This window comes from Xenorhabdus sp. PB62.4, assembly GCF_014467285.1.
Classification (GTDB): Bacteria; Pseudomonadota; Gammaproteobacteria; order Enterobacterales; family Enterobacteriaceae; genus Xenorhabdus.
Genome location: NZ_NKHR01000004.1, coordinates 136,379 through 251,721, shown reverse-complemented (window position 1 = coordinate 251,721; position 115,343 = coordinate 136,379). Strand labels below are relative to the sequence as shown.

Annotated in this window: 102 protein-coding genes, 10 tRNA genes and 7 pseudogenes (2 of these 119 running past the window's edge); 82 read left to right on the top strand and 37 right to left on the bottom strand. The window is 42.6% G+C overall.

From position 1 onward, the window contains the following. Positions 1 to 535, top strand: the final stretch of a protein-coding gene (locus Xenpb_RS05915) for an NAD+ synthase (RefSeq protein WP_187653486.1). The gene continues 1,088 nt to the left of window position 1, outside the view; the window shows 535 of its 1,623 coding nt (coding positions 1,089-1,623); its start codon lies off the left edge, out of view; the stop codon is at positions 533 to 535. 15 nt (positions 536 to 550) lie between these two features. Continuing rightward, the gene (glnB, locus tag Xenpb_RS05910; RefSeq protein ID WP_045958055.1) at positions 551 to 889 is read left to right on the top strand and encodes a nitrogen regulatory protein P-II; all 339 of its coding nucleotides are present in this window, start codon (positions 551 to 553) and stop codon (positions 887 to 889) included. A gap of 277 nt (positions 890 to 1,166) precedes the next feature. On the opposite strand, the pseudogene Xenpb_RS05905 reads toward glnB, so the two are convergent. Then, a pseudogene (locus Xenpb_RS05905) lies at positions 1,167 to 1,829 on the bottom strand (IS630 family transposase); the annotation flags it as partial. Next, a pseudogene (locus tag Xenpb_RS05900) lies at positions 1,830 to 2,456 on the bottom strand (helix-turn-helix domain-containing protein); the annotation flags it as partial. Between the two features lie 155 nt (positions 2,457 to 2,611). On the opposite strand from Xenpb_RS05900, the gene Xenpb_RS05895 reads away from it, so the two are divergent. Both Xenpb_RS05895 and Xenpb_RS05890 read left to right on the top strand, forming a co-directional pair. Beyond that, a complete protein-coding gene (locus tag Xenpb_RS05895) occupies positions 2,612 to 2,947 on the top strand; it encodes an HNH endonuclease signature motif containing protein (RefSeq protein ID WP_187653485.1) in 336 nt (111 codons plus the stop codon). 13 nt (positions 2,948 to 2,960) lie between these two features. Beyond that, entirely contained in the window at positions 2,961 to 3,215 is a 255-nt protein-coding gene (locus tag Xenpb_RS05890; protein WP_187653484.1) for a bacteriocin immunity protein, read from the top strand. A 527-nt stretch (positions 3,216 to 3,742) separates the two neighbouring features. On the opposite strand, the gene Xenpb_RS05885 is transcribed toward Xenpb_RS05890, so the two are convergent. The 4 genes and pseudogenes from Xenpb_RS05885 to hmpA form a co-directional block, all read right to left on the bottom strand. Next, a complete protein-coding gene (locus Xenpb_RS05885) occupies positions 3,743 to 4,744 on the bottom strand; it encodes an IS110 family transposase (RefSeq protein ID WP_187653483.1) in 1,002 nt (333 codons plus the stop codon). Positions 4,745 to 5,152: 408 nt separating this feature from the next. Continuing rightward, entirely contained in the window at positions 5,153 to 6,082 is a 930-nt protein-coding gene (locus Xenpb_RS05880) for a hypothetical protein (RefSeq protein WP_187653482.1), read from the bottom strand. A 301-nt stretch (positions 6,083 to 6,383) separates the two neighbouring features. Beyond that, a pseudogene (locus Xenpb_RS05875) lies at positions 6,384 to 6,979 on the bottom strand (IS982 family transposase); the annotation flags it as partial. 147 nt (positions 6,980 to 7,126) lie between these two features. Beyond that, on the bottom strand, positions 7,127 to 8,332 hold the full coding sequence (gene hmpA, locus Xenpb_RS05870) for an NO-inducible flavohemoprotein (protein ID WP_368666801.1): 1,206 nt from the start codon (positions 8,330 to 8,332) through the stop codon (positions 7,127 to 7,129). Positions 8,333 to 8,676: 344 nt separating this feature from the next. Between hmpA and glyA the strand changes: the two genes are divergently transcribed. Together glyA and Xenpb_RS05860 are read left to right on the top strand one after the other, a co-directional pair. Further along, positions 8,677 to 9,930 (top strand): serine hydroxymethyltransferase, encoded by a 1,254-nt coding sequence (glyA, locus tag Xenpb_RS05865; RefSeq protein ID WP_187653480.1) that lies wholly within the window; start codon positions 8,677 to 8,679, stop codon positions 9,928 to 9,930. 90 nt (positions 9,931 to 10,020) lie between these two features. After that, entirely contained in the window at positions 10,021 to 11,256 is a 1,236-nt protein-coding gene (locus Xenpb_RS05860; RefSeq protein ID WP_187653479.1) for a 3-phenylpropionate MFS transporter, read from the top strand. 86 nt (positions 11,257 to 11,342) lie between these two features. On the opposite strand, the gene suhB is transcribed toward Xenpb_RS05860, so the two are convergent. Further along, the gene (suhB, locus tag Xenpb_RS05855) at positions 11,343 to 12,146 is read right to left on the bottom strand and encodes an inositol-1-monophosphatase (protein WP_187653478.1); all 804 of its coding nucleotides are present in this window, start codon (positions 12,144 to 12,146) and stop codon (positions 11,343 to 11,345) included. A 125-nt stretch (positions 12,147 to 12,271) separates the two neighbouring features. Here suhB and trmJ point away from each other — a divergent pair, with 125 nt between their 5' ends. The 25 genes from trmJ to der all read left to right on the top strand — a co-directional run bounded on the left by trmJ (position 12,272) and on the right by der (position 39,835). Beyond that, on the top strand, positions 12,272 to 13,006 hold the full coding sequence (gene trmJ, locus Xenpb_RS05850; protein ID WP_187653477.1) for a tRNA (cytosine(32)/uridine(32)-2'-O)-methyltransferase TrmJ: 735 nt from the start codon (positions 12,272 to 12,274) through the stop codon (positions 13,004 to 13,006). Between the two features lie 180 nt (positions 13,007 to 13,186). Next, positions 13,187 to 13,681 (top strand): Fe-S cluster assembly transcriptional regulator IscR, encoded by a 495-nt coding sequence (gene iscR / locus Xenpb_RS05845; RefSeq protein ID WP_099113765.1) that lies wholly within the window; start codon positions 13,187 to 13,189, stop codon positions 13,679 to 13,681. Positions 13,682 to 13,730: 49 nt separating this feature from the next. Then, the gene (locus Xenpb_RS05840) at positions 13,731 to 14,945 is read left to right on the top strand and encodes an IscS subfamily cysteine desulfurase (RefSeq protein WP_187653476.1); all 1,215 of its coding nucleotides are present in this window, start codon (positions 13,731 to 13,733) and stop codon (positions 14,943 to 14,945) included. 24 nt (positions 14,946 to 14,969) lie between these two features. Then, entirely contained in the window at positions 14,970 to 15,356 is a 387-nt protein-coding gene (gene iscU, locus Xenpb_RS05835) for a Fe-S cluster assembly scaffold IscU (protein WP_099113763.1), read from the top strand. 81 nt (positions 15,357 to 15,437) lie between these two features. Beyond that, a complete protein-coding gene (gene iscA / locus Xenpb_RS05830) occupies positions 15,438 to 15,761 on the top strand; it encodes an iron-sulfur cluster assembly protein IscA (protein WP_099113762.1) in 324 nt (107 codons plus the stop codon). A 43-nt stretch (positions 15,762 to 15,804) separates the two neighbouring features. After that, positions 15,805 to 16,326, top strand: coding sequence for a co-chaperone HscB (hscB, locus tag Xenpb_RS05825; RefSeq protein WP_099113761.1), 522 nt, complete (start codon positions 15,805 to 15,807; stop codon positions 16,324 to 16,326). A 37-nt stretch (positions 16,327 to 16,363) separates the two neighbouring features. Beyond that, positions 16,364 to 18,211, top strand: coding sequence for a Fe-S protein assembly chaperone HscA (gene hscA / locus Xenpb_RS05820; RefSeq protein ID WP_187653475.1), 1,848 nt, complete (start codon positions 16,364 to 16,366; stop codon positions 18,209 to 18,211). A 2-nt stretch (positions 18,212 to 18,213) separates the two neighbouring features. Beyond that, positions 18,214 to 18,549 carry an ISC system 2Fe-2S type ferredoxin gene (gene fdx, locus Xenpb_RS05815; protein ID WP_086956079.1) on the top strand — a complete coding sequence of 112 codons (336 nt, stop codon included), beginning with the start codon at positions 18,214 to 18,216 and terminating at the stop codon, positions 18,547 to 18,549. A 14-nt stretch (positions 18,550 to 18,563) separates the two neighbouring features. Continuing rightward, on the top strand, positions 18,564 to 18,758 hold the full coding sequence (iscX, locus tag Xenpb_RS05810; protein WP_187653474.1) for a Fe-S cluster assembly protein IscX: 195 nt from the start codon (positions 18,564 to 18,566) through the stop codon (positions 18,756 to 18,758). Between the two features lie 161 nt (positions 18,759 to 18,919). After that, positions 18,920 to 20,215 (top strand): aminopeptidase PepB, encoded by a 1,296-nt coding sequence (gene pepB, locus Xenpb_RS05805; protein ID WP_187653473.1) that lies wholly within the window; start codon positions 18,920 to 18,922, stop codon positions 20,213 to 20,215. 127 nt (positions 20,216 to 20,342) lie between these two features. Then, positions 20,343 to 20,771: an enhanced serine sensitivity protein SseB C-terminal domain-containing protein gene (locus Xenpb_RS05800; RefSeq protein ID WP_099113757.1), complete on the top strand. Its 429-nt coding sequence runs from the start codon at positions 20,343 to 20,345 to the stop codon at positions 20,769 to 20,771. Between the two features lie 216 nt (positions 20,772 to 20,987). Next, on the top strand, positions 20,988 to 26,081 hold the full coding sequence (locus tag Xenpb_RS05795) for an alpha-2-macroglobulin (protein WP_187653472.1): 5,094 nt from the start codon (positions 20,988 to 20,990) through the stop codon (positions 26,079 to 26,081). A gap of 70 nt (positions 26,082 to 26,151) precedes the next feature. Next, complete coding sequence (gene pbpC, locus Xenpb_RS05790; RefSeq protein WP_187653471.1) at positions 26,152 to 28,500, top strand: peptidoglycan glycosyltransferase PbpC; 2,349 nt, start codon at positions 26,152 to 26,154, stop codon at positions 28,498 to 28,500. 188 nt (positions 28,501 to 28,688) lie between these two features. After that, positions 28,689 to 29,252 carry a DUF2975 domain-containing protein gene (locus Xenpb_RS05785; protein ID WP_187653470.1) on the top strand — a complete coding sequence of 188 codons (564 nt, stop codon included), beginning with the start codon at positions 28,689 to 28,691 and terminating at the stop codon, positions 29,250 to 29,252. Positions 29,253 to 29,260: 8 nt separating this feature from the next. Continuing rightward, the gene (locus Xenpb_RS05780; RefSeq protein ID WP_099115771.1) at positions 29,261 to 29,467 is read left to right on the top strand and encodes a helix-turn-helix transcriptional regulator; all 207 of its coding nucleotides are present in this window, start codon (positions 29,261 to 29,263) and stop codon (positions 29,465 to 29,467) included. 54 nt (positions 29,468 to 29,521) lie between these two features. Next, on the top strand, positions 29,522 to 29,863 hold the full coding sequence (locus Xenpb_RS19880) for a hypothetical protein (protein ID WP_255523030.1): 342 nt from the start codon (positions 29,522 to 29,524) through the stop codon (positions 29,861 to 29,863). Positions 29,864 to 30,156: 293 nt separating this feature from the next. Further along, a complete protein-coding gene (gene ndk, locus Xenpb_RS05770; RefSeq protein ID WP_047962960.1) occupies positions 30,157 to 30,585 on the top strand; it encodes a nucleoside-diphosphate kinase in 429 nt (142 codons plus the stop codon). Between the two features lie 244 nt (positions 30,586 to 30,829). Then, the gene (locus Xenpb_RS05765; protein ID WP_099115772.1) at positions 30,830 to 32,008 is read left to right on the top strand and encodes a bifunctional tRNA (adenosine(37)-C2)-methyltransferase TrmG/ribosomal RNA large subunit methyltransferase RlmN; all 1,179 of its coding nucleotides are present in this window, start codon (positions 30,830 to 30,832) and stop codon (positions 32,006 to 32,008) included. 71 nt (positions 32,009 to 32,079) lie between these two features. Then, positions 32,080 to 32,499, top strand: a complete 420-nt coding sequence (locus Xenpb_RS05760; protein ID WP_187653469.1) for a fimbrial assembly protein — start codon at positions 32,080 to 32,082, stop codon at positions 32,497 to 32,499. A 103-nt stretch (positions 32,500 to 32,602) separates the two neighbouring features. Then, complete coding sequence (rodZ, locus tag Xenpb_RS05755) at positions 32,603 to 33,628, top strand: cytoskeleton protein RodZ (RefSeq protein WP_187653468.1); 1,026 nt, start codon at positions 32,603 to 32,605, stop codon at positions 33,626 to 33,628. 150 nt (positions 33,629 to 33,778) lie between these two features. Beyond that, positions 33,779 to 34,900, top strand: a complete 1,122-nt coding sequence (gene ispG, locus Xenpb_RS05750) for a flavodoxin-dependent (E)-4-hydroxy-3-methylbut-2-enyl-diphosphate synthase (protein ID WP_187653467.1) — start codon at positions 33,779 to 33,781, stop codon at positions 34,898 to 34,900. A gap of 164 nt (positions 34,901 to 35,064) precedes the next feature. Continuing rightward, on the top strand, positions 35,065 to 36,342 hold the full coding sequence (hisS, locus tag Xenpb_RS05745) for a histidine--tRNA ligase (protein ID WP_187653466.1): 1,278 nt from the start codon (positions 35,065 to 35,067) through the stop codon (positions 36,340 to 36,342). Positions 36,343 to 36,353: 11 nt separating this feature from the next. Beyond that, on the top strand, positions 36,354 to 36,974 hold the full coding sequence (locus tag Xenpb_RS05740) for a tetratricopeptide repeat protein (protein ID WP_187653465.1): 621 nt from the start codon (positions 36,354 to 36,356) through the stop codon (positions 36,972 to 36,974). A gap of 15 nt (positions 36,975 to 36,989) precedes the next feature. Beyond that, on the top strand, positions 36,990 to 38,162 hold the full coding sequence (bamB, locus tag Xenpb_RS05735) for an outer membrane protein assembly factor BamB (protein ID WP_187653464.1): 1,173 nt from the start codon (positions 36,990 to 36,992) through the stop codon (positions 38,160 to 38,162). A 182-nt stretch (positions 38,163 to 38,344) separates the two neighbouring features. Beyond that, positions 38,345 to 39,835, top strand: a complete 1,491-nt coding sequence (gene der, locus Xenpb_RS05730; RefSeq protein WP_187653463.1) for a ribosome biogenesis GTPase Der — start codon at positions 38,345 to 38,347, stop codon at positions 39,833 to 39,835. Between the two features lie 428 nt (positions 39,836 to 40,263). On the opposite strand, the gene Xenpb_RS05725 is transcribed toward der, so the two are convergent. The 6 genes and pseudogenes from Xenpb_RS05725 to Xenpb_RS05700 all read right to left on the bottom strand — a co-directional run bounded on the left by Xenpb_RS05725 (position 40,264) and on the right by Xenpb_RS05700 (position 45,868). After that, positions 40,264 to 40,473 (bottom strand): protealysin propeptide domain-containing protein, encoded by a 210-nt coding sequence (locus Xenpb_RS05725; RefSeq protein WP_187653462.1) that lies wholly within the window; start codon positions 40,471 to 40,473, stop codon positions 40,264 to 40,266. 281 nt (positions 40,474 to 40,754) lie between these two features. Next, complete coding sequence (locus tag Xenpb_RS05720) at positions 40,755 to 41,813, bottom strand: M4 family metallopeptidase (protein ID WP_187653461.1); 1,059 nt, start codon at positions 41,811 to 41,813, stop codon at positions 40,755 to 40,757. A 227-nt stretch (positions 41,814 to 42,040) separates the two neighbouring features. Then, positions 42,041 to 43,105 carry a M4 family metallopeptidase gene (locus Xenpb_RS05715; RefSeq protein WP_187653460.1) on the bottom strand — a complete coding sequence of 355 codons (1,065 nt, stop codon included), beginning with the start codon at positions 43,103 to 43,105 and terminating at the stop codon, positions 42,041 to 42,043. A 246-nt stretch (positions 43,106 to 43,351) separates the two neighbouring features. Then, positions 43,352 to 44,260: an oxygen-dependent coproporphyrinogen oxidase gene (gene hemF / locus Xenpb_RS05710; RefSeq protein WP_187653459.1), complete on the bottom strand. Its 909-nt coding sequence runs from the start codon at positions 44,258 to 44,260 to the stop codon at positions 43,352 to 43,354. A 302-nt stretch (positions 44,261 to 44,562) separates the two neighbouring features. After that, a pseudogene (locus Xenpb_RS05705) lies at positions 44,563 to 44,748 on the bottom strand (phage major capsid protein); the annotation flags it as partial. Between the two features lie 271 nt (positions 44,749 to 45,019). Beyond that, complete coding sequence (locus Xenpb_RS05700; protein WP_187653458.1) at positions 45,020 to 45,868, bottom strand: ferritin-like domain-containing protein; 849 nt, start codon at positions 45,866 to 45,868, stop codon at positions 45,020 to 45,022. Positions 45,869 to 45,918: 50 nt separating this feature from the next. On the opposite strand from Xenpb_RS05700, the pseudogene Xenpb_RS19875 reads away from it, so the two are divergent. The 3 genes and pseudogenes from Xenpb_RS19875 to Xenpb_RS05690 all read left to right on the top strand — a co-directional run. Further along, positions 45,919 to 46,083: pseudogene (locus Xenpb_RS19875) on the top strand (ISAs1 family transposase); the annotation flags it as partial. A gap of 325 nt (positions 46,084 to 46,408) precedes the next feature. Then, complete coding sequence (locus tag Xenpb_RS05695; protein ID WP_187653457.1) at positions 46,409 to 47,095, top strand: hypothetical protein; 687 nt, start codon at positions 46,409 to 46,411, stop codon at positions 47,093 to 47,095. Continuing rightward, positions 47,088 to 47,495: a hypothetical protein gene (locus Xenpb_RS05690; RefSeq protein ID WP_255523029.1), complete on the top strand. Its 408-nt coding sequence runs from the start codon at positions 47,088 to 47,090 to the stop codon at positions 47,493 to 47,495. Before Xenpb_RS05695 ends, Xenpb_RS05690 begins: the two co-directional genes overlap by 8 nt. On the opposite strand, the pseudogene tssD reads toward Xenpb_RS05690, so the two are convergent. Together tssD and Xenpb_RS20425 are read right to left on the bottom strand one after the other, a co-directional pair. Then, positions 47,492 to 47,830: pseudogene (tssD, locus tag Xenpb_RS05685) on the bottom strand (type VI secretion system tube protein TssD); the annotation flags it as partial. The gene Xenpb_RS05690 and the pseudogene tssD sit on opposite strands and share 4 nt — an antisense overlap. Before the next feature lie 57 nt (positions 47,831 to 47,887). Then, positions 47,888 to 48,245 (bottom strand): annotated as a pseudogene (locus Xenpb_RS20425) (integrase); the annotation flags it as partial. A 321-nt stretch (positions 48,246 to 48,566) separates the two neighbouring features. Here Xenpb_RS20425 and Xenpb_RS05680 point away from each other — a divergent pair. Beyond that, a complete protein-coding gene (locus tag Xenpb_RS05680) occupies positions 48,567 to 48,989 on the top strand; it encodes a GNAT family acetyltransferase (RefSeq protein WP_187653455.1) in 423 nt (140 codons plus the stop codon). 37 nt (positions 48,990 to 49,026) lie between these two features. On the opposite strand, the gene Xenpb_RS05675 is transcribed toward Xenpb_RS05680, so the two are convergent. Next, positions 49,027 to 49,287 carry a hypothetical protein gene (locus Xenpb_RS05675; RefSeq protein ID WP_187653454.1) on the bottom strand — a complete coding sequence of 87 codons (261 nt, stop codon included), beginning with the start codon at positions 49,285 to 49,287 and terminating at the stop codon, positions 49,027 to 49,029. Positions 49,288 to 49,515: 228 nt separating this feature from the next. On the opposite strand from Xenpb_RS05675, the gene Xenpb_RS05670 reads away from it, so the two are divergent. The 6 genes from Xenpb_RS05670 (at position 49,516) to cysM (ending at position 55,403) form a co-directional block, all read left to right on the top strand. Next, on the top strand, positions 49,516 to 50,136 hold the full coding sequence (locus tag Xenpb_RS05670) for an RpoE-regulated lipoprotein (protein WP_187653521.1): 621 nt from the start codon (positions 49,516 to 49,518) through the stop codon (positions 50,134 to 50,136). Between the two features lie 433 nt (positions 50,137 to 50,569). After that, positions 50,570 to 51,607 (top strand): sulfate ABC transporter substrate-binding protein, encoded by a 1,038-nt coding sequence (locus tag Xenpb_RS05665; protein ID WP_187653453.1) that lies wholly within the window; start codon positions 50,570 to 50,572, stop codon positions 51,605 to 51,607. Continuing rightward, positions 51,604 to 52,437, top strand: a complete 834-nt coding sequence (cysT, locus tag Xenpb_RS05660) for a sulfate/thiosulfate ABC transporter permease CysT (RefSeq protein WP_187653452.1) — start codon at positions 51,604 to 51,606, stop codon at positions 52,435 to 52,437. The genes Xenpb_RS05665 and cysT overlap by 4 nt, the downstream gene beginning before the upstream one ends. After that, positions 52,437 to 53,282 (top strand): sulfate/thiosulfate ABC transporter permease CysW, encoded by an 846-nt coding sequence (gene cysW / locus Xenpb_RS05655; RefSeq protein WP_187653451.1) that lies wholly within the window; start codon positions 52,437 to 52,439, stop codon positions 53,280 to 53,282. Before cysT ends, cysW begins: the two co-directional genes overlap by 1 nt. A gap of 16 nt (positions 53,283 to 53,298) precedes the next feature. Then, the gene (cysA, locus tag Xenpb_RS05650) at positions 53,299 to 54,387 is read left to right on the top strand and encodes a sulfate/thiosulfate ABC transporter ATP-binding protein CysA (protein ID WP_187653450.1); all 1,089 of its coding nucleotides are present in this window, start codon (positions 53,299 to 53,301) and stop codon (positions 54,385 to 54,387) included. A gap of 134 nt (positions 54,388 to 54,521) precedes the next feature. Continuing rightward, the gene (gene cysM / locus Xenpb_RS05645) at positions 54,522 to 55,403 is read left to right on the top strand and encodes a cysteine synthase CysM (protein WP_187653449.1); all 882 of its coding nucleotides are present in this window, start codon (positions 54,522 to 54,524) and stop codon (positions 55,401 to 55,403) included. Between the two features lie 252 nt (positions 55,404 to 55,655). Here cysM and crr read toward each other — a convergent pair whose 3' ends face one another. The 5 genes from crr to cysZ all read right to left on the bottom strand — a co-directional run bounded on the left by crr (position 55,656) and on the right by cysZ (position 60,797). Then, a complete protein-coding gene (gene crr, locus Xenpb_RS05640) occupies positions 55,656 to 56,165 on the bottom strand; it encodes a PTS glucose transporter subunit IIA (RefSeq protein WP_187653448.1) in 510 nt (169 codons plus the stop codon). Positions 56,166 to 56,213: 48 nt separating this feature from the next. Further along, positions 56,214 to 57,941, bottom strand: a complete 1,728-nt coding sequence (gene ptsI, locus Xenpb_RS05635) for a phosphoenolpyruvate-protein phosphotransferase PtsI (RefSeq protein ID WP_187653447.1) — start codon at positions 57,939 to 57,941, stop codon at positions 56,214 to 56,216. Positions 57,942 to 58,067: 126 nt separating this feature from the next. Then, positions 58,068 to 58,325, bottom strand: a complete 258-nt coding sequence (gene ptsH, locus Xenpb_RS05630) for a phosphocarrier protein Hpr (protein ID WP_099115731.1) — start codon at positions 58,323 to 58,325, stop codon at positions 58,068 to 58,070. 442 nt (positions 58,326 to 58,767) lie between these two features. Further along, the gene (gene cysK / locus Xenpb_RS05625) at positions 58,768 to 59,721 is read right to left on the bottom strand and encodes a cysteine synthase A (protein WP_187653446.1); all 954 of its coding nucleotides are present in this window, start codon (positions 59,719 to 59,721) and stop codon (positions 58,768 to 58,770) included. 305 nt (positions 59,722 to 60,026) lie between these two features. Next, on the bottom strand, positions 60,027 to 60,797 hold the full coding sequence (gene cysZ, locus Xenpb_RS05620) for a sulfate transporter CysZ (protein ID WP_187653445.1): 771 nt from the start codon (positions 60,795 to 60,797) through the stop codon (positions 60,027 to 60,029). A gap of 234 nt (positions 60,798 to 61,031) precedes the next feature. On the opposite strand from cysZ, the gene zipA reads away from it, so the two are divergent. From zipA to Xenpb_RS05595, 5 genes are all read left to right on the top strand, one after another. Further along, positions 61,032 to 61,958, top strand: a complete 927-nt coding sequence (zipA, locus tag Xenpb_RS05615; protein WP_187653444.1) for a cell division protein ZipA — start codon at positions 61,032 to 61,034, stop codon at positions 61,956 to 61,958. Between the two features lie 62 nt (positions 61,959 to 62,020). After that, positions 62,021 to 64,039: an NAD-dependent DNA ligase LigA gene (gene ligA, locus Xenpb_RS05610; RefSeq protein ID WP_187653443.1), complete on the top strand. Its 2,019-nt coding sequence runs from the start codon at positions 62,021 to 62,023 to the stop codon at positions 64,037 to 64,039. A gap of 169 nt (positions 64,040 to 64,208) precedes the next feature. After that, positions 64,209 to 65,399 (top strand): NupC/NupG family nucleoside CNT transporter, encoded by a 1,191-nt coding sequence (locus Xenpb_RS05605; protein ID WP_187653442.1) that lies wholly within the window; start codon positions 64,209 to 64,211, stop codon positions 65,397 to 65,399. 108 nt (positions 65,400 to 65,507) lie between these two features. After that, on the top strand, positions 65,508 to 65,723 hold the full coding sequence (locus tag Xenpb_RS05600) for a DUF3820 family protein (RefSeq protein ID WP_187653441.1): 216 nt from the start codon (positions 65,508 to 65,510) through the stop codon (positions 65,721 to 65,723). A gap of 178 nt (positions 65,724 to 65,901) precedes the next feature. Then, a complete protein-coding gene (locus tag Xenpb_RS05595) occupies positions 65,902 to 66,654 on the top strand; it encodes an SDR family NAD(P)-dependent oxidoreductase (RefSeq protein WP_187653440.1) in 753 nt (250 codons plus the stop codon). Positions 66,655 to 66,866: 212 nt separating this feature from the next. Here Xenpb_RS05595 and Xenpb_RS05590 read toward each other — a convergent pair. The 3 genes from Xenpb_RS05590 to gltX form a co-directional block, all read right to left on the bottom strand. After that, positions 66,867 to 66,942 (bottom strand) — tRNA-Ala (locus Xenpb_RS05590). A 66-nt stretch (positions 66,943 to 67,008) separates the two neighbouring features. Next, positions 67,009 to 67,084: transfer RNA gene (locus tag Xenpb_RS05585), tRNA-Ala, on the bottom strand. Between the two features lie 197 nt (positions 67,085 to 67,281). After that, positions 67,282 to 68,697: a glutamate--tRNA ligase gene (gene gltX / locus Xenpb_RS05580; protein ID WP_187653439.1), complete on the bottom strand. Its 1,416-nt coding sequence runs from the start codon at positions 68,695 to 68,697 to the stop codon at positions 67,282 to 67,284. A gap of 270 nt (positions 68,698 to 68,967) precedes the next feature. Here gltX and Xenpb_RS05575 point away from each other — a divergent pair. The 7 genes from Xenpb_RS05575 (at position 68,968) to Xenpb_RS05545 (ending at position 69,700) form a co-directional block, all read left to right on the top strand. Further along, positions 68,968 to 69,043, top strand: a tRNA-Val gene (locus tag Xenpb_RS05575). Positions 69,044 to 69,075: 32 nt separating this feature from the next. Beyond that, positions 69,076 to 69,151, top strand: a tRNA-Val gene (locus Xenpb_RS05570). Positions 69,152 to 69,196: 45 nt separating this feature from the next. Continuing rightward, positions 69,197 to 69,272 (top strand) — tRNA-Val (locus Xenpb_RS05565). A 42-nt stretch (positions 69,273 to 69,314) separates the two neighbouring features. Further along, positions 69,315 to 69,390, top strand: a tRNA-Lys gene (locus Xenpb_RS05560). A 30-nt stretch (positions 69,391 to 69,420) separates the two neighbouring features. After that, a tRNA-Lys gene (locus Xenpb_RS05555) sits at positions 69,421 to 69,496 on the top strand. Between the two features lie 30 nt (positions 69,497 to 69,526). Beyond that, positions 69,527 to 69,602 (top strand) — tRNA-Lys (locus Xenpb_RS05550). A gap of 22 nt (positions 69,603 to 69,624) precedes the next feature. After that, a tRNA-Val gene (locus Xenpb_RS05545) sits at positions 69,625 to 69,700 on the top strand. 175 nt (positions 69,701 to 69,875) lie between these two features. Here Xenpb_RS05545 and Xenpb_RS05540 read toward each other — a convergent pair. The 6 genes from Xenpb_RS05540 to Xenpb_RS05515 form a co-directional block, all read right to left on the bottom strand. After that, the gene (locus Xenpb_RS05540) at positions 69,876 to 70,520 is read right to left on the bottom strand and encodes an L-fuculose-phosphate aldolase (protein WP_187653520.1); all 645 of its coding nucleotides are present in this window, start codon (positions 70,518 to 70,520) and stop codon (positions 69,876 to 69,878) included. Positions 70,521 to 70,542: 22 nt separating this feature from the next. Next, positions 70,543 to 71,646, bottom strand: a complete 1,104-nt coding sequence (gene mtnA, locus Xenpb_RS05535; RefSeq protein ID WP_187653438.1) for an S-methyl-5-thioribose-1-phosphate isomerase — start codon at positions 71,644 to 71,646, stop codon at positions 70,543 to 70,545. Between the two features lie 9 nt (positions 71,647 to 71,655). Next, positions 71,656 to 72,921 (bottom strand): S-methyl-5-thioribose kinase, encoded by a 1,266-nt coding sequence (gene mtnK / locus Xenpb_RS05530; protein ID WP_187653437.1) that lies wholly within the window; start codon positions 72,919 to 72,921, stop codon positions 71,656 to 71,658. Between the two features lie 249 nt (positions 72,922 to 73,170). Then, positions 73,171 to 73,536: a YkgJ family cysteine cluster protein gene (locus Xenpb_RS05525; RefSeq protein ID WP_187653436.1), complete on the bottom strand. Its 366-nt coding sequence runs from the start codon at positions 73,534 to 73,536 to the stop codon at positions 73,171 to 73,173. A 325-nt stretch (positions 73,537 to 73,861) separates the two neighbouring features. Beyond that, complete coding sequence (locus Xenpb_RS05520; protein ID WP_187653435.1) at positions 73,862 to 74,815, bottom strand: glycosyltransferase family 9 protein; 954 nt, start codon at positions 74,813 to 74,815, stop codon at positions 73,862 to 73,864. 348 nt (positions 74,816 to 75,163) lie between these two features. Further along, a tRNA-Arg gene (locus Xenpb_RS05515) sits at positions 75,164 to 75,238 on the bottom strand. Between the two features lie 184 nt (positions 75,239 to 75,422). On the opposite strand from Xenpb_RS05515, the gene mlaA reads away from it, so the two are divergent. After that, positions 75,423 to 76,175, top strand: coding sequence for a phospholipid-binding lipoprotein MlaA (mlaA, locus tag Xenpb_RS05510; RefSeq protein WP_187653434.1), 753 nt, complete (start codon positions 75,423 to 75,425; stop codon positions 76,173 to 76,175). Between the two features lie 74 nt (positions 76,176 to 76,249). Here the strand turns inward: mlaA and fadL are convergent, their stop codons facing one another. Further along, positions 76,250 to 77,569 (bottom strand): long-chain fatty acid transporter FadL, encoded by a 1,320-nt coding sequence (fadL, locus tag Xenpb_RS05505; protein WP_187653433.1) that lies wholly within the window; start codon positions 77,567 to 77,569, stop codon positions 76,250 to 76,252. Positions 77,570 to 77,923: 354 nt separating this feature from the next. On the opposite strand from fadL, the gene Xenpb_RS05500 reads away from it, so the two are divergent. The 4 genes from Xenpb_RS05500 to sixA all read left to right on the top strand — a co-directional run bounded on the left by Xenpb_RS05500 (position 77,924) and on the right by sixA (position 82,824). Continuing rightward, entirely contained in the window at positions 77,924 to 78,220 is a 297-nt protein-coding gene (locus Xenpb_RS05500) for a YfcZ/YiiS family protein (RefSeq protein WP_187653432.1), read from the top strand. A gap of 294 nt (positions 78,221 to 78,514) precedes the next feature. Next, complete coding sequence (gene fadI / locus Xenpb_RS05495) at positions 78,515 to 79,825, top strand: acetyl-CoA C-acyltransferase FadI (protein WP_187653431.1); 1,311 nt, start codon at positions 78,515 to 78,517, stop codon at positions 79,823 to 79,825. Next, positions 79,825 to 82,002 carry a fatty acid oxidation complex subunit alpha FadJ gene (gene fadJ, locus Xenpb_RS05490; protein WP_187653430.1) on the top strand — a complete coding sequence of 726 codons (2,178 nt, stop codon included), beginning with the start codon at positions 79,825 to 79,827 and terminating at the stop codon, positions 82,000 to 82,002. The genes fadI and fadJ overlap by 1 nt, the downstream gene beginning before the upstream one ends. Before the next feature lie 339 nt (positions 82,003 to 82,341). Next, positions 82,342 to 82,824 (top strand): phosphohistidine phosphatase SixA, encoded by a 483-nt coding sequence (gene sixA / locus Xenpb_RS05485; RefSeq protein ID WP_187653429.1) that lies wholly within the window; start codon positions 82,342 to 82,344, stop codon positions 82,822 to 82,824. Between the two features lie 22 nt (positions 82,825 to 82,846). On the opposite strand, the gene smrB is transcribed toward sixA, so the two are convergent. Further along, positions 82,847 to 83,389 (bottom strand): endonuclease SmrB, encoded by a 543-nt coding sequence (gene smrB, locus Xenpb_RS05480; RefSeq protein WP_187653428.1) that lies wholly within the window; start codon positions 83,387 to 83,389, stop codon positions 82,847 to 82,849. A 185-nt stretch (positions 83,390 to 83,574) separates the two neighbouring features. Between smrB and hutI the strand changes: the two genes are divergently transcribed. From hutI to Xenpb_RS05420, 12 genes are all read left to right on the top strand, one after another. Continuing rightward, the gene (gene hutI, locus Xenpb_RS05475) at positions 83,575 to 84,879 is read left to right on the top strand and encodes an imidazolonepropionase (RefSeq protein WP_187653427.1); all 1,305 of its coding nucleotides are present in this window, start codon (positions 83,575 to 83,577) and stop codon (positions 84,877 to 84,879) included. Positions 84,880 to 84,898: 19 nt separating this feature from the next. Next, complete coding sequence (gene hutG / locus Xenpb_RS05470) at positions 84,899 to 85,858, top strand: formimidoylglutamase (protein ID WP_187653426.1); 960 nt, start codon at positions 84,899 to 84,901, stop codon at positions 85,856 to 85,858. 49 nt (positions 85,859 to 85,907) lie between these two features. Then, positions 85,908 to 86,642 carry a histidine utilization repressor gene (gene hutC / locus Xenpb_RS05465; protein WP_187653519.1) on the top strand — a complete coding sequence of 245 codons (735 nt, stop codon included), beginning with the start codon at positions 85,908 to 85,910 and terminating at the stop codon, positions 86,640 to 86,642. Between the two features lie 287 nt (positions 86,643 to 86,929). After that, positions 86,930 to 88,609, top strand: coding sequence for a urocanate hydratase (gene hutU / locus Xenpb_RS05460; RefSeq protein ID WP_187653425.1), 1,680 nt, complete (start codon positions 86,930 to 86,932; stop codon positions 88,607 to 88,609). Between the two features lie 14 nt (positions 88,610 to 88,623). Then, positions 88,624 to 90,156 carry a histidine ammonia-lyase gene (gene hutH / locus Xenpb_RS05455; RefSeq protein WP_187653424.1) on the top strand — a complete coding sequence of 511 codons (1,533 nt, stop codon included), beginning with the start codon at positions 88,624 to 88,626 and terminating at the stop codon, positions 90,154 to 90,156. Positions 90,157 to 90,248: 92 nt separating this feature from the next. Beyond that, a complete protein-coding gene (locus Xenpb_RS05450; RefSeq protein WP_187653423.1) occupies positions 90,249 to 91,613 on the top strand; it encodes an amino acid permease in 1,365 nt (454 codons plus the stop codon). Positions 91,614 to 91,838: 225 nt separating this feature from the next. Further along, the gene (prmB, locus tag Xenpb_RS05445; protein ID WP_187653422.1) at positions 91,839 to 92,774 is read left to right on the top strand and encodes a 50S ribosomal protein L3 N(5)-glutamine methyltransferase; all 936 of its coding nucleotides are present in this window, start codon (positions 91,839 to 91,841) and stop codon (positions 92,772 to 92,774) included. A gap of 261 nt (positions 92,775 to 93,035) precedes the next feature. After that, entirely contained in the window at positions 93,036 to 94,121 is a 1,086-nt protein-coding gene (aroC, locus tag Xenpb_RS05440; RefSeq protein WP_187653421.1) for a chorismate synthase, read from the top strand. Positions 94,122 to 94,200: 79 nt separating this feature from the next. Beyond that, the gene (locus Xenpb_RS05435; RefSeq protein ID WP_187653420.1) at positions 94,201 to 95,001 is read left to right on the top strand and encodes a sulfite exporter TauE/SafE family protein; all 801 of its coding nucleotides are present in this window, start codon (positions 94,201 to 94,203) and stop codon (positions 94,999 to 95,001) included. 22 nt (positions 95,002 to 95,023) lie between these two features. Further along, positions 95,024 to 95,575, top strand: a complete 552-nt coding sequence (locus Xenpb_RS05430; protein WP_187653419.1) for an elongation factor P hydroxylase — start codon at positions 95,024 to 95,026, stop codon at positions 95,573 to 95,575. A gap of 22 nt (positions 95,576 to 95,597) precedes the next feature. Then, positions 95,598 to 95,873, top strand: coding sequence for a YfcL family protein (locus tag Xenpb_RS05425; RefSeq protein WP_187653418.1), 276 nt, complete (start codon positions 95,598 to 95,600; stop codon positions 95,871 to 95,873). A gap of 694 nt (positions 95,874 to 96,567) precedes the next feature. Continuing rightward, a complete protein-coding gene (locus Xenpb_RS05420; RefSeq protein ID WP_255523027.1) occupies positions 96,568 to 97,101 on the top strand; it encodes a hypothetical protein in 534 nt (177 codons plus the stop codon). Positions 97,102 to 97,329: 228 nt separating this feature from the next. On the opposite strand, the gene mnmC is transcribed toward Xenpb_RS05420, so the two are convergent. Next, the gene (gene mnmC / locus Xenpb_RS05415; RefSeq protein ID WP_187653417.1) at positions 97,330 to 99,381 is read right to left on the bottom strand and encodes a bifunctional tRNA (5-methylaminomethyl-2-thiouridine)(34)-methyltransferase MnmD/FAD-dependent 5-carboxymethylaminomethyl-2-thiouridine(34) oxidoreductase MnmC; all 2,052 of its coding nucleotides are present in this window, start codon (positions 99,379 to 99,381) and stop codon (positions 97,330 to 97,332) included. A 202-nt stretch (positions 99,382 to 99,583) separates the two neighbouring features. Between mnmC and fabB the strand changes: the two genes are divergently transcribed. Further along, a complete protein-coding gene (gene fabB / locus Xenpb_RS05410; RefSeq protein ID WP_187653416.1) occupies positions 99,584 to 100,798 on the top strand; it encodes a beta-ketoacyl-ACP synthase I in 1,215 nt (404 codons plus the stop codon). Positions 100,799 to 100,896: 98 nt separating this feature from the next. Here the strand turns inward: fabB and Xenpb_RS05405 are convergent, their stop codons facing one another. Genes Xenpb_RS05405 through Xenpb_RS05395 form a run of 3 tightly spaced genes read right to left on the bottom strand, consistent with a single transcriptional unit; the run spans position 100,897 to position 103,859 of the window. Next, positions 100,897 to 102,405, bottom strand: coding sequence for a tripartite tricarboxylate transporter permease (locus Xenpb_RS05405; protein ID WP_187653415.1), 1,509 nt, complete (start codon positions 102,403 to 102,405; stop codon positions 100,897 to 100,899). A 10-nt stretch (positions 102,406 to 102,415) separates the two neighbouring features. Further along, complete coding sequence (locus tag Xenpb_RS05400; protein WP_187653414.1) at positions 102,416 to 102,847, bottom strand: tripartite tricarboxylate transporter TctB family protein; 432 nt, start codon at positions 102,845 to 102,847, stop codon at positions 102,416 to 102,418. 13 nt (positions 102,848 to 102,860) lie between these two features. Continuing rightward, positions 102,861 to 103,859, bottom strand: a complete 999-nt coding sequence (locus tag Xenpb_RS05395; protein WP_187653517.1) for a tripartite tricarboxylate transporter substrate binding protein — start codon at positions 103,857 to 103,859, stop codon at positions 102,861 to 102,863. 287 nt (positions 103,860 to 104,146) lie between these two features. Here Xenpb_RS05395 and tctD point away from each other — a divergent pair, with 287 nt between their 5' ends. Further along, a complete protein-coding gene (gene tctD, locus Xenpb_RS05390) occupies positions 104,147 to 104,815 on the top strand; it encodes a transcriptional regulator TctD (protein WP_187653413.1) in 669 nt (222 codons plus the stop codon). Further along, the gene (locus Xenpb_RS05385) at positions 104,812 to 106,245 is read left to right on the top strand and encodes a sensor histidine kinase (protein ID WP_187653412.1); all 1,434 of its coding nucleotides are present in this window, start codon (positions 104,812 to 104,814) and stop codon (positions 106,243 to 106,245) included. Before tctD ends, Xenpb_RS05385 begins: the two co-directional genes overlap by 4 nt. Here the strand turns inward: Xenpb_RS05385 and Xenpb_RS05380 are convergent. Beyond that, positions 106,195 to 107,097, bottom strand: a complete 903-nt coding sequence (locus Xenpb_RS05380) for a DMT family transporter (protein ID WP_187653411.1) — start codon at positions 107,095 to 107,097, stop codon at positions 106,195 to 106,197. The genes Xenpb_RS05385 and Xenpb_RS05380 overlap by 51 nt on opposite strands. 268 nt (positions 107,098 to 107,365) lie before the next feature. Between Xenpb_RS05380 and pdxB the strand changes: the two genes are divergently transcribed. The 9 genes from pdxB to purF all read left to right on the top strand — a co-directional run. Next, on the top strand, positions 107,366 to 108,505 hold the full coding sequence (gene pdxB, locus Xenpb_RS05375) for a 4-phosphoerythronate dehydrogenase PdxB (RefSeq protein ID WP_187653410.1): 1,140 nt from the start codon (positions 107,366 to 107,368) through the stop codon (positions 108,503 to 108,505). Between the two features lie 76 nt (positions 108,506 to 108,581). After that, positions 108,582 to 109,592 (top strand): aspartate-semialdehyde dehydrogenase, encoded by a 1,011-nt coding sequence (locus Xenpb_RS05370; protein ID WP_187653409.1) that lies wholly within the window; start codon positions 108,582 to 108,584, stop codon positions 109,590 to 109,592. Then, positions 109,592 to 110,425: a tRNA pseudouridine(38-40) synthase TruA gene (truA, locus tag Xenpb_RS05365; protein ID WP_187653408.1), complete on the top strand. Its 834-nt coding sequence runs from the start codon at positions 109,592 to 109,594 to the stop codon at positions 110,423 to 110,425. The genes Xenpb_RS05370 and truA overlap by 1 nt, the downstream gene beginning before the upstream one ends. A gap of 71 nt (positions 110,426 to 110,496) precedes the next feature. Beyond that, positions 110,497 to 111,186 (top strand): DedA family protein, encoded by a 690-nt coding sequence (locus Xenpb_RS05360; protein ID WP_187653407.1) that lies wholly within the window; start codon positions 110,497 to 110,499, stop codon positions 111,184 to 111,186. 171 nt (positions 111,187 to 111,357) lie between these two features. Next, complete coding sequence (gene accD, locus Xenpb_RS05355) at positions 111,358 to 112,308, top strand: acetyl-CoA carboxylase, carboxyltransferase subunit beta (protein ID WP_099113111.1); 951 nt, start codon at positions 111,358 to 111,360, stop codon at positions 112,306 to 112,308. Further along, entirely contained in the window at positions 112,301 to 113,599 is a 1,299-nt protein-coding gene (folC, locus tag Xenpb_RS05350) for a bifunctional tetrahydrofolate synthase/dihydrofolate synthase (protein ID WP_187653406.1), read from the top strand. The genes accD and folC overlap by 8 nt, the downstream gene beginning before the upstream one ends. Next, positions 113,589 to 114,302, top strand: a complete 714-nt coding sequence (gene dedD / locus Xenpb_RS05345; protein WP_187653405.1) for a cell division protein DedD — start codon at positions 113,589 to 113,591, stop codon at positions 114,300 to 114,302. Before folC ends, dedD begins: the two co-directional genes overlap by 11 nt. 149 nt (positions 114,303 to 114,451) lie before the next feature. Continuing rightward, positions 114,452 to 114,940, top strand: coding sequence for a colicin V production protein (gene cvpA / locus Xenpb_RS05340; protein WP_187653404.1), 489 nt, complete (start codon positions 114,452 to 114,454; stop codon positions 114,938 to 114,940). Positions 114,941 to 114,972: 32 nt separating this feature from the next. Continuing rightward, positions 114,973 to 115,343, top strand: the beginning of a protein-coding gene (gene purF / locus Xenpb_RS05335; protein WP_187653403.1) for an amidophosphoribosyltransferase. Its footprint extends 1,147 nt past the window's final position; the window shows 371 of its 1,518 coding nt (coding positions 1-371); the start codon lies at positions 114,973 to 114,975; its stop codon lies beyond the right edge, outside the window.

Here is a 115,343-nt window from a genome sequence, read left to right as displayed (position 1 = left end):
AGATACGACAGAAGAAAATTTGCAGGCCCGTTGCCGTGCCGTTATTTTGATGGCGATATCGAACAAACGTCATCGCTTGGTGCTGACGACCAGCAACAAGAGTGAATCCGCAGTCGGTTATTCAACCCTGTATGGCGATATGGCAGGGGGCTTTAATGCTTTGAAAGATGTTCCTAAAACTATGGTATTTGCATTGGCTAAATACCGTAATACAGTATCTCCGGCTATTCCTCAGCGTGTGATTGATCGCCCACCTTCTGCGGAATTAGCACCGGATCAACTGGATCAGGACAGCTTGCCTCCCTATGACATGCTGGATGCTATTCTTGAAGGGTATGTCGAAAAAGACAAATCAGTCGCTGACTTGGTTGCTGAAGGTTTTGACGAAGCCATTGTTCGCAAGGTGATCCGGCTGGTGGATATCAATGAATATAAACGCCGTCAGGCACCTATCGGCCCACGCATTACACAACGTGATTTTGGCAAAGACCGGCGCTACCCGATTACTTCTGGTTTCGGGCGTAAGAACTGGTAATAACAGGAAAACTTCATGAAAAAGATTGATGCAATTATCAAACCTTTCAAGCTGGATGATGTGCGTGAAGCTCTGGCTGAAGTGGGTATCACGGGTATGACTGTGACAGAAGTAAAAGGATTTGGTCGTCAGAAAGGGCACACTGAACTGTATCGCGGTGCAGAATATATGGTGGATTTTCTGCCAAAAGTCAAAATAGAAATTGTCGTACCGGATGATATTGTTGATACCTGTGTCGAGACAATCATGCAAATTGCACAGACCGGCAAAATCGGCGATGGTAAAATTTTTGTTTTCGATGTTGCCCGTGTGGTACGTATCCGAACTGGTGAACAGGACGAAGAAGCAATTTAGCTCGAATTCTGGATAAGGAATTGACGAAGTGCCTGTTCCAAGAGCAAAGTTTTGGTGAACGCCAAAAATCGCTCTGGGGAGGAAAATGAGATGGCCTCTCCCACCCTATAGCAGTAAATTGACAGTGTGTTTTTCTTTTAGAAGAGGCCATCTCATTACACGCCCTAACGAAATACAAATTGGGTAGTATGTTTCGTAAAGGACAATACCCACAAGAACTGGGATACCTAATTTCATCCGTGGCCTTTCTTTATCAACTATAGCAGAATCAATATAATCAGGCATATTGAACATGCACCATAAAAAGTTCATCAATTGAACATCTTTCTCGTCTTCTTATCGCTTTGACTTCAGTCCATTTCGGTTCGATGGGATTCAAATCCGGACTGTAAGGTGGTAACCATTCCAGTTGGCATCCATGGTCTGCTATCACTTTTATCGTGTCTTGGCGTTTATGGAAGGGAGCATTATCCATCACAATTACTGCCCCACCTGGGAGCTTTGGCAGCAAATCTTGTGTCATCCAGGCATGAAAGACATCCGCATTAATGTTTCCAGAAAATAAGCTTAAGGTCACGAAGGTCTTTTTGAGGATGGCGCCTATGACATTAATGCGGCCTTTAGCCTGCCAATCGTGTGTACCGAAGCAGCGCAGCCCTTTTGCCGAATAACCGTGTGTACGGGGCATCGACTGCGCAAAACCGCTTTCATCCAGATAAATAATCGGTTTGCCTGTGTGTTCATGGTCGCAAATGCGCTCAATAAACGCCTGACGAACCTGAACGTCAGCGTTGGGATGTTTGAGTGTTTTTTTTTTGAACGTAATATTGAGTCGTTTCAACGCGTAATGAATAGCCGACTGTGAGACACCCAAGCGTTTTGCTCTTTCCCATTGATAGTCATCAGGGAAATGTTGAACATCAGCGATAAGGGCCTCATCACTTGTAATCGGTGTCTTGGTGGTGTAGAGCTTGGCAAACGCCACCTTACTGTAGGTATCGACAAACGTCTGTTGGTAAATCCGGCCTACGCCTTTCAACGTCCCCCCATAGAACGTATCTTGTGACTCCAGATAACCGGGGTGGGCAGTGTCGATTTCACCGCAGGCCTCATCATCCTGTTTCTTTCTCTCCAGTGCCACCACTTGGGCTTCCGTCAGGCTGATCCCGGTCTCAGCAACGTGTTTTTCAAGGGCCCGTAAGCGCTTTTTAAAGTTTTCCAGATCGTGCCTGAGCCAAATGGAGCGCACCCCACTGGGTGAGACAAATATCCCTATTTTACGCAGCTCATTACTCGTTCTCACTTGTCCATGTGCCGGGTAATCAATCGCGTATTTAACAACAGCTTGTTACGTTTCCGGATCGCCCCTGTTTTTGAGATTGGGTGTTCTTCTATTCTGGTTGATGAGTGCCACAATACCTCCGGTTTCAACCAATTCTTGATAACGGTAAAACGTGTCTCGTGATACCCCCATCACTTTGCACGCTTGGGAGACGTTGCCCAGTTCCTTGGCAAGATTGAGAAGACCCGCTTTGTGTTTAATAATGGGATTGCTAGTATGTAGCATGAGAGTTACCTCGTAGTTTCTTTGATTTCAGATTCAGCACCTTTAATCAAAGCGGGTAACTCTCTTCTTTTCAAACCGAAGTGTCAGATCTCATCTGAACTAATACAGCTGAGTAAAAATCAATCACCTCATCTTCACTTGTACTTTCTTTGTTAATGCGACAGAACCGTTCAAATTCATCTCCTATACCCAAAGAAGTAGCAAATAAGCTAAGAGGAAAAAAATTCAGTTCATTTAATAAATTTAGGCAGGCTATATGGACCGAAGTTGGAAAAGTTCCTAAATTAATGAGCCAAATCAAATCAAAAAACAATAAAAAGGTGATTTCAAACGGTAGATCACCATTTGCCCGAAAAAAAGATCAGGTTGGTGGACGGAAAAGGCTTGAATTACATCATGTTGAAGAAATTCAACATGGCGGTGAAGTCTATAATGTTGACAACCTACGAGTGGTCACCCCGAAAAACCATATTAAAATTCATTCGAAATAACAGAGATTGACTTATGAGCAAAAATAAACTTGAAGATTATACTGAAACTGAATTTTTGGCCTTTGTAACAAAAATTTGTAACGCCGATTATGATACGGAACAACAAGAAGATGAGGATGTCTCCGAGTTCGAACGCCTGACTCAACATCCTGACGGGAGTGATTTGATTTATTATCCAGAAGAGGGAGATGATGACTCCCCAGAAGGTATTCTGGCTCGTGTTAAAAAATGGCGTACAGAGAACCAATTGCCAGTATTTAAGAAGTAAAAACCTCTATATACACAGCCCCCGTATAGGGGGCTAACATTTCTGAGTAATCAGGATGCCAATATTGGTCAGCACACAGCCCCCGTATAGGGGGCTAACATACTCATCTTCTTTCCTTTTCTGGGAGGAGTCTTGTAAAAAAAAAGCTACTTTTTACCTAGGGCGTGTAATGAGATGGCCTCTCCCACCCTATAGCAGTAAATTGACAGTGTGTTTTTCTTTTAGAAGAGGCCATCATCATGAATCTATGGTCACTCCCATTTTTGCAATACTGAAATTGAAAATATGTTGGCTTGCTTAAATCTATCCGGCGGCTCAATGAGCAAGTGTACTCGCGCCTTAATGAGTTCTGCGCCTGACGAATCTAACAACACGCTCGGCTTCACTGAGCCATTGACGTTTACAGGTTTTTCATCAGGCCGATAGGCCGTTTATGTCATCAATAATTAGGCTTCGCAAAACCAGATAGGTCACTATTATTTTCCCTATTTATTCAAAAACACGATTGCTTGCCAGAATCACCTTATTTATTCAAACACCGCTTTTTTTGTTAATATCGCCCAGGCGATCCGAGCCAGTTTATTGGCCAACGCGCAGGCCACAACGCAAGAGTGCTTTCGTGTTAGCTGTTTTTTGACCCACTCAGCCAGTTTTCCTGACTGATAAGCCAGTTTCTGTATATAAACCCGGGCACACTGAACCAGCAACTTTCTCAGTTGTTTATTGCCTCGTTTGCTGATACCTAAGAGCGTATTACGCCCTCCCGTACTGTATTGTCTCGGCACTAGTCCCGTCGAGGCTGCAAATTCCCGGCCGCGAGCATATTGTTTCCCGTCACCTAACAATGAGGCCAGCATGCTGGCCGTGATGGGGCCGATCGACGGAATAGTTAGCAATCGCTGAGCACCCTCATCTTGTTTAATTGCAATATTAATTTCTTGTTCAATCTCGCTAATTTGTTCAACCAGATACAGGTAATGGGCGTGTAGGCGTTGGAGCAATTGCACCAGATAGGGCGGTAATTCATTTTCAGCGATGACCTCAGATAACCGTTTTATCACCGCGATCCCTTTGGGCATGCTGATCCCAAATTCCAGCAAGAAAGCGTGCATCTGGTTAGTGGTTTTCACTTTATCACCCACCAGAGATTCCCGGACACGATGTAATGCCCGCATAATTTGCTGGTTTTCCGTACGAGGCTGGACAAAGCGCATGGAAGGCCGAGAGGCGGCTTCACAAATAGCCTCGGCATCAATGAAATCGTTTTTGTTGCTTTTGACAAACGGCCGGACAAACTGCGGTGAAATCAATTTAGTCTCATGGCCTAAGGCTGCGATTTTTCGCGCCATGAAATGTGCACCGGCACAAGCCTCCATAACGACGGTGGCGCAGGGAGTCACATTCAGAAACTCAAGAAGCTTGGTTCGGGTCATTTTCTTACGATAAAGCGCTTTTCCATTTTTATCCTGACAGTGCAGGTGGAAAGTATGTTTACCGAGATCAATACCAATAAGTGCTGTACTGTTCATGATGATGGCCTCTTCTAAAAGAAAAACACACTGTCAATTTACTGCTATAGGGTGGGAGAGGCCATCTCATTACACGCTTGATTTCATATTCCATCGCAAAATGTCAACAGTCCTTAACAAAATGACTATACTTGACATTGTTAAAAATAAAATAACGACATGAAAATCATTCTGAGATTAAAAACACCGCAACTATTATATTTGAGTGTTTACATTACACATAATCTTATGAAAACAGTACTTTCAATCCTATAACTCCCAAAAAAGTCATCAACAAAAAAAAGGATTGTCTGGATGTCAATGGCGAGAAACGTTTATGCTTTGTAAGGGTGCACAAAACAACTGCCAGCAAGATGAGAGCTGCCGTTGAAGATGGTAACTCCTTGAGGTGAGATACAATTAAGCTGCTCATCGATAATCCTCACCATTACCAAAACTAAATGTAATTCTCTGCCTTCGTTCATCCCTTTGACCGCCCATTGCAATCATTTGCTCTACAAGGGAATTAACTGATACATCTGTAAATGAGTGACCGTTCGAACTATATCGTTCACGTTTTCCATTTGGATGCGTAAAATTTTCAATTAACCCTTCATTACTAAATCGGCTGAATGATACTGTTCCATGATAATCAGACTGCGAAAGTGAGCTGAGAATAAATCGAACAAAACCAATACAGTAGGCTACAAACCAAGGTCTTTTGAATAAGCGTTCATACCTGTGCTTTTCTGGATAGAGATAGCTTTCCAGCTCCGTACAGTCATAATCAAGCTTTTTCCCTTCCACATGTAGATAGCCATACATTTGAAAGCCAAACCATGGGAAGTTGATATGAGGGTTTATGGTTCTTCTTGCTCTCTTACTTTTCGCCATTCTTTTTGCCAAAAGCACCAAACATCTGTCTGATTTATCGAGAACATCGAACCAAGATACAGGTGAAGGTTGCCCCCAGTATTCAGCATCAAAAAGCAAATTATATAATTGAACAACATCCAGATCATTCATCTTTGCGATGCGATTATTTTCGATTGCCTCGGTTATTGTTCCTGGTATAGCTTCCAGTTCAGCTAATTGAAGGTATTCCTCAGAAGAAATTTTGTCCCGATATGCCTGAAGTACCTCACGCATTTCATTGAGTCTTAGTTGCTCCTGTTCCGTTGCTCTCCGATTAATTAATTCTCCCCAACTGGAGCAACGAAAGAAATAAGCAACCATTTCTTGAGCATGACCAAGAGAAACTCGACAATGGTTCCTAAGAAATCTTGCTTGCTGACGAAGCTGCTCTACAGAAGACAGATGATGAGATGTAGCATTATCGATTTTCAGACGTGAGAGCATGATCTTTTCCTTTTATAATACTCTGAGGCCTGTAAGCACAGAGCAATTAAAAGAAAATGCCCTAAAAATTGATAAAACAGCACAAAGCGCGAAGGCGAGTTTGTCTACAGGCAGACAGGTTTGCGCGAACCTTGAAAAGGAATGTAGAACATACCTCTCTTCCCGTCAATAGATGACTACTTCACAATTAGGGCAAACGGGTCTAAATTGAACAGTTAGTTCAGCGATGTGCCTTCAGTACATAAAGGTAGGAACATCGATGGTCGTTTGTGATTTACAATCCGTTTTCTGTCAATGATGCCCCATAAAGAGAACCCGTTAATTCTTTTGCTAATTCGTGGACAGGTTCCCGATCATCCACATTACCCGAGGTGACTTTAAGTGCCAGAATTTCGCCCTGATGGTTAAAAATCAAGTGTAATTTGAAACCGTAAAACCATCCCATTGAGGTTCTTCCTCGTTTGGCTACCCCGTCAAACACCTTATGGCGGGGAATACGGATGTTATGACACACGCGCAGCTCGTGGAATCAATAAACGCAATTCCCGTGGGTTTCCCTTTTAATTGAGTCAGATAACTGCACAGTGGTACCAAAACGGAAGGCGCGACACTGACAAAACGAGTATAACTGAGCAGGGTTGGAAAATCGTTATGGTGATATTTCCAACTATGCGCCAGATAAAAATGTTTGAAATCACGGTAATGCGACATATGAAAGAGGATCAGGATGGTCATGATTTCACTGGGATACATATGACCTTGTCTGCGGCGCAGGCGATACCCCTTATTGAGACAAAACTGCTCCCATTGAGGAATGAAAAAACGACAAAAGTCATCGACATCGCAGAAAATTTCAACTAATTTGTTCTTTGCTCTTGGAACAGGTACTTCGTCAATTTCTTATCCAGAATTCAGGTTAATTAACTAAAGCCTTTTATAACGTGATATAGGAATATTGGCAATTAGTTCGCATTTGAATGGGAGATGGTCGTAACATCCCCCATTGTGTCACTGTTATCGCTTAAGGTGTTGCAGTTATCTGTGTTAGATCACTTTATGTGGGCCAAAACATTCATAGTGGATATGTTGTTTATCAACACCTATTGCCAGAAGTTGGTTAGCAATGAATTGCATGAAAGCTACTGGCCCACAGAAATAGAATTGCATTCCTTCTACTGCTATTAATTCTTTTACGAGAGAAAGATCCATCAGCCCGGTATGCTGATAATGTATGCCTTTCTGATCTATATCTCGTGGTTCGCGATACCAAACCTGCGAATGCAAATTAGGCATAGATTGAGAAATTTCATTTACCTTATTTGAGAAGGCATGATAGCCGCCATGCTCTGCGGCATGGAACCAATTCACTGTTCCTGTATGATGTTGATTATGCAGATGTTGTAGCATACTCATCATTGGCGTTAAACCTACACCCGCTGAAATCAGCGTAACGGGTGTATCATGCTGGACATCAAGGAAAAAATCACCGCGTGGCGCTGCCAGCATCACGAGATCGCCTTCCTGTACTTTATCATGCATGAAGTTTGAAACCTTGCCCTGAGATTCACGCTTAATCGCAATCTGGTAATTGCTTCCGTTTGGTGCTGCGGTCAGAGAATATTGGCGAATTTCACGGTTCTCAAAAGCAGGATCTTCTATATAAATCCCTAAATATTGCCCCGGCTTGTAATCCATGACCTTTTCACCATCAACGGGAACAAACTCGAAGCTGGTAATAACGTCACTTTGTGGTTGTTTCCGGCTAACACGGAATTGACGTAATTCACGCCAACCGCCTTCCAGAGATTCACCACTTTGATAAATTTCTTCTTCTCGATTGATAAAGACATTGGCCAGCACATTGTAGGCTTTTCCCCAGGCACTGAGAACTTCATCACCAGGATGGAACATTTCGTCAATTGTCGCCAGTAAGTGCGTACCTACAATCTGATAATGTTCGGGCTTAATGTTCAGGCTCGCGTGTTTATGAGCGATTTTTTCTACCGCAGGCAATAAAGCAGACAGATTATCGATATTAGCCGCATAAGCGCAAAGGGCATTGAAAAGCGCTTCACGCTGATCACCATTGAGCTGGTGGCTCATGTTAAAAATATCTTTTAATTCAGGATGATGCTTGAACATACGTTCATAAAAATGTGCAGTCAGCTTGGGGCCTGTAGAAACGATTAATGGAATGGTGGATTTTATGGTTGCGATAACCTGACTATCTAGCATGGGGATCTCCTGAATTTTTCTCAAATGATGCTGAAGTCTATAACTTGCATTTTAAATACAACTTATAGTGTTTGGGAATAGGTTCAATTGAGAAAAGAAGATCATCTTGATTTAAATCAAAAATTTAGAATTTGTATTACCAGAAACCCTGACTAAGATCACAAATATCATTGATAAATTGAGAATTGTTGATTCTATAGTCAGTTATTCAACTTCCAATGCGCTGTTAATCCATCATGCAAACGTTTGCGTAAATTATCTTGTCAAGACTATCTCATTTAGTAAAAAGAGTTTACACTGTGTGGCATTCTGGCCCTCAGGGGTATTTTTTAGAGAAGTAGCTGAGTCAGGAGAACCAAATGTTAAAGCGTGAAATGAATATTGCGAATTACGATCCCGAACTGTGGCAGGCGATGGAACAGGAAGTTTATCGTCAGGAAGAACACATTGAATTGATTGCTTCTGAAAACTACACCAGCCCAAGAGTTATGCAGGCTCAGGGATCTCAGCTCACTAACAAGTATGCGGAAGGCTATCCGGGTAAACGTTATTACGGTGGCTGTGAATATGTTGATGTGGTTGAACAACTTGCGATTGACCGTGCAAAAGAGCTGTTTGGTGCAGATTATGCAAACGTCCAGCCACACTCAGGTTCTCAGGCTAATGCCGCGGTATACATGACACTGTTGAAACCCGGCGATACGGTTTTAGGAATGAATCTGGCACACGGCGGTCATTTGACTCATGGTTCTCCAGTTAACTTCTCCGGCAAACTTTATAACATCGTACCTTATGGCATTGATGAAAAAGGTAAAATCGATTACGACGATATCCGTGCCCAAGCGCAAAAACACCAACCAAAAATGATCATCGGTGGCTTCTCTGCTTATTCCGGTGTTGTTGATTGGGCGAAGATGCGTGAAATCGCCGATGAAATCGGTGCCTATCTGTTCGTTGATATGGCTCACGTAGCGGGTTTGGTTGCCGCTGGTGTTTATCCAAACCCAGTTCCTCATGCGCATGTTGTTACAACAACAACGCACAAAACTCTGGCTGGCCCGCGTGGTGGCCTGATTCTGGCCAAAGGTGGCGATGAAGAATTTTACAAGAAGCTGAATTCTTCTGTTTTCCCGGGATCTCAGGGTGGCCCACTGATGCACGTCATCGCGGGTAAAGCTGTTGCACTGAAAGAAGCAATGGAACCTGAGTTTAAGGTCTATCAACAGCAAGTCGCTAAAAATGCGAAAACCATGGTCGAAGTATTCCTGCAACGTGGTTATAAAGTTGTTTCTGGTGAAACGGAAAACCATCTGTTCCTGCTGGATCTGGTAGATAAAGATATTACGGGTAAAGATGCTGATGCTGCATTGGGGCGTGCCAATATTACTGTTAACAAAAACAGTGTGCCTAACGATCCGCGCAGCCCGTTTGTGACTTCTGGTATTCGTATCGGGACACCTGCAATTACCCGCCGTGGCTTTAAAGAAGAAGAAACCCGTGAGCTGGCAGGTTGGATGTGTGATGTGCTGGATAACATCAATGATGAAGCAACCATTGAAAGCGTTAAGCAGAAAGTTTTGAACATCTGCGCAAAATATCCGGTTTACGCATAATTAAAAATAAAGTGTAGTTTAGTAATAAGCCCGACTCATGACGTTAGTTTTGAGCGGGTTTTTTTGTATTTGAGAAATGAGGGTATTTGGATGGTTATTCCATCAACATTTTGGCTAGGGTTAGGTTATTTCACTTATTTTTTCTCTTTCGGTATCTTTCTGCCTTTTTGGGCTGCCTGGTTAAAAGGTGAAGGCATTGAGCCTTCAATGATAGGAATATTACTGGGTGTTGGATTGGTTGCCCGATTTATCGGTAGTCTGGTTATTTCTCCCACGGTAAAAGATCCATCGAAATTAATTAAGGCGTTGCGATTCCTTTCATTGCTGGCGTTGCTTTTTGCGGTTGGATTTGTATTTGGTAGCCATTGGGCATGGCTTTTCTTTGTCATGATAGGTTTTAACTTATTTTTCTCGCCACTGGTGCCTTTATCGGATGCTTTGGCCGGAACATGGCAAAAACAATTTACTTTTGATTACGGCAAGGTGAGAGTCTGGGGTTCGATTGCATTTATTATCAGCTCTGCGCTGACTGGTATATTAATGTCTGCCAATGGCATAAATTTCTCAATCAGCAGCCTCGACATTGGCTGGAGTATGCCATTTGACAGTCTGAATGGCTGGATTGGCAAAGAGGTGTTTGGAACACACCATATCATTCTCGCTTTCCTGATTTTCAGTATTGCTGTCATGCTGCTGGGAATGATGCTGAAACCCGCCATTATGCCCGTTGGTCAAGAGAAGATCACGAATACTAATACCGTCTCTTTTAAAGAACTTTTGTCTGAAAAATCTGTGTGGCAATTTTTAGTGTGTGTAACGCTATTGCAGGCTGCACATGCGGGTTACTATAGTTTTGGCACTATTTATTGGGAGAATGCAGGTTACTCACCATCAACCATTGGTTATCTCTGGTCGTTAGGCGTTGTGGCAGAAGTCCTCGTCTTTACTTTCAGCAAACAGTTATTCCGTCGTTGGAGTGCACGTAATCTGTTATTGCTATCCGGCATCTGTGGTGTGCTTCGTTGGGGATTAATGGGAACGTCAACGGAATTACCCGTGCTGATTATTATTCAGATCCTGCATTGCGGTACTTTTACCGTTTGCCATTTAGCAGCAATGCGTTTTATTGGAGCCAGAAAAGAAAATGAAATCATCCGATTGCAGGCGACTTACTCCGCTTTGGCAATGGGAGGAGGGATTGCTGTTATGAGTGTGATTGCTGGTTTTATGTATGAACATATCGATGGTGGTATATTTTGGGTGATGGCGTTGGTTGCATTACCTGCGCTGTTTCTGCGGCCAAAAGTTGAAGCCCATGCACATTAATTAACATGCTTGGCGATAAAAAGGGCACCAAATAGGTGCCCTGAAAATAACATTGCTCAAATTATATTTATATAATTATTAACGAATTAACGTTTCAGTGCTTCCGTTAATTCTTCACGCATTTCAGACAAAATGTCCTTAACGATACGTGGGCTACCTGCAACGATGTTGCCGGAATTAATATAGTTATGACCACCGACGAAATCGGTAACGATGCAGCCGGATTCACGTACCAGCAATTCACCGCCCATAAAATCCCATGGTTTCAGGCCAATTTCGAAGAAACCATCTACGCGCCCGGCAGCGACATAAGCCATATCCAATGCGGCGGAACCTGTGCGGCGGAAATCCGCGCAACGCTCAAATAATTTACCCAGTACATTCATGTAAGGGATAGTGTGCTGTTTGGCTTTGAATGGGAAACCAGTCGCAAGGATAGTGCCATCCAGATCACGGGCTTTGGAACCACGCAGACGATAGCCGTTTAATTGTGCGCCTTGACCACGGGTTGCGGTGAACAGCTCATTGCGCATTGGATCGTAAACCACGGAGACTTCAGTGCGGCCTTTAATACGCACAGCAATGGAAACCGCAAAATGAGGGAGACGTTTAATAAAGTTGGTGGTGCCATCCAGTGGATCGATCACCCATTGGAAATCGTTTTCTTCACCTAAGTGCTCACCGCTTTCTTCGGTAATAATTGTATGCTTAGGATAAGATTTACGGATAATGTCGATAATCAGCTTTTCTGCTTCACGATCAACATTGGTAACGAAATCATTACTGCCTTTTTGGCTTGCTTCAATGGCATCAGGGGTTTCGTAGCTTTTAGCAATGTAGTTGCCGGCCTTACGCGCAGCGCGTATAGCGATGTTTAGCATCGGATGCATGGGGTATCTTCCACCAGAATTTTAAAGAACGGGAAACAAATCGGCGCGCAGTATAGCAGTAGTTCGTCAAAATGACTAATGCTGTGTTAAGATATTCGGCTCTTATACTGAATTTAAAAGCCGTCATGTTAGAGAATATCCGCATTATTCTGGTTGAAACCTCCCACACGGGTAACATGGGATCAACCGCTCGGGCCATGAAAACAATGGGATTGACCAATTTGTATCTGGTGAATCCGTTAGTTCAACCTGACTCCCATGCTATCGCACTTTCAGCCGGTGCAAGTGACGTTATCGGCAATGCGACGATTGTGAGTACGTTGGATGAAGCATTAGCTGGATGTGAGTTGGTCATCGGAACCAGTGCCCGTTCCCGTACCCTTTCCTGGCCAATGGTTGAACCGCGTGAATGTGGTGAACGTTGTGTCAAAACGGCCTGCCACTCTCCGGTTGCGATTGTATTTGGCCGTGAGCGTGTTGGGTTGACTAACGAAGAGCTGCAAAAATGTAATTACCATCTTTATATTCCGACAAATCCTGAGTACGGTTCATTGAATTTGGCGATGGCTGTCCAACTGGTTAGCTATGAAATTCGCATGGCGCATCTTTCAGCTCAGGAACAACCAGAGGAAGCCTCTTCGTCAGATCATGAGGCAGAATATCCGGCTGTTGAGGATATGGAGCGTTTTTATCAACATCTTGAGCAGGTATTGAACGAATCAGGCTTTATCCGCAAAGCGCATCCGGGGCAAATAATGAACAGGTTAAGACGGCTTTATACTCGTGCGCGGCCTGAAACGCAGGAGCTGAATATTCTGCGAGGTATACTAACTTCTATGGAAAAATGGGCCAGGAAATAACCGATATCCAGCGGGAAGAGCCAGCAGGAACAACCAAAAGATCTAAGGCAGACAGGTGAAAAAAGGTGAAAGGGCGGTCAAATAGCAAATAATAGTTGAGTGAATTACTAGGTTAAATAGTTGACTAAAACACTCAGGAATGTCACAATTTCATCTATATTTCACCATGGAGTTTTTGTTATGAGACTGACATCAAAAGGACGTTATGCGGTAACTGCCATGCTAGATGTGGCGTTGCATTCACAAGAAGGGCCGGTGCCATTAGCCGACATTTCTGAACGTCAGGGAATTTCCCTTTCCTATCTTGAGCAGTTGTTCTCCCGCCTGCGTAAAAATGGTCTGGTTTCTAGCGTCCGTGGTCCAGGTGGCGGCTATTTACTGGGCAGAGATGCCGGTAAGATTTTCGTTGCCGAAGTGATTTCAGCTGTTGATGAATCTGTTGATGCAACTCGTTGTCAGGGCAGAGAAGGTTGTCAAGGCGGTGATCGTTGTTTGACGCACACATTGTGGCGTGATCTGAGTGATCGCATCACAGGTTTCCTGAGCAGCATCAGTTTAGAAGAATTAGTAAATAACCAAGAAGTGTTAGACGTTGCTGATCGTCAAGACGGCGATAAGCGCCGTACACCGAACGGCAGGCCTCAAGAGACGATTAACGTTAACCTGCGCGCATAACCTTGCGGCAAACAAAAGTATTAAAAGTGTCTTACGGAGCATGTGAGCAATGAAATTACCCATTTATTTGGACTATTCAGCAACAACACCAGTCGATCCACGTGTTGCTGAAAAGATGATGAACTATCTAACTATGGACGGGATTTTTGGTAACCCGGCTTCCCGTTCACACCGTTTTGGTTGGCAGGCTGAAGAAGCGGTTGATATCGCGCGTAATCAAATTGCTGATTTGGTCGGCGCAGATCCGCGTGAAATCGTGTTCACTTCAGGCGCTACAGAGTCAGATAATCTTGCGATTAAAGGTGCTGCAAAATTTTATCAGAAAAAAGGCAAGCACATTATTACCAGCAAAACGGAACACAAAGCGGTTTTAGATACTTGCCGCCAGTTGGAGCGTGAAGGTTTTGAGATCACTTACCTTGCACCAATGAGCAATGGCATGCTTGATCTGAAAGAGCTGGAAGCCACCATGCGTGAAGATACGATTCTGGTTTCCATCATGCACGTCAATAACGAAATTGGTATTGTCCAAGACATTATGACTATCGGTGAAATGTGTCGTAGCCGTGGTATCATTTTCCATGTTGATGCAACTCAAAGTGTTGGCAAATTACCTATCGACCTCAGCAAACTGAAAGTTGATCTGATGTCTTTCTCTGCCCATAAACTTTATGGCCCTATGGGTATCGGTGCACTGTATGTTCGCCGTAAACCTCGCGTGCGTATTGAGGCACAGCAGCACGGTGGCGGTCATGAGCGTGGTATGCGTTCAGGTACATTGCCTGTTCACCAGATTGTTGGTATGGGTGAAGCTTACCGCATTGCAAAAGAAGAATTGGAATCAGAAGCAGAACGCCTGCGTGGATTACGTCTGCGTTTGTGGAACGGTATTAAAGATATTGAAGAAGTTTACCTGAACGGTGATTTGGAACTGGGGGCGCCGCACATTCTGAATGTCAGCTTCAACTATGTTGAAGGTGAGTCATTGATGATGTCATTGAAAGATCTAGCGGTTTCTTCTGGCTCGGCATGTACTTCTGCGAGTTTGGAACCTTCCTATGTCCTGCGGGCACTGGGTATGAATGATGAACTGGCACACAGTTCTATTCGTTTCTCTTTGGGGCGTTTTACCACAGAAGAAGAAATAGACTACGCAATCAAGTTGATTCTCAACGCGATTGGTCACCTGCGCGATCTTTCTCCATTGTGGGAAATGTTCAAACAGGGTGTGGATCTCAGCACCATCGAATGGTCTCATCATTAATCAGACGGTTTCAGGAGTAACGACATGGCTTACAGCGACAAAGTAATTGATCACTATGAAAACCCACGTAATGTTGGTTCATTCGACAGTGAAGATCCTTCAGTGGGTAGTGGTATGGTAGGGGCACCCGCTTGTGGTGACGTCATGCGGCTGCAAATTAAAGTCAACGATGAAGGCATCATCGAAGATGCACGTTTCAAAACTTATGGCTGCGGCTCTGCGATTGCATCCAGCTCTCTGGTAACAGAGTGGATGAAAGGAAAATCGCTGGAACAGGCTGAGGCTATCAAAAATACTCAGATTGCTGACGAACTGGAACTACCGCCAGTGAAAATCCACTGCTCTATTTTGGCAGAAGATGCAATCAAAGCTGCTATTGCTGATTACAAGAGTAAGCGCCAAGCAAAATAACTATTTTTTATAAATAGAAAATAATTCTGGTGGATATTGGTTCAATATCCACCTTTACTAGTTTTAAAAGTGAGGTGTTGTATGTCAATTTCCCTGACAGAAAGTGCAGCCCAGCGTATTTTGGCCTTTCTTGATAATCGAGGAAAAGGTGTTGGGTTGCGTTTGGGAGTGAGAACTTCCGGCTGCTCTGGTATGGCATATGTACTTGAATTTGCTGATACAGTTAATGAAGAAGATCAGATTTTTGAAGATAAGGGCGTGAAAGTCATCATTGACGGTAAAAGCATCCTTTACCTTGATGGCACTGAGTTGGATTTTGTCAAAGAAGGTCTGAATGAAGGCTTTAAATTCAACAACCCCAATGTTTCCAGCGAATGCGGTTGTGGGGAAAGCTTCCACGTTTAAACCCATTATTTGACTCCGCACTTTGCGAAACTAAGAGTAACTTATGGACTACTTTACTTTATTCGGGCTGCCTTCGCGTTATGCGATTGACCGTGAGTTGTTGGCGACCCGTTATCAGGAATTGCAGCGTCAGTTTCACCCAGATCGTTTTGCCAACCAACCTGAACGTGAAAAAACGCTGGCACTCCAACAAGCTGCTACCATCAATGCAGGTTACCAGACGCTAAAACATCCCCTGAAACGCGCAGAATATATGCTTTCTCAGCAAGGGTTTGATCTATCCAACGAACAGCACACGATGCAGGATACGGCTTTCCTGATGCAGCAGCTTGAGTTACGCGAAGAGCTTGATGACATCGAACATAGCACGGACCCGGAAACAGCACTGACCCATTTTTCATCTCGCCTCAATAAAATGATTAAAACGCGTAGTGAGCAGATGGAGCATCAGTTAGACGCTGGCGAGTGGTCAACGGCAGCCGATACGGTTCGTAAATTACGCTTTTTGGATAAATTGCAACAGCAGGTTGAACAACTGGAAGAGCGGTTGCTGGATGATTTTTAGCTGAGATAATTAGCTGAATAGATTTATAGGGGCACACATGGCTTTATTACAAATCAGCGAACCTGGTCTATCTGCCGCACCTCACCAGCGTCGTCTGGCTGTGGGGATTGATCTTGGTACAACTCACTCACTGGTTGCGACTGTCCGCAGTGGTCAGGCGGAAACGTTGGCAGACAGTGAAAACCGTCACTTACTGCCTTCCGTTGTACAATATCGCAAAGAAGATATTCAAGTTGGTTGGCAGGCTCGTCAGCAAGCAGCATCCGATCCTGTTAATACCGTGAGTTCCGTCAAGCGTATGATGGGACGCTCTTTGGCTGACATTCAGCAACGTTATCCCAACCTGCCATATCAACTTCAGGCAAGTGAAAACGGTCTGCCATTGATCAACACCGTGGCGGGCTTGGTAGATCCTATTCAGGTTTCTTCTGAAATATTGAAATCGTTGGCACAACGGGCAGAAGAAACCTTGGATGGCAAACTCGATGGTGTTGTGATCACGGTTCCTGCCTACTTTGATGATGCACAACGTCAAGGCACTAAAGATGCTGCGCGGTTAGCCGGTTTGCATGTTCTCCGACTTTTGAATGAGCCTACAGCCGCAGCTATTGCTTATGGCCTTGACTCAGGCCAGGAAGGTGTGATCGCTATTTACGATCTTGGTGGCGGAACATTCGATGTTTCTATTCTCCGCCTTAGCCGTGGCGTATTTGAAGTTTTGGCAACGGGAGGAGATACCGCACTGGGTGGTGATGATTTTGACGCATTATTAGCGAATTGGATCCGCGAACAGGCCGGAATTAGCAATGACGATCATGGATTACAGCGTCAGTTATTGGATATTGCCACTCAAACCAAAATTGCCTTGAGTGAAGCGGAGAGTGCGGAAATCCGGATTGCTGACTGGGAAGGCAGAATTAGCCGAACAGAATTCAACGAATTGATTGCTTCTCTGGTCAAACGTACATTACTTGCCTGCCGCAGGGCACTGAAAGATGCGGGTGTTACCGCTGATGAAGTATTGCAAGTCGTCATGGTTGGTGGTTCAACACGAGTGCCATTAGTGCGCAGCATGGTAGGGGAATTTTTTGATCGTGAGCCATTGACCTCTATTGATCCAGATAAAGTCGTGGCTGTCGGCGCTTCAATTCAGGCTGATATTTTGGTGGGTAACAAGCCTGATAGCGAAATGCTGTTGCTGGATGTCATCCCCTTGTCACTTGGTTTAGAAACAATGGGAGGGCTAATTGAAAAAGTCATTCCACGTAATACCACTATTCCTGTTGCAAGAGCGCAAGAATTTACCACTTTCAAAGACGGTCAAACTGCGATGAGCATCCATGTGGTGCAAGGTGAAAGGGAATTGGTCAACGATTGCCGGTCACTGGCACGGTTCACATTGCGTGGCATTCCGCCATTACCGGCTGGTGGTGCACATATTCGCGTGACTTTTCAGGTCGATGCTGATGGTCTATTGAGCGTCAGTGCATTGGAGAAATCTACGGGTGTTGAAGCTTCTATTCAGGTAAAACCTTCCTATGGTTTATCAGATGAAGAAATCGCACGTATGCTCAAAGACTCCATGACTAATGCGCAGGAAGATATTCAGGCCCGTAAATTGGCTGAACAAAAAGTAGAAGCCGCCCGGGTTCTGGAAAGTTTAACCAGCGCACTGGAAAAAGATGCTGACTTACTGAGTCAGGAAGAACATGCTGCCATTGACGCAGCCGCACAAGTATTAATTGAAAGCGCTCAGGGAGCTTCCCCTGATGCGATTGAAAGTGCAATTAAAGAATTGGACAAACAAACGCAGGAATTTGCCGCGCGCCGTATGGACACATCAATCCGCCGGGCTTTGGCGGGTCATTCTGTGGATGAGATTTAATTATGCCTAAAATTGTATTTTTACCTCATAACGAACTTTGCCCTGAAGGTGCAGTATTGGACGCTAAGGAAGGCGAATCAATTCTGGATGTTGCACTGCGTAACGGCATTGAAATTGAACACGCTTGTGAAAAATCTTGTGCATGTACCACCTGTCATTGCATCGTCAGAGAAGGCTTTGACTCACTGGAGGAAAGTGCTGAACTGGAAGATGACATGTTGGATAAAGCATGGGGGCTGGAGCCAGAAAGCCGGTTGAGCTGTCAGGCCAAAGTCGCTGATGAGGATTTGGTTGTAGAAATCCCTAAATACACCATCAACCATGCCCGTGAGCACTGACAGGAGGACGAAAAATGAAATGGTCTGACAGTCGTGATATTGGCGAAGCGCTGTATGATAAATTTCCGGATCTGGATCCCAAAACAGTACGTTTCACCGAGATGCATGAATGGATTTGTGAACTGGATGGTTTTGATGATGATCCACAGAAATCCAATGAAAAAATATTGGAAGCTATCTTGTTAGTGTGGCTGGATGAATATGAGTAACGCGACATTTGTTCAAGACAAAAAATAGCGCAAACTCACTGATTCTTGCTCAATAGCTTGGCATAGTCTGCATTTAATGGAAAACTGGCAATTGCCAGTTTTTTTACATTAGTAAACCCTTACTGTGAAACAGTGAATAATAAGATAAGAAGTGAGAGAAAATGACAAAACAAATCATGCCCATAACACTGTCTTATGAGCCAGCTAATGCTTGCTGGGGTGAAAAAGCATTAATTAGTTCGAGTGAGCAAGGGATCACCATCCACTTGGAAGGTCATGGAAAATTAGGCGCAATTCAACGCGCAGGGCGTAAAGTTGACGGACAAGGAATTCGCAACATTGCTCTAGTGGGTGATGGTTGGGATCTGGAAAGAAGTTGGGCATTCTGGCAGGGCTTTCGTTCACCTAAGGGCCTGCGCACGATTGAATGGCCGCAGTTATCTGTGGCGGAAAAACAAGAACTGGAAAGAAGGATCAAATTCATTGATTGGGTACGCGATACCATCAATCTTCCAGCAGAAGAATTAGGGCCAGAACAGCTTGCTCAGCGGGCCATTGATTTGCTGACCGGCGTAGCAGGTGATGCCGTTAGTTATCGGATTATCAAAGGAAATGACCTGCGTGAGCAGGGTTACATGGGAGTCCATACTGTCGGCCGTGGATCTTCGCGTGATCCTGTTTTTCTGGCATTGGATTTCAATCCGACAAAAGAGGCAAAAGCCCCTGTCTTTGCCTGCTTGGTCGGTAAAGGCATTACCTTTGACTCTGGCGGATATAGCATCAAACCATCCAGCTCCATGGATTCCATGAAATCGGATATGGGCGGTTCGGCAACATTAACGGGAGCCTTGGCTCTTGCCATTAGTCGAGGCTTGAAGCATCGCGTAAAACTGTTCCTGTGCATTGCAGACAATATGGTGAGCAGCAATGCTTTCAAATTGGGCGATATTATTCATTATCGCAATGGCAAAACGGTTGAAGTGATGAACACGGATGCGGAAGGGCGTCTGGTTCTGGCTGATGGTTTGATTGATGCCAGTGCAGAAAAAGCACCACTGATTGTTGATGCTGCAACTTTAACGGGCGCAGCAAAAATGGCAGTAGGAAACGATTATCACTCTGTGTTCAGCTTTGATGATCAATTGGCATCTGATTTGTTATCAGCGGCTGATACTGAAAATGAACTGTTCTGGCGTTTACCGCTGGCCGAATTCCACCGTAGCCAATTACCATCCAATTTTGCCGATCTGAACAACATCGCCTCACCTGCACATTCCGCGGGAGCAAGTACCGCAGCAGCGTTCTTGTCTCACTTTGTCGAAAACTACAAAAAAGGCTGGGTACATATCGACTGCTCAGCAACTTACCGTAAGTCATCTGTTGAACAGTGGGCAGCCGGTGCAACGGGATATGGCGTGCGTACTATTGCCAATTTACTGTTAGCAAAAGCGAAATAAAAGCGAAGAAGTAAAAAGTCACATTTTCAAATTACCTTTCTGGATAGCCTCTCTTAATGGGGGGCTATTTGATTGAACTTTTCAATAGTCTTAACTGTAGTTCAAACAGCATTGTTCGGAGATTTTCATGAGTTTATCAAATGGGCCTGTCGCTACCGAAATAAAAGTTCCTAGCGGAAGCAGTATCACTCTTAGTCAGCCAGAAGAACAACCGGCTCAGCTTATTGAGGCTTTAATTAATTTATTCAAACAACATAAGCCCATTCGGCGTGCTTTTCTGGTTATGGCCCATGATAAAAATGTAGATGAAAAACCTAATCTATTAATTGGCTTAGAGTTTAGCGGGACACTATCAGGCGATGAAATAAGTTTGTTGATTCAAGAAGCGGGTGAACTGGCTTGCGAATATCTTGATGAAGATGAATCGGTCGATTTTTGCTTGCTTGATGAGAAAGAAAGGGGCATTAGTCATTATCTGATTCAGCATACTCAACCCTTCTACCAACGGAAATTAGGTAGTTGGTTGAGGGATACTATTCCTGTTATCAATCAATAATGACTCAATGTAATTTGATTGCAATTATTCAACCAATATTGCGAGAGACATCGAAGATTTGAAAAAACATAGGGTAAAAGCGCAGGGAGAATTTTATTCCAGCCAGAGAATTCGCTATTTTTTCTGCGCATTAGTTATGTGAAATAGGAAGTACCATAATGAATATCCAAAAGAATAATATTCTGGATTATCCGGTAAACAATAAGGGTTATGGTTATGTATCAATGTCAATTTTGGCAAAAGGCTACAAGGAGAAAACGATACCTTGCGGTCATGATTGCTTCGTTATTTGCACTATTTGTACTGTCAGGATGTGATCAGACTGATAATACAGATAAAACTAAAACAGAAAACATCGAAAAACAGAACATTTCATTACCTCAGAATAAACAGGTGGCCGATAATGAAAAATCGGAAACTTCGACTGCTCAATTAACAGTATCAACCACAGAAAAAACAGTTACTGAAAAAGAAAGTCCTGAAAAGCAGGCGACTAAAAAAGAACAACGTTATGCGGGTAAAGATGTCACCATCTTAGATGCCTCTGAGCTGCAATTGGACGGTGCTAGTGCGATGGTAGTGACATTCTCCGTTCCTTTAGATCCGAATCAAGATTTCTCACAAAAATTGCATCTTGTTGATATTAAATCGGGGAAATTGGATGGAGCATGGGAACTTTCCAATAACCAGATGGAGCTTAGGTTGCGTCATTTACCGCCGGCACGTGAGTTACAGTTGACTGTTGATGAAGGTGTCCAAGGTATAAATGAGCGTCGATTGGCAACTGCCTATGAAAAAAAATTTAATACCGCACCTATTACGCCATCGGTAGGTTTTGCCAGCAAAGGGGTGTTGCTACCCAGTAAGGCTGCGGAAGGATTACCGGTTTTAGCGCTCAATGTTGATAGCGTAGATGTCAATTTTTTCAGAATCAAAGATGCGGCATTGCCCTCATTCATTGCTAACTGGCAATACAGCAGTAATATGAATTACTGGGAATCCAAGGAATTACTGCAAGAAACGGAATTAGTCTATACCGGTCGTTTTGATCTCAATCCTGCTGCCAATACCCGCGAAAAATTATTACTGCCAATTAATAACATCAAAGAATTACAAAGAGATGGCGTCTATCTGGCAGTGATGCAACAAGCGGGAAAATACACTTATAGCCATCCAATTACTCTGTTTACATTGAGTGACATTGGCGTTTCCATGCACAGCTACCTGAACAGGATCGATGTATTTACCCAGTCACTGGCACAAGGATCTAGTCTGAAAGGCGTTGAAATTCGCCTGTTGGATGTAAAAGGGCAGCTTTTGTCAAAGGCAATAACGGACGGTGATGGTCACGCCTCACTCGAAAAAATGGATAAAGCAAAATTGCTGCTGGCCACTCAGGATAGGCATACCAGCATTATCGACTTGAATTCTCCGGCGTTGGATCTTTCTGAATTTGATATCGGAGGCCCTCAGGGATACAGCAAACAGTTTTTTGTCTTTGGCCCACGGGATCTTTATCGGCCGGGAGAAACGCTGATCGTTAACGGTTTACTGCGTGACGCTGACGGTCGTCCACTTAAATCACAGCCAGTTAAAGTCGATGTATTGAAAGCGGATAATCAGGTTGTCCGCAGTTTTGTTTGGCAAGCTGAAAACGGGTTGTACCAATATCGTTATCCGATACCTCGCAAAGCTGAAACGGGAATGTGGTCATTGCGATTTGATGTAGGTGATAACATCCCACGTTATTACAAATTTAATGTTGAAGATTTCATGCCTGAACGTATGGCATTGGAAATTAAAGGAAACGTCAATAATCAGCCGATATTGAAAGACCAAAATATTGAGTTCGCTATAATGGGCCGTTACCTATACGGCGCACCTGCTGCTGATAATCGTTTGCAAGGGCAATTGTTCTTGCGTCCAGCCCGTAATGCAGTGGCACAATTACCAGGGTATGAATTCGGTTCTGTACAAGAAACTGATTTGATACGGACATTGGATGAATTTGATTTCACTTTAGATAGTGAAGGAAAAGCAAATCTCTCTGTCAGTGATAGTAACTGGAAATCCGTTACATCACCTGTAAAAGTCATAGTACAGGCCAGTTTGCTGGAATCAGGCGGGCGCCCGGTGACACGCCGCGCAGAGCAGGCTATTTGGCCGGCCGAACAGCTAGTTGGTGTGCGTCCACTGTTTAATAAAAAGTCTATTTATAATTATCGCACTGGTCGTGATGAAAACCGCTATAACGTGGATGAAAATTCACTGGCAGAATTTGAAATCGTTTATGCGGATGCGAACGGCAAAAAGCATGCTATATCAGAATTAAGGGCACGTTTGATATATGAACGGCGTGATTATTATTGGCGTTGGTCAGACAATAACGGTTGGGATTCGGGTTATGACCAGAAAGATTTGGTGATGGCTGATGAGCCTGTCCAGATTGCGAAAAATGGTATCGCTAAAGTTAGTTTTCCTGTTGATTGGGGATCTTATCGCATTGAGGTAGTGAACCCTCAGAATCAGCTTGTCACTAGCCTGAATTTCTGGGCCGGTTATTCATGGCAGGATAATACCGGGGGTACAGGTGCAGTTCGTCCGGATCAGGTCAAATTGTCACTGGATAAACCCGCTTATAAGCCGGGTGAGAAAGTGAAGCTGCATATGATTGCACCGCAGGAAGGTAAAGGTTATTTGTTGGTAGAATCCAGCGATGGCCCATTGTGGTGGCAGGAAGTAGACGTACCGGAGAAAGGTTTAGATATTGATGTCCCGATTAATCAAGCGTGGGCCCGTCATGATTTATATATCACCGCCGTTATTGTACGTCCGGGAGATAAATCTCGTCAGGCAACGCCTAAGCGAGCGATTGGCGTATTACATCTGCCACTGATGGACGAAGGGCGCAAGTTAAATTTGACCTTAAATGCACCTGATAAGATGCGCCCAAATCAGGATCTTACTGTCAGAGTCAAAGCCACACCTCAACAGGGACAAGAACTTCCTAAACAAGTCTATGTTTTGCTTTCAGCAGTGGATACAGGCGTGTTGAGCATTACCGATTTTAAAACCCCTGATCCTTATGATGCTTTCTTCGGTCGTAAGCGCTACAGCGTTGACCAATATGATGTTTATGGTCATTTAATTGAAGCAGAAGGGCGTCAGGCTAACCTGCGCTTTGGGGGAGACGGTAGCGATAGCTCACTTGATCGGGGTGGTAAAAAACCGCTGACAGAAGTTAAAATCATCGCAGAACAAGCCAAGCCAATTACATTAAATGCTAATGGAGAGGGTGAAATTACCCTGCCGATCCCTGATTTCAATGGGGAGCTCAGGCTGATGGCGCAGGCATGGAGTGGTGATGAATTTGGTCACAGTGAACGTAAAATTGTTGTTGCCGCGCCAGTCATTACTCAGATGTCATTGCCTCGCTTTATGGCGGGAGGCGATCAATCCCAACTGTCGCTGGATCTCACCAATTTGACTGAACAGCCACAAGTATTGACGCTGAACTTTGCTGCTGAGGGGCTGATTAAATTACAAGACGTGACAAGTAAAAAACTTATACTGGAAAAAGGAAAGCGAACAACAATTCAAATTCCTGTCAAAGCAGATTACGGTTTTGGGCAAGGTGAAGTGTTCCTGACGGTGAATGGCCTGAACTTACCTGACGAAAATCTGAAACAGTATAAAAATAGCTGGAAAATTGGCGTTCGCCCTGCATATCCGGCTAAAACTATTCAATTTGCTGATGTGATCGAGCAAGGGCAGAATTGGCAGTTACCACTGACGGCTATTGCTGGTTTGGAACCCAATACATTGGAAGGACAACTATTGTTGACCAGCAGATCGCCATTGCAAATCGCACGCTATATTCGTGAATTGTATGCTTACCCTTATGGCTGTCTGGAACAAACAGTAAGTGGGCTTTATCCATCACTCTATTCCAATCAATCTGAATTGAGAAAACTGGGTATTAAGACACAGAGCGATGAAAAACGTCGGGCAGCAATTGAAGCAGGAATTACACATTTGCTGAGCATGCAGCGCCATGATGGCGGCTTTTCATTGTGGAACCGTAATGGCGATGAAGAGTTCTGGTTGACTGCTTATGCGACAGATTTTCTGTTCCGTGCAGGCCAGCAAGGTTACAGCGTGCCGGCCGATGCCTTGAAAGCGGCCAATAACCGTTTACTGCGCTACCTACAGGATAAAACCATTATTAGTGATCGTTACAGCAGCTCGCTGTCTGCGACACAATTTTCTGTACAAGCTTATGCAGGGTTAGTTTTGGCAAATCAGCAAAAAGCACCGCTGAGTGGATTGAGGCAACTTTATGAGCGTCGGACACAGGCTGGAAGTGGCTTGTCTCTCGTTCAGTTGAGTATTGCACTGAAAATGATGGGGGATAATACTCGTGGCAATGAAGCTGTTCAGTTAGGGGTTGATAAATCACGCGAACCTGGCTACGGATTGGGTGATTACGGCAGTACTATCCGTGATAACGCACTGATTGTTGCCTTGCTGACAGAGCACAACATGTTGCAGAAAGAGCGGGATAATAAATTGTTCAATTTATCCAATGAACTGACAACTCGTCACTACTTCTCAACACAGGAAAGTAATTCTCTTTATTTGGCAGGGCGTTACTTTATCGGCGCTACTGAACAACCATGGAAAGCCGCGATTAACCAGCAAATGCCACCACTTAACAGTGACAGTGCATTGACTGAATCGTTAACTGCGGAGCAGATCTCGAAAGGTATAGATATCAGTAACCGTGGTGGTGGCACGTTATATTCACGCCTGAATGTAGTGGGCTATCCACTGAATACTCCGAGCCCTTATTCAAACGTTCTGAAAATTAAGCGTACTTACCTTGATTTGGAAGGAAATCCCGCTTACATCGAACGCATGAAAAGTGGAGAGATGGTCATTGTGAAGCTGGAAGTGAGTGCGAACCAATCAGTGCCAGACGCATTAGTGGTTGATTTACTGCCAGCAGGATTGGAAATTGAAAACCAAAATCTGGCAACCAGCAGTGCCAGCCTGAGTGAAAGCGCGGCAGGTTTGCAAGATCTTGTTGAGGAAATGCAAAAAGCGGATATACGTCACATCGAATACCGTGATGATCGCTTTGTTGCCGCTGTTGCTGTGCCATCCTATAACTCAGTGACATTACTGTATCTGGCTCGTGCAGTCGCACCGGGAGTTTATCAGGTGCCTGCTCCGCAGGTTGAATCCATGTATGTTCCTAATTGGCGTGCAGTGGGTGCAACCAACGCAAAACTGGAAGTTGTCCGCTAATTATTATCAGCCCCTATTATTGAGATAGGGGCTCTTTTCTTTCGAGCACAGTTTTTCGGATACAGTTTTAATGAGAAGATTGTTTTCCCGCATTTATCTGCCTATTTTGGTAGGTATTCTGTCTGTCTTGTTGCTACTTTCTGCCGCAATGTGGTTAGCAGATAAAATCTGGCCGTTGCCAATACATAACGTCAAAATGGCGCGAGTGGTGGTGGGATCTGACGGTTCACCATTATGGCGCTTTGCTGACAACGAAGGGATTTGGCGTTATCCCGTCAAGTTAGATCAAGTTTCTCCTGAATATCTTCAGGCATTGTTGACCTACGAAGATCGTTGGTTTTACAAACATCCGGGTATCAATCCTGTCTCTTTACTAAGGGCGGCATGGCAGGATATTCGTGCAGGAAAAATTGTGTCGGGAGGAAGTACCATTTCAATGCAAGTTGCCCGACTGATTGATCCCCATCCACGTACCTTTGCCGGAAAATTCAGGCAAATTTGGCGTACGCTACAACTGGAATGGCATTATTCAAAAGATGAAATTTTGGAGATGTATCTGAATTGTGCGCCATTTGGTGGCACATTACAGGGCGTTGGAGCGGCAAGCTGGGCTTATTTGGGGAAATCGCCGTCAGAGCTTTCATCCGGTGAAGCGGCATTATTGGCTGTATTGCCACAAGCTCCCAGCCGATTACGGCCAGATCGCTATCCGGAACGGGCACAAGCCGCTCGTGACAAAGTATTACAGCGATTGGCGCAATATAATGTTTGGTCAGCGAAAAAAGTGGCTGATATTAAGGAAGAAAATGTCTGGCTGGCTCCGCGTCAGATTCCTCACCTTGCGCCATTGCTGGCAAGACGAATGATTAATGAAAACCAGCAGGAAGTTATTCAAACGACGATTGACACCAGTTTACAACGCCAACTGGAAGATATAGTACTGCACTGGAAATATCAATTGGCTGCAAAAACATCAATGGGTGTTTTGGTTGTTGATCACACCGACATGTCTGTCAAAGCTTACATTGGCTCTGTTGATTTTCAGGATGACAGCCGTTTTGGGCATGTGGATATGATAAATTCATGGCGCTCACCGGGTTCCACACTCAAGCCCTTCTTGTATGCTATGGCGTTGGATGATGGGCTGATTCATGGTGAATCTTTATTGCAGGATGTTCCCCGCCGTTTTAATGATTATCGCCCGGGTAATTTTGACAGTGGTTTTAATGGGCCAGTGAGTGCCAGTGAAGCGTTGGTAAGATCATTAAATTTGCCTGCGGTGCAGCTCCTTGAAGCTTATGGTGCCAAGCGATTCACTGCCAATTTACGTAACGTGGGGATGAGGCTGCGTTTCCCATTGGGCAGTGAACCGAACTTATCTCTTATTCTGGGAGGAACTTCTGTTCGTATGGATGAGTTAGTTGCAGCCTACAGCGCTTTTGCCCGTCAGGGAAAAGCATCTCCAGTGCGTTTTACACCACAGCAGAAAATACGGGATAGGCAACTGTTTTCTGTCGGGGCGGCTTGGATAGTCAGAAGGATTATGGCAGGAGGGGGACGTCCCCAACCTGATAATGTTTTATCGGCCGAAGTGCCACTGGCATGGAAAACAGGGACAAGCTACGGTTATCGTGATGCTTGGGCAATTGGACTGAACGCCCGTTACACGATAGGGGTTTGGGTTGGCAGGCCGGATGGAACCCCTGTTGTTGGCCAATTTGGTTATGCCACTGCGATCCCTGTCATGAATCAAATCAATGGATTGTTAATGGAAAATCTACGCTATAGCTCAATGCGTACTCCTGTTGATCCGAGACCAGCCAGTGTCAGTCAGGCGACTATTTGTTGGCCGAGTGGCATGGTTTTTTCTCAGGAAAGTGTTTCCCGGGGAGACAGCAATTGTCGCCAGCGCCGTCTGAGCTGGATTTTGGATAATACCATTCCCCCAACATTGCCTGCTGTTGGACAAGAAGGCCTTTCCGGGATCAACGAACGAGTATGGCTGGATAAAAATGGCTTGCGTGTTGCCCCTGATTGTCCTGATGCCAAGCCAGAGACAGTTGTCTTATGGCCAATTACACTGGAAGCATGGCTACCTGTTAAAGAGCAGCGGGCAAATCGGCTGCCTCCCATTAATCACCAATGCCCGCCCATGAAAGTGGATGAATCGCCATTGTTGATTATCGGGGTGCGTGAAGGAGATGTACTGAAACGCATTCCGGGTCAAAAGGATTTGGATTTACGAATAACAACGCAAGGAGGCAGTGGTAAACAATGGTGGTTTTTGGATGGTGAACAAGTTGCTGTGACAGAACATAATCAGTCATGGGTTAAAACATTATCGCAGCCGGGAAAATATCAGCTTAGTGTGCTGGATTTGAGTGGGCAAATCAGCTCTGTTAATTTTGTGTTGAAGTGACTTATTCGTTAGTCATGGGAAGTCAACCATTAGATACGGAATTATATTTTAAAACATGGCATTAGCCATGTTTTTTTGTGTTTAGATATAACACGTCTGTTTTTTTATTCTTCTTTTGTGATAAAAAATTATTGTTTTACATTAACTTTTGTCTATAATTAAAGCGATTCTGGCAATGGATAATAAAAATGATGAACACAGAAAAACTCACACGAATAACGACACTCAGTTTAGTGATGTCTAAATTATCGTTGTTAATTATCATCGCTGTGATGGTGGTTAATATTTTTAGCTGGCTGGAACCACAGTTAATTTTGGAAAAGTATGGATTAGAAATTTCGTTGACCGGAAGAATATTATCTAACTTTGATCATGATGCTTTGAGTACATGGAAATTAACCGGGGGAATATTGATTTCGACAATACCACTATTGTCGCTGAGTGGCAGCTTTTGGGCTTTCCATCGATTGTTTGGTAATTACAGAAAAGGTGATTATTTTTCCAAACGCACTGTTAAATATTTGGAATATGCTGGCTGGGGAGTCATTCTATGGAGTGTTTTGGATATCCTTTGTGAGCCTTTATTAACACTATGGTTAACAATGGGAGCACCAGTCGGTGAACGTTTCTTCTCGTTGAGTTTAACTTCAAGCCATTTTGTCGCTATTTTCATTTCAGTTTGCCTGGCTATCATTTCACGTATTCTTTACCAAGCATGTGATATATACGATGAAAATCAGAGCATTATATAGGAGATACCATGGCAATTCTCATGAATTTGGATGTGATTATGGCGAAACGGAAAGTTAAATCCAAAGAATTAGCACAGGCTATTGGTATTACTGAACAAAATCTTTCTTTACTAAAGACCGGAAAAATTAAAGGAATTCGGTTTTCTACTCTGAATGCTATTTGTCAATATTTGGAGTGCCAACCCGGGGATATATTGGAATTCAAAGAGGATTAATCAGTTATTGAACTATATTGGGTTATTAATTCAACATAAACAGTGAGGAAAAAGATGAAAAGTTTTTCATATGTTTTTCTGTTGGGTGTGTTTTATATTCCAACTTCGTTTGCGGATATATCAGCAACAAATGATACTCAAAAAAATAGTAACCAAGAAATAACAGCTCAAAAGTCTTCTCATCCGGGAGAGTTGAGAAAGTGCACAGATTTATTACCAGCCGGCCATAAATATACCATTAGCATTATTGGTACATCGGATAAAACGACGCAAAGTGCTGAAGGAAAGTTTACCGGGGAGTTTAAAGTGTCTAATGACGTTAAACAAGACGTCAACAAGAAAGCGGCCGAAGAGATCAAACCTTTTGTGCAATGTGTAACAGAGAGGGTTTTATAATTAACATTGGGATTAAAGAGCAAATTCAATGATCTGGGTCAGAATGCCTGTTTGGGATTTAATCGCCTGAACAGGCATTCTGAGTTAAAATGTGATTCATGCTAAAAAATGATAACTTTCGCTAAGAAAGTTTTAACGAAATGTTATGTTTTTTGTAGGCAAGCAGAAAGTCTCCTCCTATAATCAACGCCTATTTTTATTCCTGTGAAATACAGGGTAGATTTGCCCTCAGTTTGACTTGGGGCATAAAAATTAAAATGAATCATCGCTGAAAGTGCCAAAGAGGTTATCCAATGACAATTGAACGTACTTTTTCCATTATCAAGCCCAATGCAGTAAAGAAAGATGTTATCGGCTCTATTTATGCTCGTTTTGAAAGCGCAGGGTTTAAAATCATCGCGGCCAAAATGCTGCATCTGACTCGTGAACAAGCAGAAGGTTTTTATGCTGAACACAAAGGCCGCCCTTTCTTTGATGGTCTGGTAGAGTTCATGACCTCTGGCCCAATTATGGTACAGGTTCTGGAAGGCGAAAATGCAGTACAGCGTCACCGTGATCTGATGGGTGCAACCAACCCTGACAACGCGCTGGCAGGAACGTTACGCGCAGACTATGCGGACAGCTTTACTGAAAATGCGGTTCATGGCTCAGATTCCATTGAGTCTGCAAACCGTGAAATTGCTTATTTCTTTAGTGATGACGAGATCTTCCCTCGTCACTGAGTCTTCAGTTACTCGTAGCATCTAAACAGTAAAGTTTGTACAATGACGCGCCCCACTGATTTGATTTAGTGGGGCGTTTATTTTTATTTCAATGTTCATTCTCTATTTCTGGAATTTTATAATGACGGGAATTTGAGATTGCCAGAATGGAATGTTCATTGAATTGGCAGTCACCGCATGAAAACTTAGTGCTGAGATAAAATCGGCACAGAGCCGAAAGTGTAACAACGAGGCGATGTAAAAAATGTCCCAACTTAACGAAACCGTACCACCTTCAACCTCCGCCGTATCTGTCACGCCTGAAAAGAAAAACGGTAAAGTCAATCTACTTGACCTCAACCGTAAACAAATGCGTCAATTCTTTGTCGATATGGGAGAAAAGCCTTTTCGTGCCGATCAGGTTATGAAATGGATTTACCATTATTGCTATGACGACTTTGAGCAGATGACAGATATCAACAAAGTCCTCAGGGCTAAATTGCAACAAGTTGCTGAAATCAAAGCACCGGAAGTTGCAGAAGAACAACGCTCCTCTGATGGCACCATAAAATGGGCGATTACTGTTGGTGATCAACAGGTTGAAACGGTTTATATCCCGGAAGATGATCGGGCGACACTATGCGTTTCATCTCAGGTGGGATGTGCTCTGGAGTGTAAATTCTGTTCTACGGCTCAGCAGGGTTTTAACCGTAACCTGCGGGTATCTGAAATTATTGGTCAGGTTTGGCGCGCCGCTAAGATCATTGGTTCGCTGAAATCCAGTGGCCGCCGTCCCATCACCAATGTGGTGATGATGGGAATGGGGGAACCATTACTCAATTTGAATAATGTGGTACCCGCAATGGAAATCATGATGGATGATTTCGGTTTTGGCCTGTCAAAACGTCGCGTGACGTTATCAACGTCCGGCGTTGTCCCTGCATTGGATAAATTGGGCGATATGATTGATGTTGCATTGGCAATTTCTTTGCACGCACCTACCGATGACATTCGTGATGAAATCGTGCCAATTAACCGGAAATACAACATTGAAGAGTTTTTGGCCGGGGTACGTCGTTATCTGACAAAATCCAATGCCAATCAGGGGCGTGTCACGGTGGAATATGTGATGCTTGATCACGTTAACGACAGCGTTGAACAGGCTCACCAGTTGGCGGAATGCCTGAAAGATACGCCAAGTAAGATCAACCTGATCCCTTGGAACCCGTTCCCCGGTGCACCTTATGGCCGCAGTTCCAATAGCCGAATCGATCGTTTTTCCAAAGTCCTGATGGAGTATGGTTTCACAACCATCGTGCGTAAAACGAGAGGAGACGACATTGATGCTGCCTGTGGACAGCTTGCGGGTGATGTCATTGACAGAACAAAACGGACACTGAAAAAACGTCTGGCAGGTGAACCTATTCAGGTAAAAACAGTCTAATTTTCTGTTTAATATCGATTAATGGCTAAAAATCTGGCGAAGTTTGACATATTCTTATAAATGAAAATGGTATGATACGGAAATCAATAATTTGGTCTATAGTTTGTTTTGGCTTGTCAGCGGGGTGCGCAGAACACTCAACGCATCGTGCTTCTCAGGTTGTTGCCATAGATACACGATTACAGCTAGGGAAGGCTTATTTGGTGGAACGGAATTTACCGGCTGCCAAATATCATTTTCAGAAGGTCTTGCTGGCGGAGCCTCGTCATCCGGAGGCGCATTTGGGTATGGCATTGCATGAACAATATGCTGGCCGACCTGAAGCCGCCAGCCGCCATTATGGAATAGCCATGCAGCAGACGGCAGGACGTGATACTGTAATACGTCATTATCATGCTTTCCTCTGTGAACAAAAGCGGTTTGAAGAAGCTAAGCAATTGCTCACGGAAAATAGGGAAAGCAATATGAGCCGTTATCGCTGTGATAGATAATTTTTTGCGTTCAACGCAGTGCAAGATGATTTCGCGGCACAAATTAGTTTAAATTAATTTGCGTAAACTCTTTAACCCAGAACAGTACCAGTGTCCTTAGCTAATGAAGACTGAAACTTACCCAGAAGAAGCCAATCTGACAACAGGTCAGATTCTGCGTCAGGCTCGTGAAAAACTTGAGCTTTCTCAGCAAACTGTGGCAGATCGCTTGTGTCTTAAACTGTCCACTGTTCGTGATATTGAAGAAGATAATATTCCATCAAATATTACACCAACATTCTTTCGTGGATACATTCGCGCTTATGCGAAACTGGTTCAAGTGCCTGAATCTGAGATCTTGAGCATTTTAGATAAACAAATGCCAGCCAAGACCATGAAAGTTTCTCCAATGCAGAGTTTTTCCTCGGGAAAAAAACGTAAAAAGAGTGATGGTTGGTTAATGAAAATAACATGGGCTATCATCATCCTGCTACTTGGTATGACTGGCCTATGGTGGTGGCAAAACTACAAGGCGCAACAAAAAGAATTGTCTTCAATGGCAGCACAATCCAGCGTCCAAAGTACCCATGTTCAGGGCGCTGAAAATAGCCCGGCTGCTTCAACCGCAATAGCGGATAACAAGATAGCGGATAACAAGATAGTGAACAATGTATCCGCACCTCTGAAAGAAAATCAATCTGTGGCGATTTCTCAAGAGAAAGCGTCTCCAGAGCAGGCGAAAACCACTTCCAATGCACAAATGTCCATGGCAACAGAGCCGAAAACAGTGCCTAATCCAGTGGCAGCAAATGCGACTTCAGAAAACCCTAGCGTAACGACTAATACAGGCACGGAAAATCCTGTTGTCAGTACATCATCAATTGATGTGAACAATATTAGCGCTATAAGCAGCAATGAATTGGTCATAGACTTCAACGGGGAATGTTGGTTAGAAGTCAAGGATGCTAAAGGTAAGGTACTGTTTAATGGTACGAAAAAGAAAGGTGATAACCTGAAATTTTCCGGCGTATTGCCTTACTCTTTGAACATTGGTGCGCCTTCACAGGTTAAGGTTCAGTTCCAGGGGAAACCGGTGGATCTGAATTCCTTTATTAAGAAAGGTGTGACTGCCAAACTGAAGCTGAAATAAATTCATCGACAGAGTTTTGGCAAATTTATCTTGAAAAGAATTTGGGCGAACATTGAATAAGTATTCATGTTCGCCTGTGTGTATTATTCACCACAGCATAGTTGTAATTTTTATAAACAAAATACAGGGATGTAGGGGAGTAATGTAAAAATGCATAATGAATCACCGATAAAAAGACGTAAATCCACACGTATTTATGTCGGTAATGTGCCCATAGGGGATGATGCACCCATCGCGGTGCAATCAATGACTAACTCACGGACAACTGATATTGAGGCGACAGTCAATCAAATCAAAGCATTAGAGCGAGTTGGTGTTGATATCGTTCGTGTTTCTGTTCCGACCATGGATGCGGCTGAAGCATTCAAATCCATCAAACAGAAGGTCAATGTTCCCCTCGTTGCTGACATCCATTTCGATTACCGCATTGCATTGAAGGTAGCCGAATATGGTGTGGACTGCTTGCGCATTAATCCCGGCAATATTGGTAACGAGGAACGCATCCGTCAGGTTGTGGATTGTGCCCGTTACAATAACATTCCGATTCGTATCGGGGTCAATGGTGGATCGCTGGAAAAAGATCTACAGGAAAAATATGGCGAACCGACACCGGAAGCGCTGGTTGAATCAGCAATGCGCCATGTGGATATCCTTGATCGCCTTAACTTTGACCAATTCAAAGTGAGTGTCAAAGCCTCTGACGTTTTCTTGGCTGTTGGCGCTTATCGCTTGCTGGCACAAAAAATTGATCAACCGCTACATCTGGGTATCACCGAAGCAGGTGGCGCTCGCGCAGGTGCGGTGAAGTCTTCAATTGGTCTGGGCATTTTATTGTCAGAAGGAATTGGCGACACATTGCGTATCTCTTTGGCCGCAGATCCGGTAGAAGAAGTTAAAGTCGGCTTCGATATATTGAAAGCATTGCGCATTCGTTCAAGAGGCATCAACTTCATTGCTTGCCCGACTTGCTCACGTCAGGAATTTGATGTTATCGGTACTGTTAATGCGCTTGAGCAGCGTCTTGAAGATCTCATTACACCGATGGATGTTTCTATCATTGGCTGTGTCGTGAATGGCCCGGGAGAAGCAGAAGTTTCAACGCTTGGAGTAACAGGTGCTAAAACGAAAAGCGGCTTTTATGAAGACGGCATTCGCCAGAGAGAGCGTCTTGATAATAAGGAGCTGATTGATCAGCTTGAAGCGAAAATCCGGGCTAAAGCTGCGATCCTTGATGCTAATAACCGGATCAGCATTAATCAGCTTGATGAGTAATATGCCTGATGCTGGTTCATGTTATCATGCGCCAGCTCTGCTTTTTATCTTGGTATCTATTGGATAAATGAGCATATAGTGAGAATTTTGTTTGCTGATTGAACCTGACAAGTATTCGCTTTTATAATCGATGCCATTGTATAAATATTAATAAGAGATAAAACGTGACAAAAAATATTCCAGCTATTCGTGGCATGAACGACTGCCTTCCTGCTGAAACGGCCATCTGGCAACGAGTTGAATCTACGGTAAAGCGTGTGCTGTCAGGTTATGGTTTCAGCGAAATTCGGACACCGATTGTAGAGCAGACCCCGTTATTTAAACGTGCGATTGGGGAAGTCACCGATGTTGTCGAAAAAGAAATGTACACTTTTGACGACCGCAATGGAGAAAGCTTAACCCTACGCCCGGAAAATACCGCAGGATGTGTCCGTGCCGGTATTCAACATGGTCTGCTGTACAATCAGGAACAGCGCTTATGGTATATCGGGCCAATGTTCCGATATGAGCGCCCACAAAAAGGCCGTTACCGCCAATTCCATCAATTGGGTGCTGAAGTTTTTGGTCTGCAAGGGCCGGATATCGATGCTGAACTCATTTTAATGACAGCCCGCTGGTGGCGTGAGTTGGGCATTGCTGACCACGTTACGCTCGAATTGAACTCCATTGGTTCACTGGAAGCTCGTGCAGATTATCGTGAAGCACTGGTTGAGTTTCTTGAACAGCATAAAGAAAAGCTGGATGAAGACTGCCAGCGTCGTATGTATACCAACCCTCTGCGTGTATTGGATTCCAAAAATCCTGAAATTCAGCAACTTCTTAATGATGCACCGGAACTGTTTGATTATCTTGATGCCGAATCAAAAGAACATTTTGATGGATTGTGTCAGATACTTGATAACGTGGGTATCAAGTATCGCATTAACCAGCGTCTGGTTCGCGGCCTTGATTATTACAACCGTACAGTCTTTGAATGGGTAACCTCTGCATTGGGGGCACAGGGAACAGTCTGTGCGGGGGGGCGTTATGATGGTCTGGTTGAGCAATTAGGTGGAAAAGCAACACCGGCAGTGGGTTTCGCCATGGGCATGGAACGTATGGTTCTGTTAGTGCAGGAAATCAATCCTGACTTCGTTGCCGATTTGGCGGTTGCTGATGTTTATCTCTCTTCCTTTGGTGAAGGCAGTCAACAAGCCGCATTGATTCTGGCAGAAAAAATCCGTGATCAACTGCCGGAATTGCGCCTGATGACCAACCACGGTGGAGGTAATTTTAAGAAACAATTGACTCGTGCGGGTAAGCATGGCGCTAAAGTTGCCCTGATCCTCGGAGAAGATGAAATTCAGGCTGGCAACGTAACAGTAAAAGATTTACGTAACGGTGAACAAGAAACGTTGTCACAACAAACGGTCGCGGCACGTTTGAGCGAATTGTTAGGCTAAGGAGAGACTCTGTGCAAGTCTATACCACTGAAACTGAACAAGTTGACGCGATAAAGCGTTTTTTCGTCACCAACGGTAAATACCTTGCTGTTGGTTTAGTTCTGGGCATTGGCGCGTTGGTTGGCTGGCGTTACTGGCAGACTCATCAAACAAACCAATTACATGAAACGGCAGCAAAGTTTGAGAAATTGAACAAATCTCTGGCGTTGGGGTCGAAAGAGGGTGTTACTGCCGCAGATAAGTTCGCGAATGAAACGAATAATATCTACGGTGTCATGGCTGATCTGGAGCTGGCAAAACATGCTATCGGGCAGAATGACTTGGCTCAGGCTGAGAAAAATTTGCTGGCGGCATCAGGTAAAGCCACAGATGAAGATATGAAAACGTTATCCAACCTTCGTTTGGCCCGGGTTCAATTGGCGGAAGATAAAACGGATGCTGCATTGAAAACGTTAGAATTGGTCAAGGGAAAAGGCTGGTTGGTTGTTGCTGAGGATATCCGTGGAGATATTCTGGCGAAAAAAGGTGATATAGCCGGTGCTCGTGCCGCATATTCCAAAGGGCTTGAATCTGATGGTCCTCAGTCGATGAAAGATTTCATTAAAATTAAACTTAATAATTTATCCAACTAAGGGAGCCAACTTCTAATGCAACTGCGAAAAACACTCTTGGTTGGGCTGGTTGCTTCTGTTTTGCTGGCTGGTTGTTCAAGCGAACAGGATACGGTAACAATGTCACCGTTGCCGAAGGTTGAAAATCAATTCAAACCTCGTGTTGTCTGGGATAAATCCGTTGGCAGCGGCGTTGGGCACTACTATTCTCATTTGTCACCGGTTTGGCAGGGCTCAACGGCTTATGCTGCTGACCGAAATGGTGTTGTCAAAGCGTTTGATATAGATAGTGGCAAGGAGTTGTGGACAACGGACCTGTCAGAGAAAGCCGGTCTTCTGTCATCTCGTTTGCCAGCACTGCTGTCAGGGGGACTGACTGTTTCCGGTGATCGTCTCTATGTCGGCACAGAAAAAGCAAAAGTCATCGCGTTGGATGCAACAAGCGGTAAAGTTGAATGGGATTCAACAGTTGCCGGCGAAGCATTATCGCGCCCGGTGGTAAGTGATGGTTTCGTCTTGATTCACACTGGCAATGGTATGTTGCAGGCACTGAATGAAGGTGATGGTAGTATCGCTTGGTCAGTCAATATGGATACACCTCCGTTGTCAGTACGTGGTGAATCCGCTCCTGCCGTGGCCTATGGCGCCGCAGTTGTGGGGGGTGACAATGGGCGTGTCAGTGCTGTTCTGCTGTCCCAAGGGCAATTAATTTGGCAGCAGCGCATTTCTCAGGTAACGGGAGCCACTGAAATCGATCGCCTGAATGACGTTGATATGACTCCGGTCATTTCTAACAATGTTATTTATGCCATTGCTTATAACGGTAATTTAGTTGCAATGGATATGCGTTCGGGCCAGATCATCTGGAAACGCGATCTGGGTTCAGTGAATGATATGGTCGTGACTGATGATAATATTTTCATTGTTGATCAGGATGACCGCATTTTATCCTTGCGTAAGAGCGATGGGGTTACATTGTGGGCGCAAAATGATCTCTTGCATCGTAACTTGACTGCACCTGAAATGTATAACGGCTATCTGGTTGTTGGAGACAGCGAAGGTTATTTGCATTGGTTGAATATGGCTGATGGCAAATTTGCGGCTCAGAATAAGGTTGATGGTTCAGGTCTATTGAGTCGCCCTGTTGTTGTCAGCGATAAACTGATGGTACAAGCGAAGGACGGGACAGTTTACCTGTATACTCGCTAATTCCAGAACGTGTTTTAACGTTATATGTAATACTATACGAAATAACACGAAACTATACGGCTCCTGTGCTGAAAGTAACAGGGGCCGTTTCGTCTTTTTAGTATCTTGTAGTAGTGAGCAACATTGGTTGGATCATTTCTAGCAGGATATCGATTTAAATTTAGTCATGAGGCATCAAAAAAATGATACCTGTCGTTGCGCTGGTTGGGCGCCCCAATGTTGGAAAATCCACCTTATTTAACCGATTAACCCGAACCAGAGATGCGCTGGTAGCGGATTTCCCTGGCTTAACCCGTGATCGTAAATATGGACGGGCAGAGGTTGAAGGGCAGGAGTTCATCATCATTGATACGGGAGGTATCGATGGTACGGAAGAAGGCGTAGAAACACATATGGCTACGCAATCTTTGATGGCTATCGAAGAGGCTGATATTGTTCTCTTTATGGTTGATGCCAGATCAGGGTTGATGCCGGCCGATCATGCGATTGCCAAGCATTTGCGCAGTCGTGAAAAAGCAACCTTTTTGGTAGCAAACAAGACTGATGGCATTGATATTGACACTTCCATTGCAGAATTCTACTCATTGGGATTAGGTGATATTTACTCTATTGCCGCTTCCCACGGCCGTGGCGTGACGCAGTTGATTGAACGTGCCCTGCTGCCTTTTTCTGAGAAAGAGGAAAAGGAAGAAGTCGAATTAACGGAAGAAGAGGCTAACGCTGCTTATTGGGCAGAGATGGAACAGGCTGAACTTGATGCTTCTGTTGAACAGGAAGAAGAGGAAGCGTTTGATCCTACTGCTTTGCCACTAAAACTTGCGATTGTTGGTCGTCCGAATGTAGGTAAATCCACATTAACCAACCGTATTCTGGGGGAAGAGCGGGTTGTCGTTTATGATATGCCAGGCACAACCCGTGACAGCATTTATATTCCCATGGAGCGTGATGGGCGCGAGTATATCCTGATTGATACTGCGGGAGTTCGTAAACGCGGTAAGATCACAGAAACCGTTGAAAAATTCTCCGTTATTAAAACACTTCAGGCTATTGAAGATGCTAATGTCGTGTTATTGGTGGTAGATGCCCGCGAAGGTATTTCTGATCAGGATCTCTCTCTGCTCGGCTTTATTCTTAATAGCGGTCGCTCGCTGGTTATTGCCGTCAACAAATGGGATGGCATGAGTCAGGAAGATAAAGATCACGTCAAGGATATGCTGGATCTGCGTTTGGGCTTTGTTGATTTTGCTCGTGTTCACTTTATTTCTGCACTGCATGGTAGTGGTGTTGGTAATTTATTTGAGTCAATTCAGGAAGCTTATGAAAGCGCAACCCGCCGTGTTAATACTTCCTTACTGACCCGTATCATGCGCATGGCGGAAGATGATCATCAGCCACCGATGATCCGTGGTCGTAGGGTTAAAATGAAATACGCTCATGCGGGAGGTTATAACCCACCGATTGTTGTGATTCATGGTAATCAGGTAACAGACTTACCCGATTCTTATAAGCGTTATTTGATGAATTACTTCCGTCGCTCTTTAAAAGTGATGGGAACACCTATTCGTATCCAGTTTAAAGAAGGGGCTAACCCTTATGCTGGTAAGAAAAATACATTAACAGCAACCCAGCTTCGTAAGCGTAAACGTTTAATGGAGCATTTGAAAAAACGTTAATTATTTTAAAAAATACAATAAATAAAGGGCTGTTTTCAGCCCTTTATTATTAAGGATTGCGCATTTCCATTCGTAATCATAATCTAAAATAAATTGTTTTTAAGTGTTTTATTCTGAAAAATAAAGATAGTAGTTGTAACTGCTTTCTATATATTTTATGAAAAGATATTTTATAGGTAGCAATAAATTTTATAGATAGTAACAAAAGTTTAATTATTGGTGGGAATAAATTATTAATAGAAATAATAGCTAAGTTTAGCTGAAATTCTATATGATAAAGATAATCTATTTATTCCCGATCCTATAATGGAATCCATGAATATAATGAATGTCAAAACAATCAACTAACTAAGTCATTCGTGGCCACTTGTGATGGCTTTGGTGCTTAGCATTAAAGAAACATTTTCCGATAGTAAATAATTATTTTATTATTCGGGTAGTGTTTTGTTTTTATATGATAACGAATTATCTTCATTGGCGTGGGGCTTGTTTTCTCTGGGTGAATGTTTCATTAATTGATTTACATGCTCTAAAGTTTTCAATATAAATTCTTTATCATCAGTATCACAATTTTTCGCAATACATTCCAATAAATACGGAGGAATTATATTTTTCTTGTTTATCTGATTGCTATTCATAATAATACCCTATTCTATGTGTTTTTCATGTCTGAGTATATTTAGCCTAATCGTAATATTAGCCAAACTAACCATGTTAGTCACTACTAAAAATGTAAATTTTTGATGGTGTGAGATTAATAAGTAAAATGTTTGAAATAATGAAGGGGGAAAATGAATTTTTATTGATAGGGGTTACGCTTGGAAGATTAATTCTTTGATACTGAAAATATCAGGGGGGAATAAAAAAGTATATAATCAAGGCCTTCCTTAGCCATTTATTATCACAGGAATAGTTAATATCAGAGCAAAGCTCCCACTTGCTTCCATGAATGAGTTACAATATCTGAAATTTTTTTACCAAATAATTTTTCTGCATTGTCGATGGTTAATGTCGCGAAATCATTAAAACTTGCTTTATGAGATAAGCGTTTGTCCAACAATGTCTCGTACCAAATCTTTCCTGCCTGTTCCCATGAATAGCCGCCTAACTCGATCGCTAATAAATAGAACGCCTTATTGGGAATGCCAGAATATTTGTGGACTCCTCCTTGGTCATCTCTAACGGACAGATCTTGATATTGATTCATATGGCCAACTTGGTTGTCTTTTGGGTTTGCGCTTCCGGGGTTTTTGAATGAGCGCAAAGCAATGTTGGGATCATTGTTTGGATTAAGTGCATAACCCAATATCCCTTGGCCGATTAACCAATCAGATTCGCTTGCCTGTTGATTTTTTACATACTGCTTCACCATAATACCAAACACATCTGCGATGGATTCGTTTAGTGCACCAGATTGATAGGCATAGTCAAGATTTGCTTCACTTTCAATAACACCGTGAGTTAATTCATGAGCAGTAATATCAATACAAGAGGTAAAGCGATTAAAATAGGGGGCATAACCATCACCAAAAACCATTTGGTTATTATCCCAAAAAGCATTCATATAATTTTTCTGGTAATGCACGCTGGCAACTAGCTTGAGGCCCTGGTTATCAATCGAATTGCGGCCAAAAACGTTTTTATAAAACTCATAAGTCTTACCCAGATACTCATAAGCTTCATTGGCTGATATATCGCCGCTCATAGTTGTTATTTCATCTAAAATTAATATTTTTCCTGGATATTGATCATTATATTGAGCATCATAAACTGTTCTATCTAATTTAGTATAATTTTCAGGCTGGTATTCACGAGTGAGAATATCCAACTCAGCAGAGTTATTCATTAAATTATAAACATGATTTAATGTTTTTAATATATATGCTTTATCACTTTGACCACAAATTTTTACAACGTATTCCAATAGAGAAGGCGGAATTATACCAGTTTTATTTAATTTAATTTGATGGTTGCGCATAATAATACCCCGCTTTTTAGATATTGTGTTTATTTTAATCCCTAGGAACCTTAATTAAGTATTAATCTAAATAGTGGTATTCGCTACTAATGAGAAAGGTTTTTTTGTATTTAATAATGTTAATTTATAAATATAATAAAGGATTATCCTTAATCCTTTATTATTTATTTTAGCGTTATCTTAACGTTACTGATTTTAACCTAAATTGATATTGTGTTAATATTGGATTAATCATTTTCAGGAAGTAAAATACCAACCTGTTTCCAACAATTACTAACAATGTCTGAAATTTCCTTATCAAATAATTTTTCAGCATTTTCAATTGTCAGTTTGGCAAAATCCTCGAAATCCGCATCAGAATACAAGCGCTTATCCAGCAAAGTTTGATACCATATTTTTCCTGCTCGCTCCCAGGTATATCCGCCTAACTCAGTCGCTACTAAATAAAATGCCTTGTTAGGAATTCCTGAATATATATGAACACCGCCATTGTCTATGGTGAAGGGGAGTTCTTTATATTGATCCATATGAGCAACTTGTCTATCTCCGGAAAAAGCTTTTCCTGGATTAATAAAGCTGCGTAAGGCAACATCAGGCTTATTTTCTGGATTAAACCTAGGCCCCAACAAACCTTGCCCTAATAACCAGTCAGATTCATTTGTCTTTTGTTTTTTTACATACTGCTTCACCATAATACCAAACACATCTGCGATGGATTCATTTAGTGCACCGGATTGGTAGGAATAATCAAGATCTGCTTCGCTTTCGATCACACCATGAGTCAGTTCATGTGCTATAACATCAATAGCGGAAGTAAAACGATTAAAGTATTTCCCATCTCCATCGCCGAATATCATTTGTTTTCTGGACCAAAACGCGTTCAAGTAATTTTTACCATAATGCACTGTGGCAACGAGTTTTAGCCCTTTGTTATCGAGCGAGTTGCGGCCAAAAATGTTTTTATAAAACTCATAAGTTTTACCCAGATACTCATAAGCTTCATTGACAGCAACATCTTTGTCTTCAGGCATGCCTTCACTTCGGGACAGCTTTTCTCCGGGGAATTCCTCTTTGTTTTTGGCATCATAAATAGTGCGATTTAATTTATTATCTGATTCTATTTTCTTTTCTTGATGAAAGAGATCCTCTTCAGCGGTTGTGCTCATTAAGTGATAAACATGATCTAATGTCTTTGATACATATTGATTAGTACATTCATCGCAATCATTAGATATCTGTTCCAAAACAAATGGAGGAATTAAGCTGTATTTGTTGATTTGATTATTGCTCATAGTAATCCCCTCTATTTTTATTAGATATTGTTTTTGTTTTTCGGGCCCGGATTGAATACTAACTGTAATTAGAGAGTGAGTCATTAGGGGAAATATTGATTTTTTATGGCAGGGTATTGCTAATGAAAAACCATGAACAATTTTATCAATGCTCTGATAATTATCCGTTCTATTTAATGAATAATTTCGGAAATGAAAATATAAAACAGGAACACAGAGGTGATCGTATGTTCCTGTTTTTAATTGTTAAACCCAATCTTTTTTTATCAGAAATGAATTATATAATTCAGATTCTGGAGAATTAGGTTCCGGAGTATAACCATATTCCCAACGCACCAATGGCGGCATAGACATTAATATTGATTCAGTTCTGCCACCGCTTTGCAGGCCAAAGAGAGTTCCTCTATCCCAAACTAAATTGAATTCAACATAGCGGCTTCGACGATATAACTGAAATTGTCTTTCACGATCACCCCAAGCCATATTTTTTCTTCGTTCTACAATCGGTAAATAAGCAGGCAAGAACCCGTTGCCGACAGATTGTGTAAAATTAAAACAGGTATCAAAATCAGGTGTATTTAAATCGTCGTAAAATAAGCCGCCAATGCCACGCGGTTCATTTCGATGTTTTATAAAAAAGTAATCATCACACCATTCTTTATATTTTGGATAAATATCATCACCAAACGGTTGGCATAACGTCTTAGCAACACTATGCCAGTGGATGGCATCTTCTTTGAAACCATAATAAGGGGTGAGATCAAACCCACCGCCAAACCACCATAAAGGCGTTTCTCCTTCTTTTTCTGCAATAAAGAAACGCACATTCGCATGGCTGGTTGGGATATAGGGGTTTAGCGGATGGATAACAAGGGAAACTCCCATGGCTTGATAGCTGCGACCGGCTAATTCTGGACGATGAGCTGTGGCAGAAGCCGGCATTGATTTTCCCATGACATGCGAAAAATTTACGCCGGCTTGTTCAAAAATACCGCCAGCGGTTAACACACGACTGCGTCCACCGCCACCTTCTTCCCGTTGCCAGCAGTCTTCTATGAATGTTGAGTGACCATCAATTTGCTCCAGTTGCTTACAGATTTGATCCTGTAATGAGAGGAAAAAATCTTTAACTTGAGATAGATTAGGTATATTCATAATTAAATCATAACCAATTGATATTAATTAAATAAACCTCATTTTTTAATGAGGTGGTTTTTGTTTGTTTATATAATTTTTTATACATAGAACACTGAACGAACCTATAAACAAAACATAAGAACAGTGTAAAAGAAAAGAAAAGAAAGGAAAGAATAAGAGTGAATTTGTGATCAATAAAACGAGATCTGTACGCTAAACCTTCTGGACTTGTGAAGAAGATGCGGTGTATTTCGTCGAAAAAGCTATTGAGGTGACAATTACGAATGTTATTGCTAGTGAGAAGATACCCCGTTACGGCTATCTTCCGCGTGTGCAACGGCTGCGCCACCGACTGAAACAAGTTGTTTATACTCGTTGGTATGTGTGGTCTTGATAGTACAGATTCGGCGCATGACTGATTCACAGGTAAGTTGCTGCATGATCTGCTTGTTCAGTTCAGGGATAACGGTATAGCCACTGTCTGACGGAACGCCCGTAGACAAAGTATAATCCGGTCACTACCTAGTCACCATCCCAAACCACAAATTTCTGCGCGAATGCTCCCGTAAGTCCTTATTGTGAGCCGGCCGAAATGAAATGCGAACACGGCTGCTTTTAATTGCAATAGTTACAGCTACCAAATTGGAATATTACCCGACATTCCGCACCGAATTCTTAATTTATTGTTTTAATTAAGAATTAACAACTGTGTAAAATTTTATACGAGCGATTAAAAATCAGCATATTACAGATATAGCTGCGAAATGACAGATTACCTCAGGAAAATAATTTTTCCCTGATTTCTATAAACCAATGAGGAAAACCTACCTTTTTCCGTATTTCTGAATTCCACCCTCCCTTTCCAAACAATGGGATATTTATCTTTTCCGAAGCAACCACCATAATATTCAATAGCTGTTCCTCACTTAATTCATTGATTTCTGCTAAATACGATATCCATTTATTACCTATTTGAACATGAAAGGCTTCATCATTATTGATATTAACGAAGGCATTTGCTTCTTCATGTCTATCTTGTTTAATTAATTCATTAATCAAAAATAGATTAATTTCAACCGCGTTACCCTCTTGAAGAATTTGCTGAATTATAAGTGATTCCAATAGCGTTGATGATTTCATATACCTCTCAACGACGCTATTCGTATAATATTCAGAATATAAATCTCCACCTAATCCTACAAATAGTTCATAAATATACTTTGCATGCCTACTTTCATCCCAAATCTGTTTTGCTAAATCCAATCTAAATTCATAAGGCATATCATCATTTTTTAACATTTGATGAGCACATACTTCCATTGCGGATATTTCCACATCAACAAGAACATAATAAAGAAAAGAAAGGTAGGTTTTATTATTTTTTACCAGCTCTTCGTTACTATTAGCATGGAAAATCTTATTATTGGATTTTTTCAGCTTTAGGTCTCTGCAAGGAGGAAAAACAGGACAGGTATCTAATACACAATCTGTTTTACTGTTACCCAAATTATCGATTATATAACTGGCTGTAATGCGTTCATGTTCTAATAATACACATTTTGAAGAAATAATATCCTCGCAATATCTGATTATATCCTTATTCCATACATTGTTACGTTGTGTCACATGACGCCAGCAACAAGATGAAACCGTAAGTTTCTGCGCAAATACTCCCGTTAGTCCTATTACGGCGAATCGCCTTAAATAGGTTAAAAAGAGAAGAGACAAAGAAAGACGGTAAGAAGCTAAGCATCAGAAAAAAACGCCAACGTGCCTGGATGAAAACCCGTTTTTTGGAGCAGGTATTACAAGCAGGTTTTGCTGATATGGATGAAATTTAAACATTCATGCGGTTGCCCTGTCAGTGAACGCTTTTCATCTTCGGCTTGGGTGAGCAGCGAACGCATTTGATGGGTTAAATTGGCTTTTTTCTGGCGTAGTTAGAGTAATTTTTTCATGGTGTTTTGTAGTTAATTTGTTTTTCCAGTAAGTTAATTTTTCATACTATGAAAAATAATAAGAAAGAATCCTGACTATGTTGAATGAGCACACAAAAGTATAGGGATGGAATAGCTGGTTTCTGTTAAAATTTATCTATAAATGATTTTGTGTAATGTCATGTGTATAAAGTTTTATAGCGCACTTGACTAAATTACAGGAGCTCTAATGACTAAAAGAAGTGACATACAAAATGGGCGATTAGTTTATACAGAAAAATTAGGGTGGTTAGACTTAGGGCATGTTAACGGTGATGATGCAAGGAAGCTGATGATTTCTCTCGCTTTAGGGGATGAATCGACTAATAAATTTCATTTTATTGTTAGGTATGTCCAATATATGGGTAGGGGACGTAGCCTTGGAACATCTATAAAAACAAGGTGGAGAGTTAGAAGAGGATTATCTTTGCATGATAAAAAAAGAGTTGCTCTTACTATTATGATGTATACAACTCATTCATTTGAATCATACCAAGACTCCTTTCCTTTTACTTTAATTTCGGATAGCGGTTATAGTGGTGAGGATTTGATTTCTAACTTATTCGGTTTTTACCAGGCTATTAATGATATTAATTACTTACCTCAAGTAGGGGTAGTGAGTAAAGAAAAGGCATTTAAACGGTGGGATTATTACGGAGCTATAGGGAAATATAAAAATAAATCTTTTAAGCCATTATTATTTCCTGATCCTGAAAAATATCCTAACAATACAATACCTTATCATACTTCCTTGCCTGGTTTTTTAAATACCATAACGCCTATAAGTGATATAAAAACTAGTCAAGATGTAATGCTCATTGAAGATGCAAGCTGGGTTAACATAGGTAAAGAATATGCTGGGATTGCGATTGAGTAAATCTATACGTATATGTATAGCCATATCTATTTTAACTATTGGTGTTATTTTTCTTATTGCATCATTAGCGAATGTTAACTTGTCATATACAAAAAGAAATTTTATTTATTATTACGCATTTACTTTTGATGAGATTAAGAATGTACCTTTTATTTCAAATGATTACATTATATACTATGACTCTCCTGATGGCAGTAATACAATGACTAACGAAATTGTCTTTTCAAATGTAAAATTGAGTCGTCTGACAGAATTAATAGAATATACTGAAAATATGGGTTTTAAGAAATACTTCGATAAGCATTGGGGAGATGAACGCTGGCACAAAGACGATACTATTATCAGTATACAACAAAATGATACTGAGAGTACCATTTTGTTTTTAGTTGAGAAGAATTAAAATACATTTTCTTCTCTTATACTATAACCCGATGTGCCAGCGATATGATGTGTCCATGTTATGCTATCATATGAAATTGTTATGCTTTCATGTGGTTGCATATCATTATGGCTTAGTGAGTTAGGATAGTGGATGGAGATATTTTTTATAGTGGCATTTGTTAATTTGATAGAATAAAATTTTTCCAATCCCCCCGCTGAGCTATTTCTATATATTTCAAGTAGACAATCTAAATGTTCATTATTTGATATTGAAACGCCTAATAATGGAGATGATTTATCAATTGATTTTGTTATTACTATAGGATGATGGTTTACATTTTGTTCTCTATTAAGTACTCAAGAAAAATATTTTATCAGGCAGCCTTTAAAAACGACTATTTAATCTGCTGATATATGTTTTTCTAATTGACGAATAAAGCTATCAATATTGGCTCGGTTGTCTCTGCCATAGTGTTTTATCCAATATTCGATAGTGTCTTTTACAGTGATTGGTTTTAATGATTCTTGCATTGTTAAGTTAAATTGGAGCTTTGGAACTTTACCAGAGGTCAACCAGTTACGGCATTTATCCCGTGTTTCACGAGCTTGTTTGAGGAGTATATCAGGGTAGCGTCCAATGGGGAGACGGTTTAACTTGATGCTTTTGCACTCAATCCAGCACCATCGGCAAAAAATTCAATCTTATTCCTTTCTTTTCCGTGTAGGATTTTAGTTTTTTGTCACTGGGCTTGTTTAGTCCGGCAGCCATGATCTCCCAATATATTTATACAAATGTTTATACGCAGTGTGCTGCAAGAGTTAGGAAAACGTCAATAAGCACTGTAACAACATACAGTTTAGTGAGATATTAATCGTTTGATTTTCATATAAAAGTAATAATCATGGACAAACATCAAAACATTAAACTAATATATATTAAGTATATTCATTTCTGCTTTCATTTTGGTTAGTTTATGAATATTAGCAGTATACCTGTTAGTATCAGTAAACGCATTTTCATATTGATTCAAAAATAAAAGCAGTGATAATTAACATTGATTCAATTGCTTATTAGATAGGCTTACTAACTATGGAAATTCGGGTATTTCGGCAAGACGACTTTGAAGCCGTCATCACACTTTGGGAACGCTGCGATTTGATTAATTCTGGTGATGATCCAGAAATAGACATTGAGCGTAAATTAACCCATGATGCTGATTTGTTTTTGGTTGCTGAAGTTGCCGGGGAAGTAGTTGGTACAGTTATGGGTGGCTACGATGGGCATCGGGGGCATGCGTATTATTTGGGCGTTCATCCTGAATTCAGGGGCAGGGGAATTGCTAATGCGTTGATTGCTCGTTTAGAAAAGAAATTATTGGCAAGAGGTTGTCCAAGTATTTTACTCATGGTGCCAGAAGAAAATGATGCAACAATTTGTATGTGTGAAAAGATGGAATATGATTATTTGGGGCAGGAAAGTGCCATTTTTAGTAAGCGGTTGATTATTGATTAAAATATAAAGAATATAAAATGGCTGAGCATTACATATGTTATTCAGCCATTATTTTTTTTACTATAATTTTTATAGAATGAGTCAAATTTCTCATGTATTTGTTTTTTGTAATAAGGAGATCCTTTGACAAGTTCGGCTTTTTATTATCTGTATCAAATATAATTTTAGCCTGAATGTGTCCATCCTTATCTTTAAAGATATAATACTTTTCAGGAATCGAAGTTTCAGATTTTCCTTCTAATACATACCAGTTAGAGTTCAATGGGTAATCAATATCTTGTCCTTCAGGTAGATCCATATGTTTTCTCCTGACTGTATATTTTTTATGAACATTGACTTACAGTACTGTTTGTTTTTTAAATAGATCGGCAATGTCATATTATTAATGTGTTATTAACATCGATTTTACGTTTCTATTGATGAATGGTTTTGATAAGGGAATGTTTTTTTGAAAACGTGGTCTGATAGATGTCAAGTTATTGTCCATAGAGACTCAAGGTAAAAAATTTCAAGGTAAAAAATAGTGATGGATAAATTTTTCGTATTCAATTTCCTGCCTAAACAACGGATCATTACACTCAGTAGTTTAGTTGGGTGCTCATTTTTGTTAACCGCTTGTGCCGGAGCAGCGGGTTTTTCATGGTCTTCTTTATCACCTTTAAACTGGTTTGGCAGTTCCCTGAGTGTCTCTGAACAAGGGATTGGAGATATCAATAAACAGACAGACATGACTCAATCCGCAATTGAACAAGGCTTGGGAGATAAATATCGCCTGCGTAGTGGTATGGAAACGCAAGGTAATCAATTAATTAGCGTGATTCAGGGAATGGAAGGCGATCAGGTAAAACTCGAATTTTATGGTCTCGTCAATGGAAAGGTTAATCGTATTGATGTATTGGATGAAGGAATTAAAACGGTTTGGGGAGCGAAAATAGGAACCCCTTTCTCCGAGTTGTATGACAAGGCATTTGGTGCATGCCAGCGATCCAATGATTTCACCATGCAACCTACAGTTATCTGTCGTACTCCGCAAAGTCGGCATGTCAGCTATGTTTTTACCGGAATTTGGGATGGCCCTGAAGGATTATTGCCTTCTGATGATGTTCTGAAAGATTGGAAGATTTCGCGTATTATCTGGAAACCCTGATAAAATCTCAAAGAGAGTTTTTATTAAAGTTAAACTCTCTTTTTTCCACCTGTATATAAGGGAAACAGCTAAAATCGTTATTACCTGTATCTTATTATTATCATCCTAAATGAGTAACCTTACGTTCCCTGTACCTTATCGCGTTTCATCATTTCTCATAAGAATTTAGTATATAAAACAGTAGATAGTTAGCTATCCTGTTATAAATATTCTGGATACAGTATACCTTTCATCTTTCAAGTTGCTGCTTTGTTGGCTACGTTCACTCACCTTTGGTTACGTAGTTATAAATATGTACTTATAAACAGGTAGTTATAAACATAGAGCCAGCTATCCTTCTGAGGATTTGCTTTTCTTGCCGTCGCTCTGCAACTTGAAATCTATTGGATGTAGAAGAAATTGTTGTCTAATTGCGTGATGGGTAAGGTGTTAGATGAAGATAATGACAATAAAAATTAAATTATTAAGCAGATTGGCTGCCATATCATTTTTGGTCAGTCTCAGTGCTTATAGCACCAACGCCTTGGCTGCCGAATTGCTGAATAGTTCCTACGACATTGGGCGAGAATTATTTTCAGGCTTGAATCCTGTATTTGAGAAACATTGGAATGAACAGCATCCACAGGAAAAATTGACTATTAAACAATCACATGCAGGTTCCTCTAAACAGGCGCTGGCTATTTTGCATGGATTGCGAGCGGATGTAGTCACTTATAACCAAGTCACGGATATTCAGATACTGCATGATCGTGGCAATTTGATTCCTGCCAACTGGCAGCAGCGCCTGCCGAATAACAGTTCACCATATTATTCCACAATGGCCTTCTTGGTACGCAAAAATAACCCTAAGCATATTCGGAATTGGGATGATTTAGTGCGTAATGATGTGAAATTAATTTTTCCAAACCCAAAAACCTCAGGTAATGGTCGTTATACCTACTTAGCGGCATGGGGCGCTTTTCAAAAGCAAGATCCACATGAAAAAGAGAAAGTACGCCAACAGATGCAACGCTTTTTGCAAAATGTAGAAGTGTTTGATACTGGCGGGCGCGGAGCAACCACTTCGTTTATTGAGCGTGGATTAGGGGATGTTCTGATTAGTTTTGAATCGGAGGTCAATAACATCCGCAAACAATATGGTGAAGATAATTATCAAGTGGTTGTGCCCCCAGTGAATATCCTGGCTGAATTCCCCGTGACCTGGGTAGACAAAAATGTCCAGCGAAACGGTACGGAAGCTGTAGCCAAAGCATACTTAAATTATCTGTATAGTCCGGCAGCACAAAAAATCATCGCCGATTTTAATTATCGTGTAGTTGATAACGATGTTATGGAAGCCCGGCAACCCCGTTTTCCTGCAACCAAATTGTTTCGTCTGGAAGAACAATTCGGTAGCTGGCCTCAAGTGATGAAAACGCATTTCGGCACTGGTGGAACGCTTGATCAATTATTGATGGAAGGGCGTAAATGATGTGGGGATTCAGCAAACGCGTCTTGCCCGGATTTGGGCTGAGTTTGGGCTGTAGTCTGTTTTATACCTGCCTTATCTTGTTATTGCCATTAAGTGCCTTGGTAGTACAGCTTTCCAGTATGACATGGGAGCAATACTGGCAGGTGATTGCCAATCCACAAGTTGTTGCCGCTTATAAGGTGACATTGTTGGCGGCTGCGGTTGCCAGTCTGTTCAATATGGTTTTTGGCATGTTAATGGCGTGGATATTAACGCGTTACCCATTTCCGGGGCGCAGCTTACTTGATGGTTTGATGGATTTGCCGTTTGCTTTACCGACGGCAGTTGCAGGTTTAACGTTGGCAACGTTGTTTTCTGCAACCGGATGGTATGGGGCCTGGCTTGGTCATGTTGATATCAAAGTCACGAATACTTGGCTAGGTATTGCGTTAGCAATGGCATTTACCAGTTTGCCTTTTGTTGTTCGTACTGTGCAGCCAGTACTTGAAGAACTGGGCCCTGAATATGAAGAAGCCGCACAGACATTGGGAGCAAGTCGTTGGCAAACTTTTCAGCGGGTTATTTTGCCGGAGGTTTCACCGGCATTGATTGCCGGGACAGTGCTCTCTTTTACCCGCAGTTTGGGAGAGTTTGGTGCTGTAATTTTCATTGCGGGCAACATTGCCTGGCAAACGGAGGTTGTCTCTTTAATGATTTTTGTTCGCTTGCAAGAATTTGATTATCCGGCAGCCAGTGCAATTGCTTCAGTCATTCTTGCCACGTCATTACTGCTCTTGTTTAGTGTCAATGTATTACAAAGCCGCTTTGGGAAACGGATAGGAGGACATTGATGACTGAGTTTTCCGAATACACAGTGGCACAACATCCCCCGATAAATTGGGGAAAATGGTTGCTGATTGGCACAGGTATACTTTTTTCGGTTCTGTTACTGGTGATCCCGATAGCGTGGATTTTTCTGACTGCCTTTTCCAAAGGGCTGGACATCGTTACCCAGAACCTTTTCGATTCCGATATGCTGCATGCTATTTGGTTAACAGTGATGATTGCGCTTATCACTGTTCCCATTAATTTGGTTTTTGGTGTGATGGTGGCATGGTTAGTAACGCGTTTCCAATTCCCCGGCAGACAACTATTACTGACATTAATTGATATTCCGTTTGCGGTTTCTCCGGTTGTCGCAGGGCTGCTTTATCTCCTGTTTTATGGTGCCAATGGCTGGTTGGGAAGTTGGTTGAGTGACTATGGCATTCAATTAATGTTTTCATGGCCTGGAATGGTACTGGTAACCGTGTTCGTAACATGCCCGTTTGTTGTCCGGGAATTGGTGCCAGTGATGTTGAGTCAGGGCAGTCAGGAAGATGAGGCTGCTATATTGCTGGGAGCTTCCGGTTGGACGATGTTCTGGCATGTGACATTACCAAATATTCGTTGGGCATTGTTGTATGGAGTTGTTTTGACTAACACTCGGGCAATAGGGGAATTTGGCGCTGTGTCCGTCGTATCAGGATCGATTCGGGGAGAAACTTATACGTTGCCTTTGCAGGTTGAACTTCTTTATCAGGATTACAACACGGTTGGCGCATTTACGGCAGCAGCCTTATTGGCAGTAATGGCGATTATTACTCTGATTGTCAAAAGTGCGTTGCAATGGCGTTTGAGCCGTCAGCAAGGGTAGGGTATGGGGGCAGAATATGAGTATTGAAATCACTAAAATCAGTAAATCTTTTGGTCGTTCTCAGATACTGAATGAAATTTCACTGGATATCGAATCCGGTGAGATGATTGCCCTGCTCGGGCCGTCAGGTTCTGGCAAAACGACATTGTTGCGGATTATTGCAGGGCTTGAACAACAAAATTCAGGCCAATTGAAATTTCACGGTCAGGATGTCAGCCGGGTACATGCGAAAGATCGGCGTGTCGGGTTTGTCTTCCAACATTACGCCCTATTTCGTCATATGACGGTGTTTGACAATGTGGCTTTTGGCCTGACTGTACTTCCTCGTCGCCAGCGCCCCGGTAGCGAGGCGTTGCGTAGTAAAGTCATGACATTACTCGATATGGTGCAGTTATCCCATTTGGCTGACCGTTATCCATCACAGCTCTCTGGCGGACAAAAACAACGGGTGGCGCTGGCAAGGGCATTGGCCGTAGAACCTCAAATCCTGTTGTTGGATGAGCCTTTTGGTGCATTGGATGCACAGGTACGAATGGAATTGCGCCGTTGGTTGCGTCAGCTTCATGAAGAACTGAAATTTACCAGCGTGTTTGTCACCCATGATCAGGAAGAGGCCATGGAAGTGGCGGATAGAGTGGTACTGATGAATCACGGGCACATTGAACAGGTTGGAACACCACAGCAAGTGTGGAGTGAACCGGGGAGCCGCTTTGTGCTCGAGTTCATGGGGGAAATCAATAAATTTCGTGGTGAAATTAAAGGCTCACAGCTCTGGGTTGGCGGGAGAGTTTTCCCATTGGATATCACTCCCTTGCATCAGGGGAAAGTTGATGTCTTTTTCCGGCCATGGGATATGACACTCAGTAAACAGCAAACGGTTTCTTGTCCCTTGCCAATTCAAATCGTGGAAGCTAGCCCGCGCGGGCATTTTTCTCTCTTATCTGTCCAACCAATAGGATGGGGAGATGAACTACTCTCAGTTGTCTGGGAGGATAATTCATCTATTCCGGTCAGAGGCGATTATTATTTTATTGGAGGAACAGGTGCTCGCTTATATACGGAAGACTTACCGTTAAAAGTCTTAAGGCTGGCTGAATCGGCCTGATTTGATACATTTTTATTATTCATTCTTGCTTCCCTTTTATAACGGGGAAACAGGGATTTTTTGCTTAATATCTTGCTACCGTATTCTGAATATGATTAGTTGGTTACCCATTCTCATATAAACTAGGTAATACTGTGGCAAGCTTGGAAGACTTTATAGGTAATACACCGCTGGTAAAATTACAGCAGATCACAGAAGGTGTTGATGCGGAAATTTGGGTAAAGCTGGAAGGTAATAATCCAGCAGGTTCTGTAAAAGACCGGGCTGCACTTTCAATGATCCAGCAGGCAGAATTGCGTGGAGAAATTACACCCGGTGATGTTCTGATTGAAGCAACGAGCGGGAATACTGGTATTGCACTGGCTATGATTGCGGCAGTAAAGGGGTATCGTTTAAAACTTCTGATGCCTGAAAATATGAGTCTTGAACGACAAACATCAATGCGGGCTTATGGCGCGGAATTAATTTTGGTGAGTAAAGAGTTGGGAATGGAAGGTGCGCGAGATTTGGCACAAGAAATGGAGAAAAAGGGAGAAGGAAAGGTTCTCGATCAGTTTAATAACACAGATAACTCACTGGCACATTTTAAAACCACTGGCCCGGAAATTTGGCAACAGACACAAGGCCGGGTGACACATTTTGTTTCCAGTATGGGAACAACCGGCACGATTACAGGTGTGAGTCGCTACTTGAAATCTCAATCAGACAAAGTGCAAATCACAGGATTACAACCCGCAGAAAATAGCCATATCCCCGGTATCCGTCGTTGGTCTCCGGCTTATATGCCAGGTATTTACCAGAAAGAATTGGTGGATCAGATTTTGGATATCACTCAGTTGGAAGCTGAAACGACAATGCGTTTACTGGCACAGAAAGAAGGTATTTTCTGTGGTGTCAGCTCTGGTGGCGCAGTTTCTGGGGCACTTCGCATTGCGGCTGAAAACCCTGACGCCGTTATTGTGGCAATTATTTGTGATCGCGGTGATAGATATTTGTCTACAGGGGTATTCAATTAAGCGTTTTTCGTTGGTGGGAATTTCTACATTTGGTAAGTGGGAATTGGTTTCTCCCGATGCGAATAACTGACGGATGTTTATCCGAATAACTGAGTCCTGCTTCAAGGGATTTTTTCCCTTTGTCATCATGCTGTATGCTGGAATCCATTGAGATTAGCATAAAAAATCGCCTCTGTATTATCAGGTTAAATGAGTAAAGTACCTGACAAAACAGTGGCGATTCACGAACCATCCAAAAACTAAGATGTCCGGTTATTTTTTGATGCGCATGATGACTGATTCACCAACGACAACTGATCCACTGACCTTAGATAACTCTTTAATTTCGTCCATGTTGGAAATAACAACAGGAGTTAAGGTTGATTTGGCTCTTTCTTCCAGAAATGCCAAATCAAACTCTAGAACCAAATCGCCTTTCTGTACTCGTTGACCTTCTTCAGCAATACGCTTAAAACCTTCGCCTTTTAGTTCAACAGTATCAATACCAAAATGTACGAATAGCTCAATGCCACTATCAGACTCGATAGAAAAAGCATGATTAGTTTCGAAGATCTTACCAATGGTGCCATCAACAGGAGCAACAATTTTATTGCCGGTTGGTTTAATGGCGATGCCATCACCCACAATTTTTTCGGCAAAAACAACATCCGGAACATCTTCGATATTGACTATCTCACCTGACAATGGGGCGATAATTTCAATACTGCCGCTGTTTTTTTTATCGTCTGAAACCAGAGATTTCAATTTATCAAGCAGACCCATGAATCTTCTCCTAATTGTTTTAATGGGACCATGTTCTGGCTAATGTGTTTAGCAGAGTGTTTTTTCTCTGGTAAAAGTGTCAACCAAATCCATCAATTCCTGTGCTGTTGGCTGAACTAAAGCTTGTTCTGCCAGTGCCTTAGCCTCATCGTAATTGGTATTACGGATGATCTTTTTAATGCGTGGAATTGATATCGCACTCATGCTGAATTCATCCAAACCCATGCCCAAAAGCAACAGTGTGGCGCGCTCGTCACCGGCAAGTTCTCCGCACATCCCAGTCCATTTACCTTCTGCGTGTGAGGCATCAATAACCTGCTTGATTAGGTTCAACACTGCTGGCGACATTGGGTTGTAAAGATGAGAAATCAGCTCATTACCACGGTCTACCGCAAGAGTATACTGAGTTAGATCGTTCGTCCCAATACTAAAAAAGTCAACTTCTTTTGCAAGATGATGAGCAATGGTTGCAGCAGCAGGTGTTTCCACCATGATACCCACTTCAATCGATTCATCATATGCCTTGTTTTCATCGCGTAATTGCTCTTTGAGCAATGTTAACTCAGCTTTCAAGTCCCGAATCTCTTCGACTGAAATGATCATCGGGAACATAATGCGAAGTTTACCAAATGCAGAAGCTCTCAGAATAGCACGTAATTGAGAATGTAAGATCTCTTTACGATCAAGGCAAATACGGATTGCTCGCCAGCCAAGGAATGGATTTTCTTCTTTTGGCAGATTCATGTAAGGCAGATCTTTATCGCCACCGATGTCCATCGTGCGAATAATGATGGCTTGATTGCCAACTGCTTCCGCCACCGCTTTATAAGCTTCAAATTGTTCGTTTTCCGTTGGCAGGGCATCGCGATCCATAAACAGGAATTCGGTACGATATAAACCGACACCTTCAGCGCCATTGCGCTCAGCTCCCATGACATCACGAACCGTACCAATGTTGGCACATACTTCAACTTGATGCCCATCCAAGGTGATGGCAGGTAAATCTTTCAGTTTTGCCAGCTCGGCTTTTTCTGTCAGGTATTCGCTTTTTGCAGTTTTCAGTTGCTCAATTTCGGCATCAGATGGGTTCACATAAATTTGGTTGTTAACCGCATCAAGAATTAGATAACTGCCATTTTTGATTTGTTTGGTTGCGTTGGTTGTCCCAACAATGGCTGGTAATTCCAAAGAGCGAGCCATGATGGAGGTGTGGGAAGTGCGGCCGCCCAGATCAGTAATGAAACCGAGTACTTTATCCAGATTGAGTTGCGCGGTTTCTGATGGTGTTAAGTCACTGGCAACCAGAATCACTTCTTCTTCAATCGAACCTAAGTCGATAATTGGCATATCCAGAATATTTTTCAGCAAACGCTTACCGATATCACGAACATCGGCCGCACGTTCTTTCAAATATTCATCATCCAGTTCTTCCAGCGCCTTAGCCTGATCTTCAATGACGGAATAAACAGCAGCATCTGCGGTTGCCAGGTTTTTCTTAATAAGAGTAACAATTTCCTGCTCTAACTCTTCATCTTCCAGCAACATAATATGGCCTTCGAAGATCTCGGCCTTTTCTGCACCCAAGTTTTTTTCGGCTGTTTCTCTGATTATTTCTAGCTGTGCGGAAGATTTGTCGCGGCCTTGTTTAAAGAGGGAAATTTCTTGTTCGACTTGTTCAGGGATAATTTTTTTATGGTTGATAATGATCGGATCTTCTTTCAGCAATAATGCCTTACCGAAAGCAATGCCTGGTGATACTAAGATGCCTGAAATCATACTATATGACCTTACTGCGGATGATTACCTTTCATTGAGCCTTCAGGGGGGAGGCTCTAAATATCCCCGGATTTTATCAATCCGGGGATAAACTGAATGAAATAAATTGGTTTGATAAGTGGACGATTATTCCAATTCACCCATCAACTTAACTAAATGTGCAACAGCTTGTTGCGCATCATCGCCTTCAGCAGCAATCGTTACAATTGTACCTTGAGTCAATCCCAGTGTTTGTAGTTTAAATAAGCTTTTTGCGCTGGCAGACTTGCCTCCAGAAGTTAGGGTGATGTCAGAAGAAAAGCCTTTTGCTTCTTTGACGAACTGTGCAGCAGGGCGAGTGTGGAGGCCGTTTGGTGCAGTAATAGTAACTTCTTGCTGGAACATAGTATTTCCTCAATAACTTAAATATTCGTTGATAAGCTAAGAGAATTCTAAAGCTAGTGTAGTTGAATTCCCTTAGACTTGTACAACCGTTAAATTGATAATGAAATAAGGTGCATACCTTTCATCTTTCAAATTGTGGTTCGATTGAATACAACTTGAAATTTATCGAATGTATATTAATCATTATCAAAAAATTAACACACTTGATGCATCCAATTGTTGAGTTGGTGTTAATACACGCTATTCGAGTCATAGCGGAATTGAATAATCTTTTAGCTGTCGGCTTGGCGATTAATTTCGTGCATCAAAATAATTACTGGTTAAATACTAAAGCTACTTGAATAAATCATCTAGGAAAGCTTTAAAGTTTGATCTGATGCACAAAAAAGCACCCTTAAGGTGCCTTTTTGTCAATGTAATGGAAAATATTACTGTGTGATTTTCAATCATTAGATAAATCAGCAAACAATACCGTACTCAGATAACGTTCAGCCGAAGAAGGTAAAATCACCACAATATTTTTGTCTTTGTATTCATCTTCTTGTGATAATTTGATTGCTGCTGCAACAGCGGCGCCAGAAGAAATACCAGCAAGAATACCTTCTTTTTCAGTAACTTCGCGTGCTATCTGAATAGCTTCTTCATTGCTGATTTTAAAAACACGGTCAACTAATGTTAAATCTAAGTTATCAGGGATGAAACCAGCGCCGATCCCCTGAATTTTATGTGGGCCCGGTTTAAGTTCTTCACCGGCCAATTTCTGACTGATAACAGGTGAATCTTCTGGTTCTACCGCGACGATGATCACGGGTTTGCCACGAGTGTTTTTCAGGTAACGAGCAACTCCGGTGATAGTACCGCCAGTTCCTACACCCGCAACAAAAACATCTACATTACCGTCGGTATCTTCCCAAATTTCAGGGCCAGTGGTTTTTTCGTGGATTTCTGGATTGGCTGGATTACTGAATTGTTGCAGGAGTATATAACGGTTGGGATCGCTGTCATGGATTTCGTTGGCTTTTTCAATGGCACCTTTCATGCCTTTTGCACCTTCGGTCAGCACCAGTTTGGCTCCCAATGCTTTCAAGAGCTTACGGCGCTCAAGGCTCATCGTTTCGGGCATGGTCAATGTCAGCTTATAACCACGAGCTGCTGCAACATAGGCAAGTGCAATCCCAGTGTTGCCACTGGTCGGTTCAATAAGTTCTTTATCTTTGGTCAAAATACCGCGTTTCTCAGCATCCCAAATCATATTGGCACCAATACGACATTTTACACTGAAACTGGGATTACGAGATTCTACCTTCGCCAAGATGCGGCCATTAGTGAAATTTTTTAGACGTACCAGCGGAGTGTGACCAATAGTTAACGAATTATCTTCATAAATTTTGCTCATTATTCGATTGCCCCTAAAATACCGTTAGATACAGATTAACCATACGCTAACATCTTATTTATGGAAATAAAGTTTCAATCTATTCTTATTATATAAAAGAATATTAGATAGCTATTTTATGTTATTTAGGTTATTTATGATTTGTATAACTAATTGTAGTGTTTTTGTAGCATTTTGTGGCTAAAAATAGCGATTTCTGCGGAAGTGGAAGAAAATGAAACGATGATGAAAATTATGATAAACAACCCTGACATAGTAAGAATTGTCAGGGTGTTTTGTAGTTAACAGGCTGAATTAACTTAGTTTTACGGCCTATGATTCAGGGCGTGCTGAGCGCGGTAACGATCAACCCACATAGCAGTAGCACCACAGACGGCGACTGGCATAATAAATAAATTCACGATAGGGATCATGGTCAGTACGCTTACCGCCGCGCCAAATTGGAGATTGTCAATTTTGTCTTGCCGCAGCGCGTTGCGCATGGTGGAAAAACTAACTTTATGGTTATCAAATGGATAATCACAATATTGGATCGTCAGCATCCACGCACTAAAAATAAACCAAAGGATGGGCGCGACGGTTTGACCGATCCCTGGAATAAAGTAAAGCAACAATAGAACAACCGCACGGGGAATATAGTAAAGAATTTTTACTACTTCACATTTTAGAATGCGAGGGGTGTCTTTAAGTAAATCGATAACACCAGTATCTGGTGCAGGTATGCCTGTCAGGTTTGCTTCCAGTTTTTCTGCCAGTAATCCATTGAATGGTGAGGCGATAAAATTAGCCAGTGTGCTGAAGAAATAAGTAAAAACCAATAAGATGGAAATAACGGCAAGCGGCCAAATCAAATAACTTAACCATTGCATCCAGTCTGGTATTTTATCGAGAACCCATTGTACCCAGCCGCCTAGTTTATGATATAGCCACCAAAATGAACCACCTAACAATAAGATATTGGCCAGTAAAGGTAATAAAACGAATCTCTTAATGCCAGGACGGGTTATCAGTTGCCAACCTTGTGCAATATAATGAAATCCACTCAGACGTTTTGGCAATTTTGTCGAATTCGTCATATTTTCTTATTCTCTCCTAGATGATTGAGACGGTATGATATAGGCAGGATTTTCTACTGACCAGTAGTTTTGTGTGTAAAAAACATCCGAAAAAACAGCGGATATATCTCTTTATGGTAAGAAAAGTATGTAGAGACTTGCACTTGTCTTATTTGACAAATACTCTTATCTAAAGAATATTCCGCCGTAGTGGCACTTACTTTAAACAACAGACTTTAAACAACAGAGATAGCAATGATGCAGGATTTGCGTCTGATATTAATCGTTGTTGGTGCGATAGCCATAATAGCTTTGCTATTACATGGGTTGTGGACCAGCCGTAAAGAGCGTTCATCACTCTTTCGTGATCGCCCAGTTAAACGTCATAAACAGGAGCGCCAGGAAGAGCTGGAAGATAATGATGGCAATGAACTGTTTGATAATTCGCCGAAATCACATGCTCAGGAGTCGGTAAAACCGCACACTGAACATCGTGCTGAGCCTGTTATTGAACGTCGTGAGCCTGAGTCATCAGCAGCAATGCCTGATGATGGTTCCGATCCTTTACTTGCAAGGCATCATCCTGATGTATCAGCAGCAAAAGAGATGGTTGCTGATAGACAACAGGAAGAGCCGCAACTTGGGTTGTTTGATCCGGTTGAACAAAAAGTTGCAGGAGCAGCGGAACCGATAGCCGGGATTGTTGAAGGGCAGCCAAAGCTACCTGAAAGTGAAGGGGCGGTTGAATCCGGGCAAACCAAGAAAGAGACTGTGCTGGTATTGCATGTTGCTGCGCATCATGGGCAAGAACTGAACGGTGAAGTGCTATTTCAAAGCATTTTGCAGGCAGGCTTCCGGTTTGGTGACATGAATATCTTCCATCGTCATTTGAACCCATCGGGCAGTGGTGCTGTATTGTTCAGTTTGGCTAATATGGTAAAACCCGGTTCGTTTGATCCCGATCGAATGACAGATTTTACTACTCCCGGGATTTCCATGTTTATGCTTGTGCCTTCATATGGTGATTCCAATCAGAATTTTAAACTGATGTTACAGGCAGCACAGCGTATAGCTGCGGATGTGGGGGGCGTGGTTCTGGATAGTGAACGTAAGATGCTGACACCACAGATGATTGAGCTCTATAAAACGCGTATCCGTAACACGCTTAATGCCGGTGAATAATTCCTTCTTTTTTAGTATCAAGCCCCCGCTAGTCGGGGGTTTTTCATCTCTGGTGAGAAGTCATGGAAAATATTATTGGAAAAATCAACAAACTAAGAACAACATTGCGTCATCATGAATATTTGTATCATGTCATGGATGCGCCAGAGATCCCAGATGCAGAATATGATCGTTTAATGCGGGAATTAAAAGCGCTGGAAGAACAGCATCCAGAGCTGATTACAGCAGACTCCCCCACCCAACGCGTTGGTGCAGCCCCATTAACGGCATTTGAGCAGGTGCGTCATGAAATACCTATGTTGTCTTTGGATAACGTATTTGATGAAGAGAGTTATCTGGCGTTTGACAAACGTGTTCGCGATCGCCTGAAAGATAGCCGGGATTTGGTATTTTGCTGTGAACTGAAACTTGATGGTTTGGCCGTTAGTTTACTGTATGAAAACGGGGAATTGGTTCAGGCGGCAACTCGTGGAGATGGCACAACGGGAGAGAACATCACTGCGAATGTTCGTACTATTCATGCCATTCCTTTGCGCCTGAAAGGGGAAAATATTCCTGCCCGTGTTGAAATCCGTGGTGAAGTATTCATCAAGCAGGCAGGGTTCGAAAAACTCAACGAAGAAGCACGTCGCATAGGAAATAAAGTATTCGCCAATCCCCGCAACGCAGCGGCCGGATCTTTACGCCAGCTTGATCCGAGAATTACCGCCAAACGCCCGCTCACTTTCTATTGTTATGGTATCGGGGTACTGGAGGGTGGGAAATTGCCAACAAGCCATTATGAACGTTTGATGCAGTTCAAAAATTGGGGATTGCCCGTTAGTGACAAAATAAAATTATGTCAGGGCACTCAGCAGGTGATGGATTTTTACCATAGCATTGAAAAACAGCGCCCGGCGTTGGGTTTTGATATTGATGGTGTTGTCGTTAAAGTTGATTCCCTTGAGTTACAGGAAACGTTGGGATTTGTGGCCAGAGCGCCACGTTGGGCGACAGCCTTTAAATTTCCGGCTCAAGAACAGATGACTATTGTACGTGGCGTTGAGTTTCAGGTAGGGCGCACAGGGGCAATTACACCAGTTGCCCGTTTGGAGCCTGTATTAGTGGCTGGTGTGACAGTCAGTAATGCGACATTGCACAATGCGGATGAAATTGAACGTTTGGGTCTGCGTATTGGCGATACTGTGGTGATTCGCCGGGCCGGAGATGTTATCCCACAAGTTGTCGGTGTTGTGCATGAGAACAGGTCAACAGAAAGTCAGGAAGTCATCTTCCCGGAACATTGTCCAGTTTGTGGTTCAGATATCGAACGAGTTAAAGGTGAGGCAGTAGCTCGTTGTACCGGGGGCTTGTTCTGTGGAGCTCAACGCAAAGAAGCGTTGAAACATTTTGTTTCCCGTCGGGCCATGGATGTAGATGGCATGGGTGAAAAAATCATTGAGCAGCTCGTAGATAAAGAGTATGTCAAAACACCGGCTGATCTTTTCCGTTTGACTGCCGGCACGCTCACTGGTCTTGAACGCATGGGGCCTAAGTCTGCGCAAAATGTGATTAATGCCTTGGAAAAATCCAAAAAAACCACCTTTGCCCGCTTTATTTATTCTTTGGGCATTCGTGAAGTTGGTGAAGCAACGGCTGCTAATCTCGTTTCGCACTTTGGCACATTGGAAAAACTGTGTGCAGCAGATACCGAGGCACTTATTGCGGTTCAGGATGTCGGAGGTGTTGTTGCCAGCCATGTCGTGAATTTCTTCGGCGAAGAGCACAATCAGATTGTCATTGATGATTTGGTCAATAATATCGGTATCCATTGGGAATCGGCTGAAAGCCCGCGTTTAGATGAAGTTGACAGCCCATTTGCCGGTAAGACTGTTGTATTGACTGGCTCATTAAGCCGTCTATCTAGAGATGAAGCCAAAGATAAGTTGGTAGCTTTAGGTGCAAAAGTAGCCGGTAGTGTTTCTAAGAAGACCGATCTGGTTATTGCCGGTGAAGCGGCGGGCTCTAAATTAGTTAAAGCTAATGAGTTGGGAATTCCTGTTATTGATGAAAAGGAAATGCTTCGTTTATTGAGTGAATAATATACTTTTCACTCAAAAGTATGACTGAGAAAGTGTGATCGGGTTGGCTAAATAGGAATTTGTAGCCGTTTAGATAGTAAATTAATGTGATAATCAGCATAATTTACTATTATGCGTTGCATAAAATACAGTGATAAATTTGCGCAGCATCATGTTTGGAGTTCTTTTTATGTCTCATATTTTTCATTTTTGTCTCGCATTGGTTGTGATTGGCGGCCTAGCTATTTTGGCGAGTAACAATCGGAAGGATATTCGGATTCGTTATATTATTCAGTTGCTTATCATCGAACTTTTCCTTGCTTGGTTCTTCTTGAACTCTAATGCAGGTTTGGGAATTGTTAAGGGATTTGATAACTTATTCGTCCATTTATTGTCTTATGCAGCAAAAGGTACCAGCTTTGTTTTCGGGGGCATGATAGAAGCGAATCTGGCGTTCTTCTTCCTGAATGTATTGTGCCCTATCATTTTCATCTCTGCCCTGATTGGTATTTTGCAACACATCAAAGTGCTGCCGATTATCATTCGTGCGATAGGTACAGTACTGTCTAAAGTCAACGGCATGGGCAAACTGGAATCTTTTAATGCGGTTAGCTCATTGATTCTGGGACAATCAGAGAACTTCATTGCTTACAAAGATGTGCTGGGCAAAATGTCTGAGCGCAGGATGTATACAATGGCAGCGACGGCTATGTCGACAGTATCCATGTCTATCGTTGGCGCTTATATGACGATGTTGGATGCAAAATACGTTGTAGCAGCCCTGATCCTCAATATGTTTAGTACCTTCATCATCTTGTCGCTCATTAACCCTTACTCTATTGAGAGTGAAGAAGAAATCCACATGAGCAACCTCCACGAGGGGCAAAGTTTCTTTGAAATGCTAGGCGAATATATTCTGGCAGGTTTCAAAGTTGCTTTGATTGTCTCTGCGATGCTGATCGGTTTTATCGCCCTGATTGCGGGTATCAATGCAATTTTCCACTTAGCATTTGGTATTACTTTCCAGGAGTGTTTGGGGTATGTGTTCTATCCACTGGCATGGATCATTGGCATCCCAAGCGATGAAGCATTGAAAGTGGGCAGTATCATGGCGACTAAGCTGGTTTCTAACGAGTTTGTTGCGATGCAGAGTTTGCAAGAAATCGCGGCCCAATTGAGTGAGCGCTCAAAAGGTATTCTGTCCGTATTTTTGGTTTCCTTTGCTAACTTCTCATCCATTGGGATTGTTGCTGGTGCCATTAAGGGACTAAATGAAAAACAAGGTAATACTGTTGCACGTTTTGGCCTGAAATTACTGTTCGGTTCAACGTTGGTAAGTTTTCTATCTGCGGCAATTACTGGGCTGATTTTAAGTATCTAATCAATTCGATAGCTGAATTTGATAAAACTCATTGAAAGTGGCGTCTTGGCAGATGCCACTTTTTTTATGTAGAGTTCTTTTTGACAGCAAGAAAACGAGGCCGACATCATGGACAAAGAAGATCTGTTGGAGATAGCCAATACAGCTATGCCATTTGGCAAATACAAGGGGAGAATGCTGATTGATTTGCCAGAGGAGTATTTACTTTGGTTTGCCAGAAAAGGGGAATTTCCGCAGGGAAAACTGGGCGCATTAATGGAAATGACCCTTGCGATAAAGATCGAAGGTTTGGATTCGCTGGTAAAACCGTTGAAAAAATCCTAATCGTTAAAGAACCCCTTCATTTTTTAGCAAAAACTTCTGCACTCGTTATTATTAAGGAGTGATATGAGCCTCTTCATTACTTATTGCATCGCATTAATATCTCACGTGATTAGCTGAAATTAATTATCTGGTTTTGCCATATTTAATGGATCAAACGTTATTTACGCGGGGAATCATAATGAATTATTTTGACGGAAAAATTGCAATTGTAACAGGGGCGACAACGGGCGTAGGGGAAGGTATTGCTGAGGAATTATTCCATCGGGGAGCGACGGTGATTATTACCGGACGTCAATTTTCCCGCGCCAGACAGACAGCACAGCGGATAGATCCGACAGGGCACTATGTTATCCCAATGGAAGCGGATGTCAGGGATCATCTTTCAATCAAGGCGTTGATTGATAATACCGTAGAACAGTTCAGTGGGTTGCATATGCTGGTTAATAATGCTGGCATTACAGGGCCACATGGCATCAATATTTGTAATTATTCCATTGATGACTGGAATGATGTGATTAACACCAATCTCAGCGGAACCTTTTTCGGACTGAAATATGGTATTCCGGCCATTATCCAAAGTGGGGGAGGGGCTATTGTTAACCTTTCTTCATCCAATGGCATTGTAGGTATTCCCGGCATAGCGCCTTACACGACCACTAAACATGGTGTACTTGGCTTAACACGTTCGGCTGCTTTGGAATTTGCAGATAAAGGTGTCCGAATCAATGCGGTTGGTCCGGGTTATGTTAATACGCCGCATATGCAAACGTTACCCGCAGAAGTCAGGGAATGGATGGCAAGTACCCATCCGATGAAGCGTATGGCAACCAGAGAAGAAGTGGCGAAAACGGTAGCGTTCCTGCTGTCAGACGAAAGTTCATTTACGACCGGAGCTTTTTACGCAATTGATGGTGGTTATACAGCCCAGTAAATTCAAAGAGAGAAGCTATTTTCACTCACTCCAGAAGCATAGATAACTCTATGTTTATAACTACGGTGGCTGGGGTGAATGTAAGTGTAGCCAACAAAGTGGTAACTTGAAAGACGACAGGTATATTGATTGTAATTTGTTCTTTTAAAGATATGAACGAGCATACATAAGAAAAATCCCTGAAAACGCAAGTTTTCAGGGATTCAGAATTTTGGTGGAGCTAAGCGGGATCGAACCGCTGACCTCTTGCATGCCATGCAAGCGCTCTCCCAGCTGAGCTATAGCCCCACAAATGTGGTTCAGGTTTTTGAATACCAAATACTGATGACTGGATTTACCAATATTAGTCGTATTTGGTGGAGCTAAGCGGGATCGAACCGCTGACCTCTTGCATGCCATGCAAGCGCTCTCCCAGCTGAGCTATAGCCCCAAATCAAAATCCTGTAGAACGGGGCGAATCATATGAAACCCAGAGAATTCTGTCAATGGATTCATTAGTCTTCTCTGTGTAAGCGCTGAAAAAGCCATCAATAATCAATCTCGTGAACAAAAAATAAAGGCACTCAATTCATTGCAGTGCCTTTATTATTCATGTCATCTTGTTATGCAGTAAAGCCAAATGACAATTTATTGCGCTTCACGCTGGGCAATATAAGCCAGAGCTTTATCAATACGAGACAGTGAACGAGCTTGGTTGATAGCATGAATCGTCACATCAACACTGGGTGATTGGCCTGCACCTGTTACCGCAACACGTAGTGGCATACCCACTTTACCCATACCCACTTCCAATTCGTCAGCCGTCGCCTGAATAGCGTGATGGATATTTTCTGGCGTCCACTCCGTGATAGCTGCCAGTTTCGCTCGAGCGACTTCTAATGGCTGACGAGCAACAGGACGCAAATGTTTCTTCGCTGCATCCGCATCAAACTCGGCAAACTCTTCATAGAAGTAACGGCTGGACTCTGCCATCTCTTTCAGTGTCTTGCAGCGTTCACCCAGCAGTTTGATCAAATCAGCCAGTTCCGGGCCAGTACGAGTATCAATACCTTGTTGTTCAATATGCCATGCTAAATGTACTGCAACTTTTTCTGCTGGCAGGGTATTGATGTAATGATGGTTCAACCATTGCAATTTTTCAGTATTGAATGCACTGGCGGATTTGTTGATGGCATCAAGGCTAAACAGTTCAGTCATTTCTTCAGCGCTGAAAATTTCCTGATCGCCATGTGACCAGCCCAGACGAACCAGATAGTTCAGCAGGGCTTCCGGGAGATAACCATCATCGCGGTATTGCATTACGCTGACTGCTCCGTGGCGTTTGGACAGCTTTTTGCCATCATCACCGAGGATCATAGAAACGTGGGCATATTCTGGAACTGGTGCGCCAAGCGCTTTCAGAATATTAATCTGGCGCGGAGTATTGTTGATATGGTCTTCACCACGAATAACATGGGTAATTTCCATATCCCAGTCATCAATCACAACGCAGAAGTTATAAGTTGGTGAGCCATCGGTACGGCGAATGATCAAATCATCCAGTTCTTGATTGCTGAATTCAATCGGGCCACGGATGCTGTCATCAAAAATAACGGAACCTTCTTGTGGATTGCGGAAACGTACAACATGGGGTTCATCGTGATTGTGCTGACATTCACTATCACGACAACGGCCGTCATAACGGGGTTTCTCGCCATTTGCCATCTGAGTTTCACGCAATTGCTCTAAATGCTCTTTAGAACAATAGCAGCGGTAAGCTGTACCTTGATCCAGCATTTCATCAATAACTTGGTTATAGCGGTCAAAACGTTTGGTCTGATAATAAGGGCCTTCATCCCAATTCAGGTTTAACCAGTTCATCCCGTCCATAATTGCATCAATGGCTTCTTGAGTGGAACGCTCCAGATCGGTGTCTTCAATGCGAAGAACAAATTCACCTTTATTGTGGCGACTGTATAACCAGGAATAAAGAGCAGTACGCGCACCACCAACATGAAGATAGCCAGTAGGACTCGGTGCAAAACGGGTTTTAATTTTACTCATCGGGAATTGCCTTAATTACATTTCTCTTTTTTAGAGAGCGTGTTGGATGATTGGAGTAACAATAATAGGGGTTATTTTATCACTGCACTTCAATTCCTCAATGGCGTTGATAGTACGTTATTGATAAAAGCTGAGACATATCGTCCGAATGATAACCATGAGTGATTATAATTGTTTCATTCTGTTTAATTTTACAACGAACGAAAATTTTAGTAATAAAAACCGTTGACTCACCTCGAACTATCCCTATAATGCGACTCCATCACGACGGGGCGATTAGCTCAGTTGGTAGAGCATCTCCCTTACAAGGAGGGGGTCATCAGTTCGAATCTGGTATCGCCCACCATCTCTCGTAGTGATAAAAATGATTTTATGATTGGGCGATTAGCTCAGTTGGTAGAGCATCTCCCTTACAAGGAGGGGGTCATCAGTTCGAATCTGGTATCGCCCACCAATCATAAAATCAGTGGTATTGATGTCGTTATAGTCATCATGAAGTGGGCGATTAGCTCAGTTGGTAGAGCATCTCCCTTACAAGGAGGGGGTCATCAGTTCGAATCTGGTATCGCCCACCACTTCATTAGATTGTTTCGCAGTATCACACTGATATTTTGAATGGGTCGTTAGCTCAGTCGGTAGAGCAGTTGACTTTTAATCAATTGGTCGCAGGTTCGAATCCTGCACGACCCACCATTCAAATATCAAAATCAGTATTATCTAATTGGGTCGTTAGCTCAGTCGGTAGAGCAGTTGACTTTTAATCAATTGGTCGCAGGTTCGAATCCTGCACGACCCACCATTTAGATATCAAAATCAGAATTACCTAATCGGGTCGTTAGCTCAGTCGGTAGAGCAGTTGACTTTTAATCAATTGGTCGCAGGTTCGAATCCTGCACGACCCACCATTTAGGTATGAACGTATGAAGTGGGCGATTAGCTCAGTTGGTAGAGCATCTCCCTTACAAGGAGGGGGTCATCAGTTCGAATCTGGTATCGCCCACCACTTCATTTCAAGCTTTACTTCCTATTAAATTCTTATTTATTCCCTCTACTTACTAATATTTTTAATCAATCAGTTCTATTTTCTATTCCTTTGGAAATTATGGTTGTGGTTTTTATGTATCCTATACAATATCAAACAGCGGATTTTTTGGCTGGAGATGTACCTAACCTTTCGGCTATTGTGTTTTTAATCCATAATTCTTGAACTTTTCCAGTACGCGTTGCATTTCAGCCGGAGAAAGTACCGGAACGTTCTCCATAACGGGAAGCACTTTTAAATACAGTTGTGCCAGAATTTCAATCTCATTTGCCAGCCATAATGCTTTTTCCAGATTCACTTCCATCGCAATCAAGCCGTGATGCTGCATTAATAATGCCTTACTGTACTTGATTCCTTCTTTTACATTGTCGGACAGTGCTTTTGTTCCAAAAGTGGCATAGGGAATACAGGGAACATGATCGGTTCCTGTGACAGCAACCATGTAGTGAATAGCAGGAATTGCATGATTGAGGATGGAAACAGCCGTTGAGTTAACGGCATGATTATGTACAACGGCATTAAGCTCGGGACGAGCCTGATAGCAGGAAAGATGAAAATGCCACTCGCTTGAAGGCACTTTATCAGCTTCATATTCTCCCGCATGACTGATATACACAATTTGCTCGGGTGTTAGCTTTTCGTAGGGTATTCCACTGGGAGTAATTAAAAAACCGCTTTGATAACGAGCACTGATATTACCCGATGTTCCTTGGTTTAACCCAATCGCATTCATTCTGAGACATGTTTCGATGATCTCTTGAGCGATTTGTTCTCTGTTCATCATGTTCACCTTAAATGACAACTTATGGCTGTTGTCTGTACAAATCAGGGAAGAGTGCCCTCAACCCTTCCTCGCTAGCAGCGCAAATTCCACGCTCTGTAATCAACCCAGTGATAAACTCAGCCGGTGTAACATCAAAGGCATAATTTTCACAGCATGTTCTTTGCGGGGCGGTATTGACCCAACTTCGTGTACCTTCTGGTGTGATGCCGTATACATGGGATTGTTCTTCACCCGAACGCTGTTCAATGGGAATTTCTTTTACGCCATCCCAGACCGTAACATCCAGAGTTGGTGATGGTAAGGCAACATAAAAAGGGACTTGATTGGTTTTGGCCGCCAACGCTTTGAGGTAAGTGCCGATTTTATTGCATACATCGCCCCGGGCAGTTGTTCGGTCTGTGCCGACAATACAGAGATCGACCTTACCGTGCTGCATCAGATGCCCGCCTACATTATCAGCTATCAAAGTATGTGGCACACCATGTGAACCCAATTCGAAAGCGGTTAACCCTCCCTGATTACGTGGGCGCGTTTCATCAACCCAGACATGTACCTTAATTCCTGCATCATGCGCCATATAAATGGGAGCCAGTGCGGTTCCCCAATCAACCGTGGCAAGCCATCCGGCATTACAGTGCGTCAGAATATTGACCGCCGCGCCGACGGGTTTAGTTTCTGCGATACTCTGAATTATTTTTAGGCCGTGTTCACCAATCTTACGGCATAGTTCTACATCTTCATCTGCAATTTCATCAGCGATACGGTAAGCGGTTTCGACACGTAATGCGTGTTCGGTATTCTTCAATATTCGATATGATCTCTCCAACGCCCATTTTAAATTGACTGCGGTGGGACGGGTTTTAACCAAAATATCGTAAGCCTGCTGTAACTTTTCATCGCTGTTTTCCTGACGCATCGCTAAAGCCATGCCATACGCGGCAACGGCACCAATCAGTGGTGCTCCTCGTACCCACATCTCTTTAATAGCTATTGCAGCATCCTGCATGGTGTGCAGTTGAATCATCTGTACTTGAAAAGGAAGCTTAGTCTGATCGAAAATTTCGACGGTATAACCATCGTCAGCAAGCCAAACGGAACGATAATGAGTGCCATTAATTTTCATATCAGCCTCTTAACATCGTGCTATATAGCGTTTAATTAGAGAAAAATTGTGATAATTTTCCCGGTTTACAATTAACTCTCGTGCTAGTTTCAGTGCACTTTTTTCACAAATAGCACGCTGGTTTTTATCTTCAATTTGTTTGAAATCGGCAACACCAGCAAAGCCAATAATACGGCGATTAATTTCTAATCCCGCGTAGGCGAGAGTATCTTTAAATAAAGCGGATAAAAAGTCATCTTGCGCTGTTTTCAAGAACGATGTGTCGAACGCACCTTGTTGATAAAGACAGGTAGAGTAGGCATCTCCTGAGCTTTTCTCATTCCATAATTGACAGAAATGGTGTTTAAATACTGCCCAGGTTGTCTCTATTTGTTCCAAAAGCCATGTTTGGTAATCGGTGCATTGTGCATTATTTTCTCGTAGGGCAGGTTGAGCAAAATAAGCAATCAGCAAATTACCGATGTAATTTCCGATATCAAATGCCATTGGCCCCACGAAACTGAACTCAGGATCAATCACCTTTGTGGAGTTTTGTGTCACCATAATGGAGCCGGAATGGAGATCGCCATGCAGCAATGCTTGTGCTTGTGTCATAAACTGATACTTATATTGCATGGCTGTTTGAACGAGTGCTCGATCTTGCCAAAGGGAATAAATTTCTTCGTCAAGTTGGGGGGTAGTCCAATTATTTCGTTCCGCATTAAAATAGGGTTCTGTGAAGATCAGATCTTCGGTAATTTTGCAAAGTTCATGATTATTAGCGAAACGAGCGACCAGATCTTTTTTCTCTTTGCTAGCCATTCCAATATCGGAGGTATGAAATAACGTCTTGGCCAGAAAAATCCCTATATCTTCCGCAAGGTAGGGAATTTTTATTCCAGCAATTAGCTGCTTGCGTAGGATGATATGCTGAGACAAATACTCCATAGCAAAGAGAGACATTTCCTCATCATAAAAATAGACATCAGGAACGTATTTTGGGGCAACTTTATTTTCTTCAATCAAAGTATGATATTCAAAATGCGAGCGAACAAGAGAAAGTTGCCATGATTCACCAGCAGCTCTTACATAAGGCAAGGCTTGCTTCACCACAATCGTTTTTTCTTTTCCAGAGACAATAAACACTAAGTTGAGATTACCATCACCGACTTCCTGTACTTGCCAAGTTTCAGGGGAACCACCTAGTGAAAGTGTTATTGGTAAATTTTGAGAAAGATAGTGTGGTAAAGATTCACAAGTTTGTGGGGTATACCCTGTAGGAATATGAGCAGACATCTTTTCCATCCTGATAATTTCATGAAGGAATGTTCATAAACTGCACAGCGATAACTCATTTTGCTGTAATGATTTTTACAACTGTTAACTATAGATATGCAAAAGTAAGGCGTCTGTGATGGAATTAACGAATATTCCATTGAATACAATATGAAAAAAGGCTTCTGTGAAGAAAAGAATCTGTGTCATTGCTGATCCTTATTCATTTTTCCTTTATCCATCTAATCGATGATGAAATACCAGCTATATTTAGGGTTTTGGCAGAGGAGGAAGACCATAAGCGGCTCTGGCACGATCACAGCTTTCATTATAATCGCCAGTTTCCCAGGCTTGAGGAAATTCTCTACAAGGGGACGGCCTTTTATCATAAATAGCACAAGAAACTGATTGACCAATTTCACCGCATAAATTAACGCATCGGGGTCGAGGCTCATTTGTCCCTTTCATACATCGCATGAAATTATTTAGTTTTTCTGTCATAGAGACGGGAACAGTGCCGCCACCATCTTCGGCTTCTGCCCAGTAAAATGAAACACGAAAATAAGCACAACAAGCACCACAGCTTATGCAGGGATTATCCTGTAATTCAGAGTGAGAAGTTAACGTTTGGCTCATACCAGATGCCACTATCTGATGTTTAAGACATACACTCAGGTAAAATTACCTTATCCTCAAAAGCTCATTTTCCAAAGGAAAGATGAGCTCTTTAAAAAGAGATTATGTTGCCAAATTATCTCTTTCTGCAAGATAAATTTATTTTATTTGGAATTAATTGAAATTATTAAATAATTTCAATTGATCTAAGTGTTTCATTTTTAAATAATTTCATTTTGTGATTTTTTATTGTATGTGATTAATTTATCGGTGTTGGAATTAAAATAAAAAGAAGGCGAAGATGTAGAAATAAAGAGTATCTTCTGCCTATTGAATAATAGCCTGATTATTTTTGCTTTTCAAGCAAGGAAAAAATAACAAAATAGATTTTATCTAAATTAATACTATTGACATTTTCTGGATCATATAAAGTTACACATTTATCATTAGATGCCAGTGGAGCCCAGTTTTCAGGTTTTGTCACGCCATAAAGGGCAACAAGATTTTTCTGTAACGCGGCTGATAAATGACAGATACCTCCATCACCAACAATAATTAATGACATATTATTCAATAAGGTCAAAAAGGAACTTAGAGAATCAGATATAACAATCTTACTACTTTCTCCTATACGTGATTTTAAATCCTCAGCTAAAAGAACATCATTGTTAAGTGAAGAAATAATAAATCTTGCCTCTGGGTAGTGAACACTTATTTTATGTGCAATTAAAGCAAGGCGCTCATTACTAATTAAACTACTTTTTCGGTTGTTAGAAACAGAAAATAATATTAAAGGAAAACTAGGATCACTAATTTGAATAGTATTTTTAAGTGTAATGCGAGGAAATAGATCAGAAGTTAATTTTTTTTCATCAGGTGAAAATATACGTAATAGTTTCAATGATTGATGATAACCAATTACTTGTTCTTGTTTCACCGGATAGTTAATTAATTTAGAATGCCAGTATTTATCAGCAATAACAGCATGGCGATTTTTAGCACCTAGTAACCATAAAAATAAATTATTCAGTTTCATCGGCGTTGGTTTGGCCGATATTGCAATATCAAATCTCTCTCGACGAAATTTTAATGCAGTTTTTAAAGTTGATAAATATTTATTCCCTTTGGGAATAATATTTATGTTTATATCATGGAATAAATAATAAGCAAGTTCAGTATTTCCTGCATCAATAAATAAGCTGATCTCTGAATTTGGATGTTTTTTCTGCAAAAATTTTATTAATGGCTGAGTACAAATAAGATCACCAAGCCCATTTCGTCGTAATATTGCTACTTTCATGTAGGATTTATCAAGTTAAAAAATATCATGTCTAATTTGTTTAACTATAACGAAAAATATAAAACAATGGTATTGGCTTTTCATCAAGTTAGCATTTATTAAGTATATTTCTGTTGGTATATTCTGAAAATAGATGAAAAGTTAGCATAATGTGTTATCTGATGATAAATATTATACCTGAATCATTAAAACTTCGTGTTTGGAGGAAATTTAATTTGCGGTACTTACCATCTACTTTATTATGGTACTTATTTCATTTTAGCTAGTTTTAACCTAATGTTATTTATTGATATTTAAGGTTTTTTATGATTTTTTTAAGAGGGACTTCAATGAGTTTAGTTGAGAGATTGGCGTCCCCTGCAGGAATCGAACCTGCAACTAGCCCTTAGGAGGGGCTCGTTATATCCATTTAACTAAGAGGACAACGAAAACAAGTATACCTGTTTTTTTTGCCGGAGATAAGGTACAACGAGCTGTTTGCCTATATAATCACCACTCTTTTTGATTACCATTAATGAAAAATTGGCAGTATATTTAACATATTGGGTACATTGACGGGTATGCACTGTGATAGTCGATGTCTAAAAGTAATTATGTGGAGAACAATATGAAGTATCGTCTAAGCGGGGTTGCTCTTTCAGCAGTCTTACTTGTGGGATGTGCCAGTTCATCGAATACGAATGAACAAGGCCGCTCTGATCCGCTGGAAGGGTTTAACCGTGCTATGTTCAACTTTAATTATGATGTTCTCGACCCTTATGTTTTGCGACCTGTTGCCGTTGCGTGGCGTAATTATGTACCAATGCCTGCGCGAAATGGTATTGGTAATTTTACGAGCAACCTTGAAGAACCCGCTAGTATGGTTAACAGTTTTTTACGTGGTGATATTCATGAAGGAGCAAAACACTTTAGCCGTTTCTTTTTAAACACGCTTTTGGGTATGGGTGGGTTTATTGATGTTGCTTCTATGGCAAACCCTAACTTGGCAAAAGAAGGTTCAGCGCGTTTTGGTAGTACGTTGGGGTACTATAATGTGGGTTATGGCCCGTATGTTGTTCTGCCTGGTTATGGTAGTTTCACACTGCGTGATGAAGGCGGTAACTTTGCGGATATGACTTATCCGATGTTGAGCTATCTCACTGGTTGGATGTCAGTAGGAAAGTGGGTTTTCGAAGGGATAGAAACTCGTGCCCGTCTTCTGGATTCTGACGGTCTGTTAAAGAACTCTTCCGATCCTTATTTGATGATGCGTGATGCTTACTTCCAACGTCACGATTTTATGGCCAATGGCGGCAAATTGGAGCCAGAAAAAAATCCTAATGCAGCAAGTATTCAAGATGAGCTAGATTCCATTGATTAATCAGGAAACTACAATTTAAAAAGGATAGCAGATGCTATCCTTTTTTAGATCTTGGCATTCAGTTCTAACGAATATTAGAACGTGTAGTTAAAGTTCACGCCATATAACCATGCAGTTCCTTTGGAATCGAACTCATAGGATGTATTGAGAGGTGCAGGAGCATCATCTTTCAATTTCTCACTAACGCGTACTTTCTTACCACGCATATAGGAAACGCCTACATCTACGGAAGCATCTTTATTGAATGCGTAAGTGGTTCCCACGCTTAACCAGAAGCGATCCTGATCAGGGATGGAAATAGAACGATTTTGGGCTGGTACGGGGCTTTCATCGAAGGCGATACCGGTACGGAATGTCCAGTTATCGTCATAATAGTAAGTTGTACCTAAAGAAATGCGGTAAGCATCACGGAAGCCTTCGTGCTTCGAAAATGCGACTTCACCTGTATCATTTCTTGTTGCTTTTAGTTCTTTGAACTCACTCCAACCCGTGTATAGGAGGCTATAGTGAATTGCCCATTGTGGTGCAACACGGTTATAACCTGAGAATTCCCACATATCTGGTAGGTTCAGATCCAGTTTACCTTTGACGGTTTCGCCATTAGTACCGTATGGAAGTTTACCTGGAACATATGGCAAATCACTGCGGTAATCACCACTCTTGAACTTAACCTTAACTTTTGAGCGGTAAGTCAGGCTATAGCGGTTATTTTCGTCATATTGATATAAAAGCCCTGCATTCCACCCGTAGCCCCAATCCTTTCCTTCCAATTTGGCAGCTTCAGCAGTTGCAGGAATATTACGCCCTGTCATCTTAGACATCATAGTACTTGCGTCACCCATATGGCGAACGATTTTGGCATCAGCATAAACAGCATTGACACCTAAGCCAAAGCTGAACTGATCATTAAATTTATAAGCACCGCTTAGGTTTAGGTTCACGGTTTTAAGATCAGTTTTACCGCCAATTAGGCCAGCCGCGTAGTTATTGCTGAAATTGGTAGCCAGGCCAAAATTGGAAGTCGCAGATGCACCGACAAACCACTGATCATTGATTGGCGTAATGAAATGCAGGTTTGGAATCCAAGCACGCGGTGCGATGTTTTTAGCATCAGTACTCTTGTCGCTTAACGGGGATTTACCTGTAATGTCAACATATGGCTTGACATAAATTAAGCCGCTGGAGAACGATGGGCGATCAAATAAGGTCATGGCTGCGGGGTTACGGCTGCCAACGGTAGCGTTTTCAGCGATGACACCTTCCCCAGAAAATGCACGACCTAGTCCTGATGATGAATATTCATTCAATTGAAAACCGGCAGCACTAGCGTTGGATGAGATAATTGCAACCGCCACTGCTAATGCTGAACGTGTAAACAGGTTTTTCTGGTTCATAACCAAAACCTCATTGTTTAATTATTATTTAACATGCTACTCAAGTAGCTGAGAGCGCGGGATTGTAGAGTCGGTTTGCCAAAATGACAAATCAGACCAGTGCACGAAGTATAGGCTTGATAATAGAATATGTTGCAAGAATGTTTTTAAAATATAACCAAAATGATTGCTGAAATGGGACTTGCTTAACAAAAAAACGACAACTAGTGTTAACAAGGTGTAAACAAGAGCGTGTTAGCGTGATGAGATCAATAAATAGTGAGATAAATGCCGGTAAGCAGTGTAAATACTGGTTATCAATAGCCGTAACCACGTAAAATTAACAGCAAGTTTTTACTGTTGGAGAAATAAAAAATGCCTGATGCAATTAACCGCTGTAGTGCAGAAGAAACGGCTGCTTGCTGTTGTGTTGATGTAGGAACTGTCATTGATAATGAAGATTGCACTGCTTCTTATCAGAGTGTTTTTGCCAGTCAGCAAGAAGCTGAAATTATGCTTAATACGTTGACTGAAAAGGCAAAAGCAGTGGAGTCAGATCCATGTGTGATACACCATAGAATCGAAATGGTTGATGGTGGGGTGCAACTATCTGTGGATTTAACCTTTAGTTGTCAGGCAGAAGCTCTGATCTTTCAGTTAGGATTGCGCTAATCTATTCTGAATAACGGCTTTCCCATTGTTTTGTGATTTTAAACAGTGGGAAAATTGATTGTCATTCATTGTAAATAATGATCTTTTTTTATATTTCGATCGCACATTCTCCATTCAAGTTGTATAAATTATAAATACCTTAAAGTTGCGCTTGCTCGCATTTTTCGTTTATTCCTATTTGCTATTTTCCAACATTGCGTTAACAATGCTCCATCAGGTCTGACCTCTTGTGAGGTGAGTGAATTTTTTTAATCAATCAATTGATTTAATTAATGATTATTGTCAGGAGTTGCTATGGGTCGTTCTTCAACAAAAGTAACACAGAAAAAAGAACGTGTTGCTATTGTCAGCGGGTTGCGCCTTCCTTTTGCAAAACAGGCAACTTTCTACCACGGTATTCCGGCTGTTGATTTGGGAAAGTCTGTTGTCAGCGAGCTGGTCATTAGGAGCGGTTTGTCGCCTGAGAAGATTGACCAATTAGTTTTCGGGCAAGTTGTTCAAATGCCGGAAGCACCGAATATTGCGAGGGAAATTGTTTTAGGAGCAGGTTTAAGTGTGAATACCGATGCCTATAGTGTTTCCCGTGCCTGTGCGACAAGTTTTCAGGCAATTGCAAATGTGGCTGAAAGTATTATGGCGGGTACAGTTAATGTGGGGATTGCCGGAGGTGCAGACTCTTCATCTGTTTTACCAATCGGGGTGACTAAGTCGTTAGCTCGTACTTTGGTAGATATGAATAAGGCTAAGAGTCTGTCTCAACGGTTGAAATTACTCAGTCAATTGAAGTTCCGTGATTTACTGCCGGTATCCCCTGCTGTTGCTGAATATTCAACGGGGTTAAGAATGGGGGATACGGCAGAGCAGATGGCAAAAACCTATCACATCAGCCGTGAAGATCAGGATGCCTTGGCGCATCGTTCCCATGTGTTAGCCGCTAAAGCTTGGGAGCAGGGGCTTTTGAATGATGAAATTGTATCGGCACATTTCCCTCCATATCGCGACACGTTGCTTGAAGATAATAACATTAGAAAAAATTCAGTCCTGGCCTCTTATGCTAAATTGCGTCCGGCTTTTGATCGTAAGCATGGCACTGTCACGGCAGCGAACAGTACGCCACTGACAGATGGTGCCGCCGCCGTTATATTGATGCGCGAATCGGTTGCCAAAGAACTAGGCATGACGCCATTAGGATATCTACGTAGCTATGCGTTTTCGGCAATTGATGTTTGGCAAGATATGCTGCTGGGGCCATCTTATGCGACACCATTGGCGCTGGATCGTGCAGGTATCACTTTGGACGAACTTACACTCATTGATATGCATGAAGCATTTGCTGCTCAAACACTGACGAATTTAAAAATGTTTGCCAGTGAGAAATTTGCCCGTGAAAAGTTGGGGCGCACTCAGGCAATTGGCGAAGTGGATATGGATAAATTCAATGTATTAGGTGGATCAATTGCTTATGGGCATCCATTTGCCGCAACGGGGGCCAGAATGGTTACCCAGACGTTGAATGAATTACGTCGTCGTGGCGGTGGGTTTGGGCTGGCGACCGCCTGTGCCGCTGGTGGCTTGGGTGCAGCAATGGTATTGGAGGTAGAGTAATGGCTCAGACTGAACAAGAAACTGTCATGTCAACGACACAACCGAAACAATCAGTGTTTAATTTCTCGGTTAGGGACGATAAGGTGGGAATTATCACCATTGATGTACCGGGCGAGAAAGTCAACACGCTGAAAGCTGAATTTGTTGAACAATTCCTGACAATGTTTGAGAAAGTACAACAAGTGTCTGGTTTGAAAGGGCTGGTGATTATATCTGGTAAGCTGGATACTTTCATTGCTGGTGCAGATATCAGCATGATAGCAGGCTGCCAATCTCAGGAAGAAGCAACAGAATTGGCCGAAAAAGGCCAAAAATTATTTGCGCAGATTGCTAATTATCCTTTACCTGTTGTCTCTGCTATTCATGGTGCGTGTTTAGGCGGAGGGCTGGAATTAGCTTTGGCTTGTCATGCCCGTATTTGCTCTTTGGATGACAAAACACGTCTCGGTTTACCGGAAGTTCAGCTTGGGTTGTTGCCGGGCTCGGGAGGAACTCAGCGCTTGCCTCGTCTGATTGGTGTCAGTGCTGCTCTGGACATGATACTGACTGGCCGTCAACTCAAGGCAAAACAGGCACAACGGTTGGGAGTTGTGGATGATGCTGTGCCTTTGGACATCTTGCTAGATGTTGCTGTGCAATATGTCAAAAAAGGCATTGCCAAACGTAAGCCATTGGCATGGTCACAGCGTATATTGGCGAGCGCTTTGGGCAGACCACTGTTATTCCATACGGTACATCAAAAAACCCGAGCAAAAACTCACGGTCACTATCCTGCACCAGAGAAAATCATTAATGTGATCCGTACTGGTTTGGAAAAAGGACCGGATAAAGGCTTTAAGGCTGAAGCCAAGGCATTTGGTGAATTGGCGATGTCGCCGGAATCAGCCGCATTACGGAGTTTGTTCTTTGCTTCGACTGCGTTAAAAAATGAAACAGGCTCGTCAGAACAGCCTGCCGAGATTAAACATGTGGGTATTTTAGGTGGTGGACTGATGGGCGGTGGTATTGCCAACGTTACCATAACACGAGGAAACTTGCCCGCCCGCATTAAGGATATTAATGAAAAGGGTATTAATCAGACGCTGAAATATACTTGGGATCTCCTTTCCAAGCGGGTAAAACAGCGTCGTTTGAAACCAAGCGAGCGTTCTCAGCAGATGTCTTTATTGACAGGAACCACAGATTATAGCGGATTTAAGCAAGCAGATATTGTGGTTGAAGCTGTATTTGAAGATTTGGTATTGAAACGCAAAATGGTCGCAGAAATTGAAGAGAACACCAAACCTGAAACTATTTTCGCTTCTAATACTTCTTCATTACCCATTCACAAAATTGCTGAAGTTGCTACTCGTCCAGAGCAGATCATTGGTCTTCACTATTTTAGCCCGGTTGACAAAATGCCGTTGGTCGAAGTTATTCCACATGCAGGAACAAGTGAAAAAACCATTTCAACTGCTGTTGCACTGGCTAAGAAACAGGGAAAAACGGCCATTGTTGTCGGGGATAATGCAGGGTTTTATGTAAACCGCATTCTGGCACCTTACATTAATGAAGCCGGTTATTGTTTGTTAGAAGGGGAACCCGTTGAGCATATTGATAAGGCTCTGGTGGATTTCGGTTTTCCTATTGGCCCAATCAATTTATTGGATGAGGTCGGTATAGATGTAGGTACCAAAATCATTCCTATTTTGGTCGAACAGTTAGGGAATCGATTTGCTGCACCAGAAATTTTGGAAGCGGTCTTAAAAGATAATCGGAAAGGCAAGAAGAATGGCAGAGGATTCTATTCGTATGCGAATAAAAAGAACAAACTCTGGTCATTCGGGAAGAAATCCAAAGAGGTTGATGTCTCCATTTATTCCTTATTAAAAATCAAACCCGCTGTAAAAACGTTACCTGCTGACATTGCCCAACGTTGCGTGATGCTCATGTTGAATGAGGCAGTTCGTTGTTTGGACGAAGGAATTATCAGAAGTCCTCGTGATGGTGATATCGGCGCTGTATTTGGTATTGGATTCCCGCCATTCTTGGGGGGGCCATTCCGTTATATTGATAAGCTTGGTATTGATAAGGTTGTAGAAACTTTACGTCGCTTGGAACAGCAGCATGGAGAGAGATTTACACCATGTGAAGGTTTAATTCAGGTGGCTGAACAGAAAAAGAAATTTCACGCATAACTTATGGCTTTTCTTAAATCAATCAAAATGGCTCTTTTAATCAAGAGCCGTTTTTTATAGAAAATAATTGACATTTCTTAATGGTTTTTATTTTTCATGTAAGAAGGAAAATAGTAAGCGCAACAGTAGATATATAAACTGTTTTTAGCCATTTTATTTCCACTTGTTTTAGGGCAGAATGCCAACTAATGCTAATTGAGCCGTTTTTTTACTCAATATTAGCTTGTTAATATCAAATTAACTTACTTATTTAATACCGTATAACCAATGGATTGCTTCAAGAAATGCCAGATTGTGTATTATCTTGAGGCTGGTTCACAATTAACCAGACGGTGAATTATGTATGTTTTCATTATGCGTCATGGTGATGCTTCTTTAGATTCAATCAGTGATGCAACACGGGAGCTTACACCTCGTGGGTGTATAGAATCACAGAAAATGGCTTATTGGCTCGAACAGCAAAAGCCTGATATTGATACTGTTTTGGTCAGCCCTTATATCCGGGCAGAGCAGACCTTAAAAGTGGTTCGTGAATACCTGACATTGCCTAACAATGAGGAAGTGTTAGACGAATTAACGCCTTCGGGTGATGTAGCATTGGTTGCCAGTTATTTACAAGTTTTGTCAATACAAGGGCATAAATCTGTATTGGTGGTTTCCCATTTACCGTTAGTCGGTTATTTGGTTTCTGATCTCTGCCCCGGGCAAACTCCTCCGATGTTTGCTACATCCAGCATTGCTTGTGTGAAATGGGATGATCAGACAGAAAAAGGGAGTTTATTATGGCAAACTTCCCCGGCACAACTAGCGACCAAATTCTAATCTCATACTGAGAATCAATTAACTAACGCTGCGTAAATTCCTCCATTTCGATCAAAATGAGTAATGCAGCGTTCCCTCCCCACTCTCTGGGTGCCTGATGGAAGGCGATAATATCAGGATGTTGAGCAAGCCATAAAGGGGTTTGTTGTTTGAGAATATGTTTACCGTGACCATGCATAATGCAGGCGCAGTAGACGTGTTCACGGCGACAGGCTGCGACCAAAGCCCCAATCTCTTGTTTGGCCTGCAATTGGGTTAATCCGTGTAAATCCAGAAAAAGCTCAGGAGAATAATCTCCACGGCGTAATTTTTTTAATTCATAGTGATTGGCACCTTCCCGAATGTAACGAGTCGGGCCTTCCATATCCAAATTAGGTTGGAATTCATCGGAAAAATAGTAACTGGCATCAACCTGCTCCTGCATAAGACGTTCAGGGGCGACATGGTTTATTTTTTTTCTTTTCGGGGTGTGGGTAACCGTATCCTGAACAATGCGACGGGTTCCCACAACAGACGTTCTGAACAGACTGATGTCTTCTTTGTTTAGTAGATTTTTCTTCTTCATTACACGTTAATTCACTCACAAATTTCAGTAAGTGTACCTGATTTTTTGTGTTTTTTCTTAGAAGCTATCGTTTTAAGTAACAAGTTGTTCACAAAATGATTTGACAATCGTGTTTGGTTATAAAATAAATGTATATACAACATGAAAACTGATATCAATAAGAAAAAAATAACAGGACGATAATAATGTCGATTGAACTGAAAGATACCGATGTTATTTGGCGTAATGCCAGACTTGCCACAATGAACCCTACACTTAATAACATTGATGGCAAAAATAATTATGGAATGTTAGAGCAGCATGATCTCATTGTTCGGAATGAAAAAATCTTAGCGATTTTGCCAACAGATAGCGTACCAATCAATAACTGCAAAATTATCGATGTGGAACAGCGACTAATCACACCCGGATTGATTGACTGTCATACTCACCTCGTTTTTGGTGGTAATCGTGCATCTGAATGGGAACAGCGTTTGAATGGGGTTTCTTATGAAGAAATTAGCGCTAAAGGCGGGGGAATTAACTCCACGGTCAATGCCACTCGCAATAGTTCGGCTCAACAATTGGAAAAGTCCGCCCAGAAGCGCCTCAATGCGTTGATTGCTGAAGGTGTAACAATCATTGAAATGAAATCAGGCTATGGGTTGGATCTGGAAAATGAAGAGAAACAGTTGAATGTCGTGCGGGCACTGGCAGAGAAAAACCCCATTGAAATTAGCCCAACACTGCTGTCTGCTCATGCAGTTCCACCTGAATATAAACACAATCCTGATGCCTATATTGATTTAGTTTGTGATTCCATCCTTCCCACACTTTGGCAGAAACAGTTATTCGAATCCGTGGATGTGTTCTGCGAATCTGTCGGTTTTAATCTCAACCAGACTAAACGCCTGTTTGATGCAGCCAGGTGCCTGAATATCCCTGTAAAAGGCCATGTTGAGCAACTTTCTAATTTGGGAGGAAGTGAACTGGTTGCTGAATATCAGGGCTGGTCAGTTGACCATATAGAATATTTGGATGAAAAAGGCATTAGAGCTATCAGCCGTAGTGGAACGGTTGCCGTGTTGTTGCCTGGGGCATTTTATTTCCTGAAAGAGACTCAGCGTCCGCCTATCGCATTATTGCGCAAATACGCTGTTCCGATGGCTCTTTCAACAGATTTTAACCCCGGTACCAGTCCTTTCGCCTCCTTACGTCTGATTATGAATATGGCTTGTGTACAATTTGGTTTAACTCCAGAAGAGGCATGGCAAGGCGTTACAACCCATGCGGCTCGCGCATTAGGACGTGCAAATAGCCATGGTCAACTGGCTGTTGGCTATATGGCGGATTTCGTTGTCTGGGATGCTCACAATCCAGTGGATATTTTATATGAACTGGGACATAACCCATTGGTTTATCGTGTTTATCGCGGAGAAATAACGCGTCACGAACATTTGAATCACTTTGGCGATAATAGTATTAACAATAATAGTATTAGCAATAATTAATGGTGGCGAGGGAAAGAAAATGAATTTATGGCATCCAACATCAGAAAACATTTGGCAAGGGCGCAATGATCTTGCAGAAGCAAATAATGCTTTGCGTATATTCCAGACAATAAAACAGCCCGCCAGTTTTTCCCCTGAAGAATTTCCTCATCACATTGCACTATTGGGATTTGAGTGCGATGAAGGAGTCAAACTTAACCAAGGTCGTCCGGGAGCGAAATTGGGCCCTGAATATTTACGTCAATCATTAGCAAATCTGGCTAGTTATGATGGTCATGATCGTCTGGTGGATTTGGGCAATATTCGTGCCAATCCCGAAAAATTAAGTGAAGCGCAGAATGCCCTTAGTGATGCGGTATATCATTGCCTGCAACATAATATGAAGACAATGATTTTTGGTGGGGGACATGAAACGGCATTCGCGCATGGAATGGGAATTTATCGTGCGTTTCCGACACAACGTATAGGTATTATTAATTTTGATGCCCATTTGGATTTGCGCAATGCACCGCAGCCCACATCCGGTACACCATTCCGACAGCTTGCCCATTATTGTCAGCAACATCATCGCCCGTTTAATTACTCCTGTATCGGAGCCAGCCTGGCGTCGAATACGCAAGCGTTGTTGGATGAGGCTAATCACCTTGATGTTACCATTATCTGGGATACACATTGTGTTGAGTCCATGATGGACAAGGTACAGCAGCAAGTACAAGATATCATTAATCAAGTTGATATTATTTATATGACTATCGATTTGGATGTGTTGCCAATTTGGCAAATGCCAGCAGTTTCTGCGCCGGCTGCGTTGGGTGTTCCGCTGGAACGTTTATTACCATTAGTTCAACTTATTTGTCAGAGCAAAAAGTTACAAGCCGTAGATTTGGTCGAACTTAACCCCTTGTATGACATTCAAGGTATGGGAGGAAAAGCGGCGGCTCGTCTTGCGTGGCAGTTGGTGCACTGGTGGAATGAATAGTTGGTGAAGTGAATAACTCGTGAATTGAATAAAAAGTAAGAAGGAAGGAATAGTGACGGCTGATTTATCAGATACATTTGCCAAGCCAGTGCCTTTGTATGCGAAAGTCAAACAAGCGATTATTGAAAAAATCTATACAGGGGAATGGAAACCGCATGATCGGGTACCCTCTGAGGCGGAATTGGTCAAGCAATTTAACTGTAGTCGCATGACAGCTAACAGAGCACTGAGAGAGCTGACAGCAGAAGGCTTCCTATTCCGTCTGCAAGGCGTGGGGTCGTTTGTTTCTGAACCTAAGGGGCAGTCCGCGCTGTTTGAGATCCACAGTATTGCGGATGAAATAGCTTCGCGCGCTCATCAGCACAGTTGCAAGGTACTGAAGCTTTCTGAAGTCAACGCTAATATGACACAGGCAGCGGAATTTGGTATTCCTGTAGGTTCGCTTATCTACCATTCCATCATTGTGCATTATGAAAACGATCTGCCTGTGCAAATTGAAGATCGTTATGTCAATGCTCAAGCTGCGCCGGAATATCTGAGGCAAGATTTCAGTCGGCAAACTGCTCATGATTACTTATCACAAGTAGCGCCTTTGACAGAAGGAGAGCATATCGTTGAAGCCGTTGCAGGAGATGCCCGTTCTTGCCGGTTACTGCAAATTGAAGCAAATACGCCTTGTTTGTTAATCAGTCGTCGAACTTGGTCGAAAAAGTTCATTGTTTCCAGTGCTAAGCTATTGTTTCCAGGGCATCGATATAAATTAAAAGGACATTTTAGTTCATAGCTCGCTTATTGGGTTATAAAAACCTCTTTAACTCCAAAAGGAAAAGAGGTTTTTTTATTATTGATTGTGACAACAATGTAAAGTGAATGTGATATAAAACACAAAACCAGCAAAAAAATCAACCAATCTATTACCCGATAAATCATTATCATCTTATTGATTTTTATAGGAATGATAATGCCCTCCACACTATCAACTTTATCTCTGTCACATTTTTGCCTATTGAATATACATGTATATACAACTATACAATTAACAAAATTCATAACGATGAAATAGGTAAAACCGTGACGATACAAAATAATAAATTCAGCAACGTAATTATTCGTGCCCCTAGAGGAACACAACTCACAGCAAAAAGTTGGTTGACGGAAGCTCCACTCCGTATGCTTATGAACAACCTTGATCCCGAAGTGGCTGAGAATCCAAACGAATTAGTGGTTTATGGTGGAATCGGCCGTGCAGCCAGAAATTGGGATTGTTATGAGAAAATCGTTGACACGCTGAAAAATCTGGAAAATGACGAAACTTTATTAGTGCAGTCAGGTAAGCCTGTGGGGGTTTTCAAAACACATGAAAACGCACCACGTGTATTAATTGCAAACTCGAATTTAGTTCCACATTGGGCAACGTGGGAACATTTTAATGAACTGGATGCCAAGGGATTGGCAATGTATGGCCAGATGACAGCGGGAAGCTGGATATATATTGGCAGTCAGGGCATTGTTCAAGGGACTTACGAAACTTTTGTGGAAGCAGGGCGTCAGCATTACAACGACGATTTAACCGGACGTTGGGTATTGACTGCGGGGTTGGGCGGCATGGGCGGTGCACAGCCACTGGCAGCAACGTTGGCAGGGGCATCTTCACTGACCATAGAATGTCAACAAAGCCGCATTGATTTTCGTCTTCGCACTAAATACGTGGACGAACAGGCCAATGATCTGGACGATGCGCTGGCGCGTATTGAGCGCTATTCCCGTAAAGGTAAAGCAGTATCAATAGCCTTGTGCGGCAATGCGGCAGAGATTTTACCTGAGTTGGTACGCCGTGGTATTCGTCCTGATATGGTCACAGATCAAACCAGCGCACATGATCCATTACATGGTTATTTGCCTGTGGGTTGGACGTGGGAAGAATATTGTCGCCGCGCTGAGATCGAGCCAGAAGTCGTTATTCAGGCGGCAAAAGCTTCAATGGCTGTACATGTTGAAGCCATGCTGGCTTTCCAGAAGCAGGGAATACCTACTTTCGATTATGGCAATAACATCCGTCAAATGGCGAAAGAAATGGGAGTTGAGCACGCCTTTGATTTCCCGGGGTTTGTTCCTGCTTATATTCGTCCTCTGTTCTGCCGTGGTATCGGGCCTTTCCGTTGGGCGGCACTTTCCGGTGATCCTGAAGACATTTATAAAACCGATGCCAAGGTAAAAGAATTGCTGCCGGATGACACCCATTTACACCATTGGTTAGATATGGCGAAAGAGCGTATTAGTTTCCAGGGCTTACCTGCGCGTATTTGTTGGGTGGGATTGGGCGATCGTGCGAAATTGGGATTGGCCTTCAATGAAATGGTACGCAGTGGAGAACTTTCTGCACCAATCGTAATTGGCCGTGACCATTTGGATTCTGGTTCTGTAGCCAGCCCTAACCGTGAAACTGAATCCATGCAGGATGGTTCCGATGCGGTTTCTGACTGGCCATTACTGAATGCTTTGCTAAATACAGCCGGCGGTGCGACGTGGGTTTCCCTGCATCATGGTGGTGGCGTTGGGATGGGATTCTCACAGCATTCGGGCATGGTCATTGTCTGCGATGGTACTGATGAAGCGGCAGAACGTATTGCTCGTGTACTGCATAACGATCCGGCGACAGGAGTTATGCGTCATGCTGATGCGGGTTATGAGCTGGCTATCCAGTGTGCGAAAGAGCAGGGATTGAACCTGCCAATGATTGATACAAAATAAGAGGCGTTATTGATATGAAAAATATTACTATTCATCCAGGAAAAATGACGCTTGAAGAATTACGCCATGTTTATCAGCATCCTGTTCACATCAGTTTGGATGAACAATGTTTCCCTGCCATTGAAAACAGCGTTGCTTGTGTGAATCGCATTATCAGTGAAAACAGAACCGCTTATGGTATAAACACGGGGTTTGGTTTGCTGGCGCACACTCGCATTGCAGAACAAGATTTGGAAGAGTTACAGCGTTCTATCGTACTGTCACATGCAGCGGGAGTAGGCGAGCCTTTGCCGGATGAAATTGTCCGCTTGATTATGGTGCTGAAAATCAACAGCCTTGCCCGTGGTTATTCTGGAATTCGTCTGGACGTTATTCAGAGCTTGATTACATTGGTTAATGCTGAAGTTTATCCTTGTATTCCAAGTAAAGGCTCAGTCGGGGCATCAGGAGATTTAGCGCCATTGGCACATATGAGCTTGCTATTGTTGGGCGAAGGTAAGGCCCGTTATCGCGGTGAATGGTTGCCTGCCAAAGTCGCGCTGGAAAAAGCAGGACTCAAGCCAATTAACTTAGTCGCAAAAGAAGGATTGGCGCTGCTTAATGGAACACAAACTTCAACCGCTTTTGCCCTGAAAGGTCTTTTTGCAGCAGAGGATTTACTGGCTTCGGCTGTTATTTGTGGTGCGCTGTCTGTTGAAGCGGCCCTTGGCTCCCGTAAACCATTTGATGCGCGTATTCATGAAGCGCGTGGTCAGAAAGGCCAAATTGATGTGGCAACCCTTTATCGTCTGGTTTTGGAAGAGCAAAGTGGTATCTCTGAATCCCACGAGAACTGTTCTAAAGTTCAGGATCCTTATTCATTGCGTTGTCAGCCACAAGTGATGGGGGCTTGCTTAACTCAGCTCCGTCATGCTGCCGATGTCATTATGGTTGAAGCTAATGCAGTTTCTGATAACCCGTTGGTATTTACTGAAGAAGATGAAGTGATTTCGGGTGGTAACTTCCATGCGGAACCTGTCGCTATGGCATCGGATAATCTGGCTATTGCTTTGGCAGAAATGGGTTCCTTATCAGAACGCCGTATTGCTTTGCTGATGGACAGCAATATGTCTCAGTTGCCACCATTCTTAGTTGAGAACAGCGGCGTGAACTCCGGTTTTATGATTGCGCAAGTCACTGCGGCGGCGTTGGCGAGTGAAAACAAAGCGCTGGCACATCCTTCCAGTGTTGATAGCCTGCCAACTTCTGCCAATCAGGAAGACCATGTATCAATGGCACCAGCCGCTGGTCGTCGCTTATGGGAAATGGCAGGTAACGTGCGTGGAATTTTAGCAATTGAATGGTTGACTGCTTGTCAGGGCATGGATTTTCGTCATGGATTGAAGAGCAGCACAATACTGGAAAAAGCCCGCCATATTTTGCGTGATAAAGTCGCACATTATGATAAAGACCGCTTTTTCGCGCCAGATATTGATGCAGCCATTCAACTGTTGATTGAGCAGCGACTTTCTGCATTGTTGCCTGCTGGCAAGATCTTAGAAAATTAATCACAAACACATCGTTTTTAGGCCGGATAAACCCGGCCTTATCGTAGTATTTATCTTTTCCAATCTAATAATAAAAGACACAAGGATAAATCATGCAAAACATTTCACAACTCAAGCGAGGGTTAAGTGTTCGCCACATCCGATTTATGGCACTGGGATCGGCAATTGGCACGGGGCTTTTCTATGGCTCGGCAGAAGCCATTAAAGCCGCAGGGCCGGCGGTATTGCTTGCCTATACCATTGGCGGTGCCGCAGTTTTCATGGTCATGCGGGCGTTGGGAGAAATGGCGGTTCATCGCTCTGAACCAGGCTCTTTCTCTTATTATGCGACTCACTACTTAGGGCCATTAGCAGGTTTTCTAACCGGATGGACTTACGTTTTCGAAATGCTGGTTGTTTGTCTCGCTGATGTCACGGCATTTGGCATCTATATGAAACTCTGGTTTCCCCATGTTGATCAGTGGATTTGGGTACTCAGCATTGTCTTCTTCATTGGGGCAATAAATTTATGTAATGTCAAAGTGTTTGGTGAAATGGAATTTTGGCTTTCCATCATCAAAGTCGCTGCGATTATTGCCATGATTGTCGGTGGTTTTGCCATTATGATGTATGGTTTCGGTCAAGAAGCCGGGCATATCACTGGCCTGTCAAATTTATGGGAACATGGCGGATTCATGCCAAATGGCATTGCGGGTGTAATAGCTTCGTTTACGGTCGTTATGTTTGCATTTGGCGGTATTGAAGTCATCGGCATCACCGCCAGTGAAGCAAAAAATCCGGAGAAATCTATCCCGCGTGCAATCAATGCCGTTCCGTTCCGCATCTTGCTGTTCTATGTTCTTACCCTGTTTGTTTTGATGTGCATTTACCCGTGGAATCAAGTGGGGCAAAACGGCAGTCCGTTTGTGCAGATATTCTCCAGTCTGGGTATTAATTCAGCAGCGAATATTTTGAATATTGTTGTGATTACTGCTGCAATTTCAGCGATCAACAGCGATATCTTTGGTGCTGGTCGGATGATGTATGGCATGGCGCAAGAGAAACAGGCACCGGCTGCTTTTACACAATTAACTAAAAACGGCGTACCGTGGATAACCGTATTGGTCATGTCAGGTGTTTTATTACTTGGTGTTGTTTTGAATTACTATCTGCCGGGAAAAGTTTTCGGAATCATTGCTTCAATCGCCACATTTGCCACTGTCTGGGTATGGTTGATGATCCTGCTGTCACAATACATGATGCGTCGTAAAATGCCCGCACAAGAAGCAAAACAGCTTAAATTTCCTGTTCCTTTCTGGCCTATAGCTCCACTTCTGACGATAGCATTTATGGCGTTTGTCATTGCTGTCTTGGGCTATTTTCCAAATACCCGGATTGCATTATACGTAGGGATAGTATGGATAGTATTACTGACTATTAGCTATTATTTATGGGTGAAAAAACCAAGTCATAGCTAACCCTCCCATACCACCCTATGTATATAGGGTGGTATGTTTTTGCCTTTCCAAATACATTTTATTCGTAGTCGCGTTAGCTTCCCTGGAAAACTCTTTTTCTTAATACGATGTTTTGTGAATACAATTTCATCTTAAGATAACTCTGTGCTAAGAAAGCTGATTTGTGTTCTGGATCATGGCAAACTAACGAGTTGATATATCTTTTTTGTTGTTTGGAGGTGTTTTTTGGATAAGATTTTAGTCGATGAGGCTGTTGCAGAGCTGCGTACCATTTTAGATATGTTGCGTTGGTCTACCAGCCGTTTTAGCGAATCGAATATCTATTGTGGACATACTACATGTAATCCGTGGGACGAGGCTTTGCAATTAGTTCTTCCTTCATTGCGTTTGCCTATGGATGTCCCTGATTCAATGATGGCTTCACGCCTGACATCAACAGAGCGTCAACGCATCGTGGAACTTGTCTTGCGTCGTATTAATGAACGTGTTCCTGTTGCTTATTTGATAAATCGAGCTTGGTTCTGTGGTCATGAGTTTTATGTCGATGAGCGAGTTTTGATTCCACGTTCACTGATTAGAGATGTGATTGAAAACCACTTTGAAGGGCTTATTTCACGTCAGCCATCAACAATTTTGGATCTTTGTACAGGAAGTGGTTGTATTGCAATTGCCTGTGCCCATGCCTTTCCAGAAGCTGAAGTTGATGCTGTTGATATTTCTCCTGATGCTTTGGAAGTTGCAGAAATAAATATAGAGAATCATAAGCTTTCTCACCGCGTAATCCCGATTCGTTCAGATCTATTTCATGATATACCATCGGTGAAATACGACATCATTGTCACTAATCCTCCTTATGTCGATGAAGAAGATATGAGTGATTTTCCTCAGGAATACGCTCATGAACCTGAATTAGCCATGGCTGCAGGTATTGACGGGTTGGATTTGGTTCGTCGTATTCTGGCAACTGCCCCGGATTTCCTTTCAGAAGATGGAATACTGGTATGTGAAGTAGGTAACAGTATGGTACACCTGATTGAGCAATACCCTGAAGTACCATTCAAATGGCTGACATTCGAACATGATTATGGTGATGGTGTTTTCGTGCTGACTCGCCAGCAGCTTGTTGAGCATCACGAATATTTCCAGCAATTCAAAGACTGATATTTTTCAGTTATCCAATGGCTAAAACAGATTTTCTATTAAACGATACCCGATAGATTTCAAGTTGTAGCACAACGGCAAAGAATCAATTTTCGGCCATACAATTAATTGTATGGCCGAAATGGATAAACACCGCTAACTTGCAAAATGGAAGGTATAAAGGAAAATAAAATTGATGAAATAAGTTAGGCTTTGATCATTGGGTGAGTTATTGTTATTTAATCTCATTTTTAACTCATAAATAATGATGGCAGGGTAGGAATGGCAGGCAATAGTATTGGGCAGTTCTTTCGTGTTACCACGTTTGGCGAATCTCACGGAATCGCATTGGGATGTATTGTGGATGGTGTTCCTCCGGGCATTGCTATCACAGAAGCTGATTTACAAGGCGACTTAGACAGACGTCGTCCCGGAACTTCCCGTTATACAACACAGCGTCGGGAGCCTGATCAGGTTCGCATTCTTTCGGGGGTTTTTAACGGAGTAACGACAGGAACCAGCATTGGCCTGATAATCGAAAATACCGATCAGCGCTCACAAGATTACAGTGCGATTAAAGATGTTTTCCGTCCGGGACATGCTGATTATACCTACGAACAGAAATATGGGCTGCGTGATTATCGTGGCGGTGGGCGCTCCTCAGCTCGTGAAACCGCAATGCGCGTTGCGGCAGGGGCGATCGCCAAAAAATACCTGCTTGAAAAACATGGCATTCTTATTCGTGCCTGCCTGACTCAGATGGGCGATATTCATTGCGAATTGAAAGATTGGGCACTGGTTGAACAGAACCCTTTTTTCTGCCCTGATGAGAGTAAATTGACTCAACTTGATGAATTACTGCGAACACTGAAAAAAGAAGGCGACTCTATTGGTGCGAAAGTCACGGTAGTAGCTGAAAATGTTCCTGCGGGATTGGGAGAACCGGTTTTTGATCGTCTGGACGCGGATATTGCTCATGCTTTGATGAGTATTAATGCGGTGAAAGGCGTTGAAATTGGTGACGGTTTTGGTGTTGTTAATTTACGTGGCAGTGAAAACCGCGATGAAATCACAATGCAGGGATTCAGCAGTAATCATGCCGGCGGCATTTTGGGTGGAATTAGCAGCAGCCAACCGATTATCGCTCATATTGCCCTGAAACCGACATCCAGCATTATGGTGCCAGGCAAAACAATCAACCGTCAGGGAGAAGAAGTGGATATGGTGACCCGTGGCCGCCATGATCCTTGTGTGGGTATCCGTGCTGTCCCTATCACAGAAGCCATGATGGCGATAGTGCTGATGGATCATTTGCTGCGCCAGCGAGCGCAATGTGCTGATGTGATACCCCCGCTTCCACGTTGGTAGTGAGGATACTGATACGTACTTCGATTGATACCGAAAGATATCGTAATAATTGGCAAGCAGTTTTCTGGTGAAATGAAGAATGGAATGGTCATCATTGAGTCTTGAGATTTACGGTTTTCTCTTTTTGGTTGCGATAGTTGCAGGATTTATTGATTCCATTGCCGGTGGGGGAGGGTTATTAACCATTCCCGCTTTATTATCAGTAGGTGTTTCCCCTGTCCAAACATTGGCGACGAGTAAACTTCAGGCTGTAGGTAGTTCGTTCTCTGCCAGCCTTTACTTTATTCGTCGTAAAGCCGTGGATTGGCGTTCCCAGCGTTTTGCTATCTTCATGACAATGATTGGAGCCATGTTGGGTGCTTTGCTGGTTCAATTCATGTCACCGGATTTTCTGCGTTATTTGTTGCCAATATTTGTGATACTCATTGGTCTTTACTTTTTATTGGTACCCAATATTGGAGCAGAAGATCGGCAACATCGCCTTGGCCCGGTTGCATTTGGTTGCCTCGCAGGGTGTGGAATAGGTTTTTATGACGGTGTGTTTGGGCCGGGAGCGGGATCTTTTTTCGCACTATGTTATGTCATGCTTTGTGGATACAATTTGGCGAAAGCGACAGCCCATGCCAAGGTGCTGAACTTTGCTTCTAACATTGGTGCTTTAGGCTTCTTTATTATTGGCGGTCAGGTTTTATGGTTGGTGGGTTGTGTGATGCTGATAGGGCAAATGATAGGTGCCCGGTTAGGCGCTGGTTTAGTGCTGAGTAAAGGGCAAAAACTGATCCGCCCAATGTTAGTAACCATATCTTTTTTGATGAGCATCAAACTTCTCTATGATCATCATGGAGATACTATCCGCTCTTGGTTGGCATTTTATTTTTGATTTTAGGGTATTGCATTAATACATGACTGCACATCATTATCAACAACTGATTGAAATTTTTAATAATTGCTTTAGCGATGACTATAACACCCGCTTGATAAAAGGTGATGATGAACCGATTTATCTGCCGGCAGATGATGAAGTGAGCTATAACCGGATTGTATTTGCCCATGGTTTTTATGCCAGTGGATTACATGAAATTTCACATTGGTGTATTGCGGGTGAAGAACGTCGCAAACTGGTCGATTTTGGTTATTGGTATTGCCCTGATGGGCGTGATGCTCAAACACAGGGAGAATTTGAAAAAGTGGAAATCAAACCGCAGTCGTTGGAATGGTTATTTTGCGTTGCGGCGGGTTTCCCCTTTAATATTAGTTGTGACAATCTCGAAGGGGATTTTGAACCTGATCGCTTTGCTTTTCAGCGAAAAGTGCATGCGCAAGTTATGCAATACCTTGAAAATGGAATACCCATACGAGCAGCAAGCTTTATTCAAGGTCTGCAATCGTTTTACAATACGCCTCCACTAAAAGCAGAACATTTTCCTTATCCGGAAAATCCTTTTGCTAATTGAAATTGATCTTGAGGAAAAGATAATGCTCGCAGAGTTTGAAACACGCATTCTGGCGCAAATTGATGACATGGTTGAACATGCCAGTGATGACGAATTATTTGCTGGTGGATACCTCCGTGGGCATTTAACGTTGGCGGTTGCTGAATTAGAGCAAGAAGGGGCAAATACCGTTGAACAGCTTCATCAGCGTGTGGAAGAAAGTGTCCATAAAGCGATTAAAGCGGGAGAACTGGCCCCGCCAGATCAAGTTTTGGTCTTGGCAACTTGGCAGAAACTGCTGGATAGTGCGCAAGTTTAATTTATTGACACAGAAATAATTCTAATGGGGGCTATTTATGTAGCCCTTTATTTTTTCTGATGGTTAGAGGTAATTAACCCTCCACGATTACAAAAAAATTTGTGGTACTTCTCAATAATTAGAATAAATAGCGAAAATCCAATTTTTATTGATCTTTTTATAGTGAATATAGAGTACAGTTACTTTGGCTTTAATATATTGGATGTAATAGAATAAATATGAAATAGAAAAATAATGCGCTATTTTTTATTGTTTTAGAATAATTTTCCATATGACATTAAAATAATATAAAAACATAGTATGTTTTAAGGGAGATGAATGGAAATGTTGATTTTTATTTAAAACAATCAAGTTGTTAGTGGAACGACTGATGATTAAAATAAATAGGAGTGTTAGAGTAGTGATAAAACAGGGTAGAAAATAGAGTGTTTTCTTACCTAATTAAGTAACTTGAATTAATAAACAAAATATCGATGTGAATACGCAATTAGCCCAATGTGCCATAAGAACTGTCTTCCAGAACGGAAAAAAGAATAACAGTAATTAGCGGCATGAAACCTTAATAGATCGCTAAGAGTTTGATAGGTTAGAGGAACAATTATAAAAAAAGAATAGATAACATTTCATCTTAGAAAAGAGATTGATTTTTCTTAAAAAATGGAAACTGGAAAAGGATATATCAGGAGATGGCGGTATGAAACAGAAAATTAGTTCTGTTCAAAATGAATATGGATATTTTTCCGCAAATAACAAAATACTTTTGTTACCCGAATCGATAAGTTATAACTCCTTAAAATTTGGTTGGAAAAAGGCAATGAGTACAACATTGGAAAAAAGAGTTGAAAATCTGGAATCGGATACTGCACAAATAAAAACAGATGTTGCTGTCATAAAATCAAATTATGCAACAAAATCGGATATTGAAGCCGTGAGTTCATTGGTTCATAAAGAAATAGCTACTGTACGTAATGATATGACAAATGAAATGATATCTATACGTGAGGATATGTCTTTCATGAAACAAGACATTGGTTTTATGAAACAGGATATTGATTTTATGAAAAAAGATATTCTTTACATTAAAGAGGATATTTCTTCCATGAGGAAAGAGATTTCATCTATTCATGTAAGCGTATCAGATAAAATAGTTGCGCAAACCAAATGGATGGTAACAATGATGTTTGGTCTTTCTGGCATAATTCTTGCTGCAATGAAGTTTATGTTTTAAATACTCACTAAAATAAAAAATTTTACATTTGAAGCTGCTTACTGAATCACTACGTCAAATGTTACAAAGTGAAATTGACTACGGGTTTGCTGAAGAACAACGCTGTACAATGAAACGGTTGATCTCTACACCTGAGCATTGTGCTGGTTTTTAAGAATGGAAATATTGGTGTTTCACCAGACACCCTGTTTTTTATGCAGGGTATCTGATATAGATGAGTAAATACCCTTAAGATCTTTCTGTCTTAACAGATTTGCCCCGTAACAACTTTCTCACCCAAAAGCGATTAGGATGTAAAGCTGCTAATGTTTCATCATCTAGAGGTAAGGCTTCTCCAAAAATTTGACTAGCTAATAATTCAGCACTCAAAGGGGCAGAACATAATCCACGGGAACCTAGCGCACCAATAACAAATAGATTAGGGTAACAAGGCGATTCTTCAATAATTTCATCAGACTGTATCTGATGAGGTAAATTTGCATATTTCTCCATGATGCCACTTAAAACAGGAACGTTTCCGACCATTGGCATATGATCCCGAATAACACATCGTATGCCTTGGCGGGACTTTTCTTCTGAGATATCAACTTCCTGTACCCAATCAACATCAGGAAAACATTTCAATAAACGATCACGGTTTTCTTGCTGTTCAATAGAAGAGTACTGTGTATCTAATTGTTGGCGTTGGTAACTGGCACCAATACAGTGATATTGATTATTGGGATTAGCGGGAGTCATATAACCATCGTAACACAGTACACTTTTCAGTTGCCTGAGACTGTTTGTGGTTGGGATATGGCTCACTTGACCGCGAACAGCAGTGACTGGCAGTTTTTTCGTTTGTTCGAACTGCGGCAGACAGTGACCATTGGCAATGATAACGGCGTTATGATTTTTGTATTGTAGGCTTTCCTCATATTCAATCTGCAATTGCCAACTGTTCTCATTTTGAATGAGCTGTGTCACTTTATGATTAAAATTAACCCGCATACCACGTTGCTCAGCAAGTTTTATGACTTCCTGGGTTAATTGTGCAGGGTATAACCAGCCTCCTTGTGGGTAGTGAATGCCATGATAATTAACGTCCAATCCACTGACATGACTTAATTGTTGGCGATCCATCTCAACCGCAATGGCTTCTGGCCATTCGGTTTGCAGCATTTTGTTAATTTTATTGTTGCTCTTTTCATCATAAGCTAATTGACTGACACCACACCATTGGTGGTCAAATGGCACGTTGTCATCAATCAATTGATCATACTGACGTCGGGCAAAAGTAAATGCTGATGTGAAGAAACGCTCTAGTGGATCGTCATTGCCAGTTAGTAAGGGATAAAGGGCTCCCTGCTGGTTACCGGATGCGTTCTGTGCTGGTTGTTCGTCTTGGCAATATAGTGTGACTTTCGCTCCACGGCGCAATAAAGCGAGGGCAGTTAATGCACTTGCGATACCGCCACCGATAATAGCTATATCATCGGGATGGGTGGCGGCTTGGCGAGAAAACCATGGCATGTGGGATAAAGTAAGAGAAGGGTTTTCTGATGGGGATAAAGCGCCTGTCAGCATCTCTCTTTTGCGTCCAAATCCTTTAACCTTTGTGACAGTAAAACCTGCACTCTGCAATCCTCTGCGAACTGTTCCGGCAGATGTAAAAGTTGCAAACGTGCCTCCGGGGCGGCAAAATTTTGCCATTGCAGCGAACAACTGTTCGCTCCACATTTGTGGGTTTTTAGACGGCGCAAAACCATCTAAAAACCAGGCATCAACTTTTCCAATCAGATTCGAATTTATTTTAGGTAAAAGATCATTTACATCCCCAAACCAAAGATCCAATGTAATTGCGCCATTATCCAAAATTAACCTATGGCAACCTGCAAGCGCTAAGGGCCATTGCTGACATAATTGATCAGAAAAGGCCTGAAGTTCTGGCCAACGTTGGTGTGCAGTTTTTAGATCTGCTGGCTTTAATGGGTATTTTTCAAAACTAATGTAATGAAGTCGCTTTAAAGAAGCTTCAGGATTTTGCTGTCTGAAAAGAGAAAACGATCGCCAAAAAGTAAGAAAATTCAATCCAGTACCAAATCCAGTTTCCGCAATGACGCAATTTGAGCGGGGGTGTGTATTGAAACGATCAGGAAAATTATTACCTTTTAAGAATACATATAAAGTTTCTTCTAAGCCATCTTGATTTGAAAAATAAACATCATCAAACTGCTCAGAAACAGGTGTACCCTGTTCATTCCAACTTAGGGTTGCGCTGTTGATAGCACTGTTTTTCACAATAATGCCCGTATGTTGATAAAAATAATATAGGGATTTTAACGGTCTTCATTTGGTTGCACCACCCATGGGTGAGCTGCGGGGTTTAGTCCAGATCAATTTTTTCACATATTTTAACCTGATCGGACTTGTTCGGCGTACAAGTGTACGCTAAAGTGCGGGTGAAAAAATCCCGCGGGTAAACATATTGATGAGGTAAGTAATGAAACGTGCAGTAATCACTGGTCTGGGTATTGTTTCCAGTATTGGTAATAACCAGAAAGAGGTGCTGGAGTCTCTGAAAGAGGGCCGTTCCGGGATAACTTTCTCCGAGGAATTTAAAGAGATAGGAATGCGCAGCCATGTTTGGGGCAATGTAAAACTGGATACATCTGGTTTGATTGACCGCAAAACTCAACGTTTTATGAGTGACGCATCTATTTATGCTTATCTGGCAATGGATGAGGCGATTAAAGATTCTGGCTTATCCGATGAACAAGTCTCTAATCTTCGCACGGGGCTGGTTGTGGGTTCAGGAGGCGGTTCGCCGTATAACCAGGTTGCTGGTTCAGATGGGATGCGCGCCCGTGGATTGCGTGGCGTTGGGCCATATATGGTTACGCGTGCAATGGCTTCCGGTGTGTCAGCTTGCTTAGCAACGCCTTTTAAAATCAAAGGCGTTAACTACTCCATCAGTTCTGCCTGCTCAACTTCTGCACATTGTATCGGTCATGCTGTTGAATTAATCCAACTTGGCAAACAAGATGTTATTTTTGCTGGAGGTGGTGAAGAATTAAGTTGGGAAATGGCATGTGAATTCGATGCGATGGGCGCGCTGTCTACCAAGTATAATGAAACACCAGAACAGGCTTCCCGTACTTATGATCAGAACCGTGATGGTTTTGTAATTGCAGGCGGTGGCGGTATTGTTGTTGTTGAAGAATTAGAGCATGCGTTAGCCCGTGGCGCACATATTTACGCTGAAATTGTGGGTTATGGTGCGAACTCAGATGGTGCGGATATGGTTGCACCTTCAGGAGAAGGTGCTGTGCGCTGTATGAAGATGGCATTGAACGGTATTGAAGGAGAGGTGGATTACATCAATACCCATGGAACTTCGACGCCGGTTGGTGACTTGAAAGAACTAGAAGCTATCAGAGAAGTTTTTGGTGATAACACACCTGCCATTTCTGCCACTAAGGCGATGACTGGGCATTCTTTAGGCGCTGCTGGTGCTCACGAAGCGATCTACAGTTTGTTGATGTTGGAGCATGGCATTATTGCACCAAGCATCAATATTGAAGACTTAGACGAAAAAGCATTGGGCATGAATATTATCACTGAACCTACCGAACGCGAGCTAAGAACAGTCATGTCCAATAGCTTCGGGTTCGGCGGTACAAATGCTTCCCTGGTGATGCGCAAGTATTCAGACTGATTTTTTTAATACTGAAAAAATTATCAGTTAAAATGAAAGCCAATCCATTAACTATGTGCATTAACTAAGTGTATAACTATGTGGATTGGCTATTTTAATTATGATGCCGTGATTTTATTACGGCGTTTCTTAATGGTTCGTAAAGCAAGTGGAATAATAATCACTAATATCGCCAAGATCAGAAGAACCTGAGCAATTGTGCTGCTCCACAGTATTTCAAAATCCCCATTACTGATTGATAACGCCCGGCGTAAATTTTGCTCCAGCATTTCCCCTAATACGAATCCTAAAATCAGTGGCGACATTGGGAAATTCATTTTTCGGAGAATGTAACCGAAAACACCTAGCCCAACCATCAATATAAGATCGAATGTAGTACTGTGAACAGCATATACCCCAACTGCGGAAATAATTGCTATTGATGGAACCAGAAACCACAGCGGAATACTTAGCATACGGGTAAATATCCCAATCATCGGGATATTCATAATCAGTAACAAAACGTTAGCGATTAGTAAAGCGGCAATAAGTCCCCAAACAATATCAGGCTGTTCTGTGAACATAGCAGGGCCGGGAGTGATGTTATAAAGCGTCAAAGCGCCTATCATTACTGCTGTTGTGCCTGATCCCGGTACACCGAGAGTGAGCATCGGGATGAATGAACCACATGCTGAAGCATTATTAGCGGCTTCTGGCGCTGCGACACCTCGAATATCTCCTTTGCCAAACGAATCACTGTTGCCACTAATCCGTTTTTCTGTCATGTAGGTGATTGCACTAGCGATTGTTGCCCCAGCTCCGGGTAATATACCCACGAAAAAACCAATCACAGAGGAGCGTAAGGTTGGCCCTACACAAACCGCTGCTTCTTTTCTATTGAACAGTAGGCGGCCTGTTTTACTTATCACTTTTTGTCCCGCAGAAGTGCTTTCCAGCATCAACAAAATTTCACTGACTGAAAACAAACCAATAACGACAACAATAAATTGAATACCGTCAGAAAGATGTACGCTATCAAAAGTGAAACGATAAACGCCTGTATTAGAATCCACGCCAACGGTTGCCAAACCCAGGCCGATCAAGGCGGCCAATAATGATTTTACCGGGTTTTGGCTCATCATACTGCCGAGACAGGCAATGGCAAAAACCATCAGTGCAAAATACTCAGCAGGCCCAAATGCTAAAGACCACTGCGCCAGAAGAGGGGCAAACAAGATGATACCAATGATAGCTAAAAGCGAACCGCAAAATGAACTGATAGCAGAGATAGAAAGCGCAATACCGGCTCGCCCTTGTTTTGCCATCGGATGGCCATCAAGGGCTGTCATGATGGCGGCAGCATCACCCGGTACATTGAGCAGGATTGAAGAGATACGGCCCCCGTATTCACAACCAATGTAGACAGTTGCCAATAAAATCAGGGCTGATTCAGCAGGTAATTTTAATGCAAAAGCGAGTGGCAGTAAGATCGCAACCCCATTAATAGGGCCAAGACCGGGTAGTAATCCAACAACAGTACCAATAAAACAACCAATTAATGCAATGACTAAATTCTGGGGGACTAATGCAACTTCGAATCCCTGGCTCAGATATACCCAAGTATCCATCGTTATCTCCTTAGTTGAGCCAACTGCCGACTGGCAATGTGACATCTAACAGGCGATCAAAGGCAAAAAAGAGCGAAATACCAAGAAATATGCCAGATATGATCGCTGCCGGAAGTGTAGCGTTAAATAACAATGCCACGCTGATGGTCAATAATGTTGTTGCCAGAGGAAACCCCAACCACTCAAACGACCAAGCATAAATGATTAGTGAAACAATCAACAAAACTAAGCGACGCAATACTTGTATTGTCGGCCATTGTATGGAGTCAGGTTTTTTAAATAGCAACAGTAATGCACAAAATGCCATTAATGAAATGATAGCTATTGGAAATGGGCGAGGCCCCAAGGGTTCATAACTGTATTCGCTATGGATCCCCCAGCCAATGACCAGCCCTATCCCACATAGCACCAGCCATACAGCAGCAAAGATACGATCGCTCATGATGCTACCCCTGTTATTTTGCTAAACCAAAGGATTTGGCCATTTCGTGGTACTGAATAACCTGTTTTTTCACATAATCATCCAGTTCTTTGCCTGTCATATTCAATTCAAATAACCCGCGTAATTCGCGTTGTTTTTTGAACTCCGCAGTTTGCTGTAACGTCTTAAAGGTATCTACCCACCATTCATATTGCGCATCAGAGACTTTGGGCCCCATATAAAAACCACGAATAACTGGCCATACGAGGTCATATCCCTGTTCTTTTGCCGTTGGAATATTTGCCAACTCACCATCCAGGCGTTTATCTGCATAGATAGCCAGTATGCGGATTTTATCCCCATTGAGATAAGGTAACGTTTCACTCAGATCGCCGGAAACAACTTGAATATGATTGCCTAAAAGGGCTGTGATAGGTTCGCCACCACCTTCAAATGCGACATAGCGCATTTTGCGGGGATCAATACCGACTTCTTTCGCCAATAATGCTGTTTTCATCCAGTCCTGACTACCGATAGAGGCACCTGCACCAAACACAATCCTGTCGGGCGCTTTTTTGAAAGCCTCCAACAAATCTGACAAAGTTTTATAAGGAGAATCCTGACGAACAGCAATCATACCGTAGTCTGTACCGACACTCGCCAGCCAGCGCACATCATTCACGTTGTAGCGACCGAACTTTCCTTGAGCAAGATTCAACAGGGAACCGCCAGAAAAAGCGACAACAGTGCCGGGTTCGGCAGGCCGCTGGGCAATGATGGCATTGTAGGCAACAGCACCGACACCACCGGGCATGAATGTGACCCGCATCGGAGAGTTGATGATTTTGGTATCCAATAATGAAACCTGAATGAGTTTGCAGGTTAAATCAAAGCCTCCACCAGGCTTGGCTGGCGCGATACATTCAGTTCTATTGGGAGCATCGGTTCTATTGGGATCAGAAGTTGCAAAAGCACTGGTACAGAGAAGTAGACTTGCAGCAGTTAATAAGGTTTTGAATGTTTTCATTTTGATTCCTCACATAGCGCCAGTAAAGGATATGGATGACAAATTTCCGGCACTTATTTATAGGAGTGAAACCTTTCAATTACCTTTCATTAACAATAAAAATTGACTGGATGTGACCTTAATCGATTAATTTGCGTAGTGTTTTACATAAAAATGTTAACTAGGTGTATTAAATTATGTTTTTTGTTAACCCATGTACAATTGCTGAATATTAGTATTGCAATTAGGAAGTATCTCCTATGTAGTATCCCCGCTTTATTCCTCTGGTTTATTTTTAACTGCGGGTATTACTCATGCGTCTTTTATTGGTTGAAGATCATCCTGACTTATCACATTGGCTACAGAAGGCATTGAGCAATTCTGGGTTTGTGGTCGATCTGGCAGAAGATGGTGTTATGGCAGATCAGCTTTTACAGACCGAAAATTATGCCTTACTGATTTTGGATGTTGCCTTGCCCAGATTAGACGGAATTTCTTTGTTATCCCGGCTGCGTAAGCGTGGTCAGAACTTACCCGTATTGCTATTGACCGCCAAAACAGATGTTGCGGATCGGGTAAAGGGGTTGAATTCTGGTGCTGATGATTATTTAACTAAGCCTTTTGATTTTCAGGAGCTGGAAGCCCGTATTCGGGCGCTCCTGCGCCGTAGTACAGCTATGCCACAAGAAGCACAAATGTTTGGCTCATTGGTTTATGAAGACGAAGGTTATTTTTTGCTAGGCAATGTACCGTTAGCCCTGACTCCCAGAGAATTATCTGTTTTAACAACACTATTTCACCGTCGAGGCCGCCCTGTTTCTAAGCAGCAGTTATTTGAGCAGGTATTTTCTCTGTCGGATGAGGCGAATCCACAAAGCATCGAATTGTATGTGCACCGGTTACGGAAAAAATTACTCGACAGCGATGTAGGAATAGGAACGTTACGTGGATTGGGATATCGCTTGGAATTACAGAATTCATGAAATTTATCAAAATACCCCGATCGTTATTCCATCAGTTGCTGCTGTTCTTTGGCGTACCGCTACTGCTATTGGGTTGTGCCTCTGTCTATAGCCAGTATGTCAGCGTGAAAAATGCTGCAACGCTGGCTTATGATCGAACGTTGCTGGCATCAGCAAGAACGGTTGCTGAACGCCTGACTGTCCGGGATAAGCATTTGGTGGTCGATGTTCCTTATGTTGTCTTGGATAGTTTTGAGCGTAATACAAATGATCGTCTTTATTATCAAGTTATCTCTCCTGAGGGAAAAAACATTTCAGGAGCCGATAACCTGCCTCTCATACCTCAACATGTTCAACGCTCGCCATTGTACACGGCGCTGGCGTATTTTTATGATGCAGAATACCGGGGGCAGCCTATACGCGTCGTGGCATTGTACCAACCCGTCAATGAGGGCGGTATAATGGGGATGGCGTTGATATTAGTGGCTGAAACGGTGATTTCCCGCCAATACATGACGCAGCAATTACTGTTTTATTCGTTAGTGAGTCAGGGGACGGTTGTATTATTAACGTTGCTGCTGGCTTATATCCTGTTAAAGCAATTGCTTAAGCCGCTACGAAAACTGTCAGGCATTATGATCAGACGCTCAGCTAATAACCTCACGCCACTACCGAATATTTTACCGTGGTCTGAGCTTTCTCCATTGCTTCAGGCATTCAACCGATATATCGAACGGCTGAAATTAATGGTTGGACGTCAAGAACGATTCAGCGCGGATGCCTCCCATCAGCTTAGAACGCCTTTAGCTGTATTGAAAACACAGGTGGCGGTGGCTTGTAGTGATCAAAACTCAGATCAGAGAGAAACAATACTGGCAGCGATTGACAACAGTTTGGACAATATGATTTTGCTGACCGATCGCCTATTGCAATTATCACAGTTGAAAGTGCATGAAAAGGAAGCAATACAAAACTATCAGCCAGTTAATATCGTAGAACTGTTGCAACAAGCCTGCTTTTCCCGTTTGCAGCAAGCAGAAAGCAAATACATTGATTTGGGTTATGAGGGGGAAGATGCTTTTTGGATCAAAGGCGAACCCGTCTTGTTAGCAGAAATGTGTGCCAATTTGCTGGACAATGCCATCAAATATACTCCGCAAATGGGTGTGGTAACGGGACGTGTGAAAATAACACCGGACAAAAAATACTGTTGCCTTGAAATTGACGATTCAGGGCCGGGTATTGCGCAGGATGATATTAGTCACTCTCTCATGGCATTTAACCGTTTGGGAAACTCTGCGGGGCTGGAGGGAGCAGGGTTGGGGCTGACTATCGTCAAAGAAATCAGCCTGTATCACGGTGCTACTCTCCAGCTTTTACCCAGTGAAATATTGGGAGGATTATTGGTTCGGGTTGTATTCCGGCTTTCTGCGAGTGAGCGGAGTGCGTAATTGCTGTGCGAGTATCACACCGCCGAGCACAATGCCTCCTCCAATTAGGTGATAACTGTGCATCTCTTCATGAAGCACCACGATAGCAATAAGGGCCGTAAATACAGGAGCCAGATTCATAAAAATAGAAGTCATATTTGCGCCAATGCGAATTACGCCCTGTATCCACATATAGGGGGCAATAATTGATGCAGGGATGCCGGCAAATAAGACAAGAGAGATATTATCGGCTGTTAACTGAACATTTTCTGTCATCATGAAGCTAGGCAGAAGCAGTAAAACGCCAAACCCGATTTGTACATAGAGTGATTGCCAGTTGGGTAAAGGGATTGCCCAGCGTTTTGTTAAAACACCATATAAGGCGTAAGAAGCGGCAGCAATAAACATCATGACTTCTCCGATACCCAGCCCATGTTGCAGTAGGGAGGCAGGATTTCCTTTGCTGACAAGCCACACCAAGCCGAACAAAGATAAAACTGTGCCAAGGGTAATGCCGACAGTAGGGGCAACTCGCAAGGCAAATATACTGATAATAACGGTCAATAATGGAATCAATGAAGTAAAAATACCAATCATTGTCGCACTGACCGTATGGGCAGCATAGTATGCCAGACTTTGGTTAAGCACCATGCCCAGAGAGCCTAAAACCAATAGTTTCCACCAATACTGGGCAACGAGTTTCCGTTGTTTCAGGATTGGCAATAAGACGAAAGGAGTTAACGTCAGGAAGGCAATGAACCAGCGATAAAAAGCAATTGCAGCAGGCTCAATTACGGTAGCGGCAGCTTTACTGACAACGGCATTGATTGACCAGATCAATACAGCCACGAGGGGAAACAATAAATTCTTCATTGAGCTAAATGTGTTATGTAAGTTTATAGTCTGATTAGTTTAGCAGTGACCAATTTATTGTATATATTGATAATCAGTCAACCGATGTGGCAATTAAGACAAAATATCTCTATCTCTCTTAGTTATTGCCATGTTTCAGCAATTTTCTGGTACGACGCCAGAGCGTTTTAAGAAAGGCTGACTTGAAAGATGAAGGGCATATAGGTTTTATGCAGATAAAATGGCAGAATAGCAGATCCCGCCCATTTAAAGCCGTTGGATGAGAAAAGTGAAAATTTTGGTTGATGAAAATATGCCTTATGCTGAACAGCTCTTTCAGCAATTGGGGGAAGTACAGGCAATTCCGGGACGCCCAGTACCTGAAGGAGTTTTGGAACATGCGGATGCCTTTATGGTGCGTTCTGTCACTAAAGTTAATGAATCCTTGTTGCAAGGCAGCTCAATAAAATTTGTGGGTACTGCCACTGCGGGTATGGATCATGTTGATCAGCAATGGCTGGCGCAGGCAGGAATTAGTTTTTCCGCTGCCCCCGGCTGTAATGCAATTGCGGTTGTTGAGTATGTATTTTCTGCACTGATGTTATTGGCTGAACAAGATCAGTTTCAACTCAAAGATAAAACGGTTGGAATTATCGGCGTTGGTAATGTCGGCGGGCGTCTGGCTGATCGGCTGGCGGCTTTGGGCGTGAAAACATTACTGTGCGATCCTCCACGCGCTGATCGGGGTGATGAAGGTGAATTTTGGCCTTTAGAAAAATTAGTGAAAGAAGCGGACATTCTGACTTTTCATACGCCCCTTAATCAGTCTGGCCCATATCAAACCTATCATTTGGCAGATGAAAAATTACTTTCTGCATTACCAGATAACCGAATTTTGATTAACGCCAGCCGGGGTGAGGTGGTTGATAATCAGGCCTTACTTTCTGTGCTGCAAAGTGGAAAAAAATTACGTGTAGTGCTTGATGTTTGGGAGCCAGAGCCTAACCTTTCACTGCCTTTACTGGAATTGGTTGATATTGGTACTCCCCATATTGCGGGCTATACCCTGGAGGGTAAAGCACGGGGCACAACGCAGGTTTTTGAAGCCTATTGTGAATTTCTGGGACAGCCACACAAAACGGAATTGTCTGAGCTGTTACCCACACCTGATTTCAGCCAGATCACCCTACAAGGTGAAGTAACACAAAGCATCCTGAAGTGCTTGATACATTTAGTGTATGATGTGCGCCGTGATGATGCACCTTTACGTCAGGTTGCAGGTCAAGAGGGGGCTTTTGACCAGTTGCGCAAGCATTATCCAGAACGTCGGGAATGGTCTTCCTTGACAGTGTATTGTGATTCAGAAAAAAGCGTTCGATTACTATCCCGGATTGGGTTTAACGCAAAACTGGGGTTAACACAAAACTGAGTTTAATGCTCAAGTGATTTAATACAGGCAGGGGTTCCTGCCTGTCAGCAAAATGAAAGAAGTGGAGAAAACCAACATGTCTGAAGGTTGGAATATTGCGCTCTTGGGTGCAACGGGCGCAGTAGGTGAGGCGATATTGGCGTTATTACAGGAACGCCAATTTCCGGTTGGTGAACTGCATCTTCTTGCCAGTGAACAAAGTGTCGGAAAGATCCAGCGTTTTAATGGTAAAAACATCACCGTTCGTGATGCGGCAGAATTTGATTGGTCACAAGTACAGCTTGCGTTTTTTGCCGCGACAATGGAAGCAACAGCGCAGCATATTGAAAAAGCAACAGAATCTGGCTGTCTGGTGATTGACAGCAGCGGCCTGTTTGCGGCAGAGCCGGATATACCTTTGGTTGTTCCTGGCGTTAATCCACATGTATTGGCGGAGTACCGTAACCGTAACATCATCGCTGTGGCTGATAGCTCAACAAGTCAGGTATTGACAGCCATCAAACCATTGATCGACGCGGCTGGCATCGCCCGTTTACATTTCACCAATATATTGCCGGTTTCTGTGCACGGTAAAGCAGCCATTGATGAACTGGCTGGTCAGAGTGCTCGTTTATTAAATGGCATTCCACCGGATGAAGGCCGTTTCGGCAAACAATTGGCTTTTAACTTGCTGCCTTTATTACCTGATGTTGAAGGCACTGTGCGTGAAGAGCGCCGTATTGTCGACCAAATTCGCAGAATATTGCAGGATGAAGGTCTGCCGGTTTCTGTAAGTTGTGTACAGTCTTCCGTGTTCTATGGTATTGCGCAGATGGTAAATTTGGAAACATTGCGCCCGGTTGGAACAGAAGAAGCACGTGGCGAATTTGAACGTCTTGAGGAAATTCAGGTCTCAGAAGAGGGTGATTACCCGACTCAGGTGACTGATGCTTCTGGTCATGATGGTTTGAGCATAGGTTGCCTGCGCAATGACTATGGTATGCCAGAAATGCTGCAATTTTGGTCGGTTGCCGATAATATCCGTTTTGGCGGCGCATTGATGGCGGTTGAAATTGCAGAGAAACTGATGCAGGAGCAATTTTACTGATGTCTGATACAGAGCTGGCTCAGTCTGTGCCAGAAGCAAAGAAAGTGAAAATTGCACTGGGGATTGAATATGACGGCAGCCGATATTATGGTTGGCAGCGCCAGCAAGAAGTGAAAAGCGTACAGGCGTGTTTGGAAAAAGCCCTGTCGAAAGTCGCGAATGAGCCTATTTCAGTTTTTTGTGCTGGCAGAACGGATGCGGGAGTACACGCAACCGGGCAGGTAGTGCACTTTGAAACTTCGGCGCAACGTAAAGAGGCAGCATGGACAATGGGGGTAAATACCCATTTACCGCCGGATATTGCCGTTCGTTGGGTCAAAATGGTAGATGATGAATTTCATGCCCGTTTCAGTGCAACCGCTCGCCGTTACCGCTATGTGATTTTTAATCATCGCTATCGTCCGGCAGTTTTGGCACAGGGCGTCACGCATTTTCACTATCCATTGGATGAGAAAAAAATGCATGAAGCGGCACAGAGCCTATTGGGAGAGAATGACTTTACGTCTTTCAGGGCGGTGCAGTGCCAGTCCAATTCACCGTGGCGCAATATGATACATATTAACGTCAGCCGGTATGGACATTATATTGTTGTGGATATCAAGGCGAATGCTTTTGTTCATCACATGGTGCGCAATATCGTTGGTAGCTTACTGGAAATTGGCTGTGGTAATCAGGACATCGGCTGGATGGCTGAACTATTAGCACTGAAAGACAGAACCAAAGCGGCGGCAACAGCCAAGGCAGAAGGGCTATATCTGGTTGCTGTGGATTACCCTGAACACTTTGGTTTACCTGAACCAATTATGGGGCCACTGTTTCTGGGAAATGATTGAGTTTCTGGCTAACGATTTAATCTGACATTTTCGAATAGCGACAGGGATGTTCGTGCATGACGAGGAATATTATGGAGTTTTTAACTCATTTTGTTGATTTTGCGAAATTTATTGTCGATTTTATTTTACACATTGATGCTCATTTAGCTGAGTTGGTCGCCAGCTATGGGGATTGGGTGTATGGCATCTTATTCCTGATTATATTTTGCGAAACAGGGCTGGTGGTTACGCCATTTTTACCGGGAGATTCTCTGCTATTTGTTGCGGGTGCGATCTCGGCATTAGATTCGAATAATCTTAATGTACATATTATGGTGGCCTTGATGATTACGGCCGCGATTATTGGTGATGCTATAAACTATACGATTGGTCGAATTTTTGGTGAAAAATTATTTACCAATCCGAATTCAAAAATTTTCCGTCGCAGTTATTTAGATAAAACTCATGAGTTTTATGAAAAACACGGGGGAAAAGCAATAATTTTGGCTCGGTTTGTGCCAATTATTAGAACGTTTGCACCGTTTGTTGCTGGAATGGGGAAAATGTCTTATCGCCATTTTGCGGCTTATAATGTCATCGGTGCATTTATCTGGGTGCTATTATTCACGTATGCAGGTTATTTATTCGGCGATATGCCAATTGTACAGCAGAACCTGAAACTATTGATTGTTGCAATTATCTTTATTTCTATTCTGCCGGGCGTCATAGAAATTTGGCGTCATCGCCGCGCTGCATCAAAAAAAGCGGCTGAGAGTAAATAGATAACCGTTAACAGGTTTGAGCAGTTTTTTATCCACACTGCAATAGCATTGTGGTTTAATGGCACGTAAAACAAAAGCTGGCATCTACCCGATAGATCTCAAGTCACTGCTAATAAAGCCGTGGCTTGAAAGATGAAGGTATAAGCTAAATTCAGACGGAAAGGTTCATTAATGAGCTGGATTGAAAAGATTCTAAATAAAAGCAAAATAATGCAAACTCGCAAGGCAAACATACCTGAAGGAGTTTGGACAAAATGCGATAGTTGTAGTCAGGTACTGTATCGTGCTGAATTAGAGCGTAATCTCGAAGTGTGTCCGAAATGTGACCACCATATGCGTATTTCAGCCCGTCAGAGACTGACCTCATTTTTGGATGAAGGCACCGGCACGGAATTAGGTAGTGAGTTGGAACCTAAAGATATTCTGAAGTTCCGCGATACCAAAAAGTACAAAGATCGTTTAGTTGCAGCCCAAAAGCAGACTCAGGAAAAAGACGCACTGATCGTCATGAAAGGCGCGTTGCACGAGATGCCTGTTGTAGCAGGTGCATTTGAATTTAACTTCATGGGCGGTTCAATGGGCTCTGTCGTCGGTGCGCGTTTTGTTCGTGCCGTTGAGCAGGCTTTGGAAGATAATTGCCCGTTCATCTGTTTTGCTTCCAGTGGCGGGGCACGTATGCAGGAAGCCCTGATGTCACTGATGCAGATGGCAAAAACCAGTGCTGCACTGGCAAAAATGCAAGACAGGGGTCTGCCATATATCTGTGTGCTGACTAACCCGACAATGGGTGGTGTAACCGCAAGTATGGGGATGTTGGGTGATATCAATATCGCTGAACCTAAAGCTTTGATTGGTTTTGCCGGCCCTCGTGTCATAGAGCAGACAGTGCGTGAAAAACTGCCGGAAGGTTTTCAGCGCAGTGAATTCTTACTGGAGAAAGGCGCAATTGACATGATCGTGCGTCGCCCAGAGATGCGCGAGAAAATTGCCAGCCTGATTGCAATGTTGACTCACCAACCGCACCCGGGCACAAAAGCGAAGCCAGCAGAAGAAATTGTTGTGGAACAATCTGCTGATGTTGAAGCTGATATAAACATCAACACTAATAAAGAAGATGTCTGATACTTTGCAAACTCCTCAAGCCACGTCGCCATTGATGACGTGGCTTTCCTATTTGGAAAACCTGCATACTAAAGCCATTGATATGGGGCTTGAGCGCGTGGGAAAACTCGGCGGTCAATTAGGCCTGTTGAAGCCCGCGCCAAAAGTGATCACGGTGTCAGGTACGAATGGCAAGGGAACTACTTGCCATGCCCTTGAATCTATTTTTCTGGCCGCGGGCCTCAGGGTTGGCGTATACAGTTCCCCGCATTTAGTACGCTATACCGAAAGGGTACGTATTCAGGGTAAGGAAGCGACAGAACAGGACTTCTGCCGTGTATTTGCGGATATTGAAACCCGGCGTGGCGATATCTCATTAACTTATTTTGAATATGGTACGTTGGCAGCGTTACAGCTTTTTAAAGAAGCCGATCTTGATGTTGTGATTCTGGAAGTTGGGCTGGGTGGACGTCTGGATGCCACCAACATTGTGGATGCAGATGTTGCGGCAATCACCAGTATTGCATTGGATCATACGGATTGGTTGGGTTCTGATCGCGAGCACATTGGTCGTGAAAAAGCCGGAATTTTCCGTCGCGGGCATTTTGCTGTGGTGGGCGAACCCGATATACCACATGCGATTGCCGAAGTTGCAGATGAATTAGGGGCTAAGCTCTTTTGTCGAGGCGTGGACTGGAATTTCACTCAGGATACAAATAGCTGGGCTTGGCTAACCGATGGGCAGCAGTTCAGTGAATTGCCCTTACCCAATTTGCCACTGGCAAATGCTGCGACCGCGATGGGGGTGATCCACTGTTTATTGCAGCAGGACGATAAAATCAGCCGGGCAATTGATGAGCGGTCAATCCATGCGGGATTGAGAAAAGCTCAATTACCGGGACGTTTCCAAATCGTCAGGGAAAATCCGCTGGTTATTCTGGATGTGGCACATAACCCTCATGCTGCGGGTTATCTGGTTCAGAAATTGGCAGAACTGCCCCGCGCACCAGACAGCAAAATTCGTGGTGTGATTGGCATGCTGAAAGACAAAGATATTGCGGGCACACTGGCTTGCCTTTCCCGGCAAATTGATGAATGGTATTGCGCATCACTGCATGAACTACGGGGTGCAGAGGCTGAAATATTGGCAGGGCAGCTTGCCTGTGCCCGGGCATTTGCAGAAGTTGAACCGGCATGGCAGCAGGCAATGGAAGATGCGTCAGAGCAGGATATCATTGTAGTTTGTGGTTCTTTCCACACCGTGGCGCATGTCATGGAGGCACTTGAGGAGGGGAAGGAACGTGGCAAGTAAATTTCAAAATCGCTTAGTTGGAACGCTTGTTCTTGTAGCATTGGGCGTGGTTGTGCTGCCCATTATCTTTGACGGCGATAAGAAATATAACGAAGACCAGTTTGCTTCTATTCCATTAGTGCCAAAACCGGGTGATGAAGAAGATATTGACTCAATCCCGCCATTGACGCAAAACATGCCATCCACACCACCGGAAGGTGCGGCGGAAGCGATGCAGACACAAGCACAGCAGCAATCAGATTCAGAAACCGAAATACTGCCTGAGCTATCGCCTTCTGAACCAGCTCAGATAACAGCGCCGCCTGCTGCTACCACAAAAGAGCCGAAGGCAGTGGTTAAACCTGAACCTCCTCCTCAACCGAAAGTGGAAACTAAACCACAAACTAAACCACAAACTCAGCCTGACACTCGTTCTGAAAACAAGCCAGAAGCTAAATCGAAGCCAGCAGAACAGGCTCCGCAAGCAGCCGCATATGTTGTTCAGCTTGGCGCATTGAAAAATGCCGATAAAGTAGGCGAAATAGTGGCTAAACTGCGTCTTTCGGGGCATCAGGTATACACCATTCCTCCTTCTCCGGTGCAGGGGCAATTGACACGGATTTATGTCGGCCCTAACGCTTCCCGACAAAAATTGGAATCCATTTTGTCCGAACTGAGAGAAATAACAGGGTTAGAAGGGCAAATTAAAAACTATAAGCCATAAACGGACAGTCACTTCACGGGAATCAAAATGTCCCGTGAAGGTATAAAAAATTATTTTCAGTAGAGTGATAAATCTACTACGCAAACGTTTTCGTTTTCTGTTAGAATGCGCCCGACCTGAACGTCGGGAGCCTATTTTTGGATTAAAATATGGTCTGGATTGATTATACGATTATTGCCATTATTGGTTTCTCGGCACTGGTTAGCCTGATCCGAGGGTTTGTTCGTGAGGCACTCTCCCTGATAACTTGGGGCTGTGCTTTCTTTGTTGCGAGCCACTTCTATACTTATCTGGCGGCGTATTTTACCCGTCTTGAAGATGAGCTGGTGCGTAATGGCGTAGCGATTGCTATCTTATTTATTGCAACACTGATTGTTGGCGCAGTAGTGAACTATGTTATTGGTTCATTGGTTCAGCGAACTGGCCTGTCAGGTACTGATCGGGTTCTGGGGATCTGTTTTGGGGCATTGCGCGGGGTATTGATTGTATCTGCCATTCTGTTTGTTGCAGATTCTTTCACGCCACTGCCTAAAAGTCAGGACTGGCAACAGTCACAATTGATCCCACAGTTCAGTCAAATCATCAGGTGGTTTTTTGACTACCTGCAAAATGCGTCGAGTTTCCTGCCGGAGAGATAATCCTCTCCGCTTGGCTGATGAGGAAAGACTACATGTGCGGTATTGTCGGTATCGTCGGTTTTACACCGGTTAACCAGTCGATTTATGATGCCTTGACGGTGCTTCAGCACCGTGGACAAGATGCAGCAGGCATTGCGACTATTGATAGTAACAATGAATTCCGTTTACGTAAGGCCAATGGTTTGGTCAAGGATGTGTTTGAAACACGACACATGTTACGTTTGCAGGGAACGATTGGGATCGGACATGTCCGTTACCCAACAGCAGGAAGTTCCAGTGCTTCTGAAGCACAACCTTTTTATGTGAACTCTCCTTTTGGTATCACGTTGGCGCATAACGGCAACCTGACAAACGCACATAAATTGAAAAAGATGTTGTTTGAAAATGCCCGCCGTCATGTCAA

Excerpts from the sequence above, each read along its gene's own strand:
- glnB (WP_045958055.1), top strand. The coding sequence starts at position 551 with ATGAAAAAGATTGATGCAATTATCAAACCTTTCAAGCTGGATGATGTG.
- Xenpb_RS05895 (WP_187653485.1), top strand. The coding sequence starts at position 2,612 with ATGCGACAGAACCGTTCAAATTCATCTCCTATACCCAAAGAAGTAGCA.
- Xenpb_RS05890 (WP_187653484.1), top strand. The coding sequence starts at position 2,961 with ATGAGCAAAAATAAACTTGAAGATTATACTGAAACTGAATTTTTGGCC.
- Xenpb_RS05885 (WP_187653483.1), bottom strand. The coding sequence starts at position 4,744 with ATGAACAGTACAGCACTTATTGGTATTGATCTCGGTAAACATACTTTC.
- Xenpb_RS05880 (WP_187653482.1), bottom strand. The coding sequence starts at position 6,082 with ATGCTCTCACGTCTGAAAATCGATAATGCTACATCTCATCATCTGTCT.
- glyA (WP_187653480.1), top strand. The coding sequence starts at position 8,677 with ATGTTAAAGCGTGAAATGAATATTGCGAATTACGATCCCGAACTGTGG.
- Xenpb_RS05860 (WP_187653479.1), top strand. The coding sequence starts at position 10,021 with ATGGTTATTCCATCAACATTTTGGCTAGGGTTAGGTTATTTCACTTAT.
- suhB (WP_187653478.1), bottom strand. The coding sequence starts at position 12,146 with ATGCATCCGATGCTAAACATCGCTATACGCGCTGCGCGTAAGGCCGGC.
- trmJ (WP_187653477.1), top strand. The coding sequence starts at position 12,272 with ATGTTAGAGAATATCCGCATTATTCTGGTTGAAACCTCCCACACGGGT.
- iscR (WP_099113765.1), top strand. The coding sequence starts at position 13,187 with ATGAGACTGACATCAAAAGGACGTTATGCGGTAACTGCCATGCTAGAT.
- Xenpb_RS05840 (WP_187653476.1), top strand. The coding sequence starts at position 13,731 with ATGAAATTACCCATTTATTTGGACTATTCAGCAACAACACCAGTCGAT.
- iscU (WP_099113763.1), top strand. The coding sequence starts at position 14,970 with ATGGCTTACAGCGACAAAGTAATTGATCACTATGAAAACCCACGTAAT.
- iscA (WP_099113762.1), top strand. The coding sequence starts at position 15,438 with ATGTCAATTTCCCTGACAGAAAGTGCAGCCCAGCGTATTTTGGCCTTT.
- hscB (WP_099113761.1), top strand. The coding sequence starts at position 15,805 with ATGGACTACTTTACTTTATTCGGGCTGCCTTCGCGTTATGCGATTGAC.
- hscA (WP_187653475.1), top strand. The coding sequence starts at position 16,364 with ATGGCTTTATTACAAATCAGCGAACCTGGTCTATCTGCCGCACCTCAC.
- fdx (WP_086956079.1), top strand. The coding sequence starts at position 18,214 with ATGCCTAAAATTGTATTTTTACCTCATAACGAACTTTGCCCTGAAGGT.
- iscX (WP_187653474.1), top strand. The coding sequence starts at position 18,564 with ATGAAATGGTCTGACAGTCGTGATATTGGCGAAGCGCTGTATGATAAA.
- pepB (WP_187653473.1), top strand. The coding sequence starts at position 18,920 with ATGACAAAACAAATCATGCCCATAACACTGTCTTATGAGCCAGCTAAT.
- Xenpb_RS05800 (WP_099113757.1), top strand. The coding sequence starts at position 20,343 with ATGAGTTTATCAAATGGGCCTGTCGCTACCGAAATAAAAGTTCCTAGC.
- Xenpb_RS05795 (WP_187653472.1), top strand. The coding sequence starts at position 20,988 with ATGTATCAATGTCAATTTTGGCAAAAGGCTACAAGGAGAAAACGATAC.
- pbpC (WP_187653471.1), top strand. The coding sequence starts at position 26,152 with ATGAGAAGATTGTTTTCCCGCATTTATCTGCCTATTTTGGTAGGTATT.
- Xenpb_RS05785 (WP_187653470.1), top strand. The coding sequence starts at position 28,689 with ATGATGAACACAGAAAAACTCACACGAATAACGACACTCAGTTTAGTG.
- Xenpb_RS05780 (WP_099115771.1), top strand. The coding sequence starts at position 29,261 with ATGGCAATTCTCATGAATTTGGATGTGATTATGGCGAAACGGAAAGTT.
- Xenpb_RS19880 (WP_255523030.1), top strand. The coding sequence starts at position 29,522 with ATGAAAAGTTTTTCATATGTTTTTCTGTTGGGTGTGTTTTATATTCCA.
- ndk (WP_047962960.1), top strand. The coding sequence starts at position 30,157 with ATGACAATTGAACGTACTTTTTCCATTATCAAGCCCAATGCAGTAAAG.
- Xenpb_RS05765 (WP_099115772.1), top strand. The coding sequence starts at position 30,830 with ATGTCCCAACTTAACGAAACCGTACCACCTTCAACCTCCGCCGTATCT.
- Xenpb_RS05760 (WP_187653469.1), top strand. The coding sequence starts at position 32,080 with ATGATACGGAAATCAATAATTTGGTCTATAGTTTGTTTTGGCTTGTCA.
- rodZ (WP_187653468.1), top strand. The coding sequence starts at position 32,603 with ATGAAGACTGAAACTTACCCAGAAGAAGCCAATCTGACAACAGGTCAG.
- ispG (WP_187653467.1), top strand. The coding sequence starts at position 33,779 with ATGCATAATGAATCACCGATAAAAAGACGTAAATCCACACGTATTTAT.
- bamB (WP_187653464.1), top strand. The coding sequence starts at position 36,990 with ATGCAACTGCGAAAAACACTCTTGGTTGGGCTGGTTGCTTCTGTTTTG.
- der (WP_187653463.1), top strand. The coding sequence starts at position 38,345 with ATGATACCTGTCGTTGCGCTGGTTGGGCGCCCCAATGTTGGAAAATCC.
- Xenpb_RS05725 (WP_187653462.1), bottom strand. The coding sequence starts at position 40,473 with ATGAATAGCAATCAGATAAACAAGAAAAATATAATTCCTCCGTATTTA.
- Xenpb_RS05720 (WP_187653461.1), bottom strand. The coding sequence starts at position 41,813 with ATGCGCAACCATCAAATTAAATTAAATAAAACTGGTATAATTCCGCCT.
- Xenpb_RS05715 (WP_187653460.1), bottom strand. The coding sequence starts at position 43,105 with ATGAGCAATAATCAAATCAACAAATACAGCTTAATTCCTCCATTTGTT.
- hemF (WP_187653459.1), bottom strand. The coding sequence starts at position 44,260 with ATGAATATACCTAATCTATCTCAAGTTAAAGATTTTTTCCTCTCATTA.
- Xenpb_RS05695 (WP_187653457.1), top strand. The coding sequence starts at position 46,409 with ATGACTAAAAGAAGTGACATACAAAATGGGCGATTAGTTTATACAGAA.
- Xenpb_RS05680 (WP_187653455.1), top strand. The coding sequence starts at position 48,567 with ATGGAAATTCGGGTATTTCGGCAAGACGACTTTGAAGCCGTCATCACA.
- Xenpb_RS05675 (WP_187653454.1), bottom strand. The coding sequence starts at position 49,287 with ATGGATCTACCTGAAGGACAAGATATTGATTACCCATTGAACTCTAAC.
- Xenpb_RS05670 (WP_187653521.1), top strand. The coding sequence starts at position 49,516 with ATGGATAAATTTTTCGTATTCAATTTCCTGCCTAAACAACGGATCATT.
- Xenpb_RS05665 (WP_187653453.1), top strand. The coding sequence starts at position 50,570 with ATGAAGATAATGACAATAAAAATTAAATTATTAAGCAGATTGGCTGCC.
- cysT (WP_187653452.1), top strand. The coding sequence starts at position 51,604 with ATGATGTGGGGATTCAGCAAACGCGTCTTGCCCGGATTTGGGCTGAGT.
- cysW (WP_187653451.1), top strand. The coding sequence starts at position 52,437 with ATGACTGAGTTTTCCGAATACACAGTGGCACAACATCCCCCGATAAAT.
- cysA (WP_187653450.1), top strand. The coding sequence starts at position 53,299 with ATGAGTATTGAAATCACTAAAATCAGTAAATCTTTTGGTCGTTCTCAG.
- crr (WP_187653448.1), bottom strand. The coding sequence starts at position 56,165 with ATGGGTCTGCTTGATAAATTGAAATCTCTGGTTTCAGACGATAAAAAA.
- ptsI (WP_187653447.1), bottom strand. The coding sequence starts at position 57,941 with ATGATTTCAGGCATCTTAGTATCACCAGGCATTGCTTTCGGTAAGGCA.
- ptsH (WP_099115731.1), bottom strand. The coding sequence starts at position 58,325 with ATGTTCCAGCAAGAAGTTACTATTACTGCACCAAACGGCCTCCACACT.
- cysK (WP_187653446.1), bottom strand. The coding sequence starts at position 59,721 with ATGAGCAAAATTTATGAAGATAATTCGTTAACTATTGGTCACACTCCG.
- cysZ (WP_187653445.1), bottom strand. The coding sequence starts at position 60,797 with ATGACGAATTCGACAAAATTGCCAAAACGTCTGAGTGGATTTCATTAT.
- zipA (WP_187653444.1), top strand. The coding sequence starts at position 61,032 with ATGATGCAGGATTTGCGTCTGATATTAATCGTTGTTGGTGCGATAGCC.
- ligA (WP_187653443.1), top strand. The coding sequence starts at position 62,021 with ATGGAAAATATTATTGGAAAAATCAACAAACTAAGAACAACATTGCGT.
- Xenpb_RS05605 (WP_187653442.1), top strand. The coding sequence starts at position 64,209 with ATGTCTCATATTTTTCATTTTTGTCTCGCATTGGTTGTGATTGGCGGC.
- Xenpb_RS05600 (WP_187653441.1), top strand. The coding sequence starts at position 65,508 with ATGGACAAAGAAGATCTGTTGGAGATAGCCAATACAGCTATGCCATTT.
- Xenpb_RS05595 (WP_187653440.1), top strand. The coding sequence starts at position 65,902 with ATGAATTATTTTGACGGAAAAATTGCAATTGTAACAGGGGCGACAACG.
- gltX (WP_187653439.1), bottom strand. The coding sequence starts at position 68,697 with ATGAGTAAAATTAAAACCCGTTTTGCACCGAGTCCTACTGGCTATCTT.
- Xenpb_RS05540 (WP_187653520.1), bottom strand. The coding sequence starts at position 70,520 with ATGAACAGAGAACAAATCGCTCAAGAGATCATCGAAACATGTCTCAGA.
- mtnA (WP_187653438.1), bottom strand. The coding sequence starts at position 71,646 with ATGAAAATTAATGGCACTCATTATCGTTCCGTTTGGCTTGCTGACGAT.
- mtnK (WP_187653437.1), bottom strand. The coding sequence starts at position 72,921 with ATGTCTGCTCATATTCCTACAGGGTATACCCCACAAACTTGTGAATCT.
- Xenpb_RS05525 (WP_187653436.1), bottom strand. The coding sequence starts at position 73,536 with ATGAGCCAAACGTTAACTTCTCACTCTGAATTACAGGATAATCCCTGC.
- Xenpb_RS05520 (WP_187653435.1), bottom strand. The coding sequence starts at position 74,815 with ATGAAAGTAGCAATATTACGACGAAATGGGCTTGGTGATCTTATTTGT.
- mlaA (WP_187653434.1), top strand. The coding sequence starts at position 75,423 with ATGAAGTATCGTCTAAGCGGGGTTGCTCTTTCAGCAGTCTTACTTGTG.
- fadL (WP_187653433.1), bottom strand. The coding sequence starts at position 77,569 with ATGAACCAGAAAAACCTGTTTACACGTTCAGCATTAGCAGTGGCGGTT.
- Xenpb_RS05500 (WP_187653432.1), top strand. The coding sequence starts at position 77,924 with ATGCCTGATGCAATTAACCGCTGTAGTGCAGAAGAAACGGCTGCTTGC.
- fadI (WP_187653431.1), top strand. The coding sequence starts at position 78,515 with ATGGGTCGTTCTTCAACAAAAGTAACACAGAAAAAAGAACGTGTTGCT.
- fadJ (WP_187653430.1), top strand. The coding sequence starts at position 79,825 with ATGGCTCAGACTGAACAAGAAACTGTCATGTCAACGACACAACCGAAA.
- sixA (WP_187653429.1), top strand. The coding sequence starts at position 82,342 with ATGTATGTTTTCATTATGCGTCATGGTGATGCTTCTTTAGATTCAATC.
- smrB (WP_187653428.1), bottom strand. The coding sequence starts at position 83,389 with ATGAAGAAGAAAAATCTACTAAACAAAGAAGACATCAGTCTGTTCAGA.
- hutI (WP_187653427.1), top strand. The coding sequence starts at position 83,575 with ATGTCGATTGAACTGAAAGATACCGATGTTATTTGGCGTAATGCCAGA.
- hutG (WP_187653426.1), top strand. The coding sequence starts at position 84,899 with ATGAATTTATGGCATCCAACATCAGAAAACATTTGGCAAGGGCGCAAT.
- hutH (WP_187653424.1), top strand. The coding sequence starts at position 88,624 with ATGAAAAATATTACTATTCATCCAGGAAAAATGACGCTTGAAGAATTA.
- Xenpb_RS05450 (WP_187653423.1), top strand. The coding sequence starts at position 90,249 with ATGCAAAACATTTCACAACTCAAGCGAGGGTTAAGTGTTCGCCACATC.
- aroC (WP_187653421.1), top strand. The coding sequence starts at position 93,036 with ATGGCAGGCAATAGTATTGGGCAGTTCTTTCGTGTTACCACGTTTGGC.
- Xenpb_RS05435 (WP_187653420.1), top strand. The coding sequence starts at position 94,201 with ATGGAATGGTCATCATTGAGTCTTGAGATTTACGGTTTTCTCTTTTTG.
- Xenpb_RS05430 (WP_187653419.1), top strand. The coding sequence starts at position 95,024 with ATGACTGCACATCATTATCAACAACTGATTGAAATTTTTAATAATTGC.
- Xenpb_RS05425 (WP_187653418.1), top strand. The coding sequence starts at position 95,598 with ATGCTCGCAGAGTTTGAAACACGCATTCTGGCGCAAATTGATGACATG.
- Xenpb_RS05420 (WP_255523027.1), top strand. The coding sequence starts at position 96,568 with ATGAAACAGAAAATTAGTTCTGTTCAAAATGAATATGGATATTTTTCC.
- fabB (WP_187653416.1), top strand. The coding sequence starts at position 99,584 with ATGAAACGTGCAGTAATCACTGGTCTGGGTATTGTTTCCAGTATTGGT.
- Xenpb_RS05405 (WP_187653415.1), bottom strand. The coding sequence starts at position 102,405 with ATGGATACTTGGGTATATCTGAGCCAGGGATTCGAAGTTGCATTAGTC.
- Xenpb_RS05400 (WP_187653414.1), bottom strand. The coding sequence starts at position 102,847 with ATGAGCGATCGTATCTTTGCTGCTGTATGGCTGGTGCTATGTGGGATA.
- tctD (WP_187653413.1), top strand. The coding sequence starts at position 104,147 with ATGCGTCTTTTATTGGTTGAAGATCATCCTGACTTATCACATTGGCTA.
- Xenpb_RS05385 (WP_187653412.1), top strand. The coding sequence starts at position 104,812 with ATGAAATTTATCAAAATACCCCGATCGTTATTCCATCAGTTGCTGCTG.
- Xenpb_RS05380 (WP_187653411.1), bottom strand. The coding sequence starts at position 107,097 with ATGAAGAATTTATTGTTTCCCCTCGTGGCTGTATTGATCTGGTCAATC.
- Xenpb_RS05370 (WP_187653409.1), top strand. The coding sequence starts at position 108,582 with ATGTCTGAAGGTTGGAATATTGCGCTCTTGGGTGCAACGGGCGCAGTA.
- truA (WP_187653408.1), top strand. The coding sequence starts at position 109,592 with ATGTCTGATACAGAGCTGGCTCAGTCTGTGCCAGAAGCAAAGAAAGTG.
- Xenpb_RS05360 (WP_187653407.1), top strand. The coding sequence starts at position 110,497 with ATGGAGTTTTTAACTCATTTTGTTGATTTTGCGAAATTTATTGTCGAT.
- accD (WP_099113111.1), top strand. The coding sequence starts at position 111,358 with ATGAGCTGGATTGAAAAGATTCTAAATAAAAGCAAAATAATGCAAACT.
- folC (WP_187653406.1), top strand. The coding sequence starts at position 112,301 with ATGTCTGATACTTTGCAAACTCCTCAAGCCACGTCGCCATTGATGACG.
- cvpA (WP_187653404.1), top strand. The coding sequence starts at position 114,452 with ATGGTCTGGATTGATTATACGATTATTGCCATTATTGGTTTCTCGGCA.